A 115,343-nucleotide genomic window follows, 5' to 3' on the forward strand; every position below is an offset into this window, starting at 1 on the left:
CTGCAGAGTTCCGCGCTTGGCCGGGTGCTTGAAGACGGCGGGACCGTGCTCAACTACCTCGTTCCCTGGGGCGTTGGCGGGGTCTTCATCGCGAATACGTTGGGTGTGCCGACGATTCAGTACCTGCCCTTCGTCTTCTTCAGCCTGCTATGCCCAGTCATGTCGCTGATCAGCGGCTTTACCGGCATCGGTCTGCGTACCAGCGCACCGAAACCAGCTGCTAAGACAGCCGAAGCTTAATTTAAACGATATCAAGTCACCGTGGCAACTGTTGCGGTGGCTTTTTTGTGGCAAAATAAGTTTTGCTGACCTTCATTTTTGTTGACATATATCATATGTAACATATAATATATGTATCAAAGCAAAAGAAGGCTGCGACAATGAATTATTGGCTCCTATTACTGACGTTTATTAGCGTCAACTTAGATTTTTTCTTCATGTTGATCTTTTTATTAAAGAAATATGCACTGCCGAAAGTCATGTTGGGCTACCTCTTAGGGAATCTTATCCTGCTGACCCTCAGCTTCTTTGTTGGCAAGGCGTTGGCCGTCTTTCTCCCTGAATGGGTGCTGGGTATTCTGGGCATCCTCCCCATCTACATGGCATTTCATGATGACGACGATGACAATGGTGATAAATCCAGCAAGTCCCCCATTTGGGCGGTGTGCGGGACCTACCTGTCCGTTTGCGCCGGCTGCAATCTTTCCATTTTCCTGCCAGTCCTTGTGGGCGAAACTATGGTACACTTTTTAATGACGTTAGTGTTTATCGGCAGCTTGACCCTGATCGTGGTCGTCTTGATCAAAATGGTCGCTGATATTCCTGCTGTCGCCAATGTCATGGCGGCACACGGCGAAAAACTGATGAAGATCTGTTACGTCGTCATTGGCCTGTATGTCTTTTGGGACAGCGGCCTGATCAGTCACCTGCTAACGTTAATTTAACGAGTCGAGGTAACGCACTATGGACGTGAATGACGCGCTCATTGATGAAGCGGTTAAAATTTATAAAGTGTTAAGCAATAAAAATCGCATCAAGATCCTCTATTTTTTAAAAAATCACGAAGCGGACGTGTCCAGCATCGTTGACCATTTAGGCATTGATCAGCCAGTTGTTTCCCACCAGCTTGCCATTCTTTACCAGTATCAGCTGGTGACGAAAACCAAGCAGGGGAAGCACATGTTTTACTGTCTGGATGACCCGCATATTTTAGAAATGGTGGACGCGATGCTGGGACACGTTTCCCATGAGATCAAGGGTGAACCGCATCCTGGAACGCTGCATCAAAACCAATTAAGACAAAAATAAACCGCAACTAGGAGATGACACTCTCTCAGTTGCGGTTTATTTTGTCGCTTATCGTTGTTGCCGTTCAATCGAAGACAAGACCTGGCCATCAGACCCAAGAATCTCACCGTTGTGTGGTTGCTCATCCGTCAAAATATCAACGATGGCCTTGCTGCCTTCAGCGAGCGTCTTCATAAACGGCCCCTCCATGTGGTTGTTGATGTCCGTTGACACCCCACCTGGAAAAATGCCGTAGATTGAGACTGGTCGCTTCGTCTTCACAATATCGACAGCCAAGCTTTGAATCAGTGCGTTGAGCGTTGCCTTAGACACTGAATAGGCAGCCGGGTTATAGAAAACGGACGGTGTGCCTAATCCCGTGATATTCGCGATTTGGCCGTTATTCGTTTCAAGGATCGGCATGAAGGCCTGAATCATCCGCAACGACCCGTAAAAATTCACTTCTAGTGTGGCCGCGTAATCGGCAGCAGTGGTTGCTAGCGCCGGCTTCGTCATGTCGCCAGCGATGCCCGCATTGTTGACCAGTAAATCCAAATCAGGATGACTTTGACGAATCTCCGCCGCAGCAACTGTGACTGACGCGTCATCTGTCACATCCAACTGAACGCTGTCTAACTGCGACCCGTCGATGCCTGACGCAACCAAATCAGCCACGGTCTTTTCGCCAGCAGCTTGCTGCCGGGCGCCGATAATCACCTGGTTGCCTTGCTGTGCCAGTTGAGTGGCAACTTCTAGACCGATGCCGCGGTTGGCACCTGAAATCAAAACAGTTTGTGTCATTATTTAGCCTCACTTTAAACGCTTATTTTAAAATTATCGCGCAATCGTTAAATTGAACGTGGCGCATCATACTTAACGAGATGAACTCATTTTATCACTAATAATTTTAAATACAATTGTTTAACATAAAACTAATTAAAGTTAATTGACGAAATCTATTTCAATACCCGTTCTTCTGCCCATAGCCCCCAAAGTGCGACAACCAGAATCGGAATGAAAACAATCAGCAGGCTCGTCCAATCCATCACTGACGAACTGACCGATGTGATATTTGGCGTAAAATCAATCATACTGTGCAGAATAATTGGGATCAACAGGCCGTTTGCCGCAACTCGAATCGCGGCGAAAAACACCCCGATCACAGCGGCGTAGAAAACTTGTTGCACAGTGACTTCGACGCCCTGCCCCTCGCTAATGATGTTAAACAAGTGCAGACAGCCGAAGATCAGACTGCTCCAGATTGCCGAACTGATAAACGGGTGCCGCGAGTTTTGTGAGAATGCCAGCAATCCTGAAAATAGTAACCCACGGCAACTTAACTCTTCAAATACCCCCGCCATCACTGCGGTTAACGTCACCGCTAAAATAGTTGCTGGATGGTGAAAGACCTGCACAAAGTTCGGCAGGACATTGTCAATCAGCATGAGCAACACCATCACGATAGTCATTACGATCAATGGTAACCGCGTGTGACGACGAAAGCCGATGCGTTCGGTTGTTATATTCGTTGTTCTAATTGTCATGAGCATGATACCCAGTAAGACGATGGCAATGACCACGTGGATTATCATGAACACTTGGTCTGTTTCTTTTAGGCCAAGCTTGACCAATAGCGCGCCGCTGCATAGATATGTGATCATGACGCAGATAAAGATGATGCATTTTTTAGGCCGTTCCCCTGGTTGATGAGTTGCATGTTGGCTTCCCCTGTGTTTGTTGTCGTTGTGAACTTTTTTAGTTTCTGACTTTCTATTCGACTTTAGCCGTAACGTGTTCAATACTCAGCCTTTCTATTAGCCTCGGGCCTTAACGTGCTCCACAAGGCACGGGGCTAACGTGTAACGGGCTCTGGCACAAATGCCAAGTTCGGGCATTTCTGCCAGAGTCCCTTACACACCGCCCCTAGACCGCCTTGCTTCGCACTCAGGCTGCCTTCGTACTCGTCTCCACCCAATGCTTCATCAAATAAACATTTACAACAGAAAGAATGACCGCACTCACTAAGAAATATCCTGCTGCAATCAGTGTTGCGCTTCCCAGTTGCGCCGTTGGGGTACCGCCCAACATGTTGAGGTTCACCATGTTGCCTAAAGCTGAACTCAGTAGTTTTTGCATCCAGCTGACGATATTAACGACCACAAAGAACACAATGATAGCTAGGATAACCCGGATCAGTCTTTGCCGGAATGCCGGTAAGAACGCTGCTACCGAGGTAGTTACAAGATGAATCGTGCTGATGAAAATCCAGCCAAACAGCAACAGTGCAGCCATCAGGATCATGACGCCAAACGTGTCGTAGTAGACGACTGAACTTTGACCAAATGGATCACCAAAATTCGTGAGGCTGCAGATGAAGATAATAACCACTTGAATCACGACAAAATAAACATAGCTTAGCAGCGTTGTTAATACGTTTGCTGTATATAATTTCGTATCAGATACCGGAATCAACCGGTAATTATTTGCCGTCCACACGTGTTCTTGGTCTCGGGCCAGCAAAATGAAGAGCACAAAACCTACAAGTCCAAAGACCATAGCCGACAAATCGCCGATAACGCTAAAACTGTTGCCACGGAACACTTCCAATAGCGTCCAAACGATCAGACCAATCAATCCGATACCGGTCAGTTGATAAACCGTCCGATTCTTTTCTTGCCACATCGTTACTAATAGTTTGCCAAAACTAGTCATTATCGCTCTCCCCTTCCGCGTAAAACCCTTCATAGTAATCTTCAATGCTCTGACCATTTTCCCGAATTTCATCGGCCTTTTTCTGATCAACAACGGTCTGGTCCTTGACCACAGCGACGGCATCTAAAATGTTCGCAATGTCAGCAACGTGGTGGTCACTAATGAGAATCGTTGCAGTCTCTGGCTTCCACTGAATAATACTGGCAACGATCTTCTTACGGCTCATACTATCGATGCCGTTAAAGGGTTCATCCAGCAGGTACAACTTGGCCTGACGTGATAGCGCAATGGCCACCACGAACTTTTGGTGGTTCCCTTTTGAGAGTTGATTGAACCGTTGATTTTCATCTAAACTCAAATCTGCCGCTAAGTTTTTGAAGGTATCCATATCAAAGTCAGGATACACATGGTTATAAAATTGTGCGATCTGGCCTAATTTTCGACTATCATTGACGCCACTCACCTGTTCACTGAAACTGACGATTGCCTTCCGCTCAGCCGGTTTAGTCTGATCACCGATGGCAATCGTGCCATGGTAACTGGTTGCAGCGCCTGCGATCAGTCGCATTAAGGTCGTTTTCCCAGCCCCGTTTGCCCCGAGTAACCCGACAATTTGATTGCCATCGAGGGTCAGATTCAACCCTGTTAGAATCGTTTTTAAATTTCGTTTATAGGTTAAATTTTCAACCGTTAATACTGTCATGCTTGTGCCTGCTCCTTTCGTTTTGAAATATAATCGGTAAGATAAGTCACCATCTCATCTGGCGTGATCTGCAGGTCCGCCAACCGGTCATACATCAGTGCCAACTGCTCCTCCACAACACGATGCTTCATATCAGTCAACGTGCTCACATCCGTCGTCACGAAGTTGCCGCGACCACGCTTGGATTCTAAAATGCCTTCATTGATGAGTTCACCCAGCGCTCGCTGAATCGTATTCACGTTAACTGTTAAGGTTAACGCCAATTGCCGAACAGCTGGCAGCTTATCCCCCGGTGCCAGGTGGTTCACAATGATTTCTTGATAAATATATTGCTTAATCTGGTAATAAATTGGGATCTTATCGTCGAATTCCAAGGTGTGTGTCCTCCTTTACTAGTGTATTAGCTTTCTAGTACACTATAACTGAGTGATACTCGTTTGACAAGGATTTATTTTGATTATTTTTTGGGATAGTAAAAGAACGCTGCAGTTGTAGGGCTGCGGCGTTCTTTTTTGATCTTATTTTTTGACTTTGGTCTTAGAGTCTGTCAATAAACTGTGGACAAGTGTTACGGGTGCTGACCAAAAAGTCAGGCTCGGGCTTTTCAGAGCTCTTTCTATTAGCCTCGAGACTAAACGTGTTCAGCAAGGCACGGGGCTAACGTGTAACGGACTCTGACCCAAAAGTCAGGCCTGGACTTTTGGGTCAGAGTCCGTTACACACCGCCCCTAAACCGCCTTACTTCACACTCTCTTCTTCTGGCAACGACGGCTTCGCAAAATAGTAGCCTTGCTGTCTGAAGATGCCATAGTGGTCGACAGAATACTGAGATTCGTCATTTGTTTCGACACCTTCTAGGACGAATTCTAGGTTGTTTTGGTTGGCAATATTTTTCCAAAAACCAATTCTTTCCAACAGTTGGTCAGGAGCATTGGTCTTTCTGAGGTTTTGAATAGCAAATTTGATGCCATCGATATACTTAAACATATCCAACACCAGTTCATAACTGTTATCGGACCCAACATCGTCCAAGTATAGTTTGATGCCGCCGGCGGCATAAATGTGACTGATATTTTCGACGATCTCACTCGTCGGCGCATCCATAATTTCGACCACGAATTCATCGATTCGCGGTTCATGTTTTTTAAAATGAACGAGTGCTTTCGCAATTTCTGGGTCGGAGAATTGCTTCGCTGTCAGGTTGATATTAACGCCTCGACAGTCGTTATGATTGAGCACCTGCTTGATCAGACTGATCTGCGTGGTGACCGGAATTTCAAAGCTTTCCGGTAGGCGCCAACGATTACGATCAAACTCACGCAACAGCATTTCGTTTAACAATAATGGGTGGTCTGACTGACTTGCATTGACGATGGGCTGCACAAAGTAACGGTACGTTGGGTACCAGTTAGTGGCCCGGCGCGCGTGCTGATCCACACCTTCAACAGTGATGGCATCGCGGCCAACGCGTTTGCTTTGATTCAAACTCTTCGTTGCGCGTTTATAAGTATCTTCAACCGATTCATCCACTGTTTGAACTGCCGTCACCCCAACGGAAATCGTCAGGTCAACTTCATGCTCTTGGTAGTAAAATTCGTGTGTCCGCACGGTATCCCAGCAGTCCAACAGAATCGGCGCAGTATCCACCGGCGTGGCGTTGGTGAAGATGGCATTGAACTCTTCACCGCCAGACCGGAACAAATGGTAAGCCGTACTATATTGTTGAAGAACTTGTTGCAACAGTGCTTCAAAATCTGCCAAAATGGCATTGGCACCCCGGCGACCAAACCGATCGTTGATGTCTGTAAACCGGTCAATGTCAATGATAGCGATGGTCATTGAGGTCTTGCTGCCACGGTTGGCATCAAATAGACTGTTGACATCACGTTCATATGAAGCATAGAGCGTCGTTGGCGTGATATCCTGATCACCCTTATTTTTCGGGCTCACCATATCCTGGCTCTTTTGGATGATCCAATACCCGCAAGTAATGGCCGTCATAACCATGTACAACCCAATACTGAACCAGAGATTAATATCAGTGATCGGTATACCAGGATACGTCAGCCAAAAGCCCAGCGCAACGTAGAGTCCCGCTGCCATGCACGTCCAAAATCGGTATCGCACAGCCATTTTATGCGTCCGGATCAAGTAAAACAGGCCTAGTAAGCCAAGACTGACTAGGATATTTTGCACGGAGAACAGATTCTGGATATGCCCCACTTCCCAGACGATAAACAGCACCGCACACCGTGCCAGATAGCCAGGCGTTTTCAGTTGTGTATCTAAAATCGGGAACGCAATGAGAAACACGCCAATGCTTGTGTACATGTGTGTGTTGGCGCTCGAAAATAAGCCTGCCAAACACAGCACGCCCCCTAAGAGCCATACGACTAACGGTAATCCTAATCGAATGGCATTTTGTTGCTGCTCGGTCAGTCCGTTGTTCGTTTCTAACAGATGCCAGGTACGAGAATAACCAATCATAATACCCGAAACGAAAAATATGGCGAAGATTAAGAGGGTTAACTGGGTAAAGAAACTATCTGCAGTCAAACCGGTAATCATCATGAATCCCCTCCTTAAGGACCCGGCATAACGGTCGAAGTTCTGAGGAGTACTTACAGAGAATTTCTGGCCACCGTTATACAACATAAATCACGAAATGTGTATTTATAATTAATTTACCATAAATCCAGTAAATTTTGAACAGATTATGCCAATTTAATAGAATTGAAATCGTTTTCCGTTGGATAACATTCGTCTTATTGCTCATTTTAAATATAATCGTCCAATAATCAAGATGAGATGGCGCTAAAATTTATAAAATTTTCTGATTGAATTTTCCCACATCTCCCCGAGTCTGTCGTCATCGTCGCTTGATCCACAACAAAAAACGTTAAGCCCGAATTGGTCATCCAGTGCTTAACGTTTCTTAAACAGCTATTTAACCGGCCACCCTACCAAGGCAGTGGGCCGTCATTTTCTGTAAAACTACTATTTTGCGTAAACTCAGGGTCGCTCGCAGCCTTGATGATCTGAGCAGCCCCTTCGGCAACCGACTGCATCCCAGCTGGGGTTGGTGCATCACTGGGACGACCGCCAAATTCAGTAGCGATCCAGCCTGGGTTAACGGAATTGACGGTAATGTGCGTATCGATCAATTCCTTGCTGAAACTGATGGTGGCAAAGTTAACGGCCGCCTTTGACGCTTAATAGCCAAGGGAATTCACACCGTAAAACTGCGACTCAGGATCTGACGCCATCGTCAGCGAGCCCATGTTGCTGGACACGTTGATGATCCGCGCACTGTCAGCCTTTTTCAGTAACGGCAACATGGCTTGCGTCACGTCAACAAGACCGAAGAAATTCACGTCAAAGTCCTTGCGCATGATGGCGGTCGGCATGTCCGAAGCTGCCTGGTGATTATCCATCGCAACCCCGGCATTGTTGATCAACACGCTGAGATAGCCGTACCGGTCATTAATGGAGACGGCCGCTTGCGTGATCTCTGACTGGCTGGTGACATCGAGTTGCACAAAACTGGCTTCGATCCCATTATTCTTCAACCGGTCAACAGCTGCCTGCCCCTTCTGCGCATTTCTGGCGCCGATGATGATCACCTGACCGCGTCGTCCAAGTTCAGTTGCCGTTTGAAAGCCAATCCCCTTATCTGCCCCCGTAATGAGGGTCACAATTGGTTGTCCCATTCTATCGCTTCCTTCTATAGTCATGCCGCAATGATTCTTCACCGCTCTCATTTTATCGGCTGTCAGGCGCAGAATCAAGCCAGTAGTCCAGAAAGTGACAGTCTGCATCGGTTTGCAACAATTTTCGATAACACTATTAGTTGATTTGTCTAACTATTTTTGAGACAATCGTCACTTTTCAAGCTGGATGTATTGTTATTCAACACTTACCCGCGTTATACTCTAATTGGGGAATTCTACTATTTGGAGGATGGGAATATGAAAAAGAAACCAACGATTGTATCTGCAAAAAATGCAATGCTCCTCGCCGCATTTGGTGTTTTGGGATACACTGCGACGACCACAACAACGGTTCACGCCGATGCTGAAACGACGACGCCTACGTCATCAGCATCCACAGAGTCATCAACAGCCACATCGACAACAAGTGTGGCCAGTGCCCAGCAGGCAGTTTCAACGGCTGCTGACAATTTGGCAACCGCTCAAAGTAACTACTCTCATGCCAGCACGGCCGCAAGTGATGCCGACACTGCGCTAACCAACGCCGAATCCGCTGGTGCTGGCGCAACCTCGGATCACATTTCGCAGGTTCAAACTGAAGTGGACAACCAAACGGCTACGACCGACGCTGATAACGCCCAGGTCGCTACAGACCGGACCGACGTTGCCAACGCCCAAACTACCGTTGATTCAGCTACCGCTGACAAAACTGCGGCTGACGACGCTGTTGCCGCACAACAAGCAGTTGTGGATCAGGCACAAGCCACTGTCGACAGTGACCAAACGACCGTCACGAATTTGGATCCTGATGACTCAGTTGCTGACGAGGTGACTTATGCCAATCAGCAATTGGCCACGGATACAGCTAATAAAATCACGGCACAAAACAATGTCACAACCATGGAAGCACAGGTTGCTAACGGAACGACCACGGTTAATACTGCAGCAGCCAGTGTCGCCTCACAAACAGCGAATTTGACAGCTTTACTAGCTGATCCAACAACGCCTTCGGATCAAATCGCTAATGCCAAGGATCTTTTAACAACCACGCAAACCTATCTCACCGATGTGACAAACACCTTGAACCAAGTAAAGTCAGAGTTGGCTGCCGATGAAGATCTCTTAGCCACCCAAACGCAAAAAGTGGCTGATGATGAACAAACGTTAACCAACGCACAAAACGCCTTGACCAGTCTACAAGCAGCTCAAACGTAACTTGCCACTGATCAACAAACGTTAACGGACGCGCAAAACGCCCTCACACCGCTTCAGCAAACCGCAGCGGACAAGGCTGACGCGTTGACGACTGCTCAAACAGCGCTCGATACCGCCACCGACAAATTGGTTGCTGACGGCCAGACCGCATCAACGGCCCAGCAAGAATTGACAACACTGCAACAACAGTTAGCAACCTTAGGCCAACAGGCGCAAGCAATTACAGACGCCCAAGCCGCAGCTGATGCCGCTAATACTGCACTGACAAACGCCACTTCAGCCTACACAGCCGCACAAGCAGCCTACGATGAAGCCTTACAAAACTACCACATTGCAGTTAGTGTCGCTGCTGCAGCTGCGCAACAAGGCGGCGGCTCTGGTACAACTACGGGTGACAATGGCTCGTCTTCCACTGGTACATCAACTGGGGATAACGGGTCATCCACAACTGGCACAACCACGGGTAGCACGACCGGCACACAAACTGGCACGACTGGGACATCATCTGATGTTTCAACTGCTACGGCTGGTGATACGGCAACTGGAACGACAAGTACTGGCACCACTGGAACGACTTCAGGTGAAGGCACCAGTGATGTCACAACGAGTGGCGCAAACGACTTAGTTGCTGCAAGCACCAACAACGGTACTACGCAGGCAGGCACATCCGCTAATGCCCAAACTGGGGCTGATTTAACATCAACCTCAACGGCTGCGGACACAACCGCTACTGGTACACTTGGTCAAAACAATGCAGCCGCTGGACAATCAGCTAAGACGCTGCCACAAACGAACGAACATGAAACCAGTGAAGCATCCATTCTTGGTTTGGCCATGATCGTTTTAACTGGCTTCTTGGGCCTGCTCGGTCTTCGCAAAAAAGAAACAAATGACTAATCATAAAAACTGTTAATGGTCGCTAGAAATCCCCAACCATGACAAAAAGCTTCAGTTACAGCGTAAATGCGCAGTAACTGAAGCTTTTTTTCTGTGCCGGTTAGGCATTTTTCTCAATTCGACTGGTACGATTCAGTTCACCGCGATAAAACAACAGATGCGGTTTTCCATAATAATACCCCTGGCGTAACCCAATGTTGAGGTCATCCAACATCTGCTGGTCAGCCTGTGTTTCGACACCCTCAATGACAAATCGTAAGCCATTGTCAGCACTGATCTGCCGCCAATCATGCAGCGCTTTTGGAATTGCATCTGCGTTGTTATCATGACGGAAATTTTGCATGGCCAACTTCAATTCTGATACATACGGCAACAGTGGGCTGATAGCGCTAAACTGGTTTTCGCCAGTCCCGACGTCATCTAAACTCACTTGCACCCCGCCCTCGTGTAACGTTCTGATACGGTCCAAAACGCACGCCGCGTCCTTTGGTGATCCGCACACTTCTTCGGTCAATTCAACGACAAGTCGAACAGGAAATGCCCGTTGCTGAAAGTGAATCAGGTGCTGAACAACTTCGGGGTCCTGAATCTGCGTCCGGTTTAAATTAAAGCCGAGGTAGTGTGATTTCAGTCTTAACGTGTCAACGCAACGTTGAAGCAGTGTCAATTGACACGCCAATGATATGGCTGAAAAGTCTTTTGGTAACTGCCAGCGACCATCGCGAGATTCGCGAATGAGGGTCTCATAACCCACGATTGACTGTTTGAACCGGTTGACCTGGGGTTGTACAAAGAAACGATACATGAAGCATTTCCAACTTTCTGTTTTGACCAATGCGCCCGACGATACACGTATATGCACTTACAAATTAATCCATTATAGCGTTTAACGTGCTGTTTTGAAAGGGAAAACTAGAAAGAACTCGGATGAACGCGCATGTCATCGGCTGTCAGTTACTGGTTGCCGCTTGTGAGTTGCTAGAAGTATTGGCATACAATACCTGACTGACCGCTTGCGGAATTGTAAATTTATCAGGATTTCCAGCTAATACCGGACCAGTCGTGGCGTGAGTCAAGGAAAGGTCACTACGCAGTTCATTTGTGACGCGTTGTTGCTCCAGTCGCGGCATCACTTGAAAGGAGATGCCCTCGTACCACAAGCTCGTTTCGTTTACAGAAATGGCCTTGACCTTCTTTTTAGGATTGTAGTACTCAGTAGCTAGGCTCAACATATCCTTGGTGGTCAGATTGGTGCGCAAATTCTTTGAGATCGAGCTCATGAAGGTCTTATTCAGTAACAGCGCCGGGTTCTTTGCCTGTTTGACGAGCTGTGCAATCACCAGCCGCTGACGCTCAGTACGTCCGTAATCACCACGCGGATCTTCATAGCGCATCCGCGTAAAGGCTAACGCCGCCTTCCCATTCATTTTATGGTAGGTCTTAAAGTGAACGCCATCCTTCGCATACCTAAAGGTCGTCTTCCCCTTATAAAATTGGTAAAGATTCTTACCAGTCTCGTGGGACGTATCCGTACTGAAGGTAAACGACAATGGCGATTTCACTGTAATCCCGCCGATCTGAGCCACTAATTTTTCCAGGCCGCCCATGTTCACGAGCGCAAAGTAGTCCACCGGCACATTCAGATACTTCGAAATTGTTGACATGGTATCACTGACGTTAGTAAACGTGTATACCGAGTTGATCTTCTGCGGGAACGTCGACTCCAACCCGGGAATGGCGATCATCGTGTCCCGTGGAATCGACACGAGATGAATGCCCTTCGTTTTGCTAACGGTAATGAGCATCATGGTATCTGTGCGCCCTTTATCGGTCCGGTCTAAGGCCCCAGTATCAGTCCCCATCAACAGGATTGAGATCGGCTGACCCTTGCGGATGATGGCGTCAGCCGGCCGACCACCCTTCTCATGAATTTTCGTGTAAGAATCAGATAAACTGCTGCTGACGGAGCGGTAGATGGTATTCAACCCGTAAAAGATGCCCAAGAGACAGGCAATAACGACACCAAGTGCGATCCACCGGCCACGCTTGTGTTGGCGATGCCGATCCATTCGATTATTCATAACTTTCACCCTTACCCTTATAACTACGCAAAAACGCGCCGTTGTTTTAAAAATCACACAAATAAGTGTAATTTTTTTCGAACAACGGCGCTACGTATGGTTTATTAAGGGTTTCTGAAAATCTTTAAGAGTGTGGAGAAAGGCGTTTTGAGGGCAGTAGCCTTCAGCCCTTCGGAACACGTTTCCGCAATGTAAAATTTAAAAATCGTAATCAGTAACCACTTTAAAAATGAAGACCACAATCCAGAGCCTACCTTTTCGACACGTTATCTATTAGCCTCGAGACTAAACGTGTTTCGCAAGGCTGAGGGCTACTGCGTAAGCCGACTCTGGCAAAAAATCCAGGCCCGGGATTTTCTGCCAGAGTCAGCTTACGCTCCGCCCTCAAACCGCCTTGCTACACACTCTTAAACCGAATCACAAAACAACTCCCAGCTGGCTGATTATCCTTCACATCAACGGTTGCGTCATTCAATTCAACCAACTGTCTGACGATTGCAAGCCCGATGCCATACCCCGCCACCTGTTTGGAGCGGGACTGGTCGGCGCGGTAAAACCGGTCAAAAATTTTTGCCTTATCCGCGTCACTAATACCAATGCCATGGTCGGCAACAGTAATGGCAACCGTGTTTTCGGATTCTCACTTTGCGCTCACCGTAACCTGCGTTTCAACCGATGAATACTTACGCGCATTATCGATAAGCGCGGTCAAGATTTGCTGGACTTGCCCAGCATTAGCGTGAATCAGCAACTTTTCTGGTAGCTGCATCACCACCTGTTGTCCTTGCTGGTATTGCGCAACCACCGTTCGAATAATTGGCACAACGTCAACCGTGGTCAACTCAGCTTCAGCTTTTGTGGAGCGGGACAGCGCCAGTAAACTCGTCACCAATTCCTGCATCTGGTGGGCTTCATCATCAATATAACCCACGGATTCCTGAATAATTTCCGGGTGGTCGGCGGCGTGTTTTTCAAGCAGCTCTGTGTGCCCTAAAATGACAGCAATCGGGGTTCGCAATTCGTGGGAGGCGTCCGAAATGAATTGTTGGTTTTTCAAGATCGTATCGTTTAACGACCCGAGCAGCGTATTAAACACGTCGCCAAGTTCCTGAACTTCCTCCGGGTTCGTTGGTACAGTCAATGTTTCGTGGTACGACTGCTTGGGCTTTTGAATCAGGTCTTGCGTCGAGTCGGTCAATGCGGTCAAGGGTTGGTTGAGGCGCTTCGATAATTGTGAAATGATCCAGACACCAATGACGAGACTTAAAATCAAAATAATGATCACAAGTTCAATAATAATGACAAACATCCGCACGACGCGATCAAGGCTCTGCCAAACGGTGTAGTGTACCGTCACTGGCTGGCCGTGGACGGTCGCGCGGCGCGTTGCTGTCGCTTTAAAGTACAGCCCAGACCCTCGTTGGGCCGCTCCGAGTCAGTGCGTGCAACGGGTGGCTGGTGAGCGTCCTGGTACCCTTTGTGACGTGGTGAAACAGTGTGGTCCCGTTGCTGGTGGTTCGGACTGCCACAAACGTTGAGTTCGTATTGACATCGTAGTTTGACTCCCAAAACCGCCACTTGACGTCACCATTCGTCGTGGCGTTCTTTAACGTTTGAATGACATCAGTGCTGTAATCTCGTTTATCATCCAGCAAGCGGTACCCCACGACGGTGAGAATCGACAAACTCGTCAGCATCACGATCACGATAATCATAATGGCGTAGACCCGGGTGAAACGAGAAGCGCTGGTATAGGATTTTGCCTTAGTTGTCATTGCCTGCCGTCCTCATGGTGTACCCGATCCCGCGCACAGTCTGGATCACGTCGCTATCGTCGTCATCGATCTTCTCGCGCAGATGGCGAATGTACACGTCCAAAATATTAGTGCCGCCAGTGTAGTCGGTGCCCCAGACTTGGTCCAGCAGCTCATCGCGGCTGACGACCTGATTCACGTTTTTGATCAGCGTCAACAACAGCGTATACTCACGCTGACTTAGTTGGATAAACGTCCCATTTTTGACGGCTGAATGCGCCTTAGTGTCCAGTTGAATGTCGTTGACCTGATAAGTTGCGCGTTCGTGGCCGCGTCGCAGCACCACCCGAATCCGCGCCAGCAGCTCTTCCATTTTAAATGGTTTAGTAATGTAATCATCCGCGCCGTAGTCCAGGCCCGCCACTTTATCGCTCACGTAATCCCGGGCAGTCATCATAATGATCGGCACGTCATCGGTCTGCCGGATGCGCCGCAGCACGCCAAGGCCGTCCATTTTAGGCAACATCCAGTCCAGTAAGATCACATCGACCTGGGCGTTGTCTTCGTAGACCTGCAGCCCTTCCAGCCCATCGTAGGCCAGCAGCACGCTATAGTCTTCAAATTGTAATTCAGTTTTTAAGTAGGCGGCCATCCCTGGCTCGTCTTCGATCACTAGTACAGTCGGCATTGTTGTTCTCCTCTTTTACAGTATCGATGCTATTATACCCGATATTCCAGTCACCCGTCAGATACCGCGCCAAACGAAATGGTTTCTCAAGGTCTTGGCCAACTGTTATTCCGAAAACACATTTACGCATTACCTAAAGTTGGCATTGTTGAGCAGTTGTCTCGACCTGAATCGGGTTTCACGAGATAATTAAGACAGGAAACAATTGGTTTACTGGAGGTGGTTTCATGCAAAAACTCGCAAATTATAAACGGCTCTGGCTGGTGCTCATCGTGGCAGTGGTTGCCTTCGGTCTGGAATTTGGCGCGCACCAAAACGGGATTGCTCAGGTATTAGTTACAGTCCTTGGCTCGCTGATCGCACTCCTGATGTTCATCGACATGGTCAAAACGTTGCGGTCAGGCAAATTCGGCGTGGATCTGCTGGCCATAACTGCTGTGATCGCCACGCTAGCCATCGGCGAATACCGGGCCGCCCTTATCGTCCTCCTGATGCTCACCGGTGGCGACGCTCTGGAAGATTACGCCGCTAGTAAGGCGAACTCGGATTTGAAACAGCTCCTCGAAAACTCGCCGCAAACTGCCCATTTACTCGGTGAAACGACTCGGGAAATTCCCGTTGATGACGTGCAGATCGGCGACCATCTGCTGGTCAAACCAGGTGAGGTCGTCCCTGTTGACGGCACCTTGTTAAAGGGCACGGCGACCCTGGATGAATCGTCACTTACCGGCGAGTCTCGCCCAATCGATAAGCGTGCCGGCGAATCAGTGATGTCTGGTGCAGTCAACGGTGACGCCGCCTTTGAATTCGTGGCGGATCGGCAGGCCAAGGATAGCCAGTATCAAAGTATCATCCAACTCGTTAAACAAGCGGAGGCCCAGCCCGCCCACTTCGTTCGAATGGCGGACCGTTACGCCGTGCCATTTACCATTCTGGCCTACGTGATTGCTGGTACGGGATGGATCGTTTCAGGCGATCCGGTGCGATTTGCGCAGGTACTGGTGGTCGCCTCACCCTGCCCGCTGATTTTAGCCGCACCAATTGCGTTGGTGGCGGGGATGAGTCGCGCAAGTCAGAGCGGGATCATCGTCAAAACTGGGACCACGCTCGAAAAGCTGGCCAAAGTAAAAACGGTGGCGTTTGATAAAACGGGCACGATCACCAAGGGTAATTTGACCGTCACAGCCGTTCTGCCCGAACCGGAAACGACGGCTGCTGAGCTGTTAACATTGGCCGCAACCACCGAACAGCAGTCCAATCATATTTTGGCACGCGCCATCGTCGCGGCTGCTCCGGACACGTTACCAAGTGCCACTGCGTTGACTGAAGTCACTGGTGGCGGTGTTCAGGCCACCGTCAATGGTCGGCTGGTCAAGGCGGGTAAGGCCGACTTTGTGATGCCGGCTAATTCGATCACAAAATCAGCGGTGACCGCCGTTTACGTTTCAGCTGATGATCACTATTTGGGCCGAATTGAATTTGCGGATGAATTACGACCCGAGGCCAGACAAACGATGTCGGGATTGCATCAACTTGGCATTCGAAACTTAGTCATGATTTCCGGCGACCGCCAGCCAATTGCTGAAAAAATCGCCAAGGCTGTTGGCATCGATGAGGTGCATGCGGACTGCCTGCCGGAGGATAAGATCAAGGTCCTGGCCACACTGTCACCAGTGCAACGCCCCGTTGCCATGGTCGGTGACGGCGTGAACGATGCGCCGTCGCTGGTCACGGCGGACGTCGGGCTCGCGATGGGCGCTAGTGGTGCTACGGCGGCCAGCGAATCCGCGGATGCTGTGATCATGAAGGATGACCTCAGCCGGGTCGTTACCGCAACAACGATTGCCCGCTATACCATGAAGATTGCCCGTCAATCTGTTTTGATTGGCATCGCAATCTGTACGATTCTGATGCTGATTGCCAGCTTCGGTGTCATTCCAACCATTGTTGGGGCACTGCTACAGGAAGTCGTGGATACCGTGACGATTCTTTATGCGTTGCGGGCTAGAAGCCAGCGGGCCGTTGATTAAGCAGATAAAACGCACATTAACTCGGGAAACAATTCCGGTTGATGTGCGTTCTTTTGTGTTTTAGTTTACGTTGATTGCTTTCTTGGCTACCTGCCGAAACGCGATTCAGAGGGAGTCTTTCCAATGTTAGGTGATATTCCGTTTCATTCCGCAATTTGGCACGGCGCTGAAGTGGCTCGCGATGAAGCTAATTCGATTTCTGCTGCGCAGCTCTCGAATGGATCTCCATCGACTCGCACATCAGTAACCGACCAAAGAACGGTCGCTAACTGATGTCGACACCACAGCACCGTGCCAAATTACTCCATTTCACTGACGTTAAGCTTGCTTGTTACCACTAGTTAAGCATTACCATGGCGTTAAACCTAGTTTGCAAAGAATCCGCCCTCGACTGCCATTAAGCCCATTGACAGCAATGCTTTTAATGATGTGCAAATTGCCCGTGCCGATTAATTAACAGCCTCCATGACACCACTTATAAAGGCTTACCATCAATGCTGACGATTACAAGTATCGTGGCGTAGTCGTGCCGGCCGGCATTGCATGCTATGGTGTCGGTGGAACAAAACGACATCAAAGCCCTCCTTTGAATTACTTAACAATGGAAATACCCTTCGGAAGGCAAGGGACGGTTCTCTCAACGCGCTTACTTTTGCGAATCATAGGCCCGCTTTGACTTAAACCCAGCCCGAAAAACGATTTTCATTTGTTCAATATGTCGTTCCTTCGTTGCCTCAGCCTTGGCGCCAAAAATGAATCTGGCCCATTCTCGTTGGTAACCTGGGGTGAGGTCGTTGAAGAACTTAAATAAAGTCTCATCATCCTTCAGTAGATCTGCCACTGCTGGAATATCCTTTTCATAATCAGCTAAACTCTTTTGTGCCAAAAGTAGTCACGTCCTTTGTTTTAAGTTGCCATTAGTATACCATGCCTGATAATGACACCAATTATGACATTTTACTACCCATGATGTCGATTACAAGTATCGCAGCGTAGTGAAACCGTTCAGCAATTAATGCCATGTGACTCATCTAACAAAAACCACTCCCAGCGTATAAGAGGAGTGGTTTTTTGCGATTACTTAAGGGTCGCTGAAATGGCCTTTTGAACGTGGGTTAAGTCAGTCGGCGTTGCAAGTGACAAGGTCTGCCCGTTAGCAACCCTCTTGGCACCCGTTAACCGTTGTGTCTTAACCGTTCTCGTTGCTGCGAGATAGTCGCTGGTGATGGTCTTAAGCTGACGCGTTGAGAAACTCGTGCTGGTGTTATCCTTTAACACGTTTAAAGCCCCAACTTTCGCTAGGTTAGTTGCCGTTTTCTGAGTTGTGACAACGGCGCCATCCACTGACACGTGCATTAAATCGCGCACTGTCTGCACTGCTGTGGTTGCGCCGCCAGCATCAAAAGCGGTTGATAACGGCATCAGCGCATAGTTCTTATACCCGCGGATCGTTGTTTCCTCGTTATTTGGAATCTGGGTTAACAGCGTTTCTTGTTTCTTCGGATTCAGCGAAACGAGTGTCATGCTTGACTGCGTTTTGCCATTATCAGTTGTCCCGATTACTAGGACGTTTAACGGCTCGTGACCACTCACCTTAGTGCTAGCAGCCTGTGTCGGTTGCACACCGAGCTTGAACCAGGCAAACCCAACGCCAATAACAAGTACCGCAACGATTGCCAAGAACTTAACATTTTTCAAAAGTTTCATCATTGAGACCCCCTTCAATTGATTACGGGCCTCATTATGGGGGTTTCTGAAAAATACCGCGACGTCAAATTCTACCAGTCTCAGGTATATCGGTTTTATAAGAGATACCTGAAAGCTTGGTATGACAATGATTCTATAAAATGAGATAAACGGCACAATTTCAAAAATCCAACAATAATCAAACTAATTTCAAGTAAAAAGGCTTACTAACGCTTATATGTCGGCGTTAGTAAGTCATACTTTTAAAGTATATCTAATATGCAAAACTAGTGGTTGTGCCAGCAAGCACTGCCTAATCGTGAAATTGCTGAATGAATAGTTTAAGCAGCGGACTGGCAGCCGTGTCTTTGGGCCAAAGTAATTTCACCTGCGTCCGCCACCCCGCAAAATTAATCGGGTGGATCGTCACACCGATGCCGAGGTAGGCCAGCCCGACCGATTCTGGCACCAGTGCGACGCCGAGCTTGGCGTTTGCCAGCTGCACCGCTGTCCGCGCGTCGTCACAATAGCTGGCAATAAATGGATTAATGCCCTGTTCAAAGAACGTTTGATTGAAAATATTACGAAAGCGCCGGTACACGATCAGCGGCAGGGCGTCCAGATCATGAATCGAGATTCGAGACGCTAATCCCGTTTCATAGGGCTTAGGCACGACCGCCACCATCCGTTCTTCCATGAGTGCCTCCTCGCGCATGTGGCGCACCGAAAATGGTGTCCGCACGATTGCAGCATCGATTTGATGCTTCTCAAGTTGGTCAATCAACTGATAGGTGTCACTCTCTGAAATCAATAATTGGACGTTGGGGTAGTAGTCGGTGATGGTTGCCAGCGTGTTGGGCACGACTCCAACAGCAGATGAGATCATCCCCAACCGTAATTTCCCGGAAACAGCGGTGCCCAAAAAACGCACCTGGTGATCCGCTTCCGCACGCAGTTGAATGAGTTGGTCAGCATAAGCCAACAGCAGTTTACCGGCATCCGTCGGCACCACCCCCTTGGCACCCCGATTCAGCAGCTGCACGTTGAGTTCGTCCTCAAGGTTGCTGATCTGCCTGGAAAGCGGTGGCTGGGCCATATGTAGCTGTTTGGCAGCGGCCGTAAAATTGCCCATCTCAACGACCGTTTTAAAGTAAGATAACTGGCGAAATTCCATGATTCATCCCCCAATGGATCGTTAGCCGCGCCGACTAGCGTTTTTTCTTTTGAATAATAACTTGGTAGAGCCGCGCCAAATCCGCCTGGGTCTGTTCTGAATCGCTGACGCCAGCTTGGGCAAACAGCTCCTGCCACCACTGTGACAAAATGGCCTGCAATCCGCGAACGGTCTTTTGCCCCTTAGCGGTTAAATTAATGACGCGGCGCCGGGCATCCGCTGGGTCAACGACCTGCGTCACAAATCCCTTTTTTTCAAGGCTGCGCATATGGCGCGTCACGATGCCTGAATCCAATACCATTTTATACGCCACTTCGCGTTGACTGATACCCGGATTATCGTTGATAAACAGCAGAATATCGCCCTCGGTGGTGTGCACGCCGAGCTTCCCAAACTGGGCTTTGATCTCCACCTTCGATTCCCGGTAGATGCCAGCCATATACTTACTAAAAAAATACAAATGGTCCATTTTTTCACTTCCCGTTCTTGACAAATTTAGTATAGCACACCTAAAATAGAATTAATTAGCTGACAAGTCAGCTAATTTTCACGTTATTGGATGCTTGAAACGTTGGGAGTAATCAAAATGAACATCACAGTCTTATTAACACAAATTGGCATCATTGCCGCTCTGATCATCACGGGGATCGGCATCAAACGGGCGGGGTCACTCAGCGGGTTTACCGTTTCGGACCTCACGAATATCTTACTGTACGTCGTTTCCCCCTTCCTCATTATTAACTCGTTTGAAATGCCATTTTCCACCCGGTATTTAAAAGAACTGCTTCTGATCGTCATCGCATTGGTCCTGTTTTATCTCATCGAAATCGTCGTGTCAAAGGTGCTGTTTCACGGCGTTCAGGATGGTGCCACCAAGCGCGTCCTTGAATTTGCCAGTATTTATTCCAACGCTGGCTTCATGGGGATTCCACTCGTTCAGGCGCTGTTTGGCAGTAAGGGTGTTTTCTTTGCCTCAATTTCACTGGCTATCTATAATATTTTTAACTGGACGCACGGCATTGGGTTGTTCGAAAAACAGGCCAGCCGGCGTGACACCTTACGTCAACTCATTAAGAATCCCAATTTGTGGGCGGTGATTGTCGGATTGGGCATCTTCATTGGCAACGTTGATCTGCCGCATCCCGTCAACCAATTTCTCACCGACATCAGCAACCTGAACACGCCACTTGCCATGTTTGTAGTGGGTGCCAGTCTGGTACAGGTTCGCATTAGCAAGCAAACCCTCAACGGCCACCTTTGGTTGTCATTAGCGTTGCGCAACCTGATTTTTCCAGTTGTCATGATCGTCCTGTTGAAGGTGCTTGGCGTAACGGGAACGGGCGCGCTGGCAACCATCCTCATGGCCGCCTGCCCCACCGCAAGTTTGGTCGTGCTGTTTTCAGTTCAGTACAAGTCCGACACAAACCAGGCAATCCCGCTATTTGGTATTTCGACACTGGGCTGCTTAGTCACGCTGCCACTCATTTATGCATTAATCTAAAAAGAACCGCCTATCGGACATCGATAGCGGTTCTTTTTTTATGGTTGTTGGTTTAAGTGATCCAGATCGGCCAATAGCGCGTCAACCATGGCCCGGTCTTTCACGTAGGCGCCGCTCGCTAGCGGATGCCCGCCACCACCGTACTTGCGGGCAATCGGCTCAATTGAAACGGCCTTGGAGCGGAAGTTGACCCGGTAGCGACCATCGGCCTGTTCGCTGATGACCACCCAATCCCGCACTGTTGAAACCTGACCGATCAGCGGCACAACGTCATCAAGGTCACCCTTCTTCAGGTCAAACTGACGCAGCGTTGCTAGGTCTAAAATCACGTAGCCCAGCCCCGTTCCAGTTAAAGTAAAGTTAGTCAGAATATAAGCTTCCAACCGGGCTGTCTGGGGTGTGATCTCGTAGTCGTGGTGACTGATTGCAGACACATTGATGCCCGTTTTCGCTAAGGCAGTCGCAGTGGCCAGCGTGTCGGCCGTCGTACTATCATACAAGAACCGGTTGGTATCCCCCACAATACCAGCATACAGCGCTGTGGCCGATTTCTGCGATAATATTAAATCTGGAATGTGCAGGGTCAATTTGTAAATCATTTCAGCACAACTTGCCGACTGGTCATCGACCCAAACGATATCGCCAAAGTGGTCAACATCTGGGTGATGGTCAATTTTAATGACCTGTTTGGCCTGCCGATACGCGGGCGAAGCATCTAGGCGTGGCGTATTGGCAGTATCAACCACGATGACCAGTGCCGTTGTATAAACGTCATCCGTGATTGGCGTCATGTCACCGATCCAAGTCAGCCCAGCTTGCGTCACCCCTGGCGTATACACCTGCTTATCCGGGTAAGCCTCCCGAATCAGCGTTGCCAATCCAGTCTGTGAACCAATGGCGTCTGGATCTGGATTTTGGTGACGCAGGATCACAATGGTTGCGGCCTGTTTAATTGCGGTACCGATTTCTGTGAACATTGCTATGCTTCCCTTCGTGTCAGTGGTACGGCTTATTTATTGTTGCTTTCTTGATTGTTATTAAATCATCGCTGGTGGTTATTTTTCCTCAAGTTCCTTCAAAAAATCAATCACTGTTTGCCGATAGTTGTGCGCATCATTGATTTTGCCAAGCACCTCTGCGTTATGCGTTGACGCATTGCCCGTTTCAAGAAGATGTTGATAAACGCTCACGTATGGAAAATGCCGGTCCTTCGCGATTTGAATCTCTGTTTCCCATGAAAATAGAACCCGGCGGAAATGCACATCCATGACCTTGCCATCAGCCAGGGTCAAAAGCAGATAGCTCGCGTCTCGGTCAGCTAGAAATTTTTGTCGGGTAAACCAACTCTGCCCGACAGAGCCTGGATTCAACACCATCTGTTCCGAGGAAGTGTACCGCCAAAGTGGGGTGTGGGTATGCGCATATATCGCGATGTCCACGTCCTCATCTGGCGTAATGGCATCGAAATTTTCCTGTGCTTCAACCGGAAAGAGCGTGTGCCCGCGATTGATGTTCGGTAAATTATGAGTCAGCGAAATCGTTAACCCATCCATTTCCTTACGTCCCGTCATGGGCAATTCGTGCAACTGTTTGTCGCGTTCAGGGCCGAACCGGTCGTAATCGTACGCAACTAACATGGCGTAGTAAACCTGAGTCGGGTCATCCAAGTTGATCTTTTTAGTATCAGTAAACATATTGTAAGCTGATTCCCAATTTCCCTTGAGATACTGTGTCGTGTTCACTTCACTCAGCAGTTGATAGCAGTCTTCAGACGACGGCCCGCCAAACGCGATATCACCAAGCGACCAGATCTCATCAACGTTAAATTTTTCAGCGTCCGCTAGCACAGCACGCATGGCAGTTCCGTTACCATGGCTGTCCGAGAGAACGGCAATTGTATGTGTTGTCATAGCATTCTTCCTAACTAAATAGTGTCCCCTCTATTTTAAGCCAGGTTGCACAAAAACGCGATGATTTACTCAGAGTGATGAGTGCCATCGCGTTTAATGGTGGGATAATTACGCTTCGTTGCGCCGGTCGGCCCTGCAGGCTGCTGTCAGAGTGTGGAGCAGGCCGGGTAACTCCCGGAGTGTAAGGCGACTTTGCCGGAAATTCCGGGCTTGAATTTCTGGTAAAGTCGCCTTACACAGTAGGGAGTTGGCCTGCGGAGCACGTTTCGGCAATGTAAAAGCGTCGCTCCGGAGCTATTGAATTTCTTGTCAGAAATTCAAGGATCTCCTCCGTCTCCCGTGTTTGTAGGCGAGGAAAGAACCCTCGCCAACAAACACCGACACCACAGCCTGCAATGCCGACCGGCTTCACTACGCTAACATTTGCGCATCATCGAAACAAATACTAACTCAACTATTGCAGAACAAGACGTTGTTCAACTACTATAATATTCATAATATCCTGTCAATCCGCAATCACCATCACTAAGTTCGCTGTCATTCGATTATCAGCAGTCGAGTGCGGATAATCTTCGAACCAGGTTTAATTGGATTACGGTACTTGTGTGAAAGTGAGAAGCATGCTCACAGTTAGTGGAATGGAGTCGTTTGGCGCGGAGCTGTGGTGTCGATGCTGCCAGAGTGTGTAGCAAGCCGGGTAACTCCCGGAGTGTAAGGCGACTTTGTCGGAAATTCCGGTTCTGAATTTCTGACAAAGTTGACTTACACAGTAGGGAGTTGGCTTGCGGAGCACGTTTCCACAATGTAGCAGATAAGCGGGCCACCTAGTGATATGCGAGACGATGGAGATCCATTCGAGAGCTGCGCAGCAGAAATCGAATTAGCTTCATCGCGAGCCACCACACGGAGTGCCAAATTGCGGAATGCAACGACCAAATAAACTGAATCCTAACACAACACACTGTTCAATTACCGCTGCGCCATTTCAGTAGCCACTCAATTGCGCCCTTGTGCTTTAGCTTGATAAAGTAATTCATCGGCTCGCTGATAGAAGTCAGTGGCTTGTTCATCCTGGTGACTGAGTTGCGCAACGCCGAGTGAGATGGTGATCGACATCCGATGTTCATTGTAATGAATCACCTGTTCAGCCATCCGCGCCTGCATCCCTTTAGCGATTCGGGTTGCTTGGTCAAGGGTCACATCAGGCAACAGTAAATTAAACTCTTCACCGCCGACACGACAGGCCACGGCGCCTGGAAATGGTGAGACGACATCATTTAAGAAGCGTCCCACTGACCGCAAGATTTGATTACCAGCCAGATGACCGTATTGGTCGTTAAAACTCTTAAAATGGTCAACATCCAGTGTGATCATCGTCAGCACGTCATCGGTGTCGTAGTATTGGTCGTAGTCCTTTTGCAGTTCATTACGAAACGTCCCAAAGTTTGGAATTTGGGTGAGCGCATCCACCGTGGCGCGGGTGGCGACGTTCCAGATATAGGTATTATCGTCGTTTAATCGCGTTTGTGTGTAAATCAGTGCGGCGTTCATGACGATAAACGCAAACCAGTTATCCCACAGCATGTGCGGTGTTACGGTAGAAACGCCAGGTAGTTTCACAAAAAGCAGGACGCCCCATGTACAGACATCTAAGATATCCACGGCCACAATGAGCATTTTCAGACCAGTGCGGCTCCGATTGACCAGCACCGTCATGCCAACCAAAATGGCACACATAATCACTGTGCTAATCGCGTTATCGATGCGCATTTGCGTGCCGTTTAAAAATAAGATCTGCGCGACCATTGTCCCGATTGCGACCCAGGCCAACCCACGAATTCTCAGATATAGCAGCACATAAAATAAAATCAAAATGCCGAAGTTCAAAAATCCTAAGGCGTTGTTGGTCAGTCCGATCCGATATTGCACATACCCGCTGATCAGCGTCCAATAGGCTACGCTGTAAACAAACAATGGCCCCTTTCTAAAATTAATTTTGATCGCATTATGTTGCGTGAGACGCGCGACTGTTTTACCGAGTGTCTGGTAAAACAACAGGAGTCCCAGCACCATAAAGATACCCGTAAATAGTGGCTGCACGAGCCATGTTGTTTCTGTCATTTCGATGTCCTCTGTCAGTGTGTGCGACCCCACCAGCAGCCTACTCGATATGTCCTCCAAATATGTACAAATGAACCAGCTTGTTAAGGCCATCAACGATTGCCTCAAGGTTGCGGGTTCATTCTTTATTATACTAAAGATTGTGCAAAATAGTTACACTAATAAACACTATTCAAAAATATGTCGGTATTCAGCCCGTTACCAAATCGTTTTCTTGCCATTTGGCATCGTTTTGGGCTTTGCTGGCAGTTTGTGCAGCACCCAGAAGGCGCGGATCGAAAAGAAGATTGCGACCACGCCGACCACGTAGAACCACGGGTTGTTTTGGATACTGAAATAACTGCTGATAGTTGCCCACATGTTGGTCAGCAGGAATGAGTTGATCGTGCCGACGCAAATGACGATGGCCAGTCCCCACGAGGCACCAAGCCGCGTGCCGCGTTTTTCCCAGTACAGACCAGGCATGATGCCCATCAGGATGTTCGTGAAGATGTACCATTTCAACATGGCGGGATCATTCATGAAGACCCGGAACAAATTGACCGTGGGAATCATGACCAGCAGCCAGCCGAGCACCTTCCACCAAGCTTGGGCAACCGTGACGGCTGACCCCCAGATATCAACGCGTTCGACGTAGATACAAAGAACAAGGTTGTAAATTTCGAACAGTGTCCAAACGACCTCCGCAATCGAAGCAGCCGTAAATACCCAGAACCCGCCAGTGGCGTGCGATGCAAGGGCAAACACAAAGATCCCCATGCTGTCGATGGCAAAGTAGAACGTGTGCATCAACACGTTGTACGGTGATTTTTTCTCCCGGTTGACCAGCAGGAAACTGTAAATATATTCGATGAACCCAATCGCAAAGGTAAGTCCCGCTACCGCTAAAGCTGCGATGTAGTGGGGATTACTGGGGCTCAGTGCGTTGACAAAGTCAGTTAAACTGTACGTTGTGCCGTTGTAAGTGGCAAAAACAGTATGAAGCATTGACCACATAATGAAGACCTCCTAATGGATAATTGCTTGATTGTCCATTATTATAGAAGGTAATATCAGGTGTTTCGTACCAGTTATTTAAAATGTGTGCATTATCTTTTATCGTTTTGAGGTGAAGAAAAATGGATCGGCGAATCATAAAAACGAAAACAAAATTACGCGACGCCCTCTTCACGCTGTTGGCGGATAAGCCCCTCACGAAGATTACGGTGGCGGAGTTGTGCCGCACCGCCCAGATCGACCGGCGAACCTTTTACATTCACTATGAAAAAGTAGCCGATATTTTTGAAGATTTTTCGGATCAATTGTTTACCGAAGTGGACCACGCCCTGACCCACAACTATGACACACCAGAAGTCCTGTTAGCGGTATTCGACCGCATCCTCATGAGCAACTTTACCGGCTTTAAACTACTGTGTCTCAACCAGCAGCACCGCCCCTTAGTCGACCAGCTGCAGCAAATGTTGTTTCAGGCACTCTGCGGAGAACTCCTGGGTAATCGACCAGACGGCGCTTCGCAAATTGTCTTACAGCAGCTAACAGCTGGCCTGCTAAACGCCTATGTCTACTGGTTTAACCATCCCGACACCGTTTCATATGAGGAACTGAGCACGATAAATGAGCACGTGGTGCGGGCGAATCTCGCTTTGATTTCGCGACACTGAAAGGGTCTTTCTATTGTTTGGCGAGTGATTTAAAACACGCTAATGTGGCGCTTCATTGATGGTAAAGTCTTCAAAAGTGGTGTCATGAAACCTGTTACTCAATTGTTACCAACGACTTGCCCATTGTGAGAAGCATGGCTGTCAATGGGATTACTAGCAGTCGAGGGCGGATTCTCTGCAAACTCGTTTGAACGCTATTGCGATGCTTAATTAATGGTAAAAAATAAGCTCAACGTCAGTGGAATGGAGCAATTCGGCAGGTTGTCGTGGTGTCGACATCAGTTTGCGACCGTACTTGGGTCGGTTACTGATGTGCGAGTCGACTGAGATCCACTCGAGAGCTGCGCAGCAGAAATCGAGTTAGCTCAGTCGCGAGCCACTACGACGGCCTGCTGAATTGCGGAATGCAACGAACTATCCACCCAATACTTCAAAAAAGTCAGTGCAATCAAGGGATTCCCATGATTGCACTGACTTTTCAGTCTACTGACGAATATTGGTCACAATTAATTTCGAGTCCACGTTATAAGCGAGTTCCCAAACCTCCTGAAACGATTTCAGCTTACAATTGCGATAAGCCGTTTGCTGAATGGTTTTGGTTTAATGAAATAGTCACGCGCTTCAGCAAAGACCACCACGTGCGGGCGATTCTTGTCTGGCGTGACTTCCTGTTTGAGATTTAAAATTTTAAGATCATCGACCTTGTTGAGCTTGCCTTCAATTGCCCACCGGTCGAGGACCTTTTTTTGTTCGAGAAAATAATCCGGTTGCATGAGGGTGGCGAGGTCAGCTTGCTGATTCACCGACCAGGCGGCTTCAACCTCAGTGAAGAGCGGTTCAAATTGGGCTGCTAATTTCGGGTCAATGGGTGCCGTTTCGCGAACCCGGTTGCGCCATTTTTTCCGAAGTCGAACCGCCATCTTTACCCCGCTATAGCCGACATACCCAATCGCAACATATTCTTCGGCGGTGTTAAACCAGGTCGAGCGGCCGGAACTATATGATCCCCCGAAGCCCCCACCGCCGCCTCCTCCGCCACCGCCACCACCCGCGCGAGCAGCAGCCGTGACTGGCATCAGTAATAGCCAGACCAGACAAATAAACGATACACCCCATTTTTTCATGCGTTCCCCCGATTGTGACGACCCCATCGTCGCGACTTAGTCCTCTTAGTATCGCATAGTTAGGTGCAAAAATCGATGTCATTTCTGAGGTTGGGGGTATCAAAAAACCACCCAGGAAGTTATTCCGAAGTGTTTTTTTAACTCATCTAGTCTTGCGCATGCACGTCAAACGCAGATAACAACATGTCACCCACACCCGGTGCATCGGGATCATGCATCCCTTTTCCGGTATCTAGTGTTCGGATTTGCGCCAACTCATCGGCCGTCAGTTCAAAGTCGAAAATGTCGAGATTACTCTTAATGCGTGCTTCGTGAACGGATTTCGGGAAAACGATAATGCCTTCCTGATTTTCAAATCGCAGGATGATCTGCCCAACGTCTTTTTGATACTTGGATGCCAAGGCGGTCAGGACTGGTTCCTTAAACAACGTCTGGTTGCCTTGCCCCAGCGGTGCCCAAGCCTCAATCTTCACATCGTCGGTCGCTAAAAGCGCGCGAAGGTCCTGCTGTTGAAAGTATGGGTTAAACTCAACTTGGTTCACAGCTGGCATCGTGGCAAATTTCGGCACGAACTGTTGCCAAAGTTTAGGGGTCATATTGGAAACACCGATAGATCTGATTTTACCCGCTTGTTTGGCAGTTTCCAGTGCCCGCCAGGCACCTGGCACGTCGCCGTATGGTTGGTGAAGCAGATACAGGTCCAGATAGTCCAGCCCTAGTTTTGTTAAAGAAAGTTCAATCGCTTTTTGTGCCGCCTCCTCGCCGTAGTCTTGCAGCCAAAGTTTACTGGTGATCCAGATCTCGTCGCGGGGAATGCCGCTGTCCTTAACTGCTTGTCCCACTTCGCCTTCATTGAAGTAGGCAACGGCCGTATCAATGTGTCGATACCCAAGTTTCAGTGCTTCTAAAACAGCTTTATAGGTTGAGCCGTCACTGGGAATTTGGAAGGTGCCAAACCCAATAGCCGGAATCTTGTTGCCATCATTTAAGGTGATTGTTTTCATAATCTGTCTCCTTTTTTATCTCTAATCGTGTAACTGTGCCAGACTTGAACCGAAAATCTGTTCAATGGTCACCGGATCACGGTGGTCAAAGAATTGGCTTTCTTGTTTGTCCAGACTATTCATGGTCGCCATATCGGCGTCTGACAGTTCAAAATCAAACACCGCGATGTTTTCTGCCATTCGGTTTTGATGGACAGACTTTGGAATCACGGTAATGCCGCGTTGCAACAACCAGCGGAGGATCACTTGACCGTTTGTCTTGCCATACTTAGCAGCGATGCCAGCAATCGTGTCATCCGTAAAAATGCCATGCTTGCCCTCCGCAAACGGTGCCCAGGCTTCGACCTGAACGCCTTCGCTTTGGTTAAACCGCACTTCATCCGGTTGCTGGTACCACGGACTGACTTCGATCTGGTTCACAGCTGGTTGCGTCGTCATCGTCAACTCAAGGTTCTTCAGTTGATCCGCGTAGAAATTGGAAACACCGATTGCCCGAATCTTACCGGCTTGCTGAGCTTCTTCTAACGCTCGCCAAGCCCCCATCGTGTCCCCGTATGGCTGATGCAACAGGTAGAGATCCATGTAGTCAAGGCCCAAACGTTCCAGCGATGCATCGATACCTTTCTTTGCCCGGTCATAGGTGAAGTCAGAGACCCAGAGTTTCGATGTGAGAAAAATGTCTTCCCGCTTAATCGAACTCTCGCGAATCGCCTTACCGACGGCTTCCTCATTCTGGTAAGCGACGGCCGTATCGATCAGCCGGTAACCCGTATTCAAAGCGTCACTGACGGCCGTTTCAGCTTGGCTAAGATCTGGCACTTGAAACACCCCGAAGCCAAGTTGCGGCATGTCAACACCGTTGTTCAATGTGATTGTTGGAATAGTTGTCATCGTTCGTACCTCCAAATTTGATGTTGTCCCTATCATAAGGCCGAACCAGCCATTTGAAAATTACTAGTCGTACATGGTAGTATACGGGTAACGTATACTGGAGGTGCCGCGATGATCGACAACTATCTGTTAGAAGAACTGGCCACGTTTGCCCAGACTGGCACACTGGCTGAAACGGCAAAACAACTGAACGTCACGCAGCCCACCGTCACCCGCGGCATGCAAAAGCTGGAGGACGCCTTAAACGTGCGGTTATTTGACCGACAGCCGAATCGCATTGCACTGACCGCGACGGGTGAACTGGCAGCAAATGAAGCCGCACAACTCTTAGCAGCCCAGACACAATTCGTGACGAAAGTGCAAAATTTTGACCGCCAGCAACACGAAGGCACAATTGGCGCCACGATTCCGGGTCCGTTGCTGATGCTGCACGCTTTAAAGTCCCAGTTACCATCCCACACTCGTGTGAATGCGGAGCTGCAATCAGCTGATAACCTGGTTGCGTTGTTAGACAGCAATGCGTTTACCCTGATTTTTACCAACCAGGAGATCAGCACCCCCACCGTTGAATCGCGGTTTATCGGGACAGAAAACTTGGCGGTCAATTTGGATCAATTTATGTATCAGGCGAATCAAACCAGCGTGTCGTTTAACGACCTTAAGGGGTTAAGCTTCGTTGTCCTTGGTGCCATTGGCCCTTGGCGTGACATCATCCAAAAAGCTATTCCCGATGCGACCTTTATGTACCAGGCCGAACAAGAAGCGATGAAACAGCTGACGACTTATGCCAACTTTCCGTATTTCACTTCAAATCTATCGATGCTCGACCCAGGATTTAGGCAGCAGCTTAAAGAAGACGACCGCGTTAACCTGCCGATCACGGATGAAAGTGCCCATATGCCGATTTATGCGAGTTATTTGAAGACTGAGAAACGGCGGGTGGCAACGGTGATTCAGATGATGGGCGCACAGTGGCCTCAATAATTTTTACCGTTCTTAGATGTCACTGAAACGACACCCAGGGAAAAAAACCTAGGTGTTGCGATTCACAATCATTTATAAGGAAGCGATCATGTGCCCGACGATCTACGCGTTATCAAAACCAACCGTGACATCAAACAAGCCTTTATTAACCTGCTACAAACAAAAGGCTTCAACAAAATTACCGTCCAGGATATCTGCCAAGTGGCGCTTATCGGTCGAAGTACGTTTTATCACCATTACGTCGACAAATATGACCTCTTACAAAAAATGGTTAACCAGATTGAGACAGACTTCGATAATCTTCTCAAAAATAGGTTGCAGGAAGTGGCTTCTGATTCACTACTCACCTTTCTGTATCAGTCACTCCATCAGCATAAGACTGAATTTCTCACATTGATTGCCATTCAGGTTGACGAAATTAATCTTGAAAAGGGACTCACAACTATCATTAGTCGTGACCTGGCAGCTTATTTAACAGCACAAAGCCACACTGAGTTACCCGTCTCAACCGAATTTATCGCAACCCTGTATGCCAATAACGTGCTGACCGCGATCAAATGGGCGCTCGAACACGATGATCCGGATGAAATTTCAACTTTCATGAATGGCATCATGCAAGCGTTAACTGCTAAACATTTGAACTAGTGCCTTAATAAGGCAATTCAATGACGTGCTGTTCTGTCTGTGTATCGTGATTTGCTAAAGCTTCCACACAGTTTGGATCATGGGCCATTTCGTGAACCCAGCCAAGCGACGTGAGGGCCTTTTTTCTGCTGGTACAGATTCCCGGTGTCACCATGTTTTCCCAAGAGGCAGCCGCGTACCCTGTGTCAGCAGCCAGAAGAACGTAGCGATTGTCAGACCCCCTCACCAGCGTTGATGACATGCCGGAAGCGTGACCCGGTGTGGCGACCTGCAGGACACTACCGTCACCAAAAACATCCATTGCTTCGTTAAACGGCCCAACGTGGACATGGTCATACTCATAGGTATCCACGTTAACGCTTTTCCATTCACGTGGCAGATAAACCATCGGTACCTTATTGGCTACGCGCCATTCACGAGAAGAGACAAGGATCTTCTTGGCATCCTTGACCAGTGGCAACCCACTCGCATGATCACAGTGTAAGTGACTCATTAAGACGTAGTCGATGTCGCTGGTTTTATAGCCAAGGGCTGCCAGCCGTTCATCTACCGCCCAGCCTGCTGGCAAATAGCCCTTGTTAATTTGAACCTGCATACCCAACTCTTTCCAGTTACTAGTTCGAACAAGTTTGTTCCAGCCGGTGTCAATCAGAATCAATCCCTTTGGATGTTCAATGAGATAACTCGAAACAGGTAACGTGATTTGATTAACTTCGCTGCGAAATAATCCAGTAACGGCAAGCGGATTTCTGAACTGGCCATGAAACGGGAGTGCTTTGTCAACTTTAACGAGTCCGGTGTGAAGCACGTGAATTTTAATTGTTTGGTTTGCCACTTGAACCATCCCTTTTTGTTTTGATGAGGCTAGTATATCGTCAGGTTTTAAATTGGGGTAGCATCAATTTGAAACCTTATGTATCATATCTTACACAACGTTTAATGTTGTTTTATAACTCAAAAAAAGATCACCTCACAGAACTGAGATGATCTTTTGTGCTTTTGAAATGCTAAATTTAACTAGTTATTTTGCGGCAGTACATGGAAAATCAATGTTTCGCCAACTTTAGATGTTACAACATCGGGATACGTTGTATCTACGACATCGTAGCCAGTTGGGATATCAGCACTTGAAGCCGATAATACACTTGTAATATCTTTTAAGACACTCTTCATGCTAGTCCCTTTACTTAATGACGCACCTGATTTTAATAGTTTTGAAGGGATAATCCATGTAGCAGTTGCCACTGTTGCACCAGAGTCAGCGTTAACGTACTTAAACATAAGACTATTGCTACTTGTTGCTACCGTAGGATCTGTTGCGGTGCTTGTGCCTGAAGTAGCTGCAAATTTGCCCTTAGTTAAGTAGTTCCGCCAAACATACCCACTTGCCGAGTTGCTCTTATTTTTGACATAGTAGAAAATGCCAGTCTTTTTACCATTAGTTAACTTAACACTCTTTTGAACGTACCAAGTCGTTTTCGGATAGTTTTTCAAGTTATGCTGTTTTTTCGTTAAAGTGCTATTCCATAAATAAACTGATTTAGTTGCGTTCTTAGCATGATAAGCAGGTGTCGTGCTAGCATAACTCTTCGTTTTAACAGTTCGATATGCAGCGCTAGCGCTAACCTGTTGCGTAGTGAATCCAACGCCAAGTGTCAAGGCACCTAACGCTAAACTTTTAAAGATTATCTTATTCATATTGAATCCCTCTTTCACCTATTCGAGTACCTTAATTTAAAAGCACCATGTCCTGTATCAGTTCCACTTGACTCACAATAGCATTATACAATCCTCATTATCAATACTTTTACAGGTAAAAAAGGTTAAGAAATATACTCGGATAAAATCACTCTTCCACATCTTTTTGATTAATCATCTGTCGCACCCATTTTTCTGAATATTGATACTTTCTTGCCAGTTGTCTTGTGTTCGTTCCATCGTACTGCTCACGAATTCGTGTTCGTGCATAGTCCCTACTATACAGATGGATTGGAATCGTCAGCTGTGTACCTCGATATTCTTCCCAAATAGCGAGCATCGCATCCGTCCCTATCAAATCATTCACTTGCTTGTAAAATCCCTGCAAGGCTTGGACATCAACATCCGACTTTTTCAATGAATCCCGCCTCCAATCATTACCCTAAAAATCAACCCTACAAGAAGTTTATCAATTTAATAGCGCATAAGATACAGACATTATACCTTATACTTTCCTTGATATCGTCTAATACACCTGTAAATACAAATACAGAACCTAATTGTAAAATTACAAATAGATTCTGCATCGATGTTGAAATTAACCCACGATCCGTCTAACATTGCCGTTAAATCTTGTTTTCCAACGTGGATCGTTTAGGCTTGAAATACAAACGCCGCGCGTATCTGAATTCGGTGAATCATGTAAGAATAATTTATTCCCTAAATAAATTGCAACGTGACAGTTAACACCCTCATCCTTAGCTGTGAAGAAGAAAATATCCCCGCGCTTCATCGCCGAAGGTTTCACTTTGCGCCCCATATGAATCAGGGAGTACGTTGTACAACTCGAAGTTGGACCCAATTTCACGCCTGATTTTGCGTAAATATAGTGAATAAATGACGAACAATCAAATCGTTTTCGTGCGATATTATAGGCTGATCGGCCGCCACCCCATAGATATTTTGATTTACCAACGTACTTAGAGCCCGCAGCAATCGCCTTTTCGACTTTTGAGATATTGCACTTTAATTTGCTGGTATTAAAGACCATATACTTACCACGAACCCAATAATAAGCTGTACCCACCTTGATCCGGTAATAGCCAGTCTTAGTGTTGGTTTCTGCCCGTTGATCCACGTGGTACCAGTGACCAACCAGGTTCATAGTGCTCGTACTGCCAAGCTTTTTATAGCCGTTTAACCCATACGGTTTTGAGTACACAGGCTCGTGCGCAGTTTGAACCTTCATATCATAATTTAGGCGACTATGATAGACTAACCATTCGTTAAACGCCGTTGCCCGCATCCAACCAAACTTTGTTTTATACGAAATATCGGAAGCTGTTTTAGCGACTCGCGAAAGTTTCAGCTTGTCCTGTGACATTCCCTTTGCTGACTTAGCAGCCTTAACACCTTTAGCGTATGGTGCCTTATAGAACGGATACTTCGTTTTCTGTAATGTTTTGGTGGCTGAATATGCGCGATTATATAAGTCGCTACTATCCGCTGCTTGTGCCGTGATGACATTTGAAAGTAGCAGACCAATTACTGTAACTACCCCAATACAAATAAGTTTTTAAATCGTTTTACTTTGTTTCATGATTACATCTCCCCAGATTATCTACATATTAAAAAATACCTTATCCATTTATATTTGGGTAAGGCATTCTTCAAGTTAAAAGTACTTTATACTTTCTTGATTGTTATTGATATATTAGGTGCAGTAAATACTATTGGGAAAAAGGAGACACCTATGTTTAACGTTAAAAAGACTATTATTGGTTTGACCATCGCTACCGCAACAGCCTTTGGCATCCTAGCTGTGCAATCAGAGCAAACACCCGCATTAGCAGCTAATAAATATCAAACGGCAACACACTTTAAGTATCTGTCTTCAACACCTTCAGCATTAAAGGGAAACTGGTATACCTATACTGGTAACGCTAAGAAACATTCCCTAAAAACACTTATCATCGGTAAGAACTACTTGTCAGTACCAACTCGTTTGGATAAGACTGGCTCAAAATATTTTACCAAGCATTATACATTTACCAAAAACTATTCTAATGGACACGCCAATCTAATAAAAACTGATTTAGGGTGGTACTATTACGCTGTGAATATTAACCCCAACTATACTGTCAGCAATAATTATTTGACATTTGGCATCGTTAAGCCCGGAAAAATCGGCAAGCAGAAAGTCCTATACTGGTACCTGTACAATTCAGGTGCAACCTACATGAAAATTTATACGCACACCAAAAAATATAATGCACATCAACAGTACACTAAATCAACAAAAGGAACGACTGTCTTAGCCTTTCCATCCAAATAGACACAAAAAAAAGAAGCTCATTACGGGCTTCTTTTTTACAATCATGAATTGACTGCCAATTACATTCCCAAATAAAACTTCGCAAACAAAACAGCAGCCCCCGCCCCAAAGAATGGTGCGATTCCGGGCACTAATAGTCCGTACTGCCAGTCAGCGTTGGCCTTATTCTTAATTGGCAACAATGCAAAGGCAATCCGCGGCCCAAGGTCCCGTGCCTGGTTCATGGCGAACCCAGTTGGGCCACCAAGTCCCATCCCAATGGCCCAAACTAACAGGCCGATACCAATTTGCATCACACCGGGCGTCTTAATCGTCACAATCACTAAAATCCCAGTCAGGAAAATGAAGGTATCAAAAAATTCGACGAAGAAGTTCCGTGGCAGGTTGCGCACACCTGGTGCGGTCGAGAAGATGTTCCGAATCGTCACTGGATCAATCTTGTCATACGGTGCTTGAACTGGTCGGCATACATAATGTACACGATGACGGCGCCTAACACCCCGCCGATCATTTCAAAAATGGAAATTTCAATAAACCGGATGAACGTGATATTCCCCAAGAAAAATTGGACCAGCGCCATAGCGGGGTTTAAACAGATCGTTGGAAAAATAAACAGTACGATGGAAATCCCAAATGCCCATGTTGTGATGGCAAACAAGTGGCCTGAACCGTGGTACTTTGTGTCATTTAAAACTGTGTCGGCATGAACACCCACCCCAAATACGATCATTAAGGCGGTACCCATTAATTCTGCAAATAATTGATGCATCTCTTCTTCAATCCTATCTATCTTATGTCTAGTATTAGTTATATATAAATCATCGAATCATTATGGTAAATGATGGCATAAAAATACCGCTGAGATCGTAACTTTCGAACTTCAGCGGTATCAATCAATAAACGCTTCAGTTTTGGTGGTACAGGTGGTGCTTAGCTGTTAGCAACTGAATGTTTCTCATCCAACACATACTGGAAGGCAACTGTGCTCTCCAGAACGTTGGCTTTAAACAACCCCTTGATCCCCGACTTCTCATCAGTGACGACTACGAAATACTCGCCCTCAACTTCTTTTGACCGTTCAAAGGTTTCATATTCGCCCTTAAAGCCGTTCTTGCGAAAAACACTGATGATCTTTAACATCTCACGTTGTGATACTTCTGTTTCGTTATTCAAGGTTGTTGATACTCCATTTTCTAAGGTTTAATTGATTGTCTTCATTGGAAAACGGCGACCAAACCACAACAGTATGGTGCACCGCTGTCCGTTTGTAACGGTTCTTGACACAATAAAAAGTCGGCCCTTACAGACCGACTTCCTAAGTTGGCGGAAATTGGATTAGTCGCCTAACTTAGTCTTGTTAGTAACGTTTAATTTTGCATCGAAATCATAAACAACTGGTTGGCCAGTCTTCATTTCGAGGTTGATGATATCGTCATCGCTGATCCCTTCGATGTACTTGCTGAGGGCACGTAATGAGTTACCATGGGCTGCGATGATGACGTTCTTGTCATCAAGCAGCTTTGGGGCGATTTCATCTTCCCAGAAAGGCATCACCCGTTCGAGGGTAACCTTCAAGTTTTCACCACCAGGAACGATGTGTGGGTCCAAGTTAGCGTAACGACGGTCGTTAGCAGCTGAACCTTCGTCGTCGGCGCTCAACAGTGGTGGAAGGACATCGTATGAACGACGCCAGATGTGAACTTGTTCGTCACCGAACTTCTCTGCGGCTTCAGCCTTGTTTTGGCCTTGCAATGCGCCGTAGTGACGTTCGTTCAAACGCCAAGTCTTGGTTTCTGGAATCCAGAGTTGGTCTGAGTATTCCAAAGCGTAGTGCAACGTCTTGATGGCACGGGTCAAAACAGATGTGTAGGCCTGGTCAAATTCGATGCCGGCTTCCTTGATGAGCTTACCAGCATTGATTGCTTGCTTAACACCTTCGTCACTAAGATCAACGTCGACCCAACCAGTAAATTGGTTAGATAAGTTCCATTCACTTTGTCCGTGACGGATCAGTACTAATTTTGCCATTAGTCAATAACCTCTTTCTTCTTTTAATTACTTTGCTATTTTACACCAAAATAGAATGAATTACAGCAGGTAAAACGGGTTTCACAAATAAAAACGGGACCAATTGTGATTCTGGTAGGTTCCAATTTACCGAAAATTAAAACATGTGAATTTTTAAAACGATGTGGGCTGGTCTTGGCGACTAAAACGGCGTCAGTTCAACGCGGTCCGCTTCGTTAATTTCCCGAACTGGTTTGGCGGGACTCCCCACCGCAATGACCCCAGCGGGAATATCGTGGGTGACCACGCTGCCAGCCCCAATGATACTGCCAGTGCCGATCGTGACACCAGCAGTCACCACACTATTGGCGCCGATCCAGACGTTATCACCGAGTGTGATCGGCGCACTAGTACCAATGCCAGCCGCCCGTTGTTCAGGCAGTATCGCGTGCCCAGAGCAGGCGATCACAACGCCGGGCGCAATAAACGCATTAGAACCAATCGTCACTGGTGAGGAATCAAGAATCGTGACGTTGCTGTTTAGCAGGGTCATGCCCTTAAAGTGAACGTTAAACCCGTAGTCACAGTGAAAGTTAGCAGCTACGATCGGTAAATTTTCGGTAGTCTCAAAGAGTTGCATCAAAATTTTCTGACGTGCCTCACCCACACTTGGGTCCATTTGGTTCAGTTGCCAGCACAAATGGTCGGCCCGTTGGCGTTGGTCGTTTGGTGCGTCCTGATACCGCGACACATATGATGGATTGCCTGTCATGAGATTCTTAAACGTCATTTTTCATCACCTGAATGGTCCGTCTTGTTACGCCGCCAGTCGCGGTTCTTTAGTTTCTTAAGTTGCTGCTCGGTTAATTGCTGCAGCTGAGCTGGCGGCACGTGCAGGCCGTGCGCACGTTTCACACCCAGAATATCCAGGAAGAACGTAAACATCGGCACACCGACGATCAGCCCCCAGGTGCCCCAAAGCGCTTCACCGGCCAGTAACACAACGAACGTGTAAAAGATCGGCAATTCCGTTTTGCTGGACATGAGTTTGGGATTCAACACGTACGCTTCCAGCGTATGCACGATAACGAGCAGAATGACGATATAGACCACCGTTCGAACCCCGCCAACGGAATACCCGATCAGAGACAGCGGAATAGCGGAAATAATCACCCCAGCGACGGGCACCAGACTCAGGATGAAGATCATGATGGCCAGTACCAGCAGTTGCGGCATTTGCAGAAACGCTAGACCAATGGTTGTAACTGCTGTGTTGACGATAGCAATCACGAACTGGGCTTCGATGACGACGCCAAAGGTATCTGAAAACTTGTGGGCAAAATAGTACACATCTTGGAAGAACCAGCCGTAGTCACTATCTAAAAATAGTTTAGAAAACGACCGCATCGGCTTTTCCTCAATGGTGAAAAAAAAGCTTAGGATCAGTGACAACACAAACGTCAGGCCAAACGAGCCAATACTTGTCAGGTAGTCCATGATGAGCTTAATGCCACCCTTTACCTGCGGCATAATGTTCGATTTGCCGACCCAGTCGGCCACCCAGCGCATCTGCGCATTCGTGTCACTGGAAGCACTTTGATAGAATTTGTAAATCGACTGCACCGTCACAACGACCTGTGTGGCGACCTTTGGCAAATAGATCGTGATGGCAAAGTACATCCCGAGAATGATCAGCACATACACGGTGATCACAATGAGCCGCGATGGGATCCGCACGTGTCGTTGGACAAAGTGAATCAAGCGCAGGACTAAAAACGTAAAGATAAAGGTTAACAGGATCTTGCTCATTTGCGACCGAACCAGCCAGAGAATCAGGATGATGAACCCCAGCACGGTCCAGCGACGCAGTGTTACATTTTCAACAAATCGATGATAAATTCCCACTCAGGTCACCTCAACTTCAGTCTCATTTAAATTTCAGGGTATTTAAAAGCAGTTTCCGCGGGCAACTAGACGGTGCCCACAGAAACTACTTTCGCGTTTATTACACCAAACTTGGTGCGTTATTTATAAGTCTTGTTAACGTAAGCCTTGTATGAGATACCTGCCTTGTTAGCCGCAATCAAGCCTGTCCGGATATCTTGATCCGAAAAGCTCCCTGCTTCAACACCGGCACTCTTAAGCGTCTTACGTGCAGCAGCAATTTGGGCGTTAGTAATCGTTTTGCCGTTGATCTCAGTCTGCGATTTTTTGACCGTGTACTCGTTGGTCCCTTTATAATTCTTGGCAGCTTTGCTTTCAGCCTTCGTTAGCCCAGCAACGCTGCTGGAAGATGCTGAGGTACTGCCAGTCGTGGCTGTTGCGGATGAACTGTCGCTATCGGTTGTGGCCACAGCACTAGAATCGGAAGCTGGTGTGCCGTCACCGCCGTTTTTAATTGCTTTATTATTGGAAGACCGCAGTGCAACCGCCTTGTTATACGTATCCTGATAGTATGTCTGCTTAGCATCCTTATCGGTCAAGATACGGTCCAACGTCGCGTTAGACTCGGTGTAAGACTGTGCTTGATACTGGGTAACGGCTTGGCCGTAGATTTGAGTGAACATTTCTGAACGAAACTGAATTGGTTTGACCCGTTTCAAGGACGTTTTAGCCCGCTTGGTTAACACGTCGTAACCATTCTTCGCATTTTTAACCTTCGTAAAGGCCTTCTTAGCTGTTGAAAAGTTGCCATCATTCAAGGCAGCATTCCCGGCAACGTAGTTTTGTGTTTGCGACAGATAGGTCTGCGCAACCTTGTCGCTGTCCTTGTGACGCAACGCCGTCTGAAAGGCCGTTTCAGCCGCCGAGTAACTCTTATCCTGAACTGATAATTTACCACTATTCATAGCGTTATTATACTGTGTTTGCACGTTGTGGTGACTGGTGTACGCCAAGCCACCAGCAATGATAATTATAATGGCTGTTGCAACAGCCCATACCCACTTTTTCAAGAAATTCCCTCCACATCTGATCCAAACAATTTAAACTTATTATACCATGATGACAATGCATGACAGCCGTTCCGAGTAAATTTTCGGGAACTTTTATCAGTGACCGACCGCGATCTGGTATGCGCATCACACAGCCCGTCAAGTGATGGAAACACTGTCAAAACATGATCTCAACCCGATTCCATCTCGCTTTATTGCAAGTAACAGACTGCTACTTAGTCAGTGTCAGATTAACCCAAAATTTCTAGCTAACACAGTGTTATATGAGTCTTAGCATCATCCTGGGTGGATAGTCCGTTGCATTCCGCAATTCGGCAGGCTGTCGTAGTGGCTCGCGACTGAGCTAACTCGATTTCTGCTGCGCAGCTCTCGAGTGGATCTCAGTCGACTCGCACATCAGTAACCGACCCAAGTACGGTCGCTAACTGATGTCGACACCACGACAACCTGCCGAATTGCTGCATTCCACTTACGTAGAGCTTACTTGTTACCACTAGTTAAGCATCGAAATAGCATTAAACCAAGTTTGCGGAGAATCCGCCCTCGACTGCTGGTAAGACTATTAACAGCGACACTTCTCACAATGTGCTAGTTACCACTGCTAACAATTGATTACCAGGTTTTATAACACCAGTTATATGTGGTTGACCATCTATGATGACGATTGCTGGTATCGTAGCGTAGTGAAACTGCTCGGCATTGTGTGCTCTGGCGCGATTTCACCTCAACTTGCAAGGCCGAATGGCAGAACGAAGCAACACACTAACGCAATTTAAGTCATTCAAATTTTCCAATTAGCACTAACCCATCAACTTGATACCTATAATCTAACATACATTGATCAGTTTGCGTGCAGTAAAAAAAGCCAATTCTTGCCTAGTCCAAACTCATTTTTGCGACACATGTGTCAGCCCACAATGCCGAATACAACAAGGGTTAACGCGTCATAACGGTTCCAGCATCCATCGGTCTTAACATAAACGATACACAACATTTACACAATCTTTTCATAACCACCATCAAGTCGTTACACTGACACCCTATACTGGAAATTACAGTAAGGCCTGTCAGCCAAGAGCAGTCTTTGCAGCAAAATAAAAAGCCCTGACCAAACCGGTCAACGCTTCAAGTTAGACTCATCTATTAAGTTTTTGTGCATCAAATGATCATTGATAGCAGGAACACGCTGATCAACCCAGCAACTACGGAAATTGCCATGGAGCGTGTCACGTACGCAATGACTAAAACGAGTAATCCCGCAATGATGTCAGCAATGTGCGGCATCACTTCAAAGTGGTAGGAACTGGAAATAAAAATATCCTTTACGACCAGCGCCGTAAACAACGAAACGGGTACGAACCGCATCCATTCGTTGAACCACTCGGGAATTTTTCGTTTGGTAAAGATCTTAATTGGCAGATAACGTGGCGCAAAGGCCACAAAGAACCCCAAAATAATCAGCCAAAAATGTTGTGTGGTATTCCACGTATTCACAGAATTCATTCCGTTTACCTCGCCTAGCTATTCTGACCCGATTCTTCAACGGAATCTTCGTCCTCATCCTCGTCGGCAGTATCCTCATGATGCCGCAATTTGTACAGCAAATGACTCTTCGGATGTTTCTCTACCAGATAATGTTCGAACAAGAAGCCGATGAAGGACGTCAGCAACGTTGAGATGACCAAGCCAATAGTGCTCTTAGTCAACGTTAGGAAGACCACGGCCAAGATACCGGCCAAAATGGCCACGATAATGGTGAGGCGTTCCTTGATCTGCATCACAACCATGTAAATGAACAGTGCCGTCAACGCGAATTGAACCACGTTGAGATTAATTTTCAAAGCACTCCCAATCAGGCTGCCGATGAGGTTGCTGACCGTCCAAAATAACAGTGAGTAGTGTTCAACCTGTAAGGCATCTTGCGGCGTCCACTTCTCGTCCGTAGCAAACTTTAAGTAGTTGACCGCGTAATTTTCATCGTTCAACGATACCGCAAAGACCAGCAGGAATCGTTCCGACTGCCCCTTTAGATACCGGGATAAACTGGATCCAAGTAACGCATAACGCAGTTCCAAGAAGAACAGCATTAAGACAATTGAAAGTAACGGCGCGTTGATCGTTAACATTGACGCGATCATAAATTGAGCACCGCCGGAAAAAACCATAATTGAAACAAGCCCCGTCAATAACGTGTTAAAACCAGCGGCGTGCAACAGCACACCACAAGCCAAGCCAATCGGGATATAGCTTAAGTTCAATGGCATGGACGTCCGTAACGTCATCCGCCACCTGGGCTCGTTTGGGTTTGGCAATTGTTTAGTCAAAAAGAATGCCTCCATCACAAAGCGTTCGACACAACTGAAATGTTTTAGACTCACGCCGATCAACAGTGACCGCATGAGTGCTTTTACCAAAATCAAACAAAATATACACCATAATCACACAATGCAAGATTATTTTACCATGTTTCATTATGTTTTCCTACGTTGGATTCACAAGGAAAACATTAGAATTTAGTTGTGTCTCATAGGTAATTTTAAATTGGCCATTCAGTTTACGAACGATGCAATAAAGGCACCCGTTTTTGTTCATATAACTATTTATTCAGCTACTAAATTTTAAAAAATACCAGCAATATCTCGCCAAGTCCGAACGAACCAATTAGCACGTTTTAGGCTATGATTGATCTGAATCGGCACATTTAATGTGTCACCGCCATTTAAGAAACTGAAAGATTGCCCATCAGTTTTCAAATTCAGTGTTCCGACTTGAGTACCAGCTGCTAACGGCGCCTTTAACCCCTTCTTCTCAGTAACTGAAGCCTTCAAATGGGCCTTGCCCTTCAGCCGCGCCGTACTCTGATTCTGAGCCAGCCAAACAGTCGTGTTCTTACCAACTGCAACCGTGGTTGTTTTTTGTTTGCCATAAGGTACGCTGACTGTGTCACTCTGGGCAAACTGCGCACCCTTCTTTAAAGTCACTGGTTTATAAGTAGCGTAGACCCAGTTCATCAATTTTTTAGTTTGGACGAAACGTGACGGATCGGTGCTGGACTTGTAAGCCGCGTGCATGACCACCGTAATGATCCGGTGGCCATTCTTCTTGACCGTCCCAACAAAGTTGGCGCCGGCAGCAGTTGATGAGCCCGTCTTTAACCCGTCAACTGGTAAGTTAGCCGAATACTGCGATAACCCTTTGAGCATGAGATCCCAACTGGTCATTTTCGTCTCACTAGCGCCACCCTTATCAAAGGTCAGCGTTGAAGTTGAGGTTGTTTTTAAGATTTCTGGATAAGTCTTCAACAGATCCTGGGCTAACTTAGCGACATCACTTGCTGACATCGTGTTTTCATCCTTTTTCGGCAGTGATGAATAGCCCATTGAGCCAGCTTGACCATTGGTAATACCAGAGGCCGTGATCAGCTTGGCTGAATTGAGTCCAAGCTTCTTAGCCGTTTGCCGCATCTTCGTCATGAACACATGCGGGCTGCCTGAGATCTCATTACCTAATGCAACGACCGCTGCGTTAGCCGAATAGATCAGCGATGCCTGGTAGAGTTCCTTAACGGTGTAGGTTTCGCTGGTCGTCAACGGCACGTTAGTCAATTCCGTATTCTTACTCAGTTTTGCGGTCGCCTGATTGACATGCACTTTCTGATTCCAAGATAATTTACCATCATGCACTTCTTGCAACACAATGTAGATGGCTAATAGTTTCGTCATAGAAGCAATCGGCAACGCCTTTTTGTCGTTTTTGTCATATAAAACCTGACCTGTGTTAGCGTCAATGGCAATCGCTGACTTCACGTTCAAATTCAAAGTGGACGACGCGGATGAAACCGACGAGGCTTGCGCAGTAACGCCACTCGTATAAAACGCCATAAACAGTGCTATAACACTTAAAATAAGACCCATCTGTGCGATGGTTCTCATTTGAATTTCTTTATTCTTCAAGATTTTCCTCCGGTGTTGTTGTTGGTTGGACGCGTTCGATTCGCTCCCCGTTTTTAACCGGCAAGTGGATGATAAACCGCGTCATTTTGGGATCGGACGTGACGTAAATGTACCCGCCGTGCCGATCCACAATACTCTGGGCAATGGCTAAGCCTAAACCCGTTCCCCCCGTAGCTTTGGAACGTGATCCTTCAACCCGATAAAACCGTTCAAACACCTGTTTCAGTGACGCTTCCGGAATCTGTGAACCGTCGTTTTCGACGCTCACCTGAATTTCCCGCTCACTGACCGGCTTAGACCGCAAAATGATATTGTGGCCGCCGTCACCGTACTTCAACGCGTTTGTAATCAAATTATTGAACACCCGACCAAGTTTTTCGGCATCCGCTTCGATCTGTAACGGTTTGTCATCTGCATCGATGGCAATCTTGATCCCCTTATCTTCCGCTTCAAGCTCAAAACTAGCAGCCAGTTGTTCCAGCATCTGATTGATGTCGATCTTAGAGATGTTCATCGGCGTATCGGTTTGGCGCATCTTGATGTACTCAAAGAGATCTTCCACCAAGGACTTCATTTGCTTGGCCTTGTTAAACGCCGTGTGCGTGTATTTGAGAATATCATCCTCTGAGTGGTACTGATGATCCTCAATCAAGCCCAGATAGCCGATAATTGACGTTAACGGCGTTCGCAGGTCATGGCTGACATTTGTGATCAGTTCATCCTTTGATTTTTCGATTCGGCGTTCATCTTCCATTGACGAAATCACGGAATCAACCAACGCATTCACTGACGTCACCACGCGTTGCGTATCGCCCTTCAACGTGAACGGGATTCGGTGGTCAAAGTGGCCATTAGCAATGTAGTGCAGTTCATCAATGATGTGCCGCAGCTGCATCTGATGGTACCGGCGCAACAGCCGCCAATAAACGACACCGGCATCCGCCGCAATCATCAGGCCAATAAAAATATTCTCCCAGCTCCACAGCTGATAGTGGTACGGGCCGATGACCATGGACCGTTTAATGATAAATATCCCGTCCTGCAATCCTGGGTTCGTTTGAATCATATCATTTAGAATCACGATTACTGATAGGTTCACTAACAGTAGTATGACAATGGTCACAAACGCCTCCATGATGAGGGCACTTTTTTCTCGTGTGGTGAGTTTCACGGCTATCCTCCAACCTGATTATTTTCCCTACCATCCGGCTGATGATACTAAAATCAGTTCCCAAACAGCGCCTGGAAACTGACTTTAACCACCCATCAGTTGTGCTAGTGGGTTTCAATCTTGTAACCGACACCCCAAACGGTTTGAATCACTTTTTCGCCGCCAGTTGCGTCTTCAATTTTATCCCTTAAATGAGACACGTGCACCATGACCGTTTTGGCCGAAACGATTGATTCCTGTCGCCAAACGCGCTCAAAAATTTCATCAGCAGAAAAGACCCGGTTCGGATGACTTGCTAACAGGTACAGAATGCCGAATTCCAAGGCCGTCAAATTAATGGGACTCCCGGCAATCGTTTTGACTTCGTGTGAATCCTTGTTAATGGTCAACGACCCAATGTCGAGGACGTCCGGCTGACTTTCAGTGACGTGGTCCTGTGACCGCCGCAACAGCGACTTAACGCGGGCCATGACTTCCAGCGGGTTGAATGGTTTCGTGACGTAATCGTCCCCACCACTGATCAAGCCCTGAATCTTATCCATGTCATCCGTCTTGGCAGACAAGATCAAAATTGGGAGTTCTGAATCTTTCCGGACTTCTTTGATGACTTCGATCCCATTCATTTCAGGCATCATGATATCAAGAATCATCAGCCCAATGTCCGGTGTGGTATGTAGCTTTGTCAAAGCTTCCTTCCCATTGTAGGCCGTTACTGGTTCGTAGCCTTCGTTTTTAATGTAAATCTCTAATAATTGCGCGATTTCTTTATCGTCATCAACAACTAAAATTTTCATAATTAATTTAATACTCCCTTATTCATAGAATTGGATCGATTACTACCGGGAAAGCATCGTGACATCATAAATGCACAAAACACGATCGCTTATGTCTATATTAACAAAAGTCGAATAATCATTCAGCAATTTATTGTGGAACTTATGAAGAGCGTAAGTTGGTTAACCTAATCTTAAGAGTCTTGGTTTGATCCGCCATGCATTTTAAGCCCTGCAACGAAAATAACCACAACCAAATGGCGACTGTCATAGAAAAACCTTATCGCTAACTCAGCCCATATCACTGCATTGGTCAACTGTGGTTGCACACAATCTCAACTGCACCAGCAATCCCTTACGATAGTCTGGACTACCAACCTTTAAGTTACCTAAAATTCGATACAATTTGTTATGTTCTATTTTAATCCATTTATTCGAAGATTGTTATTAAAATGTCGCGCCTACCGGAAATCTGATTCCCGGCCTTTGGATATGCCTGTTTCGTATCTTAACGCACTCGATGAAGCTGACGTCATTATTAAGGTACTCAAGGAAGACTCCCACAAACACGCCATCTACGTCTTAAGTGACGAGATTAAGACGCCAAATGAGATCTGTGACATCATGAACGACGTCATGGGGACTGATATCAAGCCAGTCTTTGTTGATGCCGATCATTTAAGGGACTACTGGCCTTCCTACTTTGAAGGCGGTGACAGCTTCGCAAAGGCGGCCTTTGTTGCCATGCGTAAGACTTACACCGACTGGGGTTGGTCAGGAAACGCCAACGTTTATCACTGGCTCCTCGGTGACCAAAAGCCGCGGACAATTCGTGATTTCGTTACCAGTGAAGCCCAATCACTTGGTATCAAGACCACGGGTAACTAACAGTCTCACCCACTGAATTGCACACCGAACTATGTGTTCACAAACTTGCGTTAATGAATTGCATTCTCAAAGTAAAAGAGAGTCAGAAAACGGTGTGGTTTTCTGACTCTCTTTTTTATGTTTGATTTTTTGATTTTTTTCTGGAAGCTTTCTTGGCCTCATAGCGGAAACGTGTTCCAGCAGGCAGAGGGCTACTGCATAAGCCAACTCTGACACAAATGCCAAGTTCAGGCATTTCTGCCAGACTTAGCTTATGCTCCGCCCTCTAAACGCCTGCTTCCACACTCTACTACTTGTAGTTAGGTGCCGCCTTCGTCAACTGCACATCATGAGGATGTGATTCAATTAACCCAGCGTTTGAGATCCGGACGAATTGGGCCTTCTTGATTAGTGAAGCAACGGTTGCGGCACCGGTGTAACCCATGCCTGAACGTAAGCCACCAATCATTTGGAAGATGATGTCATCAACGGAACCCTTGTATTCTACTCGTGCTTCGATACCTTCTGGTACCAACTTGTTGGCTTCGTTTACGCCGCCTTGGAAGTATCGGTCAGCTGAACCATGTTCCATGGCGGCAACTGAACCCATACCACGATATGACTTAAACTTTTGGCCGTTGTCTTCAAAGACTTCACCAGGTGCTTCGTCAGTTCCTGAAAGCATTGAACCGAGCATTACTGCGTTCCCGCCGGCTGCTAACGCCTTGACGATATCACCAGAGTACTTGATCCCGCCATCAGCAATGATTGGCTTGTTGTATTCTTGAGCAGCAGTTGCGGCGTCGTAAATGGCAGTCAGTTGAGCGACGCCAACACCGGCAACGACCCGAGTGGTACAAATTGAACCAGGACCGATACCAACTTTAACAACGTCAACGCCGGCATCAAACAAGGCACGAGTGCCATCGCCCGTAGCAACGTTCCCAGCAATCAAAGTAGCTTCAGGGAAGGTCTTACGAATTTCAGCAACTTTGCGTAACACGCCAGCTGAATGACCATGGGCAGTATCGATGATGATGGCATCAGCACCAGCATCCAACAGACCCTCAGCACGTTCAAAGGTGTCAGAAGTAACACCAACAGCAGCTGCAACCAACAAGTGGTTATTTGCATCAACAGCGGCAATTGGGTGGGCTTCGGCATCCTTTGTAACGGCCTTGACCTTAGCAACTTCAGCAGCTTGGGCTTCCTTGCTCATGTTCTTATGAACGACCCCTAAACCACCGTTGTTTGCCATGGCAATGGCCATTTTTGATTCAGTCACAGTGTCCATGCTGGCACTGAGAAATGGTACGTTTAACTTCAAATTATCGGCTAATTGGATCCGTAAATCGACATCGTTTGGCAACACATGACTTTCCGCTGGTATCAGTAAAACATCATCAAATGTAATTCCTTCTTTTGCAAACTTTGTATCCCAATTAGTAGTCATTGAAATAAACGCTCCCTTATGATATTTTTTTGTGTTGCCATTTAATATAACAGGCGTTTTCAGAAAATGCAACGGTTCTCATCAAACTGTTATTTTAAATTCGTGATTTAGCCCTTGCTTCCCGCTTATGCATTGGAAAATGATTTTATTTTGGAGGATTGAGAACAATCGGTTTGGGAGAATGATAATCGTTCGAAATTTTATGGTAAGCGGTATCATTATTGTTGACTTATGATATTGAATAGCAAAAAAAGCACGCTATCATTTTGGGATGATGGCGTGCTTTTTTTGCTTTGCATTATTGATTTGTTTTGATGGTGAATGTGAGCTATGTGAGGACACTTTGGTGATACCTTCTCGCCCATATAGCCGAAACGTGTTCCAGCAGGCAGAGGGCTCCTGCCTAAGCCAACTCTGACAAAAATGCCAAGTTCAGGCATTTCTGCCAGAGTTGGCTTAGGCTCCGCCCTCTAAACGCCTGCTTCCACACTCTGCCACACTCTACCTTCTCCTCTGCGTATTCCCAGAAAAGAACCCTTGTCGCAGGTCATAGTGCTGCTTGACGAACCAGGCGCCGACACCTGTCAGCACACCTAATACTAACTGTGCCCATGGTGTCATTACTGGGTTCAAGAAGCCTGGCAAGTAGGCCATGCCGTAGAACAGCACCAGCCATGCAACCACAAAGAGGATTGCTAACAGGATCCGGATCCAGAGGTTCAGTGAGTGCTTGCGTTTTGAATCAAACATCCGTGGAATAGCTGGCAATGCTAGCCCAGCGATGACCCCTGACAGGATAATTGACGTAATCCCGACTGGCGACCCATTTTTCTGTGCTGATGGCGAAACGATGTAGAGGATTCCGAACATCAAACTGAAAATGGTAAAGAACCACAGTCCGTTGTAAAGCGCACTTGGCCAGTATGGATCTGGGGCGCTGGCATCACGTTTTGGCCCCTCAACGATTTCCTTTACGCGGGCGTGAACGTCACCACCGAAAAGATTTTTGGCAGTCTTCCCCGTTCTTTGCCCTTCTTGAAGATCAGCGACCATCTGATTGACGATTTCTGACTTCTTATCAACAGACAATTTTGGTTGTTCCTGCAAAGCTTGGTTAAACCGGTACATGTAATCGGCGTTACGCTTAGTCAAACCGATGTTATCAAAGACGGCCCGCTCGCTTTTAGCAGCAGAGTTGCGGTCTTGATGGACGTCAGCATTTCGATTACGCTGCTGAGCGCCTGCGTTGCGTGGTTCGTTTTCACTCAAGTTGGTTTCCTCCTTGGCCAGAGTGCGGAGGAAAGCGTTCGGGGGCGGAGCAGAAGTAGCTTTGACTTTAAAATCCCGGTCTTGGATTTTGAAGTCGAAGCTGCTTCTGCAGGAGCCCCCTGCTTTCCGGAGCACGTTTCGGCACAGTTGAATAAATGGTTAATGTTAAACGGGTCTTTAGACTGGGTATTGTTTAGTGTTATATCTCAGTAGAGCACGTTCTCGCCCACATAGCCGAAACGTGTTCGCAAGGCTGAGGGCTACTGCATAAGCTAACTCTGGCACACATGCCAAAACCAGGCATTTCTGCTGAAAGGCTTTCTCGTCCACACAGCCGAAACGTGTTCCGCAAGGCAAGGGGCTGCCATGTAACGGACTCTGTCAAAAAATCCAGAAACGGGATTTTCTGACAGAGTCCGTTACATTCTGCCCCTTAACCGCCTTGCTCCACACTCTACACATTAAACCTAAACTCCACAATATCCCCATCCTGCATCACATAATCCTTACCTTCAACCCGCAGCTTCCCAGCTTCCTTCACCTTTGCTTCGGATTCTAACTCATCCAACGCATCAAAGGCCATGACTTCTGCTCGGATAAAGCCGCGTTCGAAATCTGAATGGATAATGCCGGCTGCCTGTGGGGCCTTGGTGCCCTCTTTAAAGGTCCAAGCACGAGTTTCCTTACCACCAGCGGTAAAGAACGTTTGCAGGCCTAAGAGGTGATAAGAAGCACGAATCAGACGGTTTAAGCCAGGTTCTTCAACCCCTTCTGCTTCCAAGAAGTCCTTCTTTTCGTCAGCATCCAGTTCCGCAATTTCTTCTTCGGCTTCGGCAGCAACGCCGATGGCCTCAGCGCCTTCCTTGGCAGCGTAATCTTGGATCAGCTTGAAGTACTTCGAGCCTTCTGGATCTGCCATGTCGTCTTCCGCAATGTTAGCTACGTACAGGACCGGCTTGCTGGTCAGCAAGAATAAGCCCTTCACGATGGGTTGTTCGTCCTCGTCAAAATCGATTGAGCGAACGCCCTTACCGGCTTCCAAAACTGGCTTGATCTTTTCTAAGACGGCCAATTCGGCTTTCGCTTCCTTGTCGTTCCCCTTGGCAGCACGTTGCACCTTAGCCAAGCGCTTGTCAACGGCGTCCAAGTCAGCCAGACCCAGTTCCAAATTAATGGTCTCGATATCGTCGATTGGGTCGATCTTGCCAGCGACGTGGGTAATGTTGTCGTCGTCAAATGCCCGCACAACGTGCACGATGGCGTCGACTTGGCGAATGTTTTCCAAGAACTTGTTCCCAAGACCTTCACCCTTGCTGGCACCCTTAACGATCCCGGCAATGTCGGTAAATTCGAAGGTGGTTGGGACAACTTTCTTGGCTGGAATCAATTCCTGGATCCGGTCCAAACGGTTATCCGGCACTTCGACCATTCCGACGTTAGGGTCGATAGTGGCAAATGGGTAGTTGGCCATTTCGGCGCCGGCGTTCGTGATCGCGTTAAATAGGGTTGACTTACCGACGTTTGGCAGACCGACAATTCCTGCAGTTAATGACATAGTATAAATTCACGCTTCCTTATAAATTTTTAAACTACTATTTTGCGTCCTGGTCGGCTTTCTCCAGAACTTTTTTGAGCTTCTTTTCAAACTCGCGGCGGGTCAGCATCACAATGTGGCCGCAGCCGGTACACTTGATCTTAATATCCGCACCCATCCGAATGATCTGCCAGCGGTTGACACCACAGGGATGCGGCTTTTTCATTTCGACAATATCGCCAAAATCGTACATGTAATCACCCTTCTTTATTAATCTAAATGCACATCTAAAATATCTAAGATCCGGTTCAAATCGTCATCTGACAGGTACTCGATCTCGATGCGGCCCTGGCCTTCTTTGCTTTCACTGATGGAGACCTGGGTACCGAACTTCTCCTGCATGGCATTCTCGCCAGCGCGCAGGTACGGTGACTTCTGCTTGGTATGCTTCTTTGGCTTTTCCGCAACCTGGCCGTTCATCTTGTCAACGATACTCTCCAGCGTCCGGACGGTCATTTTCCCGTCAGCGGCGCGGTTCGCCAGACTGACCATGTGGCTGCGGTCCTTCAATGACAGCAACGTCCGCGCCTGCCCCATGGACAACCGCTTCTTTTGCAGCAGTTCTTTGACCTGTTTTGGCAGGCCCAGTAACCGCAGATAGTTGGCAATGTACGGCCGACTCTTACCCAATCGTTTGGACACTTCGTTTTGGGTTAGCTTGAGATTGGTCATCAGCATTTCGTACGCTTCGGCCTCTTCAAGCGGCGTTAGATCTTCCCGCTGCAGGTTTTCCAAGACAGCGATCTCCATCATTTGCGATTTGCTGACTTCCCGCACAATGGCTGGAATCGTGTCATTTTTAACCATTTTAGAAGCCCGAAAACGACGTTCGCCCGCGAGGATCTCATAGCGGGTCACCTCAGGGTCTGGTTGTCGCACGATGATCGGCTGGAAAACACCAGACTTTTCAATGGAGCGTGCCAGGTCTTTCAGTGCCGCTGTATCAAACTTTTGTCGTGGTTGGTATGGGTTGGGCCGAATCTGGTCCAGCTTAATATCCACAACAGTTTCTGCTTCAGGGTCAACACTGTTGTCCGCAAACAACGCTTCGATACCGCGACCTAACCCTTTGTTATTTTTGTTTGCCATGAGCAGCTGCCACTTCCTTTGCGAGTTCGGTATAAACGATTGCACCGGTTGATTTTGCGTCGTAGTCCATAATTGGCACCCCGTGACTTGGGGCTTCTGAGAGCCGCACGTTACGTGGAATAATGGTCTTGTACACCTTGTCCTTAAAGTACTTCTTCACTTCGTCGTTGACCTGGTGCCCCAGTTTAGTCCGGGCATCGTACATGGTCAACAAAACACCCTCGATCTTCAAATCGGGGTTAAAGTGCTTTCTAACCAGTTGAATCGTATTCAACAGTTGGCTGAGTCCTTCCAAAGCATAGTATTCACTTTGAACAGGAATCAGAATTGAGTTGCTGGCCGTAAAGGCGTTGATGGTCAACAGCCCAAGCGATGGCGGGCAGTCGATCAAAATGAAATCGTAGTCGTCGCCGATCGTTTTCACAGCGTCTAATAACCGGGTCTCCCGGGCAATTTGGGAGGTCAGTTCGATCTCGGCCCCAGAAAGCTGAATCGTTGCCGGTGCGATGTCCAGATCCTTGTGGGTCGTGTGTAAAATAACGTCTTGAAGCGGTTCTTCATTGACCAAAACGTCATAGATATCCTTGTTGATTGAGGATTTCGCGATCCCCACCCCACTGGTGGCATTCCCCTGGGCATCGATATCGATGATCAGGACCCGGTTGCCAAGGTTGGCTAAGCCAGCGCCGAGGTTAACGCCCGTGGTCGTTTTACCAACGCCGCCCTTTTGGTTTGCAAGCGCAATTATATCTGCCATTGGTTAGTTGTCACTCCTTTATGATTTCTTGATGATGTCAATGGTGATGCGGTAGTGGTCATCTTCGTCTTCTTCCGAGGTTTGTACCTGAAGACCAGCTTCCGTCACCATCTTCACTGATTCGCGAATCGTATTGACCGCCACCCGGGTATCCGCAGAAACGGAATGCAGCGTTGGTTTCGGCTTGTTCTTCGCCTTTGACCGCTGAATCAACCGTTCAGCATCCTTCACTGTCAGATGGTCAGTCTCGATACGTTTCAGTAGTTTCTCCTGTTGCTTATCAGTCACCGCCAGCAGTGCCCGGCCGTGACGCTCACTGATCTCATGATTCATCATGGCGTCTTGAACCGGCTGACTGAGCTTCAACAGCCGTAATTTATTGGCCACGAAGGACTGGCTTTTGCCGATCTCCTTAGCCAGCGAGGCCTGCGTCAAATGATTGAGTTTCATCAATGATTGGTAAGCCTGCGCCTCTTCAATTGGTGAGAGCCCCTCTCGTTGCAGGTTCTCGATCAATGCCAGTGAGGCGGTCTCATCGTCTGACAGGGTCTCGACGATTGCCGGGACCTCCTGCCAATGCAGTGAATTCACGGCTCTAAACCGGCGTTCCCCCGCAATGATCTCGTATTTCTTTGGTTCGTATTCACGCAACACGATGGGCTGCAACAGGCCGTGGTCCGCAATGGTCTGTGCCAGCTCCTCGATGCCCCGTTCGTCAAACACCTGGCGTGGTTGAAACCGGTTTGGGACGACGGCGTTCACGGGCACCATGATTACGTTTTGCTTGATGTTCTCCTGCGTGTTATCATCCTTATTCGATTTATCTCTGCCAAATAATGAAAAACCCATGACGACTCTCCCTCCAATACCTAGGAAGTGTTTAAAAACACGTTATGGCTAGGTGAAATGGCCTTCACCGCACGACGGGCAGTGTTAGCTGTCAGTATGTTGACCAGTCGCGAATCCCTATCACTGACCGGTCAGGCTTCTCCCAGTGGTTCCTTGTTCGGGGTCCCCGCTTTTCTCGGGTAGCGTTTCGGCGTGTGTCTTTGCTTATCGATCACCACAATGTGGCGGCCGTCGCCCGATTCAGGCAAGGCAAACTCATAGTCCGCCGTCAGTTCACCGCCAAGCATCGCAATCGCAGTAATGCCCTGATCGAGTTCAGCCTCGGTCTGCGCCGCCTTCATGGCAACAAATTGGCCGTTGAGCTTCACGAGTGGCAAACATAGTTCACTGAGCACACTCATCCGGGCAACGGCACGCGCCGTCACGATATCGTAGGCCTCGCGGTGTTCAGACCGCTTCCCGCCGAACTCCTCTGCTCGCGCATGAAAGACTTCAACGCCGTCTAATCCCAATGTCTCGACGAGCGTTTCCAGAAATTTGATCCGCTTATTCAACGAATCCACGATGGTGATCTTCAGGTTAGGAAACGCAATCTTTAAAGGAATCGACGGAAAACCGGCACCGGCACCCACATCACATAGTGTCAGTGATTCAGTGCGCAGTTCTGGTATGTAAAATGCTGGCGTTAACGAATCAAAGAAGTGCTTCAAATACACATCAGAGCGCTCCGTGATCGTTGTCAGGTTCAAGTGTTTGTTGGTCTCCACCAATAGTTCATAGTACTGCTCAAACTGGGTCATCTGCGCTTCACTCAACGTAATGTCATGTGCCGCTAATGCCGTTTGAAATTGGCTATCGTTCATTACTCTTTCTCCACCTTTTTCTGTGAAACAACGATGTTTCACGTCCCGTTCTACTTTACCTTAATTCCCCACGACATGCAACCAACTTACCGGTGTTTCACACGCATCTGGCGTTAACCAGTTCGCTTTACATTATACTAGAAATTCGTGGCTGGTGGAAACGGTTCAGGAGAAAAATATTCTGGTTTTGTGGTCCTGGGTTGTGCAGGATGTCGCCTCACTCCGCGGGCCGACTCTGGGAGCTGTGGTGGTTCGCAAGTGAGCTAATTCATTTTCCGACCGCTGGCCGTAAAATGAATGGATCTCCCTCGTCTCACGTGGCTCTAAGCGGGCAAACCCGCCCCGCCAAGTGCCACCAACACCACTGCTCCGAGCTCGGTCCGCTCCGTGAAGCTCACATAGTGCAAGTGCGACAACAGAACCTAACATACTCCAGTAGTGTTTCCAAGGATTGCTGATATTTAATATCATCGACCGGCGCTCGTACACATATAACGACAAACAGCGTCCATTATACAATGAAACGTTGGGTTCGTAACGAATTTGTTGCAATCTATTTTGATTGGATGAACGAAGCGTTTACTTAGCATTGTAATATCTCGTAAGGTATCACAATTATAGTAACGATTTGCATGCTTTCTAGTGGCTATTCTATAGTCACTTGAACGTGTTAAGATAGCATTTCGTCTGAACACATTGGTCGACTTATAATTCATTGAATAGATAATCAACGAAATCATTGTCTCAGGGTTATAACCTTTGACTTAAATCAGCAGTCGCGTGCGGATTCACCTCGAAATAGTTTTATCTGTGGTTTAATTTTTAACTAACATAGCTAAGACACTCACTGTAAGTGAAATGCAGCAATTTGGCACGGAGCTGTGGTGTCGAGATGACTTGGCGAGGGTGCCTTCCTCGCTTAGTCATCTGCGAGACGGTGGAGATCCATTCAGATGGCGCAGAGCGACAGCTGAATTAGCTTCATCGCGAGCCACCACTGCGGAGTGCCGAATTGCGGAATGGAACGTGCTTGCCCAGTATCTCGGCTACTTGGCTAAGCAGTTAGGATGTAAAAAGCTTTAATGGTCTGCGTTTTATTCTTCAAGTGGTTTTGGCGACGTGGGGGCATTTTATATTGCTGAAACGCGTTCCAGAAGGCAGAGGGCTAACGTGTAACGGACTCTGGCCAAAAAGTCAGGACCGGACTTTTTGGCCAGAGTCCGTTACACACCGCCCCTAACCCGCCTTCTTCCACGCTCTGCTCCACGAAAAAAAGCCAAGCCCCCATATAGACTTAGCTTAATTCCGGTATAGTTTAGCGTTTCAATGAGACAGTTGTTTACTTGTTGATTGCCGTAACTTCTTCGATGAACCACTTGTTAAATGCGGCGGCATCGATATCGACACAGACAGATGCGTTGGTCTTGCCATCGTGGTAAGCGCCGCGGATATCGCCCACAGTTTCGCCCATTGCTGGGCCTTCCGTTTGGATGTCGACCCACATGTCCTCAGTCGTGATGGCTTCTGGGTGCAACAGATAGAAGATCGTGTTCACATCGTGCATCGCAATGCCGGCGTCTGAATTGTCGCCGTCGTGGATGATGATGTCATGCAGCATTTTCCCGGTTTCGTTCAACGTTGGCAGCTTTTCGATACTTTCGTGCGTCAACAAGGCCTTCATGGTGATGTCCAGACCCACCATGACGATCGGCACACCTGCGTTGTAAACAATGCGAGCAGCGTGAGGATCCGTAAAGACGTTAAATTCTGCGGCAGAGGTCATGTTCCCCTTGCCTAATGAACCGCCCATGGCGATAATTTTCTCGATATTATCCTTTACTTCTGGATATTCAGAGAACAGCAGCGCGATGTTCGTGTACGAGCCAGTTGGCACGAGAATAACCTTCTCATCACTGCCTAAAATGGCATCGCGTAACGCTTCAACAGCGCTCTTGTCGATTGGCTTTGGCAGGTCAGCTGGGAAATCGTAACCAGGCATGCCTGATTCACCGTGAATCCGAGCAGCGTCTTCAAACGGCTTGATCAGCGGTTGCTTAGCACCAGCTGCGACTGGAACATCAACGTTGAAGAACCGAACAAGCTTTAACGCATTAATCGTGGTCTTGTCCACCGTGACGTTCCCGGCAACCGTGGTGATCAGCTGCAGGTCGATCTGCGGGTCGTTGACCGCCATGGTGATGGCAGCAGCGTCGTCGATACCTGGGTCAGTGTCCATGATAATTTTGTATGTCATTGAAAATACCTCCAGTTTAGTTAAATCACTTTTGGATACTTGATTAAAGATTGATTGCATTTTACCCAATGCTACAAGATGGCTGTCAGCACAAGGTCAATTAAGAACAGCGCGCCTAACAGGTACATCGGCCCACGCACGCTGCGGCCGTCACCGGACACAACGCGCAGAATTGGGTAGAACACGAAACCGAATGCCAGACCAGTTGAAATACTGTTGGTCATTGGAATCAGCACCACGATCAGAAAGGCTGGGAACCAGGCGGCAAAATTGCTCATGTCGATGTTGCCGATGCTCTCCATCATGATGGCGCCGGTAATGATAATAACGGGCGCGATGGCCGCTTGCGGCACGTAGCTCAGCAGCGGCGTGAAGAACAGGGAAATGGCAAACAATATCCCGGCCGTGATCGACATGATGCCCGTCCGACCGCCAGATTCAATACCCGACGCACTTTCAGCCGCAGCAACAGTGGGACTTGTCCCCAGCATGCCGGAAAGAAAGGCCGTGACCGAGCTTGCCTGGAACGACTTCTTGAACTTGCGCTTGTCTGGCAACACCCCTTGCAGCAGCCCCATGGACTCAAACACGAGGATCATGGTCATGGAGAACGCCGCCAGAATGAACGGAATCGACAACGCGTGACTAAAGTCGCCCTTCAACACAATGTTGTGGTACTGGCTAAGTTCGGATAGTTTGACTGAAATACTGTCACTATCGCGGATGCCAAACAGGATCCCGATAATCGTCGTCACAACGATTCCAATCAGAAAACCGCCAGTCACGTTCCGTTGGTAAAGAATCACGCTCAGCAACAGGCCGAACAGCGCCAATAAACAAGCCGGTGAGGTCAGGTTGCCCAGTTCGATCAAGGATGATTTTCCCCGAACGATCAGGCCCGCTTTTTCTAGGCCAATTTCAACCAGAAACAGCCCAATACCAGCAGTGATCCCACTCTTTAGCGAACCAGGGATAGCTTCCGCGAGCACGTCCGCCAGTTTCGTGAACGCCACAATCATGTAGACCACACTGGCAACCATAGAGATCGCAACGGCAACCTGCCAGGACATGCCCATCGTGACAACGATGGTGTAGGTAAAGAACGCGTTGACCCCCATCCCCGGTGTGAGGATGATCGGCGAATTGGCGAAAAACCCCATGATGAGGCACCCAACCACCGAACTGATAATGGTGGCAAACACACTGAGATCAGTGGGAATACCCGCGTCCTTTAGAATCACTGGGTTAACGATAATAATGTAGGAAATGGCGAAGAACCCAGTGAGGCCCGCAATAATTTCCTGTTTGAGCAGATCTTTTTGCGACCAAACCTGCCGTAACGATAATTGATTCTTAGCATTAACTTGTTGCGAAAATTTCATAAAAACTCCCTATCCTTTATTGTCGCGAAGACAGATAATGATTGGGCATTGCAACTCTGCGGAGCTCTTGGGATTGGGTTGAGCTGGCTTCGTAGATGAAGTTAAGGTCAAGGTCAAAAGCAAGAGTTGGCAGGGCTGGGTTTCAGCAGCAGAGTGCGGAGGGAGGCGTTCAGGGGGCGGAGCATAAGGTATTGTGTTCTCAAAAGGCCGGGCCTGCCTTTTGGGAACGCAATGCCTTATGCAGTAGCCCCCTGCCTCCCGGAGCACGTTTCGGCACGGTGGCCAAGAAAGCGCCCTAACGGGAAATAAATTAATAAACCCCGTTTCCGCAACGACTTCTCCACTGTTTCGGCACCCGATATCACATTAATGAGACCCCGATGATCAAGGACCCTCACTAACGATAATAGCCCAGTTCGATAGATGATTCCACTGAGCTGGGCTATTCGCGGTTTTAAATGTTCATTTACTTTTTGGTTTGAGGCTTTTGTTTTTTTGGTTCTTGGTTTGTGGGTTTTACCTGTAAAGATGTTTTGGCGACGTGGGTTGACCCCTATATAGCCGAAACGTGTTCCAGCAGGCAGAGGGCTCCTGCATAAGCCAACTCTGACAAAAATGCCAAGTTCAGGCATTTCTGCCAGAGTTAGCTTATGCTCCGCCCTCTAACCGCCTGCTTCCACACTCTACCAAATAAACAACCCAACAATCCCAGCCGACAGCAGCGATACCAAAATCCCTGACAACAGCATGTAACCAACATTCCGGCCGATCAAATCGTTTGATTCCTTATCTGCCAAGCCCTTGAAGGCACCGATGATCATCCCTGTCGTACTGAAGTTGGCGAAGGATGTCAAGAAGACCGTCAATTGTGCTTGGTAATGGGCACCGTACAGGTGTACGTTGTGAATTGTTGGAGCAATCTTACCCATAACAACGAATTCGTTGGTGACCAGCTTTGTCCCCATGTATTGGGCAAATTGGAAGGCGTCGTGGACGTCCAGACCCATTAACCATGCGAATGGGAACATAACGATCCCGAGAATGTGTTCCAGTGACAGCCATGGGTTGATCAAACCGAGCAACTTATCGATCAACGCTGCCAAGGCAACGAAGGCGATAACGTTTGCGGCGATGATCAAGATCAATTGGCCGGCACTCAAGATTGAATCACCCAAGAATGAGAAGAATGGTTCCTTCTTGCCGTCTTCCATTTCCTCTTCTTCAGCAGCTGATGAGCCACCGATCTTCGAAATGGTATCTTCCTCAGGTGAAACCTTAACGGGGTTCAAGATGTTCGTCACAATGATGGCGTTTAAAATGTTCAACGGGATGGCCGTCAAAACATAGTTACCAGGCACCATTTGTGTATATGCACCGACAATCGAGGCGGTGATACATGACATGGACATCATGGCCAAAGTCACGTTACGTTCTGCACGCATCGTCTTGATTTGAAGACGAGATACGGCTAACGCTTCAGTGTTCCCCAAGAACATCATTTCAACGGAGAAGAATGATTCGAACTTTGGTTGACCAGTGATCTTTGACAACCCGCGACCGATCCATTTGATGACCCATGGCAAGAAGCCAATGTAGGTCAAAATATCAAACATTGGAACGATCAGCAAGATTGGCAAGAGTGAGCTGGTAACGAAGTTCATGCTCTTAGCAGTCCCACCGTATTGGGTAGTCACCCAGTTAGGCAAGGCGAAGTTGATCCCAGTGTAAGCCACTTGAACCAACCAGTTGAACCCGTCAGCGGCACCCTTAACGATGTCACGACCCCATGAGAAGCTTGTTAAGATCCAAGCAATCACAAGGTTAAGCACGAGCACAATACTTGTAGACTTCCAGTTAATTTCTTTCTTCTTCTTTGAGAAGAGGAATGCGATTCCAAGGTAAACCAGCACCCCAATTATGTTGACGATCAAGTACATCGACAATATACCCTCTTTCTGATTTTTGCGGTTACCGTCTTAACGCGACGTTAGTTCCACTAAAAACGAATGTCCCTTGGAAGCGACCTGTCGATGGAAATTCATTTCAACCGTTGCGGATACGTCGGCCAGCGTACGCCGAATACCAAGTGCTCTGCCGGTGTTTTGATCATTAATAAAACAGAATAATGGCACATACTCACGTGTCAAACGACCAAATGAAGGATCAATTGCCTGCGTTGACGTTACAATCAATAACGTGTCGGACAGTAATTGGTGACTGAGCTGAAAAAGCTTAGTATCAATGTCTTGCAGCCACTGACGATACTCGGTCACACGCGAATGAAGCGCGTGCTGGGTACCCTCATTGAGCAAAACGTACGTGATGCCTTGACTTGCTTGTTGTCCAGACGATACAGCTGTCGTCCGTGCAAGTGCAACGTCAAGTGCGGCCTGGTCATTTGAGGCGTTAATGACCGGATGCGCAAACTGGTGGATCGAATTGGTACAGATGACCTGAACGGCCAGACCAGAAGAAGTCTGCTGCTTAAACCACGCATCGGCGCTCCCCTGAAAGAGTTCGTCAATACCCGTTTGGGCGGTCCAGTCGGGCACAGCAACGTGCACCCGGCCAAAGTACCCAGCAGGCTTGTCAGCGGCAGCAATGTCGGCAACCGGGTTCACATCCCGTAAATTGCCAAGCCCCCACTGTTCAAACGTGGTGAGTGACAGCAGTTCCTGGTCAGTCGCGAGATGACCAAGCGTGTCGGCGCCAACCGCGTCATAGCGGTTAGCTTCCGGTGCTTCGCCAATTCCAAGCGACGCCAGATCGACAATCACAACCTGTTGAAATGGTGTTTCCATACGATTCAATCACTCCCACTCATTCATTTTCGGGACGCGAATTAAAGCGTTAACCTACTAAATAGTACAGTTTTTTCCAAAAGCCCACAATAACTTTCAGAAAATAAGTCAGTTAACCGATTTAATATGAACATAACTGACATTATGTTCATAAATCGACACTCGAAAGCCTATGATAACCGTGTTTATAATAAGGAAAAAGGATATACTAGTTGACAAATGCAACCAGTAAATCCTTTTACAAACAAGAAAAATGCCCAAATCTTTCTTGTCGCCCCTGCCAAGGACCTTCATTATAGCGCGCTGACATCTGGTTGACGAGTATTAAACTGAGTTTTGGCGAAAAAATAAGACTCAAGATGAGGTATGATGACTTTCACCCTGAGCCCTATGAAGCTTTGGAAGAGACTTGGTTAAACCAGAAGACCCGTTTCGTAAACATTAAATTAATGGTCTATCGCCTCAAATACTTTAATTTCCAACGGCTGACGCGATCTTCTATCAAAATTTTGATCATCGTTTTAAATCACCGTTCGTTGGATGGCAAATCTAACATCTTTAAATCCCATGCACTCGACTCAATACGCTCTAAAGGTCTTACTTGGGACCATCGCGTAAACTCAGCCTACAACACATTCGAATCCTTTGTAACCCCTAAGCTGATATCACTAAATCTAAGATATTCGCACGTTTTAGCAGAAACGCTAAGCTAATACAGATATTCAATTAGGGTGTTGCTTTAAAGACTTAGGTGGCTAGCATTCGTTAGGAATTCACGATTTAAACTTGGTGAACATTTAAAACCTTGAAAAACACTATTGGGTTCAAACTCGGAACTAATTTCTATCGTTTGTACCAATCATTCACTCGACTTACAAAACGGATCAATCAACTTCATAATCGGTGTTACTGAATGGAAACGTTCTGGTTTGTATCCCTTATCTCTTCCACAGTTATATACTACCATGTTTTGTAATCGGTTACAACCACTTTGAACCAACTTTCAGCGCCGTCATACCGGCCTTGTTCATTAAAGAGCAATTCACGAATAATGAGGCTGAACTTAATTTCGAATATGCCAGAACAAACGTAAATTCGTGAAATACGATTGGCTTTCGTGCGGAATACGGCTAAAATTTTTTTGCAAACTTTCGCGATACCAAACGCTTTGTCATAAAATGCCTTGCCCATTAGTAGGAACTAGCCTATGATTGGCAAAAAAAATGGAAGACAGGCATAGAAAATGACTGCTAAACAGGAACAAAAATCTGCGCTCGTTGTTTTAGACTTAGTCACACTGGCACAATTTTTAGGCAAACGCGTTTTTCGAACCGTTGACGACGCAACCTTTGACGCTGTTGTGTCGCGTAATGATTTATTGATCTCAGCCTTTGCAGTAAAAGAGCTGCCAGCCTTTATCGTGAACTTGGAACTCACTGGGTTGTTGCGGGGGCTGAATCCCCGGCTGTCGCGGCCGTTACTTTCCGATGAAGCTTTGGCTGCGGGTACGATGATTGCTAAGCATGGGCCTAGTGGGTTTGAGAAATCTGATCTGCAGGCGCGCTTGCAGGCACGCGGGGTTGAGAAGCTCTATGTGACTGGGTTTAGTACCGATAACGCTGTTAAGAAGACGATTGCTGACGCGGAAGCTTTGGGGTATCAGGCTATTGCCGTTTCGGATGCTGCTTTGGCGCGGAATTCGGCTACTCAGGAGAGGCAGATTCGAGAATTTCATGAGGTTATTTCGGCTAAAGGGTTGTTGCGGGCTTTGGAATAGGAGTTTGGGAGAGCGGGCTTTGGGTGTGCTTTTTTTGATTGGAATGTTTTTTTGGGCACTGCTTCGTTTCGAGCTTTGGAAACCCAAAACTATTATGTAAGGCAATCTGCTTACCTATGATTAATACTGATACTTTGCGTTGGTCTTTCTCGGCAGCCACGCCGTAACGAGTTTCGGAAAACAGAAAGCTGCATGTAAGCCAACTCTGGCAAAAATGCCAGGTTCAGGCATTTCTGCCAGAGTTGGCTTACACTCCGCTTTCTACCGTTTTCCTTCACTCTCATCTCTATGAACACTCAAAACACTCTTAATTGTGTTTTCTCGGCAACCACGCCGTAACGAGTTCCAGAAAGCAGAAGGTTGCACACAAGGGGACTCTGACATAAATACCAAAACCAGGCATTTCTGTCAGAGTCCCCTTGTGCTCCACCTTCTAAACGCTTTCTTCCACTCTCAAAAAAATACACCCCATCGGAAACTTCTGGGGTGCATCTTGCGGGCACTTTAGTAGGTCCGCTTGCGGCTTGGTGTGTGAGCGTGATTGCAATTAGGTTGTCTGTTTGGAGGAAGGCCTCATTGCAAAAAAGGCGTTTCTATTTATTTTGTTGTAGAACGTGATTCACACCGCCTATGTTGTAACACATTTCTTATGGGATGACCAAGAATTTCGTTCGATTTATTTTTAAACGGTGACTCACACCTACTGAAATGACTATAAAGTTAATTGATACAGCCTTGAATTGCGATCTGGGTAAACGTAATCCGCGGCCAATTGATCTTTGGTGATCTGGACAAAACCCTGTTTTTCATAGAAGTAGTGCGATCGTGTCTCGCCTTCTGGGGTGTCCAGAACGATGCGCTCATAATCGTGCTGTTTTGCAAACGTGATGAATGTCTCGTAAAGTTGGCTGCCTAGATGAACTGGTTGTCCGCGGTACTTTGGGTAGGTAAAGAACTTTTTGAGCACCGCCGTTTGTGCGTCGATTGGCAGCAACGCAATGGTGCCCACAACATCGTTGTTGTCGAGCGCTATCCAAAAGTTGCCACCCTTATCTTGATAATATGCTTTGATTTGAAACAGGTCGTCCTGTTCAGCCATTTTGATTTCGAGATGGGCTTCTTTGTTTTGGCAGAAATCGATGAGGCCCACGATTTGTGCGAGGTAATGCGGATTTTCTTCAAAGGATATGATTTTCATAATTGGCCTCCCCCTCTTTTCTTTAGTGTACAAGATTTATGAGTGAATGCCTAACTGAATTTTACGTTATCAGTTGATAAATAATAGTCAAAAAACAAACCGCATGAACACTGCTATCTCATGTTCACGCGGTTTTGGGTTTCGTTTATTTAGTAAGAACCTTTGCGCCGTCTTGCGTCCCAACCACAACGGTCTGGGTCATGTGCAGGAACAAGCCGTGCTCCACAACGCCCGTCATGTTGCTTAAGGCATCCGCCAAGGCGTCAGGATCATTGATGTGATCCATGTGTAAGTCGATGATAATGTTCCCCTCATCGGTGTGGAAGGTTTCGCCATTCTTCACCCGAATGACTGGGTTGTAGCCCAAGGCGTCCAAGCGTTCAACCAACTGATGATGCCCATATGCCAGAACTTCGACGGGTAGTGGGAACTTCCCGAGCTGGTCAACCATCTTAGATTCATCAACGATCCAGGCAACCTGTTTGGAGTTCACAGCAACCAATTTTTCCCAGGTTTGGGCGCCACCGCCACCTTTAATCCCGTTCATTTCTGGATCAATTTCATCGGCGCCATCAATGGTGATGTCCATTTGGTCAACTTCATCTAAGGACTTGATCTGCATGCCCAAGTTCGCACCATAATCCGCTGTCCGCTTGGATGTTGGCACACCAGTAAAGTGCATCCCGTCATTTTTAATCCGTTCGCCAAGCGCATCCAGCAGGTAGCGCACAGTTGAGCCGGTGCCTAAGCCGACGATCATGCCGTCTTCAACGAGTTCAGCGGCCTTGTAACCAGCGATTTTCTTGAGTTCATCTTGCGTCTTCATGAAGTCCTCCTAATTAGGTAAAACGTTTTTAGTGTTGTTACCATTTCCTGTTTTATAGTATCGATTTATGTGAGCTTGGTCAAGTTGTAAGCGCAACCAATTTTGTTAATGATTTAGGTAAACGTGTTTACTAGTGTTTCAATGATTATTTTGGGGTAGAGAAAATAAAAAGCCACCCCTCACGCTTTGACCGGCCTGGGATGACTTAGTTGTCTTGTTGCTGTCGCCGCTCTTAAAGCGGTTTGTTGGCGCACAACTGGAATATAGGTCACCTAGTAGCACCTTTTTCAGTCTATCATGGTAGCACTGCATTTATCGAACAAAACGACTCCCAAAAAATCATGCGTTTACGTCTAAAGCTGGATTTTACGCAATTGTGTTAGCTTGATTACATCAAGTATAATAATACCTGCAAGAAGTTTTAAGGGTGGTGGCTGTTTTTCTCAAAAGGGGTGACGTCCATGGAGAATATGGAAAGAATCTTTCGAAAGGAATTATTGCCAGTTGCCTACTTTTCAAGTGTCTTCGCTACTGATTGCCTTTGGCATGCTAGTAGCGGTGTTGTCGAAACACGACGACAAATGAAAAGCCACCCCGCATGCTTTGACCGGCACGGGATGACTTAGTTGTCTTGTTGCTGTCGCCGCTCTTAAAGCGGTTTGCAGGAGTTGCCCCTTGCGAGTATGCTCTGGGTAACTCCTTTTTACGTTGTTATTGTACCATGGGTGATATTCGTTTGACCACTGATTTGATATTTTGGATGCCTACATAATTTACATTTATCCTCTCCTTTAAAAGCTACAATCGAGTAGGAGGTAATTGATTAATTCAATTACCGACCTCTCACACCACCGTACGTACGGTTCCGTATACGGCGGTTCAATAATTTAAGCACTTTGTATTGACTGGAGTGTCTTGCTCATATTGATGAGTCCAAGGCGTTCCAGTCTTTTGTTTGTCAGAGTATAGGTCAATGTCTTGCTATGCGCAGTTCGCCAATAACCCTTACGGGTATTGGCCATTGTATAAGCACTGGTGCCAGAAAGCCCCAGTTTTACAAGATGATTGACCTTTGTTTTGAGCTTCTTCCACTGTTTCCAAATATACTGGCGAATCCTTGCTCGCAACCATTCGTCTAAGTGACGGATAAAATTGGTCATTTTCCCGACCGAATAGTACTGTAACCACCCACGCATCTTTTGATGAATCTCGTTAAACACCAGGTTTAACGAAACGCCCCGATTGCGCTTGGTCATTTTCCTGAGTGCAGACTTGATGCGTTGCTTGGCCTGCCAAGCAGGTCGCGCATACGCACCTCCTCGACCAACCCCCAAGGAAAATCCCAGGAACTTGGCCCGCAGAGGCGAACTTACTGATGTCTTGTCCTCATTGACGGTGACCTTTAGGTCGCCTTCAAGAAAGCGAGTAACATTAGTCAGAACCCGTTCTCCAGCACGTTTGCTTCGGACATAAATATTACAATCGTCCGCATAGCGGACAAACTTATGACCTCTGGAAGTTAACAGCTTATCCAGTTCGTTGAGATAAATGTTAGCCAAAAGTGGCGATAAGGGGCCACCTTGAGGGGTGCCTTTATCACTTCGTTCAAATAGACCACCATTCATGACACCGCTGGTTAGGAAGCGACGAATGAGATGCAGTATCCATGGATCCGTAATATACTGCTCAATAAATTTAATAAGCAGATCGTGGTTGACCGTATCGAAGTATGCTTTTAAATCGAGATCCACGACATAGTGATAGCCCTGATTGTAGAACTGAACCACTCTATCAATGGCATCTTTAGCACTTCGATTCGGTCGGAACCCAAAACTATTATCTGAGAAGACACGCTCAAATGTTGGCACCATGACTTGCGCCATGGCTTGTTGAACAAGTCGGTCAATCACAGTTGGTATTCCGAGCTTGCGTTTACCACCATTAGGTTTTGGAATTTCAACCCGCTTAACGGGACGAGGCCGATAGGTCTCGTTTTGTAAAGCTTGCAGTAATTCCTGTTTATGTTTCCTCAAGTAGGGCAACAGTTCGTCAACGGTCATTCCGTCTAGTCCTGCTGCACCTTTGTTTCTGCAGACGCGAAGATAAGCCTCGTTCAGGTTATTTCGGTCTAAGACTAACTCTTGAAACTTAGTGCCGTTCATCATCGTATTTTCACCAGAGTCAGTGCTACGCACCCCGACTTGTTCTTGGGCTTCCAGTCCTACTGTCCGCCGGCGGTCAGCTTTTTCTGTATTCTGCGGTTGTTGCACTGTCTCCACCTCCAATATCAATGATGACCTATTATTGTTCAGCCCTTCGTGGCAGATACCACTACTATGGCCTCGGCTGACTCCTGTATCGTTCTGCACCACATCACTGCGATGTTTGTTCCTGTGGCGCTTAGCGCGCCTCTTGTCGGGAACGTACGATACAGGCCTCCCCGGGTAAGAACGCCCACTTTCGTACCATGTCATTGCCAGCTTTACTGCGATGGCCTCGAGTAGTATTGGACTTTGGTTTGTTTGGCAACCTCGTCCGACCAACACAGCCTTATAGCTGATTCTTGTACATCAATGCGGTACTTTGTCGCCGACTTCCTTCAGATTCCACCTCACGATGGACACCCTTGTCATTGACTTGCGGTTCCGACTACTACGGCCCGCAGCGGACTTTCACCGTCTAGTTGGCGCCCATGCCGGGCGCACCGAAAAAACAGGCGTGATCACGCACGCCTGTTTTCCGTTTATCCTACCTGCCGCTCACAGTTTTGGATAATCAATCCTGTTTCCGGGTCTTTTTGATGGCCGCTGCTGCAAGCAGTGCCCCAAGGAGCAGACCCAGCATGGTTGCCCAGTTATTAGCGATGAACTCACCAGTCTTCGGTAAGACGCCGCTAGTGCCTGAACCGCCACTCGTTCCTGAACCACTTGACATGGCTGGGTAACTGCCACCCGAAGTGCCACCAGTTGTGGTTGGATTCGTTGTGCCACTGGAAGTACCGTCGCTGTCATCCGTCGGTGCGGCTGGTAAAGCCGGAATTTCCTCGTCGTCAGACATACTTGGGTAATCTTCCTCGTCAGTCACGGTGTCTAAGCGGTTGTAATACATCACCACGGCTGCGTTTGGCTGATCTGTTTGCGCGATACCAACGGCATCCGGTCCATCCGTTTCTGCAGCACCGCCGATAGTCGTGGTCGTCACGTAGCCATCAGCGCTGTAATCTGCTTCAGAAATTTGGTAGTGGGTGCCATTTGGTACGTTCAAGTTGATCGTTTGTCCGTGTGACAAGCTGACTGTTGCCATCCCAGAGCTATCAAAGTTAAGCGTGTCCACAGGGTGTGCACCCCAGGCATCTTTCTTGAAGTAGCTCAAAGGGCCGGTTACAGGCAAGCCCGTTGCGTTGTCGGTCAACTGAATCGTGAAGTCAAAGGCCATTTCAGTGTCGGCGCCTTCGCCCAGCACGTTCTTGGTCAGTGACAGCGATGCCGTTTCCGGTTCCGCGACCCGGTCATTGGTGAACAGCACGTGACGCGTGGTGTTGTTTTCAATGTCGATCATGCCGGTGTCAGTTCCAGCTGTGATTTCGCCTGTATCCACCTTGTTGGTCGTGGTGAAGTCAGCAATCGGCGTTTCGGAAACCGTCATCTGAGTGCCAGTAGGAATGTTGTTAATGGTTAAACGCTGTCCAGCATGGAGTTTAACGGTAGCGACACCGTTATTGAACTCTACTGACATCGTACTGGTTTTGCCATCAACTTCTAGAGTTGCGTCCCACTTGCCGTTGATTGAAGTGTCGACTTCAGTCGTGGCACGGCCGGCAGCTCCGGTCTCTGATTCGGTTTCAGTATTGGTTTCAGAATCCGCGTCCCCATCACCGTTATCGCCAGTTTCCGGTTTGTTTGTTTCGCTTTCTGTTTCATTGCCATCTGTGTCAGTGGTGTTGTCTGGATCAGTTGATGTGTCGCCCGTAGCTTCCTTATACGCAGTGATCGTGAATTCGTAGTCACGGTTTTGGTCAGCTTCGGTGTAGGCGCCGGAGAGTTTCTTTTCTACGGAAATTTGTCCGGTTTCAGGTGCTGGCATTGTGTTGATGAATTTAACGGATTGTAAGTCACCGTTGTCTTCAATCTTACCAGTATCAACAGTCATGCTATCCTGAGAATTGCCACCATTCAACTGTACTGTAGTTGTCATCCCTTCCTCCTTTGGATCTAATTCAGTTACGTTATAGGTACCAACTGGTAACCCAGAAATAGTGACGTATTGATTGTCCTTAAGTGAAATTGGCGCTACCCAATCACCATTTTCATTTTCTTCAAAGCTGATTTTCTTTGAACCGCCTTGCTGTACATCATTCTCGTACTTTTGAACGGTATAAACGCCATCTAACTTAAGTCCATCAATCCCTTTTACCTCAAAGTCAAAGCTTTCAGTTGTCATATCACCTGAAACTTGCTTTTCAACTTTTAAGTTACCAACTGGATTCTTTGAGTTAATAAACGTTACAGTGATTTGATGTTTATCCTTTGGTATCTTCACTGATCGTTTATTACCATCTTGGCCATCTTTACCATTAACTAAACTGCTAGTCGTAAAGTTATCGTATTCGGCTTCTAACACTGTAATCCGTGTTCCAACAGGTAACCCAACGATTGTCAGTTGTTCACCAGCCTTAACAGTCACTTTCGCACGACCGCCCCGACTAAAGTTAATTTCTTCGCCATCGGCGCCCATAACAGTTTTACCGGCAAGACTACGGCTTTCAAGTATAAAATCAAACGGTTCTTTATTATCTGGATCATCAGCAACTATTTTACCTAAAGTGAATTCTGTTTGGTTATTGGTAAATGTTGTTTTGGTTGTCCGATTATTTTTTACACTTTCAGTCGTTGTGTTGCCAATAGCAATGCCACTATTGGTACTATAACTCGTCACGATACCTTCTTCGTCTTCTTCTGTGATTTCATAATCACCAATTGGCAATCCATTGATTTTAAGCGTTTGTCCCGGTTTCAGATCTTCGGTCATAGCGCCGTCTACAAATTCAACTTCATGTTGTTCACCATTTAGCGTTGAGTCTTTATATTTACCAGTCAATTCAGCGTTATCACCAAGCGCCTTAACCGTAAATTTAAAGCTACGATCGTTAATTTGCTTAGTATCTGTGGCCTTTGTAATTTCAAGACTGCCAGATTCATTTCGCTTATTTTGGTATTCAACAAGTTGTTGTTTAGCATCTTTTATCACAACATTTGGTCCTTCAGCATCTTGATCACTGTAATCACCTGAACCACCTGTCCGATAAAGAGCCTGGAAATCATCTTGCTTGGTTTCAGTTACGTTAATTTTAACGCCATCTGGGAGACCCTTAAACCATGCAATGTCTCCATGAGACAGTTCGAAATTGTATTCATAACTGTCACCATTTTTTTCGAAACTAAATTCTGTATTCTTCAGGCCCTCAACATTGAAAGTTTTCCCTTCAATTAAATTAGAGCCTTCAACAACTGTTAGCTTAAATTTAAATGATATATTAGCATCGCCATCCTTCATATTCAGAACTTCTTTGCTAACGATGAGATCATTCTCAAGTGGTCTGTTTGTGAACTCAACAGAAGATAATTTATTTTTAGCAACTTCCACAGGATTTGCATCAGTTGAAACTCCGCTGTCGGCTGTCCCACCGGCAGAAACTGAATTCCAATTGGTCGTAATACCATCTTCAGCTTGTTCACTCACCTGATACTCGCCCAGCGGCAATCCTTCGATAGTCATTGTCTGACCTGGTTTAAGATCAAATTCAGCTATTCCGCTACCATTAAACGAGACTTCCTTTTCGTGAGTGTTTGTCCCATCAGAAAGGATTGCGTCTCTACTCTCATTCTTAATTGCACCATCGGAGTCAATGAAGAATTTAAAGGTGCTGTCTGTGTCAAGGTTACCGGCTGTCTTCTTAGCAACAGAGAGTTTTCCGTAGTCATCACGTTCATTATTCGCAAGAACGTGAATGGTCTCATTCCGACCAATTGTCGCTGTGGCCGGATTACCTGCATTCTTTCCGTCTACAGTGTAAGATGTTGAGAATTTATCCTCAGATTCTTCTTCCACGGTTACAGCAGTATCTTTTGGTAAACCTTGAATTTCAATGTTTTCATTGTGAGCTAAACTGAACTTGTATTCGTAGTTTCCAGTCACATTATTCAAATCAAACTGCATCATCTTTGACTTGCCATCAGCACCAATCATGTCAAAATTACGATCCTTAATCAATTCTTCGTTGATATCACTTAACGTCATCGTAAAGTTAAATTTCTTGTCTGCTTCAGGTTCATACATATTTGTGACTTTCTTACCAACATTGATATTACCGATGTCTGTTTCATTAAGATAATCGGCTATCTTTTGGTCACCGTTATTTTTAAGTTCTACAACCGCAGAATTAGTTGGTTGGCGACCTTTATTATTAACCTCAACAGATGTTTCCATACCAGGTTCTGTTGTCGTTTCAGTAACCTTATACTCACCAATCGGTAACCCGATAATCGATACCGATTCGTTATCCTTCAAGGTCACATTGTCCAGTCGCCAAGTACCATCAGTATCTTGGGCGAATTTCACAGTTTCTGAGTGGATCAAACCATTCTCTTTTTTAATTGACATCGAATATTCGCCATCTGGTCGAACGTCATTAGAAGCAGTAATTTCAAAGTTAAAGTTTTCAGAATTAACCGGTCCATTAACTTCCTTCATAATGAGTAAGTTACCTGCTGGTCGTCGAGAATTAACAAAGACAACGTTCTGATTTTCGTCATCTTTAATTTCGACCTCAGTTTCGGTATCACCTTCACTATCGCTGTCGTCCGGGTCACCAACAGTGACTGTGGTTTCAAAGTTGCCATTATCACTAGTTTTACGACTTTGTTCAATGATTTTAACCTTTGCACGATCTGGCAAATCAGTAATGTGTGCAGTTTGCCCATGCTTTAAATTCAGAGATGCTTTACCATTCTTATCGAATTTAAGCTCATGGCTGCCATTACTGCCAGAAATGGTGTAATTTGCGGTAACGTTCTTTAAGTCTTCACTTTCAAGATTAAACTCAAAAGTTAGGTCCTTGTCATCTGCGTTATCGCTTTGAACACTCTTAGAGAGGTCAATACCACCAGTCGTAGGTTGATTAGTAAACATTACTGTTGATGTTGTGTCTTCATCTACATCAAAGTCGCCGGTTGTGATATCCGCATTAGTAATCCCATGAGATTCACCAACGGTTTTGTCACCAACCTGAACTGTCCAACCAGTCTTAATATCATCAACACTCTTTTCAGTAACACGATAGTTCCCCAGCGGTAAGTCTTTGATGAGAATGGATTCACCAGCCTTGAGGTCAATCGAGTATTTCCCATCATCGAATGATACTGTTGTTTTAGAAGTATCTGATGAATTTCCGGTTACCCTAGTCACATCTGCGTTGTATTGGCCTTTAACTTTGGCATCTGTCTCGATGGTGAAATTAAAGTCTTGGGTTGTTGATAGATTCTTCTTACCAACCTTCTTCACTAATAATTCACCGGTTGGTGCACCAATGTTTTTGAAGAATACTGTTATCTGAGGGGTTGACTCTTCAGCGTCATCCTCATCTGGGTCAAACAAGGTGATCATCGATGTTTCTTTGCCATTGGTGTAATCCTGAACTTCATTACTTACCTTGTATTGAGTTGAATAGTCTTCTGACTCGGATTTCTCCCTAACAACGTAGTGCCACTTAGTTTTTTGTGTATCCTTACTTGGTACGTAGATTGGGAGATCCTTAATTGTCAAATCTTTATCTCCAGCAAGACTGAAAGTACCAACACCGTTCTTAAAGACAACTTTTTGGCTACTGCTGCCACTACCTTCAGTTTCAAATGTGCCAGTAAAATTAGTATCAACACTATCAGCATCCGAACTGTTATAAGCCCGAATTTCAAATTCAAACTGATTGTCCTTGCCTAGATTCTCAACTTCCTTTTGAATCGTTAAATTGGCAGTAGGGCCAATCTTCAGATTTTCAACGTTTTGGGTTTTCTTATTCCAATTATCAGCATCATTATATTCAAGAATAATTGGTTCCATAGCACTTGAGTACTCTTCTGCCGCCTTTGTTTCAACCACTCTGTAAGTGGTGCTAGTGTTTAGATACAGGAATTCAAAATACCCACTGGCATCTGATGTCACTTCTTCGATTTCGGCGCCAAAAATATTTTTGGCAGCTTGCCAGTTGTTTGGATTATTCTTATCAAGATTAACTTCCCCTGATTTATTCACAAAGATATGCAAAATACCCATCAAACACATGCATCACGCGTTTGATGGGTATTTTGTATTTTCACCTTTTAAGTACACAAAAAGAGCCCCAGCTCTGGTATAGTTAAATTGCTAAACAAAACCACATGAGAGAAGAGGACTCTATATTGAAAACTTTACAGGAAATGGCATTAAATTTCAACATAAACATTTTAGTATCGCATACGGGTGGTCAATTATCTTCCGATGGCGGGCTAACATTGTGTGTAGAGCTGATGGCAAAATTCCAGTTCACCATCTTGGCCGACAAACTATTGAGGTTCAATGACCAGCGACGATATTGTCAACACAGTAATTCTAGTATCTTAAAACAGTTAATTCTTCAGATTATTGCTGGTTATAGCGCAGATTCTGCGGCAACTTCTTTAGAAAAAGAACCGCTTTTTAAATTATTATTGGATAAACCGTCTTTGGCTTCACAAGCAACAATATCACGTTTTTGGCAACGCTTTGATAAAGATAGTGTTAGCACATTACAGACTTTAAATGAGGCTTTGATCGACCGTGTTCGACTATTAACCAACCAGACAGCCACGATTATTGATATCGATTCGACTCACTCAGACACTTATGGCAAACAGGAAGCCACTAACTACAACGCACATTATGGTACTGAAGGATATCATCCATTACTGGCAACTGATCAAGATGGTAACTTATTGAAAGCTGTCTTGCGTCCTGGAAATGCCTACACCAGCAAAGATGTAAAAGCTTTTTTAACACCACTATTAAAGCATTATCAAACTCAGCTGCCCACGACTGACATTCTGGTTCGTGGTGATAGTGGCTTCGCCACGCCAGAAGTTTACGATGTCTGTGAAGCCAACGATGTGTTTTACATTATTCGACTCAAATGCAATCGAAAATTACAGAATCTAGCTGAAAAGTTCGTCAAGATCAGTGATCAAACCCAGTGGCAAGAGGAAGAGACTCATTACTACTCTGAAATCTATCAATCAGCATCGTGGCCTAAGCCACGGCAGATTTATATTAAATCAACTCGAGTAGCTGGTGAACTGATCTTTTCACATGAATTTATCGTCACTAATCTGACTAATTTAACGGCTGAAACTGCCTTCGAACTGTATCACAAACGCGGCCAAATGGAAAATTACATCAAAGAAGCTAAAACAGGTTTCTTTTTCGATAAGACTGATAGTCCAACGTTTAATGCCAATGCTGCCCGGATGATGGTTAGTGTACTGGCTTACAATATTGTCAACTTTTTAAAGCAGCTAGCACTGACAAAACATGATTCCGGCTTGTGCGTTAGCACATTGCGGATCCGTTTATTCAAAGTTGCGGCACGTGTTGTGCATACTGGCCGACGCATTCAGTTGCGGCTGAGCTCGTATCATGTTTACCATCGGCTGTTCTACCAGGCTCTACAGCGTATCCAGGCTATTGAATAACCGGCAAAATTAAAAAAATCTGTACAACCAAGGGACAAGTGTATCCAAAAGTTCAAAGCAATTCTGAGTTAGTTGAAAGATCTCACTAGCTAGAACTGATAAACATCGTATTTCAGCAAAAGATAAAGACATACCCGTCAGTTTTCGAAAAAATACGAAAACTGACGGGATTTTTATGAACTATGAATAATTCAGGCTTCCTTAAGTTCTTCTAGTTTAAATGTTGCTCCAGCAATAATCTTTTTATTGATCCCATCAACTTTTCTAAAGATAGCTGATCTGGCCTGTCGACGTCCACCAGCAGAAACGCCAACTTCGTGCGAAGACTCAACATCGTAATCACTTGAAGAAACACTAATTTTGTTACTATACGTGCTCGAATTTCCAGTTATAGTTGTCTCGTACTCAAGGTAAAGCGGTGTCTCCACCTTTCCGTGAATTGTGATGACAAACCCATTTTGCGTTTTACCAGAGCTATCCAGTTCTTCAATTGGAGAAATATCATAATCTTCCCCACGGACAAGCTCACCATCAAGATAGTTTTTATTGACGGTCGGAATCAATTTTCCATCTTTTTCACTATATGAAATACCCGCCTTGTCAACCTTATATAGTTTAAAGCTATCTGTATCAGTAATAATCGAATGTTCACCAGTTAGCACATCCGTAATGGTCATATTCCTCAGTGTTTTCGCATCTGGATTAATGACTGCATTCCAGCCAATCTTATACCCTTGTGGATTGTCCAATGCTGATTCTTTATTCAGGTATATACCATCACTAGTCTGATCTAACTTGGCTTCAACTTCTAAATCCTTCACATTACCGTAGTTAATGGTTGCTTTATTGTTGAAATCAAATTTACCTGGAACTGACTTAACCTCTGAATCACTCATCCATTTAGCAAAATTAATTGGTGTTTCAAATTCCACCATAAACGCGTTGATTTCGTCATTATCATTAAGGAAATTAATAGTGATTTGTCCGTTACCATCAAGGACAATTTCGTAATTGGCTTGGGCAATTTTCTCCCCCTTTGTCACACTATTATTCTTTTTATCGATATGATATAACGTATAGTCATCCTTGTTAGTTGGAAGCGATAGATAGTCGTGTTCCGCACCACTGTTTAATACTTCATCGATAGTAACTGTCGGAATTCGATTCTTTGATTCTTCATCAGTTGAATCGACTTTTCCAATACCAAAATAGTTATCTAAATGGGTACCAATGCCAATCTGCCAGAGCACGGTACTGTTTTCCTTGTCTTCTAACTGCTTAGTCCCTTGCTTAAAAGCATTTTTACGAATATTCTCCTCAACAGTGACCTTTCCAGATGTATCTTCATAAAGTCCAGAACCTGTAAAGGCACTGGCATAATTCATAAAGCTATCACCTTCCAAGGCACTCCAACTATTCCTAGTCGTGAACTTAACCGTGATGGTCTTGCCAGAATAGCTGGAATCAAAGTCTAGTTTTAAAGCATTTTTATTGTATTTTTCTGATGAAATGCCGAAATTATATTGATGATTATCACCGATTACACCGTCTGAGTATCCCAATGTTTTTCCAACATCAGAGTCAGTTTGGGGTGTAATAGTAATTCCGTCAACTCCACCAACTATTTCACCAGGTAATACATCAATAATTGTTAACCCTGAAAATTCATATTGTGCTTTATTCAGAGTTAACGTCCATTCAGTATCAACCTGGCTTCCAGGTTGATACTCACCGTATTTAAGCTCCCCAGTCTTCTCAACTAAACCCTTTTTCTTGAGAAGTACCGGAACCATTATTGATAATTTGACCATTTAAGGAAACTTCTACCTTGTTGGAAACTGATGAAATAGCGCCGCCATCTCCATTGTCCTTTGTACTATAGGTAATGGTTAACTTCCCAGTTTGCAGAGCTGTTATTAATTCGCTGTAATCCTCTACGTCTTTGATTTCATCAATTGGCTTCACGGTAATTACAACACCATCTCCATTTGAACTAACTATTGGAGAAAAGTATTCCGAATAATCATCATCGCCTACCGTAAATCTAAATTCAGTTTTTTGTTCAAACTTATGAGGACCTTTAAGCGTATCATTGATAACCAATTTTTGAATGGAGCCTTCATCAATTTTAAATTTCTGTAAATCAATATCAACAGTCCAAGGGTAGGTACCGTTCACAGCAGCTCCTGATTTCTTACTAACAACATCTGTGGATACATCAGCTTTTACTTCTTCCAGATCTAATTGGCCAACAGTTGCTTTTATTTTATTTGTGAACACTGCTTTTTCAGATTCGAAATTGCCTTCATTATCTTTAGCAACCTCATACTCAGTTAAAAATGTAAATACAATTGTTGAATTATCTTTAACTGCAGCATGATCTTCAGTATTTTTACCAACAATAGTCATTTGACCGTTCTTAGCATCAACTTCAAAATTGTCCGTCAAATCTGTATCATCATCTTTATACTTTGCCGAAAAATTAATTTTATCTTCATCAAATTTATGTGTGCCACCATCTACGCTTAAAGCATCGGCTAGCTCAATGTCACCAAACTTCATGCCGCCATCTACTAGACTTCCAAATGAACTTGTATTCATTTCAACAGTCCATTGAATTTGACTATCGCTAATAAATTGCCCTTCTTTATCCAAGGCATCAGTGATATGGCTAGGCAGCATTGAAACAACTGCACCATCATTCCATTCAAAATAAATGGGTTCCCCAGGATTATATTTTTGATCAACACTTAGCCAAAATTCAGAGGTTTCATCTATACCAGTCTCAGTAAAAGAAATCGTAACACGTTGCACGTTATCTGAGACTTTCTCAATAGAGAAGAAACCAATAGTAACTTCACCATCATGCCCATCAATGGTTCCTTGAATGGGCTGTGAAACAATATCTTGAGATAAAGCATTTAGACCTCTAATTTCAAAACTATAGGTGTCATCTTTATTAACAGGCCCATCGTCACCCAACTTTTGATTAAGATCAGCAATTGTCCATCCGTAATTCAACGTAAAATTCTTGCCTTCCAGAATTGCTGGATCAAAAGTTGATTCATGTGTCACGGGATATTCTGTATCGCCGACTTTGTAGTTAATATCCTGAAAGAAACTTGTCAAATCGCCATTATCATTCAACAATGACTCTAACTGACGACCTTCAGCACGAGTAGATGCTCGACTACTCTTGGCAGCCGGCTTATCAGCATTGTTCTCAATAGTTTCTTTAGCTTCTTCCTCGGCCTTTTCTAAGTCAGAAGCTTGCTGTTCCTTTTCTTTCTTAGCATCAGCCTTTTCCTTTGCTTCCTGTGCAGCTTCAAGCTTCTTACTTTCAGCTAATTTAGCAGCGGCCTTCTTAGCTTCAGCAGCTTTCTTCTCAGCATCCGCCTTCTTCTGCGCCGCCTTCTCTTCTTCCTCAGCCTTCTGAGCTTCAACCTGCTTCAAATAGTTATCCAATTGCTGCGTCAAATCAGTCGGCAGCTCATTTTCAGTAATGGCTTCCGAAACGGCATCATCCTTTGCGTCCTCCGCCAGCACGATCATCTGCTGGGTGTAGGACGTCGCATCATCCACGGCAACTGGGAGGTCGGTCAGCGTCATCGGGTTGCCGATTTCGACTGGGACTTCCAGCGTGAATCTTGCAGTGTGTTCGACACCACTCCATTTCAGCCGTAGTTTGCGATTCTTTTCCATATAAAGACTTGCCTTGGCATCCGGGATGCTGGAAGTCGCGTTAACTTTGGCCTTCATGACCTTCAGTTGCGTCTCCGGAATGAACACATCCGTTGTGCCGCTCGCCTTGTCGCCGTCCTTGTTATTGATGGTCATATCAAAAACGAGTTTCTGGGTTGAGCCGGCCTTCACCCGCTCAACCGCCCTCCCGTCTTTGTCCATCACTTTGGACGAGTGGATCTCGAATTGCCCGACGTTGTCCGCCAGGGCGAGGACGCTTTGGTAACACGTGCCAAAAACCAACGTGAACACCGAAACGACCTGAATCAGTACCTTTTTCACCATCGCAAATTTCCCCTTTTTCGGTTGTCGACGACGGTGATTAGTGGTGCTCTATGACTAAAAAATCACCGTCGTGGTGGCATTGGGTTAGTCGCAGTTGACCCAAACAACTGCGGTTAACGAACACGAATACAATTGATCTGCGCCGCGCATCTTCCTTTCTGTGAATGAATAAGGTATTGCCTATGTCTTACATTCACAATAACAAATAGTTGCGACGAAATTGTAACCAAAATTTGTCCTTTTTGTGAACACGGTTTCATGGATTTGTTGGTTTAATGAAGGGAAACGATATGGTGGGAGTGATGATATTTGGAAATTTCCAATGGAGATGGTGTTTTTCCGGGATTTTGTGGGTTGCTTGCTTGGCTGCTGCACTTTTACGCTTTAAAGTTGAACTTCTCTCATACCATCGCGCCGTCTTTCTCTCTTACATAGCCTAAACGTGCTCCGGAAAGCAGAAAGCTGCATGTAAGCCGACTCTGGCCTAAATGCCAGGTTCGGGCATTTAGGCCAGAGTCGGCTTACACTCCGCTTCCTACCCGCTTTCCTCCGCACTCTCTGAAACTTCACACTTTCTTCAAGCTTTACACAAACTATGGCTACATTTAAATGCGATACTAACAATACGAACAATTGCGACAGTGCAGAAGGAGGTGGGCGATTGATTTCAGCTCGGAGGTTAAGCAAGCGGCGGATTCTTGGCACCGCACTGATTGGTGTGATGACCATTGTGTTTGGCGCTTCGCTGTTAACTCGCGAAGCAACCCTGCAGTCACCACAAGTATTACCACGGGGAAGGGCACTCATGGCCAACCACGTCCGCGTCCGGTTTGTCACCGGCACCGGCCACCTCGTCAGTACCTACTACTGGTCGACAGCCCACGCTGACGGCAAAGGGACCGACGTAACCGACATTTTCAACAGCGATATTATCGAAGCCGACAGCGGGATGAACACCCACATCCCTAAAAATTATAGTTTTGATCAGACCAACGTGAAAAACATCACGGCGCTCCGTAACGTTAAGTTAGGCAACACGGTTAATCTCGTGGTCATTAAAAACACCACTGACGCGTCACAATCGCTGTGGCAAAGGATCACTAATTGGTTTAACTAAAAAGGCCCCGCAATGTCATTTTGCGAGACCTTTTTTGTCGCTAATTATTCAAACATCATGCTTTAAATCTTCGTTTCAACCAGGCGCCGACACCCGTCAATAAACTCAGCATCAAAATCCCCAATGTCACGAAGATATTAGACTGGCTATCACTGGTTTGCGGTAACTGCGCCTGGTTTAACTTGGCAGCGGGCGGTGTTACAGCAGTCGGCGTACGCTTAGGCGTCGTGGTGGCGGGTTGTGCCCTAACTGGTTCACCACCCGTCCCTTGCCCAGTCGAGACCGTAAACCCAGTATCATCAGGCGGTACCGGAACTTCCGGTTGTGGGGCTGGATTGATCGGCCCATCCGTTGTTGGCGGCACCGGTACTAACGGCTCAGCGGGATTCTCTGGCTCCGCTGGTGTCGTGGGCTCATTGGGCGTTACAGGTGCAACGGGAACATCTGGTGTACCTGGATTTTCAGGTGCTGTTGGGTTTTCCGGAGTGTCTGGGTCAACCGGACCAATCGGGTTCTCCGGCCCACCTGGTTCTACTGGACCACCCGGGTTCTCCGGCCCACCTGGTTCTACTGGACCGCCCGGGTTCTCTGGCCCACCTGGATCTACTGGACCACCCGGGTTCTCCGGCCCACCTGGTTCTACTGGACCACCCGGGTTCTCCGGCCCGCCTGGATCTACAGGCACCCCCGGCTCTTCAGGAATCGCCGGCGTCTGCAGATCCCACCGATGCGTTTGCGCGCCGATAACGACCCGCTCGGCAACCAAGTTCCCCTCAACCGTGCCCCGCGGATTCAGTACCACGGCCTCATCCACGGCCAACAAACTGCCGTAAAGTTTCCCCGAGGTTGTAATCGTGTAGTCGATGGCGCTGTCATTGTCGCCAGTGTGCCGGAAATTCCACAACAGATGATTGTCCGTAAAGTCTGGACTATACTGGAAATCCAACTGTGTGCTGCTGGTGTCGCCGCGCCACAAAAAGACTTGGGTGTTCAAACTATAGGTCGTTTGTGAGCCCGTATCCACATTGAACACGATCGTCACATCAGCAAGATCCGGGTCAGTCTGGAAATAGTCGTAGTTCTTCAAAATTAATTGAGTAGGCTGCGTCAACACATCGGGACCCAGATTCAAAACAAGCTCGTGGTTGGCATTCACTTGATTGGCGTACGCCTTCAAATCGATGACCCGCTGATTATTGTCTGAAAAACTACGGTTAAAAAAGGTCGCGACGCCCAACTGTGCGAGTTGCGCCGAAGTCGTCCGGAGTTGATCGAACGCCGCATCCATATCGATATACAGCTGGCCGTCAGTATCCTGAGCAATGTCAGCCGTTTTCAAGTGGTCAACAGTCACGCTGCTGCCCGTACTATTTGTCAATCTAACTTGATTCCCCGGCGTCACCGTAATGCCCTGGCCAAGAACCAACTTATTGGTACGCCCCGCAACCGTTGAAAACGCACTCGTCAACGCGGTTGTGTTGGGCAGGAAGTCCTGAATATAACTGTAGTCGTAGCTGATTTTTGCGTCCGGCACCGTTGTAAAATCACTGGACCCACCCAATTGTTTCGTCGCGACGTTCCCACCCGTATGCGTATTCAGCGTCGCTTGTAAACTAAACACGTGGAACAGCGACGCAACACCAAGCGGGTTCGCCTGAATATAATCAGCCACCGACCCGGTCCAACCGTAGTATTGTTGCAGCCAGGCCAGCAGTTCAGGATCAGTTTCGATTTGGCCAATGATTTGGATAGTTGCGGGTTCCGCTGGCTGATTAGTCGCGGTTTGGTCAGCAGTTGAAGGTACTAGCGTTTGGTTGTCACTTGTGTTGGCCGTTGTTAAATCAGCGTTCGTCTGTTGACTGTCAGTTACCGGACTTTGCGTCATAGTGGGTGTGACTGTCGTCTGGTCAGCAGTAACAGTCGGGGCTGGGACTACAGTCTTATCACTCGAAGGGGCTGCTTGATTATCCCCATCACTGTTGCCAATCAAAGCTGCTGAATTCACATCAGCACCCACACTTGACTCGTCCAAACTTGCCTGTCCCGACTGCGACGCAACTGTTTGGGAAGTTGCCTGATCACTAGCCGATGCTGTCCCATCATCCGCATGAGCAAGACTCGTTTGCAATAGCAATACCGTTGACGTCAACCCAACAATAACCCAAATTTTACCTGGTTTGTACATTTTATAGTGACGCTTCTCAATGGTTGGTAATACAGATCTTGTCATCTGTAGTCCCCCTTCTCATCTAATCCGAGTGACACTGTCAAACAATGAGGGAGTGACTGATAGAAATACTGTCCGAAGCAGTAAGATTTCACAAACGTTATACATATGCTTACTAACTATTACCATAAGATATAAATGATATTCATTTACGAGGTTATTAAACTGCGAACTCAGAATAATTACCAGCAATACGACTTGGTTTTGTTTGAAATCTATGTAAATGCTGATTTAACAGTGATTAGTAGCTAGTCTAATTTCAAACCACGAAAAAAGCGCATACATACTATGTACGTGCTTCACAATTCTCATTTTATTGTTGCTACACAAACGGCCGCTTCACACCAGCGATAATCGATCTTTGTGAATCTTTAACGGGCCGAATCATCGTTTTCGGCGGCCAGCTTTCAATGACCTGATTATGTCCGAGGTATAGTGCCACGTGCCAGACCGTGTGCGTTCCTGGCTGATAATAGAAGATCAGATCGCCCCGTTGCCGATGGGCATAGGACACCGATTTTAGCTTTTTAGCAGCAAACAGATTCCGACTATTCCACTCATTGCCCGGATAGGCGTGATGAATCGCACTGACGGGTAGCGGATCGATTCCGCCTGCGTACAATGCCTGCATCACAAGACCCGAACAATCCGTGCCATACTTGGGACTAGACGATGAGCCAACGAGATAGGGGTTGCCCAGATAGCGATAAACCTGGTTAATCATGGCTGTAATATGGGCGGAACGACCATTCCACGCCTGAGCGGCCAGCGGTGCAACGTAATCGTCAATACTGGTCCACGATGATTTAGAAAAGCCCATTTTCACCCAAGTGGCCTCATTGACGTTTCCTGTCACCGGCAACCCATGCTTCCTTTGAAATGCCTTCACCGCAGTATACGTCGCCTGATTATATTTATCATAACCCGCATACGTGTGCATTTTTCGCATGATGGTCCACGTTTTAATGCCCTCGTAGTTGCGTTTGACCGTGTAACCGACAGTCCCATAAGGTTTGATTTGTTGATACTAAACCTGATAATACTTCTTAGGATTCTGATAACCGTTTGACTTAACAACATATGCAGTGTTTGCGGTGAGGTAGGTCTTCGATGTCGTTTCAAGCAAGGGAGCTTTACCGCTCAGCGTTATCTCCGTGGCGATATGTGCAAAATCCCCCGCATGCAGCACTTTTGCGCGATGTGTTCGTGCCTCATCCGTATAGGTGTCGGTCGTCCTGACAATTTTCACGATTTTCGGCGCCGTTGTCAGATAGGTGCTGGCGTGCACTTCAATTGCCGCCATGAATCCCATACTAGCCGCAAGTATCGCAACAAGCACGCTTTTTTTCTTCACAATGAAGCCCCCTAAATTTAGTAGCTCAGTGCCCGATAAGCATCGCCCTTCCGATGACTCGTCATGTTGGCGTTCGTCATACTCGTCCGCTTCACCAGCCACGGGTCGTTGTAGTAGATCCGCGTGCTCGAATACCCGGTCACACAAACAGCGTGGTTACTGAACCCGTCCAGGTTCGCAACCCATAAAACGACCAGGTGGTTCTTGCGGACCTGGGCTTTAACTTTTGTCAGGCTGTCCCCGGTCATATTGATGGCTGATCCAGCGTGCTTCTTCACCAGTGCCATCAGGTCGCCGGGGTAAATGTACCAACCGGATGTCGAGTATGGACTGCCAACGAAGCCCTTATTCGGGTCGCTGCTGCGCGGCATTTCCTTGGCCAAACTCAACTTGGTGACGTTCGCGCCAGCAAACTGCAGCATCATTGTCGTGGTAGTGATTTCGCACCCTGTCGGTAATTCCGGGCGCTGACCAATCAGCGGTGCCATGACTCGATAGTACGTCTTGTCAGTGCCGTTAACACCCATCCACCCCACTTGTTTGTGGTTGTACAGGAACCGGACCCACGTCCCCTGCGCCGTTGTTTCCGTTCGAGTGACGTGAATAAACTTACCGGCGTAATCCCGACCATGCGCGATTGCGGTGACGTTGGCGGCTGAGGTTTTGTAGCCGCCTGAGGTGTAGATGCCATAGTTGTGGGTGGTGTTGGCACCGACTTTAGTGTAGTAGTCTACCTTTTTTAAGTTGGCTACTTGGTAGTATGAGGTTGCTGCTTGTGCTTTTGGTGTTGCGCCAAACGTTGTGATGACGAGGGTTAATGCTGCTAGTGCTAATATGAGCCAGTTGCGTTTTTTCGGTTTTTGCATGGTGGTCACGCCCCTTAACCTTTTCTTAAGGTTTATTATAGGCTATGTTTTGGGTTTTTGGGTATTAAAAAAGCAGGATCCGTGGGGATTCTGCTTTTTTGGTTTATTGGTTTTTATTTTTAAGTGGTATTGGCGACGTGGGGTTATTTTACATTGCCGAAACGTGTTCCGCAAGGCAAGGGGCGGCCATGTAACGGACTCTGACAAAAAATCCAGAACCGGGATTTTCTGCCAGAGTCCGTTACATTCTGCCCCTTAACCGCCTTGCTCCACACTCTACCACAATCCCACCTTCCCCGCCAACTTAGCCCGATCCACATCTCTTTGTGACAAGGATGCTGATTCTAGTCGATTGTCGTTCGGGTCCTTTGGGCCGTTCCATGCATACTTGCCGTCCACTGCGCTGCTGAAGCCATCGTCGCTTGTTTCTGCATACATGATATCAGTCAGGTATGGCGTGTGATCCAAGCCCAGGGCGTGGCCCAGTTCGTGGGTCAGGACGCCACTCCAGTAGTCCGTTGCTGACGGTGCAGCCTTTTTCTGGGCTGCAATCAAGGCGTTATGGAGTTTTGTCCCTTCGTTGTAGTACTCCTGTTTCTTGGTTGCATTCGTTTCAGCCTTGTATTCCGACTTCACCGTTTCGTATTGGTCATACAAGCTCCGAATTTCTGGCGTATCCGCAACACTCTGCATGTAGCTTGGATCGTTCAGATAGTTCGTGCTGAGGTAAATGTGGGCGCCATCATACAGACCGTCCCATTCGCCAGAGGTCTTCGTTGCCATCACAATGTCGTGACTCTTCGCTGTCCCGGCAACAAACACTTGCTTTCCAAGGGCTTTGTTCCAAGTGTTCATGGCATTTTGCGCGTAGGTCTTCATCGCACTGGATTCAACGTAAACGCGTGCCTGTCCCTTGCTGCTAAAGTGGGTCAGGCTCGTCGACATCAGGTTGAAGTTCTTTTCCAGTGTTGACTTATAGGCGTTGTAGAAAGCACTATTTTGACTCAAAATTGTTGAAGATGGGTCAAGGTCAGTGCCGTTTTTAATTGCGGTACTTAACGCACTCGACGACATGATCTTAACCGAATTCAAATAAGTTCGGTTGATCCAGCCCGCCTTTTTCTTGTCGGCCGACTGCACATAATAGTAGTAACTATACTTACCGTTAACTTTGATCTTCTCGTGTTGTTTCGTGTAGAACACGGTGCCGCTGTAGTTGCTCAGCTTAAACACATGCTTAAACGAGCTCGAAAACGCGTAGGCGTTCTTTGCCTTACTTGTGTTGATCTGATACGTGTGCGACCCCATTGCCTTTCGCCAAACAACCTTGATCGACGATGCTTGTGCGTTGGTCGTTTCAGTGCTTGGTAAGACTGCTGTCGCCGTCAACCCAAGTGTCATCGCTGCCACCGCTAATAGCCCAAATTTACGCATGTGCATAAGCCCCCTAATGCCTTGTTGATTTTAGATTCTAAATTTTGTAGGTGTTATCGCTATTTTACCACAGTGGTGCAAGAGTGTGGAGCAAGCCGGGTAGAGGGCGGAGCCTAAGCCAACTCTGACGGAAATGCCTGAACCTGGCATTTTCGTCAGAGTTGGCTTAGGCAGTAGCCCTCTGGCTTGCGGAACACGTTTCGGCAATGTAAATAAAAAGCGCCAAACCACTGTTTCGAGCATTATCGTATCATTTAAGGCGTGAAACATAAAGCGGAAAATGTTTAAGCTTTTTGACACTGGATTTGGTTTGTGTATACAGCATGTGTTGAATAAAGTGAAGCCAAGAATCCGGATGCTTAATGAAGTGGTTCTATATCCGCAAAGGCTCTGAATCCGACTGCTTTCAATCGTCTTCCCCGGCTATATCATTTAATCTTTCTAGTCAGCAGTGCCGAAACGCGTTTCAGAAAACAGAAAGCTACATGTAAGTCTACTCTGGCAAAAATGCCAAATTCGGGCATTTCTACCAGAGTAAACTTACACTCCGCTTCCTACCGTTTTCTTCCACGCTCTGTCCTCGAGTCTAAACGCGCTCCACAAGGCAAGGGGCTACTGCATAAGAGACTCTGACCACAAAATCCGAAGTTCAGGATTTTCTGGTCAGAGTCTCTTATGCTCCGCCCCTTAACCGCCTTGTTCCGCGCTCTGCTCCTACCAAAATCCCAACTTCATCCCCAACTTAGCACGACTCACATCTCTGCTTGAAACTGCCGGCTTCATCAAACGGGTTGATTTCGGGTCCTTGGCACTTGACCAGGCATACTTACCATTCACCGCAGAAGTTAAACCGTTGTTACTCTTTTCCGCGTACATAATGTCAGTTAAGTATGGCGTATGGTTCAAGCCTAACGAATGGCCCAATTCATGAACCATGATGGCGGACCAATAGTTAGTCTTAGTTGGTGCGGCTGACTTTTTGGCTGCTAACAATGCGTTATAGTTCTTCACAACTGTACTATAGTAAGCGACACGGGCCTTGTTGTTCGTCAACTTGCTGTACTTGGACAAGGAGTTCTTATACTGGGTAGTCAGGGAACGCGTCTTAGCTGAGTTCCCAAGGTTTTTCAGATAGTTGGCGTCATTTAAACGATTACTATTTATGGTCAACGTCTTACCGTTGTTCATCCCATCCCAGGCGGTGCCAGCGTTTTTCGTGGTCACCACAAGATCATGCTTGCTTGCTGTTCCAGCAACGAAGACTTTTCGACCCAGGACCTTGTTCCAGGTGGCCATGGCTTTGGTCGTATAGGTCTTCAGCGACGGACTCTTGACGTAAACGTACGTCTTATGATTATGGAACGTCGTGATCTTCTTACTCATGTTAAAGTTCTTGGTCAACGACGACTTGTATCGGGTATAAAAACTGGCTGGTTGTGACAATATCGTTGCGGACGGCTTCAAATCAGTCCCCTTCTTGATAGCCGAATTCAACGCAGCTTGCGTCGTAATTGTTTTTGCAGCAGTTGCCTGCTGCGGGTTGACTGCAGTTATGCCTACTCCTCCCAGTAGTAGACCAACCATGGTCACGGCTCCCCACTTATTCATTTTTACTCCCCCTAATTCGTGATAGGGCCTTCCCCTGCCCTCTAACTATATAGTATCATGAGTAGTAAGTTTCACAAACATAAATGCATTTTTATTTTGTTTTGTAAGATGGTGTTCACAAATGTGTAACATTGGTGTAAACAACGGTATACCAGCTTTCTCATTATTATTAAATTAGGAAATATGTTTACTGTTAAAGGTATCATAACTGTGAAAAATTAGTTAGTTTGTGAATAAAGTTCTACTTTATTTTATGCATAAAATCAGCCCTAATTCGTATGAAATTACATTTTTTATTTTGCTCAGTTTTTTAGGGAAGCGTGTAAAATAAAAAAGCCTTTAAATTAGTATTTTTAAGGCTTTTTTTTTGAGTTTGTTCAGTTTTTTGTTTTTTGAGTTGTTTTGTTGGGATTAGCGACGTGGTTCTCGTCCACATTGCCGAAACGTGTTCCGCAAGGCTGAGGGGCTAACGTGTAACGGACTCTGGTCAAAAAGTCAGGCCCAGACTTCTCTATCGCATTGTTTGGCGATGTGGTTCTCGGCAACGGAGCCGAAACGTGTTCCGCAAGGCGAGACTAACGTGTAACGGACTCTGGTCAAAAAGTCAGGCCCGGACTTTTCTATCGCATTGTTTGGCGACGTGGTTCTTGTCCACATAGCCGAAACGTGTTCCGCAAGGCACGGGGCTAACGTGTAACGGACTCTGGTCAAAAAGTCAGGCCCGGACTTTTCGACCAGAGTCCGTTACACACCGCCCCTAACCCGCCTTGCTCCACACTCTTACTCTACTCAATTCCCAAAATCAACCGAATCTCATCATCCGTCAACGATCCCTTATTCTGTGTCCCACTCAGCACCTGATCCACAAAGTTGCGCTTCTTTTCCTGCAGCTTATAGATCTGCTCCTCAATGGTCCCCTTTGTGATCAATCGATAGACTTCGACCGTATTCTTCTGGCCGATTCGGTGGGCACGGGCGGTTGCCTGGTCCTCCACCGCCGGGTTCCACCAGAGGTCGACCAGGATGACCATGTCGGCCCCCGTCAGGTTTAATCCGGTTCCCCCTGCTTTCAGGGAGATCAGGAAGATGTTCTTCTCGCCGCGGTTGAAGGCATCGACCATCGCCAACCGGTCCTTGGGCTTGGTATCGCCCTTCAAAACATAGGTTGGCAAGCCGCTGTCCTTCAATTCATCCTCAATGATGCTCAGCATCGTTGTGAACTGCGAGAAGATCAGGATGTGCCGGTCGGAATCGACCGCTTGGCGGATGAGTTCGTTCAGCTGTTCGAGCTTACCGGACTCGCCCTCGTAGTCGTCCATGTACAAGGCTGGCGTGTCACAGATCTGCCGTAAACGCGTCAGCCCCGCCAGGATTTCAATCTTATTCTTGACGAACGCCTGTGACGACAGTCCGCGCACCTTGACCTGCATCTGTTTGAGCTGAGCGAGGTAAACGGTCTTTTGAGCTTCCGTCATTTCGTTGGTCAAGTTGGATTCGACCTTTGGCGGCAAGTCCTTCAAAACGGCGGCCTTTTCCCGCCGCAGGATGAAAGGTTTCACCCGAACGGCGATCTCTTCAGCCGTCAACTTCTTAAACGCCCGTTTATTTGGCAGCAAGCCAGGCATCACCAGCGCGAAAATGGACCACAGCTCTTCAGCACGGTTTTCAATCGGTGTCCCGGACAACGCAAAGGTGTTCTTTGGCATGAGTTTACGCAGGCTCTGATTGGTCTTGGTGCCACTGTTCTTCACGAACTGGGCTTCATCCAACACGAGGTAATCTAGGTCTGACTCCTGGTACATCGAAATATCCAGACGTGCGCTGTTGTAGCTGGTGATCAGCACATCTGCGTCCTGATCCGCGATGATCTCACGGCGGTTTTCCTTGGAGCCGTCGACCACCACGGCGCGGATGTTGGGTGCGAACTTTTTGAATTCTTCCAGCCAGTTATAAATGAGGGAAGCTGGGGAAACAACCAGATCAATGTGATTGTGATTCAGATGATTATTTAATAACGTGATCATCTGAATCGTTTTCCCAAGGCCCATTTCGTCGGCAAGAATCCCGCCGAACCCGTGGGAGTCCAGCATTTCAAGCCACTTAACGCCAATCGTCTGATAAGGACGCAGTGTGGCGTTGACCGGCGCTTCGTGGGCAATGTTAAACGATTCTGGATGGGCCAGGTCATTCGTCAGGCGTTTGAACGTCTGGTTGAACTGGGCATCCTGGCCTAACGCAGCTTGCACGGCCATGGCCTGCGCCGCGTGGACTTGAACCTGCCCATGATGCATGTTGCCTTCGCGGCGGATCCGTTTCAGGGCACCGCTGACCCGCCGAAGTTTATCGTCCAGCAGGACCAGTGTGCCATCCGGCCGTTGAATATACGGCCGGTTGACGTCGAGCTGTTCCAACATGTCGTCAACCTGGTCATCGTCAATGCCAGCAAATGAGAAGTTCACGGACAACAGCCCGTCACCTTCTGAGACTTGAATGTCAGGCGTCAGCGTATCGCCAGAGCGCACGAGGTTCTGGAGGCTGTCAGAAACCGTCACTTTCCCGTTGCTGCGCAAGTTCGGCAGCTCGGCAACGAAGAACTGGTAAAGCCGTTCCGTATCCGTGCAGTCCTTCTCCCAGCCGCCGTTTTCATAAACAAAGCCTAGGTCTTCCAGGTAGTTGGCTGACTGGTTTTCCTGTTCAATGTTCCGCTGATTATCCGGCAGTGTCTTCACTGTATCAGTGTCGTACAGCTGCCCATCGTATTCGTATCCTAATTTGAGTTTCAACACCTGTGCGTCATTGCTCAGGTCAAAATGGACAACCATGTTCTGTCGTTTCAACGCATCCGGCAAGTCCACCACCGCGATGTCGTTGATAAAATTAATAAAGTCGATCAGGTCGTTCACTTCAGCTAAGCCAAAGTGAATGTGCCGGTTCGGTGCCGGTAAATGCGACACGCGGCGGGCATAACTGTCCGTCACCCGGTTCAACTGTGATACCTGTTGGGTCGTCATTTGATACAGCGTGTCTTGTTTGATCACCACTTGTTCGCTGGGGACGATCATGTTGAAATTCTCGGTCAGGGTCAGATCATAACCACTGCCAACTTTGGTCACTGTGGCCTCTAACAGCCCCTGTTTAGCGTCAAACGGTTCGAGGTTGAAATGATCATATTCGAGCCCCGACTCCTCGATTTCAAAGTCAAAGTACTGGAGTTGCGCAAAGTCAGCCTTGATCTGCGTGAGTACACCCGGATTCAGCAGGAGTTTCTTCTTATCTTCTAAGGGAATTCCGTTGTCAGTGCCAGATAAGGCCACCAGGTGGTCCATCAATTGAGCTTCCGGTTCAAGGAAGTGGTCGCGGGTCAGGTTAAACTGCTTGCGGCCGCCAGTTTGGTACATGGCTTCTTCCTGGTAAGCGGTCAAGAACGACTCAATGTCCTTGATAACGTAGAACCGGCTGCCGTCGCTGCCCACACGCAGTTGAATGAAGAAGCGCGCCTCAGAGTTGTCCCAGCCCCAGCCGAGACTGCCGACAAGCAGTGTGACTTCAAGCTTTAACCGGTCATCTGCGTCGGTCGTAGTCAACGGTTTGAAGTACGTCTTTTGGGGAATGTTCAACCCGAGTAAAAACGACTCAGCAGTGCTCATCTGCCGTGACGGTTCGGTCGGCTGATCATCGTATAGGCCACTGCCATAAAGGCTGGCGTAGTCGATGTCATCATCCGGCTCTGGCACGTCGTCAGCGTGATGATTCAACCCGTTAAAGTAGTCCTCGATAGCCTGTTGCTGGGCGTTGGCTGCCCGTTGTTTCGGCGTATCTGGCGTAACTTCGTCGTTGTCGTGTTGCTTGAAGTAGTCTGCCCACTGGTCGGGTGTGGCGCGCAACGCATTGTAGCGCGCCTTGTCACGATACAGGACATCAGCAGCGTTTGGATGTTTCGCCAGTTCGGATTCAAACTTGAACCCCACTGACAGACTGTTTTCTGGATTCTTAATTTGTAACTGATCCGCAATATCGAGATCCACAAACAGGCCATTGATATCGCGGTGCTGTTGACGGAGGAGGATCTCGAGGGCGGCCAAGTGCTTACAATACCCGTGTTCAGGAAAGTAGGGACACTCGCAAAAGTCGTTTTCCGAATCCTTTGCCAACGTGACACCATACGCATCCGTCCCAAAAACGGTCCCGTCAACCTCTTCGCGTTCGTTATCCACGAAATCAATCTGCGCTTTTCCGTTTTTGACAATGTCGCGTCCTCGCTGCCAAATCACATCAGGCATATTATTTCTGGCCATGGTCGTCCTCCTCAGTTATCAGTTACTATGTACTACCGCAATTTTGCGCCAATCTTCATTATAACAGCTAATCAGCGTGATTGTTACGATGAGACAATAAAAAAATTGGCACCAGCAACAACTGATTCCAATTTCCTACAGTATACAACTATGGTTATTCCAAGAGCCCCTATATTACTTTCGGAATAAGTGTTAAACGGTCTTAATGAAGAAACACTCACACTGTCAAATGACAATCCCCATTGCGCATTCACGAGTGACAGTAGTTCTCTTTCAACTGCATTTCGGTTTGACCTTAAGCCGTGGTGGTTCACATCGTAGCGTTACCGCTCCGTACATCTGATACTAGTCCATTTTACATACTGCCGACTTCGCGTATCCCCATACGGTCCGTCCAAATCCTCCAAAGATTTGATTAACGCCGGGTGTCATCTAGAACCCAGCCGTTAACAATCACCGTAACAGGAATTACAGCAACTGCCCCATGTGCACAAGCAAGCGGATGATGGATATCCGCTTCTTTGTACAGATTCTAGTATAGCACAGCAGATGAATAAAATAAACAAAAAGTTCGAATTTGTTACTTATGCCAATTTTAAATGAACATGTTCGAACGTTTTCTCACATACTACGGCCGCAAGGGATTTCGTGGAATCAAAAAATGTGAAGTCATACTAATTTAATCACAATTAAGCGAAAAATTATGCACCTTTTATTCATTATCATGCGGATTATTCGTGTTTTATATCGTTTTACCTGTATTTTATGAGAAAATAGATGCTTACATTACGTAAGTGACGTTATCCAACAATTGTCCGTTATCCTAACCTTGAACAGCTGTTATAAATTCGAACAACTTCACAATGTTCCTTTTATTTATTATTGGTATATCACATATTCAAATGATTGCTGAAATAAAATCGTTTTAAAATGAGCGGCACGTGTCCTACTTCGGCTTTAGTCGCTTTATCTCCCATGGAGAAACGCGATGGTTCGTGATTTAAATTGAATGGCGGGGTACCGCCTCACATGGCGCCGAAGACATGCGAAAAACCCCAGCTGCCGATTCATCTTGAATCGCAACTGAGGTCCGTTGAGGTAGCCTTACATCTACCAGTTCCCCCTTAGTTTAGTAGTACGTTGCCACCTGATACAACTGATCAGCAAAGGCCTTTTGCGCCACGCCATCTTTGACTGGTGTCTGGTTGCTAAAGACAACGGCTGAATGGTAATTTCCTGTCGTGGCGTAGTAACCAGTATGGTAGCCAAACCCATCAAACGACCCGTTGTTAAACTTCACCCCGCTTCGAGTGACGTAGAAGCCGCCCGAGTAGGTGCTGCCATAACTCAGTAGCTGATGGTACTGGGTCTGACTGAGCACTTTACCGTTCTGTAGGCCTAGAATAAAGGCCATGTAGTCGGTCGGTGTCGTCAAAATATTACCGGCGCCCGGAATCGCAGAGATTGTTGGGTAGTTGATCATTTGCGGTTTCGTATACTGGGTCTTGCCGCTTAGCGTGTATGAAGTGGCGACGGTACCCGTTAAGGTCGGCACCGTTTGGTTAACGATAAACGTGTGGGTCATCCCGGTCGGCTTTAAGATCCGTGACGTCACATTACTGCTGTACGACTGGCCAGTCACCTTAGAGATGATGCCAGCCAACAACACCAAGTTGTCGTCCGAGTAGTTAAAACTGGTCGAGTTGCTGACCTTCAACGTTTTGATGGCCAACGCAATCGCCTGTGACTCGGTCGGATCCGTCTTTGGATGCTGTTCAACATCGCTGATACCCGAAGTCATCGACAGCATCTGTTTGATCGTGATGTGGTTACTGTTTTTGACCTGCGGATAGTACTTGGACAACGGCGTGTTCGCCGACAATTTGCCAGCACTGATCAGCTGCTGGATGATGGCCCCCGTCATCGCTTTTTGCAGCGATGCCAGCGGGTACAGCACGTTACCAGTACTGCTGTTCGCAAGTCCCTTGGCCTTGTTGGCATACCCCGTGTTCACAACGGTCGGCGTCTTCTCCCCCGCGGAAATTAACGCTACCGACCCAACGAAGCCGTACTGCGTCATAGTGCCCTTAGCGACCTGTGAGAAACTGACCGCCTTGATGCCATGGACGTTCATCCAGCCAAGCGTTTTGCTGTAATACCGCAATTTGACGTAAGTCCCAGTCTTAGTCGTTTTCGTTTGCATGACCCGCACATAGTCGTTCTTGTACAAACTGCCATTCGCGTCACGCGTCTGGGTAGACTTGCTAGTGTAGTAGGGACCGGCAGTATAGAGTGCGTAGCCGCCCTTCCCCACTTGGTTCACCACCTGCGCGTCATAGTGGCGATTACTCGTGGAAGTGACCTTGTTATAGACGTTGCTGGCTTTCATATCGTAGACGTGATACACGCCAAACGCGCCGGCCAGTAACACACCACCTAAAAAAAGCAGCGGTGCCTTCCACCTGTGAGACTGTCTTTCATTAATTGTTGTCACCTTCTCGCTGCAATTTTTGGATCAGCATCCTGTTGCCAGTGTTTGCTGTAAAATTGCGGGTTAATATGGTAGTGCGGTTGCGATACCGATTTTGTCAAGAAGGGATCGATTGCCCGGTCCATTTTCAACCACCCGCGCCAGCCAGGATGAATCGTATCCGTCATGAGATACGGCACGTGACTGTCATTCGTGAGGTCGTCAATGTGGGTGAACCCCTGTGACCGCAATTGATACGTAATTTTTCGGTCAAACTGCTGCAGCATCGGCTCCGACAAGCCGGTGTAGTTTTGCCAGCGGCTGTTGATCGGCGGAATAATGAAGAGCACCTTGGTGTGGTCCTTCGCAAACTGGTTGAGGACTAACTGAAAATCGCTGTACTCTGGCGATTTCAAATAACTCAAATGCTTCTGGAACCCACGCAGGCCCTTGACATGCCGCTTCAACTTTTGATTCCAGAATTGGTTACTGATATGAAACGGATTGTTATTCGTCTGCGACTGACCGATCTTCCCTGCTAACTGATCAAGCTTTTGATAGTTATAGACACTTGGCAACTGCCGCGCATCCTTGGCAATCAGACGTTCATTATGAGTGCCATCATGCGTATCCGCTTGAAATTGCGAGAAGACCTCATCTTCATTTAACAACAGCCGATTGCGATACTTAATGTAGACCATCTGCATCGCAGTCGGTCGTTTACCAGCCGCAATTCTCGTCAACGCGGCAGCGATGATCTTGTCAGACCGCCCAGAAGGCATGTCCAGCAACCGAGTTGCCGCATAACGGTCCATCCGCGAACCCGTTTCACGCTGCAGCCAACTGGTGGTCTGCAAGGGTGAGTAGTAGAACGAAAACGCGTTTGGATCTTCCCCCGGCTTCACAAACCACTGGGGTGACACGAAAAAGACAACTTTTTTGCCCTTAACCTGCTGATTGATCGACTGCAGGTTAAAGAACTGGGTCAACGACTGTGTTCCTCGCGCTCCCATGAGGAACGGCCGGTAAGACCGATGATATTTTTGCGCCAAGACAGACGGGTGAAATGGATCAAAGCGTGACCATTCCGACGACCCCATAAAAGCAACGTAACCGTGGGCAAGCGCACTGCTCTTGATCAAACGTCCCTTCAGTACCATGGGTGAAATGGCGGTGGCCGCGCTACGATCCACACGCGAACTGACGTGGTCATCCTTAAGCCAAAATGGAGATAGAAAGATGGCAAATAACAAAATGACCGCCGTGATCACTGGCCCAAAAATGAGAAACAAGCGTTTTTTAACGCTCATTGAGCCGCTTCAGCCTTCGCAATAATTTTAGCTGGAGTGTCCCATTCGGAGCGGTTAAATTCAGACACCGGTGCATCCACGCCTAATTGATCCTGCAGCGCCAACAGCAACTGCACGGTTCCCATTGAATCGATCAACGCCTCATCAAAAAGATTCGTCTCCAACTGGTTCGAAAAATCCTCCCCTGTCAAATCATTTAAAATTTGCAATACTGTTTCCTTTACGTTATCCATACTCTTCAACTCCCAATTTTTTAGTTATGTTTAAGGCAATGATGGTACTGTAATGCTTAATCGCTTTACTATTACCGCTGCGTTGCGCCGCTCGGCCCTGCAGGCTGTAGTCAGAGTGTGGAGCAAGCCGGTTAACTCCCGGAGTGTAAGGCGACTAACCGGAAATTCCGGTTTTGAATTTCTGGCATAGTCGTCTTACACAGTAGGGAGTTGGCTTGCGGAACACGTTTCCACCATGTAAACAAGAAATTCAAGGATCTCCTCCGTCTCCCGTGTTTGTAGGCGAGGAAAAGACCCTCGCCAACAAACACCGACACTACTGCCTGCAATGCCGACCGGCTCCACTCCGCTACTGTTGATGTTGCAGACGACTAGGACAGATGAAACATCATGATGCTACCTTGTAAATCGACAATTAAATGTTACTTTCAATTTGAGCCACGAACGTTTAAAGCATTGCTATCAATGTGTTTTAAGCAGTCGATGGCACTTAATGGGCGAGGTTTTCGGCCATTTAGTGCCATGCGAGACGATGGAGATCCATTCGAGAGCTGCGCAGCAGAAATCGAATTAGCTTCATCGCGAGCCACCACACGGAGTGCCAAATTGCGGAGGGTTATGTCCGTATAATTGGTGTAAATTCTAAATAGGACTTTGTGAAATCTGAAAGGAACTTCATTATGCCAAAAGTTGAATTAAATTTAGAGGATGACGAATTAAAGGAGCTATTACTAGGTGATCGGGATAAGGCCATGCAATCAATTATGGCCAAGATCCTTGATGAAATTCTTAAGTCCGAAGCGACTGAGCAGATTAAAGCTAAGGCTTATGAACGTTCGGATGAGCGAACCAATTCACGGAATGGTTATCGGGTTCGTCAGCTTACCACACGAGTAGGAACACTTGAACTACACGTTCCTAAACTCCGTCATGGCAATTTTTCAACACAGCTGTTCAAACGCTACCAGCGTAGTGAGCAGGCCTTTGATTTGGCATTAACGGAATTAATTCATGACCTATATAATGGAAATGGTAATCCAAGGTGTTTCAACACGTAAAGTAGCTGAGATTACTAAGAAGTTATGTGGGACAACCTTTTCTAAAAGTACGGTCTCGGCTTTATGCAATAATTTGGACGACCAAGTGCTGGATTTTAACCGACGTCCCCTTACGCAAAAGTATGCTTTTGTGTATGCCGATGCAATTTTATTTAAGGTACACCGTGGTCACGTTGTGACAAGTAATAGCTTACTCGTTGCGATTGGAATCGACCCTAGCGGTCGTCGAGAAGTGCTCGGTTTTGATATCGGTGATAGTGAATCAAAAGCTGCATGGATGGACTTCTTTAGTGAACTTAAACAGCGGGGCCTTACCAACGTTGATATGTTTGTTTCAGACGCTCATTGTGGCTTAAAGGATGCAATCACTACGCAATTTCAGGGTAGCCTTTGGCAGAGATGTCAATTTCATTTTAGTAATGACTGTACAAGTATTCTGGCACTCAAGGATCGTAAAGAAGTTGCTAACCGACTCAAAGATTTATTTAATGCTCCAACGTACGACCAAGCGGTTGAACGGCGTGACCAATTGGTTAAAGATTGGCAGACCGAGTTCCCTAAGGTGGTGAAGAAATTAGAAAATAGTTTTGACGAATTAATGGTGATTTACCAGCTCCCAGAGGAGCTAAGGAAGCGTCTCCGGACGAATAATACAATTGAGCGGGTTAATCAAGAAATCCGTCGTCGTGACCGTGTAATCCGGATATTCCCGAATGATCTAAGCGTCTTGCGACTAATGGGAGCACTACTGATTGAACAGAATGAAAAATGGGCTGCTGGTCCACGGTACTTAAACATGACCGTTTACCACGGGATTGAAAAAGATGACAATTCAGAAGAAGCCGGTATGCTTAAGCTTGTGAAATGATAAATTCGCGGAATTTAATTTACACCAACATTTTGGACTTAACCTTAAATTGGAGAGAACTGTGGTGGCAATCATTAATATTACAATGTACTTTTTTCTTCAAAGCCTCGTCATTCACTTCTTGTTTTTTAAGCTTTTATAGCCAATTTTTGTAAAACGTGCTCTTTGTCGTTAAAGGGTACTACATCGATTTTATGTGCGGAAAGGCTTTGTGCAAACACAAGCTGTTCCTCAGGAATGTCTGGCACGATAATACTCAGTGGTACATTCTCCTGATTATGGCTTGTCCGATAATTAATTGTATCTGCCCATATTCCTATCAGTTGTTCAACCAGTGATTTTGATAAGCTATTATACACATTAACAAACTTTCGCTCCGTCACTGTACGATTAAAAATAAAATCAATGTTGTATTTTAACTTTGTTTGCCCTTGCATTGACATTCCACGAAGGACACTATAATTTTTATTTTGAACAGTGAAATACGTATTTACATCATCTAAGAACACACTCCGAGTATTTTTACGGCTTAAGTAAATAAGATCTGAAACTTGAATAAGTGTCTGTGTAAGATCATTAATCGTCTGTGGAACATCCTGACGTGTAGCGTGGCCAACAATAGCACCATTGGTCTCTAACCGGGCATTGTTTTTCATTAAAATGGCTTCAAGATTTTTATACCGATGTGATTTTTTATCTGTTAAATCAACCCCATGCATTTTGAGATTCCATAACGTATATCCCTGATCAGAAATTGTATAAATATCATTGGAGAGGACAATGAGTAATGAAATACTGTCACCAAACGGATCTGTGAATGGCGTGTTCACTCTTAATTCCGTGTCACTCACCATCTTGAATTCGTGACTTTTTTTAATAAATGACAGCCAATCTCTTGCAATGCTGTCCATTTGCGTAACTAGCTTGTTCATAAAACGCCTCTCCTTTCCAAAGGACTATAACGCCAAATGTGACTTAATTGTGATAGTAATCCTGTTTTGCTTATGCGTATTGGTATAATTCAAGAGTTCTTTCAAAGCAATCAAAAAGTCATCAGTATCCTGTATGCCGTCAAATGGAAGTGAATGTGCTTTAATATGCGTAAATGAATCATTCTTTTTATAAAATTCGTCTTCAGAAAAAATTTCTACTCGGTGTCCCCAAACCTTACCATCTGAATTATTGTGAAACCTTGAATCCAAATTTATTCGAACTAAGGTGAGTTTGGTTTTAGCATCCATCAAATTTATATGACTGTTGTCCGTCGCATAAATGTAATTAAGCTGGAAAAGTCGCTGCACTCCCCCCTCCTTTGATTCTAACATGAACTCTCCCTTTTCGTTTTCAGATAGATCATTGACATGGTCTTTTAGAACATTTTTAAGCACTTTGATAAAATCTTGGGCCTGAGCGTCATTTAATTGAAGCTTTTTCATATTGTTAATTTCCCTTCATGATAAGCTTTCTACGTTTACACATCGATTATGAGTATATAATAGGTAAATTCTACTAAATTTGTAATTAAAAGTATGTCGAATCATAGGATATTAATTACACTTCAGGCATCCGCGAGTAATCCCCCACCTCAATCTCCCGCAACCCCAACCGCAGAAAAACAACATCCACCACTCGGTCAACCAACGAAACCACCCGCCGTGCCCAGCGTAACTGAACGGCTTTGCGCACACGGGATTCCGCATCCGGCCCCAGTACCGCACTTTTCCCCAAAACATCCCGACTAGGCAACAACGCTCGGCCATACCCTTGCAAATAACTCACCAACCGCCGGCAGTTCAGCACCCGTCGTTTGATCCGCCGCTCCGACACTGACCATAGCAGCGGCACGCTGCCCAGCCGCGTCAGCATCGTCCCATCCGGGCGGTAGTCCCAATTCATCTCTGCCGGTTGCCAGTTCACCCAGGAGTGGTTGCTGGCCGCCTCCTGGTCGACTGGCAGCAGGCACAGATCACTTGCGACATACGCGACGTTGCGGTGAATCCCCAGCACCGGTGCCATCACCTGGCGGAGCATTGCATCGTAGTGTGGCCGACCCTGCTGGTGCAGGATGCGCAAAATGCTGGCAGGACTGTTTTTGAGTTTAAATACCCGGTTATCCTGCATGATGACGATGGTGCGGTACGGCTGAACGGCCGCGTCCCACTGATCAGAAATGTTCACGAGGGCGAAACAGCCCGCCCAATCCACCGTTGTCGGATTGGTCTCTACGGCCACCACGTCGCTGGCCTGCAAGCCATCAATTGCGAGGTAGCCGGTATCCCGCACATGGCGGTAATAGGCATCGGTGACGCCGCTTAATAAAAGGTGTTCGTTAGGCACTTAACCGGTCCTTTCTGTCGACTTGAAGGGCGCGCACTGCAGTGGCTGGATCAACGGCTAGGCCGTACTTGCGGTTGAGTTGTGCAATCTGCCGGGCGGTCATGGTCTGCGTCAGCGCGGCAACGTCGAGCTGGTCTTCTGGCTCACCAGCTGGGACCAACTGTGAGACCAATGCCAAATGATATCGTGCCACCAGCGAACCGTGGTGCCGGCGTTTATCGAAGCGCTTCTGGGACAACGGCCATAGTTGCGGAACACCCCGCCAGTGGGCAACCGTCATCGTTTGATTGTCAAACGCAAGGTCGTGGTCGTCATGCAGCCAGCGCAACCAGGACCTATTGTGGCCGTCGAGTTCAGTCATCGGAAGTAGCCAGAAGTCACCGCAGATATATGGCGCTAATTTATGAATGCCGAGTACCGGACAAACGTCATGTTTGAGGTGTACGTAGTCTTCAGGGAACACGTCACTCAACTGATGCAGGAGTTGGTTGATGGACGGTCGAAGCGCATAGATGTTGTTGTCCAAGGTGACGACTGCCGTCCGATACGGTTCTCGTGGGTCGTTGATGTTGATCAAAGCGGAGACGTTTTGGAAGTCAATCGTTTGGCAGTCTATGCGTTTATCAGTGATTTGGTCCAAGGTTATCCTTGCAATATCCAGGTAGCCTTGCTGGCGTACCTGCTTCTGGGCGGTTGGGGTGAGTCCCTTTAACGTTAAGGGACACGGGAACGGCATTGGCATTCATTGCTCCTTATCATGGCCTGCTGGACGTGTCTATACCAAATTTGTTGGGTAAACGGTAACATGATCTTCAAACAAGTGTAAACCCCTGTTGCACGACTGACAGGTGTCTATGAAATGCGCGTGTTCAGGTGAGTAATTGGGTGTAAGGTGCTAACGTTCTAATCCCGCACTTACCTGCTATTGATTTAATGGACACGCGTTCCATTTTATACATAGTGCTAATTGTTTCTATTATTATTGAGTGATAATTGACGACTTTTTCAGCAAAACGTGGTAATCTGTCGGCGGATATGGATTTTGGGGATTTGGGAGTTGTTGTGGTGTGTTTCTGGGTTTTATTTTGTTAATTCCTTTTTTGATACAACTCCTTGTTACCTTTGACTTCTTTCTCTGTTACATTGCGGAAACGCGTTTCGGAAGGCAGAGGGCTACTGCATAAGCCCTCTAACTGCCTTCCTCCACGCTCTGGAGGAAAAATCCATGCAAATCCTAACCGGCGTCAGCGACACCTTCAACAAAGACGTCAATCGCCGACGCTACCTCGACATTACGACGCTGTCCCTCAGCAAGGTCACTGGGCGGCGGTCGTTTAGCCTGACTAAGGCCGGCTGGCAGAACGTCATTGCGCTCATCGATGTCAGCCACACTGATAGTGACCTCAACACCATTGTGATCAATCGAAACAATATCATTTTTGCGATTACTTCAACTGTTGACCAACTTATTCAGCAGCTGCAAAACACCTTTCCGTTTGACTATGTTACCAGCATCAAGCACGGCATCGGGCCGGAACTCGACCTGGAAGATCCGCCGCCATACGTCGCTGGCGACTTCTGGATCAGTCCCTACCCCGGCAAGGAACCGGGTGAACAAAACTGGTTAGTCTGGGCACCGTGGGACATGACCTGGGCATATAAGGGCAACCAAGCCTTTCTCAGGACTGCCGACAGCGTGACGCTGCTGTGGCCTGCTTCGCGGGAGCTTATCGACCAGCAGATGCGCGCCATGTACTACCTGACGCAGTATAACGACCGATTGGCAAAGGCACTGACGACGAGTCATAAGGAACGTGCTAAAACACGCTGGGTCAAGCTGGATATGCCCGCGATTCCTGAAATTCAAACCAATGTCCGTCACCGTTATGTGGATGAGGTGTTGTTTCAGTTATCAGGTCATTATCCAAGCCAGGCCGACTTTAACCGGTTTGTGACCCGGTTGGAAACAGATACGGATGAACGGTTGAATGATGATTCGGAACCCTAGTATGTTGAAAAGGCCTGAGCAACTATGCTCAGGCCTTTTTGTTAGTTTAAACGCGTAACTGTTTCAACTTCTCACGCACTTTCCGCCGCCACTGATACACTGTCTGCCGAGAAACGCCGTGCTTTTCAGCAATCTCAGTTGGTGTCATCTGGTGGACGACCGCATCAATGAGATATTGGCGTTCCGTGCCGACACACCGTGCTAACCAGCCATCCAGCAACGACCGGTCAACAATATCCGTTTCCGTCGTCAGCAACGCCAGCTCTTCCCCCACTTGTTCCCAGTCGGGCGCATCATCCGTCACGTTGTCGTGTTTCTGCAGCCGCATCCGCTCGTTCAACGACCGCCGATACAGCGCCACGTGCGCATACGCCAAGAATGACTTCGGCTCCGACCACGGATTACCCGCATACTTCTGGAAGATCTCAGAGAACCACAGCCAGCAGTCCTGCACATAGTCGTCATACGCGTCATCGCTGGGACGCATGCCCAGTTTCTTCAACGCGGAATGGATAATCAACACATGATCTCCGGTTGCTAAAAATTCAAATGCTGTTCATGTTTTGTGATCATACTATGAACCCCTTTTTTATGGAGATCCACAGGCGCCTATGGTCACGTGTAACTGTACCAAGGGCGGTGGCAAATAAAAACGCAGGATAATGGTATGCCTGTCTGAGAATAAAATTAGACGTTCTCATGAAATAATGCTGAATAAAAGTAAAAAGCGCTTAGCCGTCATCGATTGGTGGGGCTGAGCGCTTCTCATTTTGTTGGTATTATGAAAATCGTTTTCAGTGATATTGCCCGAATGGACAAGTTATCGGTCTGTGGTGAAAAAAGATATCTTCTGTTTACAAAATCTTATATCAGGCTTTAAACCGCTGATCAATCAAATCATACAATCCAATATATCCTTGTGGGAAAGTCGTAATCTGATTATATTTTCGAAGACAATCCCGCAAGTTGAATGCAGTCCAATATGTCTCGTTAAATGCCCGACTTTTAATATTTTTTCCTTTAAACAAGGTTTTTGCATAATCACTAGGTTTAATATCATGTAGTCGTTCGAAATCTTCAAGCTGACCCTCACTGATAATCAGTAACATCTCAATCTCTGGCTTCGTAATCACGTTGTGAATACTCACCTTTTCTTGATAGGGTTTGGGCAATTTGAACTTTTCAGTTTTAGAATCAAGAATCCGATAAACAATTACTTTTTCTTCAAAACTATGATTCAAATGTTGATGTGCAAATCTCGAACCATTTCGAATACGCAATACTTTATTATCAATCAGGTCATCAACCGAAAAGATCAATAAGCCAGCTGCTAACAATTTGGATAAAATCACTTCTTCTGCGGTTCCCTCACAAAGGCAAGCAACGATCATTACCGACTGTCCTCCTGGATAGCACTGGATTTTGAGGTAATCTCTTTAGCAAATTTTCGAATCTGCATATAGGCTTGGTAGGATGGTGCCGTGCCACCCAGAACGTCACTTTCGTAAATATCACTTTTCTTAGCATCGTCACGAGTGATTTGGCTGTTAAATCTTTCCAGAGAAATTTTGTCAGTCTTTCTCAAAGAAATGTAAATATCATCATTCCTGTCAAACTCATCAAGAATTTGTGGATAATGTGTCGTAAAAATCAGGGTTGCTCCATGCTTGTTGATACTTGGATCTGAAAATAGTGAAATCACTGTCTGGACAATAGCTCGGTGGAAATGGTTCTCGATTTCGTCCACCACCAAATAACTACCGGAGTTTAACGCTAGGAAGACATCGTTAAACAAATTCATACCTTTAATGGTTCCAGCTGATACATATTTAAAGATGTCAATCGTATTTGCAAAGTGAACATCCGGACTGTTTTTAAATTTCACTTCAAATAACAGACTGTCATCTTTTTGAGGATCAGTCAGCGTTGACCGGACATAGTCAATACTCGGATCCAAATAACTCATGATGCCAGATTGCAGTTTAGCATCACGAGAAATTAAGGGTGATGATAGTAGGTTCATATTATTATAACCGCTAAAATCATAGAGTTCTCGTCTATGCGTCAATTGGTGTGTCGTTATTTTCCTGAAATAAGTATTATCATCCGGCAATAACGACTCAGTTGGACGCCTGTCAGTATGGTTGCTCTCAGCGTCAAAATCAAAAAGATTCTTTTTATTTGTTTTTGCAGTGCATTGTTTTGAATCAATAACTTCATCAGAGAAAAATAACCAACCATCGCTCTTTTTTTCAATCGTTGAGACAACGCGATAGATTTTTTGCTCACTTTCTTCGAAAAAACCGAGTTCAAACACTAATACTTCGCCAATGATTGCGTCTCTATAATGTGAATGATTCATTGGCATATTATTCACAAAAACATCGTAGACAAACATGATAATGTTTAATGCCATTGTCTTCCCAGATGCATTCTTCCCTGCCAAAGCAATCACATTATTTTTATAGATTCTGTTAAAAATCTGTTGCACACTATCGCTATTTAAGTCGGTCACATTTTGCTCAGTCATAAAATTGAATTCAAATGTTTTATCGAATAATCTAAGACCATTTACTTTCAACTGTAGGATTTCCATAGCTGTCCTCCTAATATAAACGGATATTCCGTTTATATTATACCACGACAACAATTTAAAGATGATGAAACAGCTCTATAGCAAAGCCTCAATGATTTCTCGTTAAAAAAGAAAACCCAACCTTCCTGTTTTTTGGAAGATTGGGGTTTTTGTAACGATTCTCACTAGTCCTCGTCCGTCCGAGCAATCCGCTTCAACAGCTCAATGCACTGTTGCTGATTCTGATTCGGCAAAAACGACTTCCGCACAGCCAGCTGCATGTAACAGTGAATCCGGTCTTTCTCTTGCAATGGAATCTTAACCACATTTTCGTCTAAATAAACGGACCCATCGATCACAAAACCAACGCCAAGGTTCAACGCTACCATCTTTTCTACTAGTTGATTCGTATCCGGCTCATAGAGAATCTTCGGTCGGAACTTCCCAACCCGACAAAAGGCATCCAGCGCTTTTCTTGGTAAGGTGTGCTTTGGTCGCACCAGCATTGAGACATCCTTCAGATCTTCGGGTGAAATCACTTCCTGCCGACTCAAAAGGTTGCGTTTATTAACCAGCACACAAAGCTGATGTTTCTCTAACTCCGAGACGCGCAGATCAGCCGATTTCTCAGGGTCAATACTCGAAAATACCGCCGCATCCAACTTCCCATCACGCAGTTCAGTCAGTAGTTTTTCAGAATTAGCCATCTCAGTTGTGACCTGATCAAGCAAGTTGTTTTTCGTAAAGAGTTCAACAACTCGTGGCAGCCAAATGCCACCCGCGATGTTTGAGAAACCCAGCCGAACTTGACCTTCGCTGGCATGCTGGACTTCCAGTTTAACCTGGTCGTACTCGGTGATCATCTTGCGGGCTTTGATATAAAGCACCCCACCAGCAGCCGTTGTCACCAGCTTTGCACGATGATTCCGCTGACGCAACAACGGCGTCTCATATTCCTTCTCCAGGCGCTTCACCGCAGCGGAAACTGCTGGCTGCGTGATCTGAAATTTTTCAGCCGTTGCCGTGTAACTGCCACTTTCAACGAGATCACAGAAATAGTTTAAATCACGGTTATTCATGTCCGGGCTCCTTCATCGTTTTCCATTATTATAACCCATGAAAAAAGCCTCGTACCCAAAAGTACGAGACCTATGCATTACCATAATCCAATCGCTTTAGTCCATAACAGACCGCCGCCAAGCCAAACAACGTTGAAAATGACCCCAATGATGGCACTCAATTTCCACCAGTCGCCGCTCTTCACGTAACCAGTGCTAGAAAGCAACGCAGCGGGACCTGCAGAATATGGCGTCGTTGACAGGTAGATCGACCCACAAAAGGCGAGCATCAATGCCGCCAAAGTATGAGGGACACCCACGCCAATGGCGACTGATAAGAAGCCAGCATATAATGCGGAAATCTGCGTCGACACACTTGGGAACAGGTAGTGCAGGTAGAAATATGCTAAGAATAAAATAATCAAGACCCATAGCCAATTCATCCCGCTCAGCATGTTACCCAAAGTCTTCGAGAACCATGGAAAGAAGCCAAGTGTCATCAACTTCTGCGACATCATCATGACAACTGACAACCAAACCAGAATGTTCCAGGCAAATGATTCACCCAAAAGATCTTTCGTGTCCAAAACGCCAGTGATCAATAAAATAACGACCGCGATAAAACTTACTTCGGTAGCATCGACGCCGACCAACCAAAGAATAATGGCTAAAGCAAAGGTACATAACATGATTTTTTCGCTGATCGTTGTTTTACCGATCTCACTGAGCTTCTTATCTGCCCATTCGTGCGCGTTAGGGGTTTCCTTAACTTCGGGCGGATAGATTTTGTACAGCACATACGGAATAATTAATAAACAAAGGACGCCAGGCACGACGGAGGCTTCGAACCACTGCATCCATGAAATCGTGATGCCCTGGGTCTTCGCAAGACCAAGAGCAACCATGTTGCCGGCTAACCCTGTCAGGAACAACCCGGAAGTCACGTTGTTCACTTCGTATTCATTGAAAATCAAAAACGATCCAAGGCGGCGTTCAGTTCCCTTTTCAGGATCGGACCCCATTTCCTTTGATAGATTATCGATCAAAGGGTACATCAGCCCGTTCACACGAACATTGTTACTAGGAATCCCAATCGCTAACACCGCTTCAACGGCCGAGAGCGCATAGGCTAGTCCCAGTGTTTTCTTCCCGAAGGACCTCACGAATAGGTAAGCGATTCGCTTCCCTAATCCAGACTTGATAAAACCAGCTGCCATGAACATACACATGGCAACCATCCAAGCTGTTGAGTTCCCAAAACCGGCCGCGACTTCATCCATGGTGAAGATTCCTGTGACTGTCGCTACCGTAATGCCAATCAAGGTCGTTGCCATCATTGGCAACGGCTTAGTAATACAGGCAATGATTGTTGCGATAAAGATTGCAAATAAGTGCCAGGCTGCTACGTTAATATCAACCGGCTTCACCGGCGTCAGCGACCAAATCCCGATTCCAAAGATCAACGGGAGAATAAAGCCTTTCCATTTGACTGGACTTAACATCAGATACCGTCTCCTATCTCTAAAACACGCTAGTCAGAACTCCAAAAGTTTGAACAGCATTTCACATACGTATACACAACGATGCGCGCGTCTTTTTGAATTTCCAGAATGTATCATAACTTAAACCGTTAGTCTGTCAATTTTATTTTTAGCTGCTGAGCTACTTTGATTTTATGGAATTAGATGTAACCGTTGTCATTGCTATGTTTAAGACGATTATATTTTTAAAATCATTTTCAATTTCATCAATAGTTCAACGTTGTTTTACGTACAACTTACTATTTTTCCATAAATTAATTTAATCATTCTAAAAATATTAATTGTCAACCATACTCATTTTTTCACTATCTTGGCTTCTTGAATCAAAAAAAAGCCCGCTATTTTTCTTGATAGCACGGGCATCTTTGCATCATTCAAAAAATAAGTGTTGTATTTATCAATAATCATTCTATATTGACCCCATACACAGCAATGTTCAGCGCGTCGAATTTTTAGACTATAAATAAAGGGATTGATACTTATGAAACTTGTTGCCATCGTTGGGACCGCTGCTAAGAAGTCCTATAATAGAGAATTGCTCCACTATATGCAGACGCATTTCAGTACCACTACTGAGATCACCGTCGCTGAAATTGATGAGATTCCCCTATTTAATGAACCTGAGCCAGGCAGCCAACTACCAGCTGCCGTCCAAAAGTTAAATCAACAGATCTCTGAAGCTGATGGTGTGATTATCGGCGTTCCTGAATACGACCATTCGATTCCTGCTTCATTAAAGAGCGCTATTGAATGGTTATCCTATGACGTTCACCCATTTGCAAAAAAGCCGGTGATGCTGGTCGGTACTTCCATTGGCGTTCAAGGCACCTCACGCGCCCAAACGGAGATCCGGTCGATTCTGAATACACCAGGCGTTGATGCCTACGTGCTTCCTGGCAACGAATTTATGTTGAGCTACGCCGCTCAAGCTTTCGATACTTCCAAGAACTTGGCTGAACCAAAAACTGTTCGTTTCCTTGAAGACTGTTTCAAACACTTCACTGAATACATCACCACACTGTCTGGTGACAAGCAAAACGGCAATCAGCTTAAAGTTGATTGGGATGGTAACTACGATGTCGTTGTCGTTGGTTTCGGTGGTGCCGGTGCTTCGGCTGCCCGCTTCGCTGCTGATAACGGTGCTAAAGTACTCGTTGTTGATGCCGCACCATTTGGCCATGAAGGTGGGAACACCCGTTACTCTGCCCAACACGTGGTTATGGGTAAAGATGTCGATGATTTGACCGACTACTATCACGCTTTAAGCGCCCCATTCAAGTTGCCTGAAAAGACGCTCCACGCTTACGTTTCCGGCATGAGCAAAATGCCCGAATACTTTGATAAGTATCTGGGCATCAAGGCGGTCAGCTATAAGTATGATGTGAATCCCGGCGACCCTGTGAACTACAAGAAGACCATGGCTGAATATCCTGAATTAAAGGGTAGCGACACCGTTGACTTTGCGCTGGTTCATAAACGTGATAAGGACGCCGCACTTTGGAAATTATTACGGCAAAAGGTGCTCGACCGGACCGATAACATTGACGTTTGGCTATCGTCTCGGGCACAACACCTGATTCAAGAACCTGGTTCGAAGATCATCCGTGGTGTTCAAATCGAACGTGACGGCAAGTTGTTAAACATCCACGCGAACAACGGGGTCGTCATGACTTCCGGCGGATTTGAAAACAATCCAGAGTTAGTTCAAACTTACCTGCACAGCGTTCGACTCACCCCACTTGGTACGTTATACAACCGTGGCGATGGGATCCACATGGTGCAAGAAGTCGGTGCCAAGCTCTGGCACATGGCTAACTATGAATCTCACGGAATCCTGCCTGGTCTGACCTTCAAGGAAGGTGAAAATGAGCGTGGCCGTCAAATTGCTTGGCCACTCTTGAGTCACGGTAGTATTTTTGTCATTGCAGATGATGGAACACGTTACTTCCAAGAAGACGCCAAGCACCGTCATGGTCACATTACGACCCACGGCTCATGGCTGATTCCAATGAACAATCAACATCCGTACATTGTGTTTGATCAAGCTCAATACAATGATTTCAAACAACAACTAGACGATGAAGGCCGACTCCCCTACCCAGAATTCATGGATAAGCTGGTCAAGGCTGATACGCTACCCGAATTAGCGAACAAGCTAGACGTCTCAGCCGCAAATCTGGGTCAAACGGTGACTGATTTCAACGCTTATAAAGCAGAAGGACGCGACTTTGCGTTTGGCCGGAACCCTGAATCCATGCGAGCATTTGATGGCGGCCCCTACTACGCGATTGCGGCAGCCAACGATGTTTTGAACACGCAAGGCGGCCCACAACGTAACGAAAATGCCGAGATTCTCGGTGTCGACAACAAGCCGATTCCTCACCTCTATGGTGCCGGTGAGCTTGGCGGTATCGTGGCAAACTGCTACCAAGGTGGCGGTAACTTAGCTGAATGTCTTGTCTTTGGCAAACTGGCTGGTGAACACGCAGCGGTTGTAAAGACGGATGCTGATGTGGTTGACGCTGACGAAGCAAACGGCATCAACGATTTAGCTGACGGCGAGAATTTGTCGAACGTTAAGCTGGACGCTGACCAGTACCTAGGTAGTTCTAACGCTGGCTTAGGCGGCAAGGTCGTTGTTCGGTTGACCTACACTGGTAACAAGATTCAAAACGTTGAAGTCGTGCAACACCACGAAAGTGAAGACGTTGGTCTGGTTGCTGTTTCGGAATTACCTAAGGAGATCGTAGCGGCTAATTCGACGGATGTGGATGCCATTTCTGGGGCTTCTGCTTCTAGTCGGGCAATTAAGAAAGCTGTTAAGGATGCTTTGGGGAAGGCTGAGGCGATGCATAACTAAAGCTTTTCAAATCTAACTCAAGAAAACTTATTAACAAACTTGCATTTAAATATTGATTTGATATGAGTGAAAGTTCATGCCTTTTAGTTCCTATCAAATTAAAAAAGACCTGAATCGAAATTTGCATTCGGGTCTTTTTTTGATTGTTTATTAATTTAGACAGAGTGTCATCTTTGACTATTTTTGTCTAGTTTTACCCCTTGTCTGTTTTTCCTACTGACGGGTTGCTAGTAGTTGTTGTAGTTGTTGTAGTTGTGGGTTCTGCAATAGGTTCAGTATCACCACCATCCAGGATGCTTTTTGAAGCTGGTTGGATTGTGGGATCTTTAGGTCCACTTTGCTCTTTCACTTTAAAATATCGTGTATTAGAGGCAGCCGTATTGTCAATTTCGTCAGAGCATACTTGAGATCCAAAGCTATTCTTAGGGCGTGCTTCAACATTTAGGATCCCATTGTTTTCGAATACCGACATAGCCTTTTCATTGTCTTTTGTATAATAAAATACCGTCATTTTTTCTAAGTAAAAATCTGTATTTTTATAATCATAAAAAATAGGTGTAGGTATCACAATCGCACTATTCCTAGCATTTATACTAGCAACCTGAAATTTCTCAAGATATTCCTTCCCGGCATTTTTAAAATTTAATACAATATTGCAATTATACATATCAGTTGGCCCTAAATTATTTAATTCTAAGAGACCATGTTTCTTATAATAGCAAGAATTATCAAGCCTTATACGCGTGTGGTCATCTCGAGTCATGGCAACTAAATCTTTATCATTAACACTTTTGTCAAATTCCGGGACCTCATATCTATTTGAATAGACTATTTCATCCTTATTCAAAGACAACCTATAGTTAAAGCTTAACTTTGGCCGAGCGTCTTTACGAGACTTAAACCTGTCGATGGTATGTTGCATAAACCAAACTATGAAACTACCCCCGACAGTTAACACTGCACCAAAGTATGCTCCCCAAAAAGAAAGCCAATCGCCATTTGGCTTTCCAAGAAAGGAATTCACTAATCCTTGGCCCCATCCTGGTAAAGAAAGCGAAAAGATCATCATGCCTAACCAAAGTACACTACCCCAAATTTCCAAACTTACTTCTTCCTTCCGATGTTGAATCATATTTTAAAAACTGACAGCAAGATACTTCAATCTATCAATAAGCGTTCAAATTTAACATGCTATGGACACGGTATTTTCACACATCTTTAAGCTCTCACTCCACCTATCATCGCTTACAGCTATAAAGGAAGCGCTGAACAATCATATTTGATATAGTTTAGAACTTCTAATTCTATAAATTCATTTGCAATTTCAACATTCTAGTGAAGCACTTACATAACCAGTTATTTAAGTGTTTTATCCTCGCTAATTTTTCACTATTCAAAATACAACCTATTCACTCATACAGATGAACAGATTCTTGCGAAATTTTTTCTGGTAATTTACCAGCAAGCTTTCGATTGAAACTTAAAATTGCAATTCGATTAATCCTTAGAAATCAAGTCTTCAGCTAAGGAACTTTATATTTTGACTAAAACATCTGCTCAGAGTCAAACGAGGTCCGGATGTTTTGGCTCAATTCATCTTCATTTTTAAAAGCGGAATCAGTTACTTTTATTAACTCACTAGAATTCAAGTCACACACCATATCCATCTTATAATTTAACATCATCTGTACAACATTATTACGGTTAAACTCAACTATTTTTCCATCATCAGGTGTCTTATAAAAAAGTCTATTTCCATAATTCTCCTGTAACCAATCCGTTTTATATTTATTAACACTATTTTTCCATACTTTCTGAGACGTAACTATATATTCTCTATAATTATTTCTAGGTAATATATTCCTTTCAAAATCAATTAAAAACCTTTGAGATGTTTCATTGCTCGGAATCAAATGCTCCCTAATTTTTGTTCCTATATCTGCAGTTTCTCCACTAATAATCGGGTAACCTATCTGCTTAATTAGATACTTGGAACCAACATTGAAATCGTAAATCATATTTTTTAAAGACAACACTATTGAAAATTCACCATCATTAGTTGCGCTCACTCTGTATTTAGATAATAAGGTATTCCTTTGATATTTAATACCTACAGTTTCTAAAAAATTAAAATTAAAAAGTTGGCTTGCTACTTCGGTACTAATTTTGCCACCATTTTCTTTAACTTCAGAAATAATTGTAATTATGCCATCAGGATTAATTCTATTCTCGTCCATAACTGTATATTTTGACAAATATAATTGCGGCTCCAATTTAGCATTTTTTTCAAACTGGTCCACCCTATCGACGATGTGCTTAAATTTAACAATATACGTCGGAATTTTCTTAGCAGTGCCTATAAAGAAACCAGTTTTTAAATAACGTTTAACTGCTCTCTCTAAGGTTTCAAAATTCTTATCAAAAGCGTCATCCAATCTTTTTGAAGTTATAAATTCAAGACCTTTATTTCTGGCTTGGCCTCGCTTTATGCAATCCTCTAATTGAGTATAAATAGTCTCAAGATGTTCAAGGCGACCCAATTGCACTGAGTTTTTTGCAATATGTTCGCTAATCATAAATTCAGGAGAATCCACTTTTTTTGCGCAATCACTACCTAAAATAATTTCACGATTATTTGATTCGTTATACAAGAACATTACTGTTCTAGTCAGCTTACTATTGCAAAAAGCACATCTAAACTTGGCTTCTCTTTTTTCTGCTTCGCTAACTAAATGTGGAGATTTAGTATTTTCGACCTTCCATTCACCTAAAGAAGCGTGAACCCATTCTGAAACTTGTCTTTTGATTTTCATCCTTAAGGCTTGGTTGTCAACATCAGAATCCTCCAAATGTTTACTATTGGTTAATAACTTATATATTTCGCCTAACTCTGGTGTTGCTTTTAAAAAGTTACTATTCATGAGAATGTTACGATCCATTTCGCTAATAAGACATTTCAATAAAAGAACCTCCTCAAAAAATGACAAATCAAAAATAACCAATATTAATCTTAACATAAGATGACATTTCACATAAATGATACTTGTGCTTGTAACCGGTAACAATTAATATCAATTATAATGTCGAAAAATGTTATACACGTATATGAGTGGGGTTACAATATATATTAAGTGTAATCAAATAAGGAGTGTTATATAGCATAATGAATGTACAGAAATTGCTTATTATAGGAAATGGCTTTGATCTACAATGCGGACTACCATCAACTTTTAAAGATTTTATCGATAATAGCGTAACTAAACAAAAAGAAAAAAAATTCATCAGCCAGATTGCTGATTTAAAAGATAAGAAAGCCGACGAAATTATTGGTTATGTAAATAATGTGTCGAATTTTACGGAATTATATTTCCGTGAAGATGAAAAACATGGCATTAATTTTTGGATCTATATACTCCTATTAAAAGTTAATGATCCTTCAGAATTAAGTGGCACTAGTTGGACAGACATTGAAACGACAATTTACGAATTTCTTGAAAAAGAAGTTCATGTTCCTGCAACTAAAGAAAACTTATCAATCATCTCTTTTGAAGATCTGCCTTGGAAAAATGGTGAACTTAGTCTTAATTCTCCAAATGGTACTCTTTCAGACCATTCAATGCTCACGATATCTTCCCAACGATACTCGCTCGCTGCAACAATAATAGTTATAATAATATCTATACAACGCCAAGTTCAGGTCTTTAATATGTCAAATAGCTTCATCAATTATATTTTTGAAGAACTTAAAAATCTTGAGACTGACTTTCAAACTTATCTAGAAACGCAAATCAACGATGAATATCAAACTAAAGCAAACAAGCTTTTAAATGCCCTGGCAGATAATAAGAAATTCAATTTATTATCTTTCAATTATACTTCTCCCGAAAACGTTAATGATAATTGTGCAAAAACTCGGCATGTCCATGGTAGTCTTCTAAATCATCCAATCATGGGAATCAATCCACAGTTAGTAGATCCCACTAGTAAAAATTTTCACTTTACTAAATTATCGCGTATTTTTTCTTCAAAGGAGTCTGGCTTTACCAATACCCAGATTTTTGATGATTCAATTAACCAAATAATATTTTATGGCCATTCACTAACTCAAGCTGATTGGAATTATTTTTTCTCAATCTTCGATCACTTCAATATTTACTCTTCCAATATTCCACTAGTTTTTTACTATTCAATTTACGATAATGCTGATAGAGAGATGATTCAAACTAACACCATTGATTCCGTAATGAAATTATTATCAGCTTACGCAGGCTATAATCCTCAAATCCAAAATAAAGTCATTGGTTCCCAGGCATCTAATGGGGCAACTAATACTAATCCCGTTAGTCATTTTGCAATGAATAACTTAATATCCAAGCTCACGCTTGAGAATAGGCTCCGTATCCTTCCACTTTCACTGTAATACAACTAAAAGTCAGTTTCATTTACACCTCTCCTTGAAAAAGTCATTAATCTACTTTAAAATCCCAACAAGATTCAAATTAATACTCCAAACTAATTAAATGGTCCAACAAACGATAAAGAGGGCAATTTGGCTGTAGCCAAATTGCCTTTTTTTAAATATATTACATAGCAATTATGTATACTGTGGTGGCCCAAACAATCCTTAAAACAGCCTTAAAATCGCCCCAACAATATACAATCATATTGACGGTTAATATAACCAATAATAAA

At 46.2% G+C, this 115,343-nt stretch carries 95 protein-coding genes and 3 pseudogenes (1 of these 98 only partly in view); 19 read left to right on the top strand and 79 right to left on the bottom strand.

The genetic code is table 11. The features are described 5' to 3' along the window. The 3 genes from AYR61_RS01350 to AYR61_RS01360 all read left to right on the top strand — a co-directional run. Positions 1–240, top strand: partial view of a Na+/H+ antiporter NhaC family protein gene (locus AYR61_RS01350; RefSeq protein WP_065901184.1) — the 3' end only. It extends 1,017 nt beyond the left edge of the window; only the last 240 of its 1,257 coding nucleotides appear in the window; the start codon falls outside the window, past its left edge; it ends in the stop codon at positions 238–240. Positions 241–380: 140 nt separating this feature from the next. Next, entirely contained in the window at positions 381–944 is a 564-nt protein-coding gene (locus tag AYR61_RS01355; RefSeq protein WP_054708871.1) for a cadmium resistance transporter, read from the top strand. A gap of 19 nt (positions 945–963) precedes the next feature. Then, a complete protein-coding gene (locus AYR61_RS01360; RefSeq protein ID WP_065901187.1) occupies positions 964–1,308 on the top strand; it encodes an ArsR/SmtB family transcription factor in 345 nt (114 codons plus the stop codon). Between the two features lie 48 nt (positions 1,309–1,356). Here the strand turns inward: AYR61_RS01360 and AYR61_RS01365 are convergent, their stop codons facing one another. From AYR61_RS01365 to AYR61_RS01395, 7 genes and pseudogenes are all read right to left on the bottom strand, one after another. Beyond that, positions 1,357–2,088: an SDR family NAD(P)-dependent oxidoreductase gene (locus AYR61_RS01365; protein ID WP_054708875.1), complete on the bottom strand. Its 732-nt coding sequence runs from the start codon at positions 2,086–2,088 to the stop codon at positions 1,357–1,359. Positions 2,089–2,243: 155 nt separating this feature from the next. Next, complete coding sequence (locus AYR61_RS01370) at positions 2,244–2,948, bottom strand: CPBP family intramembrane glutamic endopeptidase (RefSeq protein ID WP_083220019.1); 705 nt, start codon at positions 2,946–2,948, stop codon at positions 2,244–2,246. 283 nt (positions 2,949–3,231) lie between these two features. Next, entirely contained in the window at positions 3,232–3,999 is a 768-nt protein-coding gene (locus AYR61_RS01375) for a hypothetical protein (protein WP_054708881.1), read from the bottom strand. Beyond that, positions 3,992–4,702 (bottom strand): ATP-binding cassette domain-containing protein, encoded by a 711-nt coding sequence (locus AYR61_RS01380; RefSeq protein WP_054708885.1) that lies wholly within the window; start codon positions 4,700–4,702, stop codon positions 3,992–3,994. Before AYR61_RS01380 ends, AYR61_RS01375 begins: the two co-directional genes overlap by 8 nt. Continuing rightward, on the bottom strand, positions 4,699–5,076 hold the full coding sequence (locus AYR61_RS01385) for a GntR family transcriptional regulator (RefSeq protein ID WP_054708887.1): 378 nt from the start codon (positions 5,074–5,076) through the stop codon (positions 4,699–4,701). The genes AYR61_RS01380 and AYR61_RS01385 overlap by 4 nt, the downstream gene beginning before the upstream one ends. Before the next feature lie 364 nt (positions 5,077–5,440). After that, the gene (locus AYR61_RS01390) at positions 5,441–7,273 is read right to left on the bottom strand and encodes a diguanylate cyclase (protein WP_065901190.1); all 1,833 of its coding nucleotides are present in this window, start codon (positions 7,271–7,273) and stop codon (positions 5,441–5,443) included. Between the two features lie 389 nt (positions 7,274–7,662). Further along, positions 7,663–8,412: pseudogene (locus AYR61_RS01395) on the bottom strand (SDR family NAD(P)-dependent oxidoreductase). Between the two features lie 258 nt (positions 8,413–8,670). On the opposite strand from AYR61_RS01395, the gene AYR61_RS01400 reads away from it, so the two are divergent. After that, complete coding sequence (locus AYR61_RS01400) at positions 8,671–9,627, top strand: hypothetical protein (protein ID WP_065901192.1); 957 nt, start codon at positions 8,671–8,673, stop codon at positions 9,625–9,627. Between the two features lie 84 nt (positions 9,628–9,711). After that, the gene (locus AYR61_RS01405) at positions 9,712–10,524 is read left to right on the top strand and encodes an LPXTG cell wall anchor domain-containing protein (protein WP_065901193.1); all 813 of its coding nucleotides are present in this window, start codon (positions 9,712–9,714) and stop codon (positions 10,522–10,524) included. Between the two features lie 100 nt (positions 10,525–10,624). On the opposite strand, the gene AYR61_RS01410 is transcribed toward AYR61_RS01405, so the two are convergent. The 6 genes from AYR61_RS01410 to AYR61_RS01425 all read right to left on the bottom strand — a co-directional run bounded on the left by AYR61_RS01410 (position 10,625) and on the right by AYR61_RS01425 (position 15,047). Then, the gene (locus AYR61_RS01410) at positions 10,625–11,329 is read right to left on the bottom strand and encodes an EAL domain-containing protein (RefSeq protein WP_065901199.1); all 705 of its coding nucleotides are present in this window, start codon (positions 11,327–11,329) and stop codon (positions 10,625–10,627) included. 145 nt (positions 11,330–11,474) lie between these two features. Beyond that, the gene (locus tag AYR61_RS01415) at positions 11,475–12,605 is read right to left on the bottom strand and encodes an LCP family protein (protein WP_065901200.1); all 1,131 of its coding nucleotides are present in this window, start codon (positions 12,603–12,605) and stop codon (positions 11,475–11,477) included. A 397-nt stretch (positions 12,606–13,002) separates the two neighbouring features. Further along, positions 13,003–13,224, bottom strand: coding sequence for an ATP-binding protein (locus AYR61_RS15815; protein WP_083215444.1), 222 nt, complete (start codon positions 13,222–13,224; stop codon positions 13,003–13,005). A gap of 21 nt (positions 13,225–13,245) precedes the next feature. Continuing rightward, entirely contained in the window at positions 13,246–13,962 is a 717-nt protein-coding gene (locus tag AYR61_RS14775) for a sensor histidine kinase (RefSeq protein ID WP_156770447.1), read from the bottom strand. Between the two features lie 40 nt (positions 13,963–14,002). After that, positions 14,003–14,380: a hypothetical protein gene (locus AYR61_RS14780; protein WP_054708903.1), complete on the bottom strand. Its 378-nt coding sequence runs from the start codon at positions 14,378–14,380 to the stop codon at positions 14,003–14,005. Then, positions 14,370–15,047 carry a response regulator transcription factor gene (locus tag AYR61_RS01425; RefSeq protein WP_054708906.1) on the bottom strand — a complete coding sequence of 226 codons (678 nt, stop codon included), beginning with the start codon at positions 15,045–15,047 and terminating at the stop codon, positions 14,370–14,372. Before AYR61_RS01425 ends, AYR61_RS14780 begins: the two co-directional genes overlap by 11 nt. A gap of 227 nt (positions 15,048–15,274) precedes the next feature. Between AYR61_RS01425 and AYR61_RS01430 the strand changes: the two genes are divergently transcribed. Next, positions 15,275–17,077 (top strand): heavy metal translocating P-type ATPase, encoded by a 1,803-nt coding sequence (locus AYR61_RS01430; protein ID WP_065901206.1) that lies wholly within the window; start codon positions 15,275–15,277, stop codon positions 17,075–17,077. A gap of 646 nt (positions 17,078–17,723) precedes the next feature. Here AYR61_RS01430 and AYR61_RS01435 read toward each other — a convergent pair. From AYR61_RS01435 to AYR61_RS01450, 4 genes are all read right to left on the bottom strand, one after another. Further along, a complete protein-coding gene (locus AYR61_RS01435; RefSeq protein WP_054708912.1) occupies positions 17,724–17,963 on the bottom strand; it encodes a YdeI/OmpD-associated family protein in 240 nt (79 codons plus the stop codon). A gap of 191 nt (positions 17,964–18,154) precedes the next feature. Next, positions 18,155–18,787 carry an LCP family protein gene (locus AYR61_RS01440; protein WP_156319256.1) on the bottom strand — a complete coding sequence of 211 codons (633 nt, stop codon included), beginning with the start codon at positions 18,785–18,787 and terminating at the stop codon, positions 18,155–18,157. Between the two features lie 289 nt (positions 18,788–19,076). Further along, positions 19,077–19,937 (bottom strand): LysR family transcriptional regulator, encoded by an 861-nt coding sequence (locus AYR61_RS01445; RefSeq protein ID WP_065901207.1) that lies wholly within the window; start codon positions 19,935–19,937, stop codon positions 19,077–19,079. A gap of 34 nt (positions 19,938–19,971) precedes the next feature. Continuing rightward, positions 19,972–20,406: a MarR family winged helix-turn-helix transcriptional regulator gene (locus tag AYR61_RS01450; RefSeq protein ID WP_056987389.1), complete on the bottom strand. Its 435-nt coding sequence runs from the start codon at positions 20,404–20,406 to the stop codon at positions 19,972–19,974. Between the two features lie 117 nt (positions 20,407–20,523). On the opposite strand from AYR61_RS01450, the gene AYR61_RS01455 reads away from it, so the two are divergent. Beyond that, positions 20,524–21,438 (top strand): AEC family transporter, encoded by a 915-nt coding sequence (locus tag AYR61_RS01455; RefSeq protein WP_056987390.1) that lies wholly within the window; start codon positions 20,524–20,526, stop codon positions 21,436–21,438. A gap of 38 nt (positions 21,439–21,476) precedes the next feature. On the opposite strand, the gene AYR61_RS01460 is transcribed toward AYR61_RS01455, so the two are convergent. From AYR61_RS01460 to AYR61_RS01475, 4 genes are all read right to left on the bottom strand, one after another. Then, positions 21,477–22,415 (bottom strand): DHH family phosphoesterase, encoded by a 939-nt coding sequence (locus AYR61_RS01460; RefSeq protein WP_054708924.1) that lies wholly within the window; start codon positions 22,413–22,415, stop codon positions 21,477–21,479. A 78-nt stretch (positions 22,416–22,493) separates the two neighbouring features. Beyond that, positions 22,494–23,348, bottom strand: coding sequence for a metallophosphoesterase family protein (locus AYR61_RS01465; RefSeq protein ID WP_065901210.1), 855 nt, complete (start codon positions 23,346–23,348; stop codon positions 22,494–22,496). Positions 23,349–24,344: 996 nt separating this feature from the next. Continuing rightward, positions 24,345–25,469: a GGDEF domain-containing protein gene (locus AYR61_RS01470; RefSeq protein WP_065901214.1), complete on the bottom strand. Its 1,125-nt coding sequence runs from the start codon at positions 25,467–25,469 to the stop codon at positions 24,345–24,347. A 198-nt stretch (positions 25,470–25,667) separates the two neighbouring features. Then, on the bottom strand, positions 25,668–26,465 hold the full coding sequence (locus tag AYR61_RS01475; protein WP_054708932.1) for a hypothetical protein: 798 nt from the start codon (positions 26,463–26,465) through the stop codon (positions 25,668–25,670). Between the two features lie 122 nt (positions 26,466–26,587). Between AYR61_RS01475 and AYR61_RS01480 the strand changes: the two genes are divergently transcribed. Next, positions 26,588–27,130: a TetR/AcrR family transcriptional regulator gene (locus AYR61_RS01480; protein WP_065901216.1), complete on the top strand. Its 543-nt coding sequence runs from the start codon at positions 26,588–26,590 to the stop codon at positions 27,128–27,130. A 557-nt stretch (positions 27,131–27,687) separates the two neighbouring features. On the opposite strand, the gene AYR61_RS15440 is transcribed toward AYR61_RS01480, so the two are convergent. The 3 genes from AYR61_RS15440 to AYR61_RS01495 all read right to left on the bottom strand — a co-directional run bounded on the left by AYR61_RS15440 (position 27,688) and on the right by AYR61_RS01495 (position 30,149). After that, positions 27,688–28,254, bottom strand: a complete 567-nt coding sequence (locus tag AYR61_RS15440) for a hypothetical protein (RefSeq protein ID WP_225356499.1) — start codon at positions 28,252–28,254, stop codon at positions 27,688–27,690. A 146-nt stretch (positions 28,255–28,400) separates the two neighbouring features. Then, positions 28,401–29,258 carry an aldo/keto reductase gene (locus tag AYR61_RS01490; RefSeq protein WP_065901221.1) on the bottom strand — a complete coding sequence of 286 codons (858 nt, stop codon included), beginning with the start codon at positions 29,256–29,258 and terminating at the stop codon, positions 28,401–28,403. Positions 29,259–29,279: 21 nt separating this feature from the next. After that, complete coding sequence (locus tag AYR61_RS01495) at positions 29,280–30,149, bottom strand: aldo/keto reductase (protein ID WP_054708943.1); 870 nt, start codon at positions 30,147–30,149, stop codon at positions 29,280–29,282. A 111-nt stretch (positions 30,150–30,260) separates the two neighbouring features. On the opposite strand from AYR61_RS01495, the gene AYR61_RS01500 reads away from it, so the two are divergent. Both AYR61_RS01500 and AYR61_RS01505 read left to right on the top strand, forming a co-directional pair. Continuing rightward, entirely contained in the window at positions 30,261–31,133 is an 873-nt protein-coding gene (locus AYR61_RS01500) for a LysR family transcriptional regulator (RefSeq protein ID WP_054708946.1), read from the top strand. Between the two features lie 90 nt (positions 31,134–31,223). After that, positions 31,224–31,778: a TetR/AcrR family transcriptional regulator gene (locus tag AYR61_RS01505; protein WP_054708949.1), complete on the top strand. Its 555-nt coding sequence runs from the start codon at positions 31,224–31,226 to the stop codon at positions 31,776–31,778. Positions 31,779–31,782: 4 nt separating this feature from the next. Here AYR61_RS01505 and AYR61_RS01510 read toward each other — a convergent pair whose 3' ends face one another. The 4 genes from AYR61_RS01510 to AYR61_RS01525 form a co-directional block, all read right to left on the bottom strand. Further along, positions 31,783–32,613, bottom strand: a complete 831-nt coding sequence (locus AYR61_RS01510) for an N-acyl homoserine lactonase family protein (protein ID WP_202813397.1) — start codon at positions 32,611–32,613, stop codon at positions 31,783–31,785. A 182-nt stretch (positions 32,614–32,795) separates the two neighbouring features. Further along, a complete protein-coding gene (locus AYR61_RS01515) occupies positions 32,796–33,476 on the bottom strand; it encodes a hypothetical protein (RefSeq protein WP_065901224.1) in 681 nt (226 codons plus the stop codon). A gap of 148 nt (positions 33,477–33,624) precedes the next feature. Beyond that, positions 33,625–33,894, bottom strand: a complete 270-nt coding sequence (locus AYR61_RS01520; RefSeq protein WP_054708955.1) for a Mor transcription activator family protein — start codon at positions 33,892–33,894, stop codon at positions 33,625–33,627. Between the two features lie 180 nt (positions 33,895–34,074). Continuing rightward, positions 34,075–34,860, bottom strand: a complete 786-nt coding sequence (locus AYR61_RS01525) for an NlpC/P60 family protein (RefSeq protein WP_065901232.1) — start codon at positions 34,858–34,860, stop codon at positions 34,075–34,077. Positions 34,861–35,130: 270 nt separating this feature from the next. On the opposite strand from AYR61_RS01525, the gene AYR61_RS01530 reads away from it, so the two are divergent. Next, complete coding sequence (locus AYR61_RS01530; protein ID WP_191982268.1) at positions 35,131–35,811, top strand: hypothetical protein; 681 nt, start codon at positions 35,131–35,133, stop codon at positions 35,809–35,811. A 59-nt stretch (positions 35,812–35,870) separates the two neighbouring features. Here AYR61_RS01530 and larD read toward each other — a convergent pair. The 11 genes and pseudogenes from larD to AYR61_RS01585 form a co-directional block, all read right to left on the bottom strand. Then, positions 35,871–36,580, bottom strand: a pseudogene (gene larD / locus AYR61_RS01535) (D/L-lactic acid transporter LarD). A gap of 161 nt (positions 36,581–36,741) precedes the next feature. After that, on the bottom strand, positions 36,742–36,984 hold the full coding sequence (locus AYR61_RS01540; RefSeq protein WP_225353144.1) for a hypothetical protein: 243 nt from the start codon (positions 36,982–36,984) through the stop codon (positions 36,742–36,744). Positions 36,985–37,146: 162 nt separating this feature from the next. Then, positions 37,147–37,839, bottom strand: coding sequence for a 2,3-diphosphoglycerate-dependent phosphoglycerate mutase (locus AYR61_RS01545; RefSeq protein WP_065901235.1), 693 nt, complete (start codon positions 37,837–37,839; stop codon positions 37,147–37,149). A 181-nt stretch (positions 37,840–38,020) separates the two neighbouring features. Next, positions 38,021–38,608, bottom strand: coding sequence for a sugar O-acetyltransferase (locus AYR61_RS01550; RefSeq protein WP_054708968.1), 588 nt, complete (start codon positions 38,606–38,608; stop codon positions 38,021–38,023). Next, positions 38,605–39,723: an AI-2E family transporter gene (locus tag AYR61_RS01555; protein WP_065901238.1), complete on the bottom strand. Its 1,119-nt coding sequence runs from the start codon at positions 39,721–39,723 to the stop codon at positions 38,605–38,607. The genes AYR61_RS01550 and AYR61_RS01555 overlap by 4 nt, the downstream gene beginning before the upstream one ends. A gap of 119 nt (positions 39,724–39,842) precedes the next feature. Beyond that, complete coding sequence (locus AYR61_RS01560) at positions 39,843–40,772, bottom strand: hypothetical protein (protein WP_065901244.1); 930 nt, start codon at positions 40,770–40,772, stop codon at positions 39,843–39,845. Between the two features lie 1,158 nt (positions 40,773–41,930). Beyond that, positions 41,931–42,275 (bottom strand): AzlD domain-containing protein, encoded by a 345-nt coding sequence (locus tag AYR61_RS01565; protein WP_054708977.1) that lies wholly within the window; start codon positions 42,273–42,275, stop codon positions 41,931–41,933. Positions 42,276–42,289: 14 nt separating this feature from the next. Beyond that, complete coding sequence (locus tag AYR61_RS01570) at positions 42,290–43,111, bottom strand: AzlC family ABC transporter permease (protein WP_065903700.1); 822 nt, start codon at positions 43,109–43,111, stop codon at positions 42,290–42,292. A 279-nt stretch (positions 43,112–43,390) separates the two neighbouring features. Next, positions 43,391–44,725, bottom strand: coding sequence for a D-alanyl-D-alanine carboxypeptidase family protein (locus AYR61_RS01575; protein ID WP_225356500.1), 1,335 nt, complete (start codon positions 44,723–44,725; stop codon positions 43,391–43,393). Further along, positions 44,715–45,896, bottom strand: a complete 1,182-nt coding sequence (locus AYR61_RS01580; RefSeq protein ID WP_065901246.1) for a sensor histidine kinase — start codon at positions 45,894–45,896, stop codon at positions 44,715–44,717. Before AYR61_RS01580 ends, AYR61_RS01575 begins: the two co-directional genes overlap by 11 nt. Positions 45,897–46,000: 104 nt before the next feature. After that, positions 46,001–46,690 (bottom strand): response regulator transcription factor, encoded by a 690-nt coding sequence (locus AYR61_RS01585; RefSeq protein ID WP_054708986.1) that lies wholly within the window; start codon positions 46,688–46,690, stop codon positions 46,001–46,003. A gap of 471 nt (positions 46,691–47,161) precedes the next feature. Between AYR61_RS01585 and AYR61_RS01590 the strand changes: the two genes are divergently transcribed. Beyond that, on the top strand, positions 47,162–47,557 hold the full coding sequence (locus AYR61_RS01590; protein WP_054708989.1) for a Rossmann-fold NAD(P)-binding domain-containing protein: 396 nt from the start codon (positions 47,162–47,164) through the stop codon (positions 47,555–47,557). Between the two features lie 289 nt (positions 47,558–47,846). On the opposite strand, the gene guaB is transcribed toward AYR61_RS01590, so the two are convergent. From guaB to AYR61_RS15280, 13 genes are all read right to left on the bottom strand, one after another. Further along, on the bottom strand, positions 47,847–48,989 hold the full coding sequence (guaB, locus tag AYR61_RS01595) for an IMP dehydrogenase (RefSeq protein ID WP_065901249.1): 1,143 nt from the start codon (positions 48,987–48,989) through the stop codon (positions 47,847–47,849). 501 nt (positions 48,990–49,490) lie between these two features. Then, on the bottom strand, positions 49,491–50,258 hold the full coding sequence (locus AYR61_RS01600; RefSeq protein WP_065901252.1) for a DUF1129 family protein: 768 nt from the start codon (positions 50,256–50,258) through the stop codon (positions 49,491–49,493). A gap of 454 nt (positions 50,259–50,712) precedes the next feature. Further along, positions 50,713–51,813, bottom strand: a complete 1,101-nt coding sequence (gene ychF / locus AYR61_RS01605; RefSeq protein WP_065901255.1) for a redox-regulated ATPase YchF — start codon at positions 51,811–51,813, stop codon at positions 50,713–50,715. A 37-nt stretch (positions 51,814–51,850) separates the two neighbouring features. Then, positions 51,851–52,045 carry a DUF951 domain-containing protein gene (locus tag AYR61_RS01610; protein ID WP_054709008.1) on the bottom strand — a complete coding sequence of 65 codons (195 nt, stop codon included), beginning with the start codon at positions 52,043–52,045 and terminating at the stop codon, positions 51,851–51,853. Between the two features lie 17 nt (positions 52,046–52,062). After that, on the bottom strand, positions 52,063–52,941 hold the full coding sequence (locus tag AYR61_RS01615) for a ParB/RepB/Spo0J family partition protein (protein ID WP_065901258.1): 879 nt from the start codon (positions 52,939–52,941) through the stop codon (positions 52,063–52,065). Continuing rightward, entirely contained in the window at positions 52,925–53,698 is a 774-nt protein-coding gene (locus tag AYR61_RS01620; RefSeq protein ID WP_065901260.1) for a ParA family protein, read from the bottom strand. The genes AYR61_RS01615 and AYR61_RS01620 overlap by 17 nt, the downstream gene beginning before the upstream one ends. An 18-nt stretch (positions 53,699–53,716) precedes the next feature. After that, positions 53,717–54,547, bottom strand: coding sequence for a nucleoid occlusion protein (gene noc / locus AYR61_RS01625; protein WP_065901263.1), 831 nt, complete (start codon positions 54,545–54,547; stop codon positions 53,717–53,719). Between the two features lie 131 nt (positions 54,548–54,678). Continuing rightward, positions 54,679–55,410: a 16S rRNA (guanine(527)-N(7))-methyltransferase RsmG gene (rsmG, locus tag AYR61_RS01630; RefSeq protein WP_065901266.1), complete on the bottom strand. Its 732-nt coding sequence runs from the start codon at positions 55,408–55,410 to the stop codon at positions 54,679–54,681. Positions 55,411–56,749: 1,339 nt separating this feature from the next. After that, on the bottom strand, positions 56,750–57,664 hold the full coding sequence (gene rihC / locus AYR61_RS01635) for a ribonucleoside hydrolase RihC (protein WP_054711669.1): 915 nt from the start codon (positions 57,662–57,664) through the stop codon (positions 56,750–56,752). Positions 57,665–57,735: 71 nt separating this feature from the next. Continuing rightward, complete coding sequence (locus AYR61_RS01640) at positions 57,736–59,046, bottom strand: NCS2 family permease (protein WP_065901269.1); 1,311 nt, start codon at positions 59,044–59,046, stop codon at positions 57,736–57,738. Positions 59,047–59,729: 683 nt separating this feature from the next. After that, positions 59,730–60,983 (bottom strand): NupC/NupG family nucleoside CNT transporter, encoded by a 1,254-nt coding sequence (locus tag AYR61_RS01650; protein ID WP_056987394.1) that lies wholly within the window; start codon positions 60,981–60,983, stop codon positions 59,730–59,732. A gap of 39 nt (positions 60,984–61,022) precedes the next feature. Then, positions 61,023–61,847 carry an alkaline phosphatase family protein gene (locus AYR61_RS01655; RefSeq protein WP_054711672.1) on the bottom strand — a complete coding sequence of 275 codons (825 nt, stop codon included), beginning with the start codon at positions 61,845–61,847 and terminating at the stop codon, positions 61,023–61,025. A 960-nt stretch (positions 61,848–62,807) separates the two neighbouring features. Next, positions 62,808–63,038 (bottom strand): hypothetical protein, encoded by a 231-nt coding sequence (locus tag AYR61_RS15280; protein ID WP_065901281.1) that lies wholly within the window; start codon positions 63,036–63,038, stop codon positions 62,808–62,810. Between the two features lie 52 nt (positions 63,039–63,090). On the opposite strand from AYR61_RS15280, the gene AYR61_RS01665 reads away from it, so the two are divergent. Next, positions 63,091–63,624, top strand: coding sequence for an isochorismatase family protein (locus tag AYR61_RS01665; RefSeq protein ID WP_054711675.1), 534 nt, complete (start codon positions 63,091–63,093; stop codon positions 63,622–63,624). Positions 63,625–64,336: 712 nt separating this feature from the next. Here AYR61_RS01665 and AYR61_RS01670 read toward each other — a convergent pair. The 4 genes from AYR61_RS01670 to AYR61_RS01685 form a co-directional block, all read right to left on the bottom strand. Then, positions 64,337–64,822, bottom strand: coding sequence for a GNAT family N-acetyltransferase (locus tag AYR61_RS01670; RefSeq protein ID WP_065901292.1), 486 nt, complete (start codon positions 64,820–64,822; stop codon positions 64,337–64,339). 145 nt (positions 64,823–64,967) lie between these two features. Then, positions 64,968–65,648, bottom strand: coding sequence for a ribose-5-phosphate isomerase RpiA (rpiA, locus tag AYR61_RS01675; RefSeq protein WP_065901298.1), 681 nt, complete (start codon positions 65,646–65,648; stop codon positions 64,968–64,970). 887 nt (positions 65,649–66,535) lie between these two features. Further along, entirely contained in the window at positions 66,536–67,918 is a 1,383-nt protein-coding gene (gene ltrA / locus AYR61_RS01680) for a group II intron reverse transcriptase/maturase (protein WP_065900954.1), read from the bottom strand. A gap of 505 nt (positions 67,919–68,423) precedes the next feature. Continuing rightward, positions 68,424–73,976 carry a DUF7601 domain-containing protein gene (locus AYR61_RS01685; protein WP_065937489.1) on the bottom strand — a complete coding sequence of 1,851 codons (5,553 nt, stop codon included), beginning with the start codon at positions 73,974–73,976 and terminating at the stop codon, positions 68,424–68,426. A gap of 125 nt (positions 73,977–74,101) precedes the next feature. Between AYR61_RS01685 and AYR61_RS01690 the strand changes: the two genes are divergently transcribed. Further along, on the top strand, positions 74,102–75,406 hold the full coding sequence (locus tag AYR61_RS01690) for an IS1380 family transposase (RefSeq protein ID WP_065901304.1): 1,305 nt from the start codon (positions 74,102–74,104) through the stop codon (positions 75,404–75,406). 191 nt (positions 75,407–75,597) lie between these two features. Here AYR61_RS01690 and AYR61_RS01695 read toward each other — a convergent pair whose 3' ends face one another. Together AYR61_RS01695 and AYR61_RS01700 are read right to left on the bottom strand one after the other, a co-directional pair. Next, complete coding sequence (locus AYR61_RS01695) at positions 75,598–77,217, bottom strand: collagen binding domain-containing protein (protein ID WP_065901307.1); 1,620 nt, start codon at positions 77,215–77,217, stop codon at positions 75,598–75,600. Continuing rightward, the gene (locus AYR61_RS01700; protein ID WP_065901310.1) at positions 77,162–79,432 is read right to left on the bottom strand and encodes an adhesive domain-containing protein; all 2,271 of its coding nucleotides are present in this window, start codon (positions 79,430–79,432) and stop codon (positions 77,162–77,164) included. Before AYR61_RS01700 ends, AYR61_RS01695 begins: the two co-directional genes overlap by 56 nt. A 661-nt stretch (positions 79,433–80,093) precedes the next feature. Between AYR61_RS01700 and AYR61_RS01705 the strand changes: the two genes are divergently transcribed. Then, positions 80,094–80,549: a hypothetical protein gene (locus tag AYR61_RS01705; protein WP_065901313.1), complete on the top strand. Its 456-nt coding sequence runs from the start codon at positions 80,094–80,096 to the stop codon at positions 80,547–80,549. A gap of 55 nt (positions 80,550–80,604) precedes the next feature. Here AYR61_RS01705 and AYR61_RS01710 read toward each other — a convergent pair whose 3' ends face one another. The 10 genes from AYR61_RS01710 to dltC all read right to left on the bottom strand — a co-directional run bounded on the left by AYR61_RS01710 (position 80,605) and on the right by dltC (position 96,346). Next, complete coding sequence (locus tag AYR61_RS01710; protein ID WP_054711692.1) at positions 80,605–82,779, bottom strand: KxYKxGKxW signal peptide domain-containing protein; 2,175 nt, start codon at positions 82,777–82,779, stop codon at positions 80,605–80,607. Between the two features lie 319 nt (positions 82,780–83,098). Then, a complete protein-coding gene (locus tag AYR61_RS15820; protein ID WP_404814635.1) occupies positions 83,099–83,725 on the bottom strand; it encodes a C40 family peptidase in 627 nt (208 codons plus the stop codon). A gap of 78 nt (positions 83,726–83,803) precedes the next feature. Then, complete coding sequence (locus AYR61_RS15825; RefSeq protein WP_404814636.1) at positions 83,804–84,130, bottom strand: DUF5776 domain-containing protein; 327 nt, start codon at positions 84,128–84,130, stop codon at positions 83,804–83,806. 17 nt (positions 84,131–84,147) lie between these two features. Then, positions 84,148–84,996: a C39 family peptidase gene (locus AYR61_RS01720; RefSeq protein WP_065901316.1), complete on the bottom strand. Its 849-nt coding sequence runs from the start codon at positions 84,994–84,996 to the stop codon at positions 84,148–84,150. Positions 84,997–85,272: 276 nt separating this feature from the next. Further along, positions 85,273–86,430: a matrixin family metalloprotease gene (locus tag AYR61_RS01725; protein WP_065901322.1), complete on the bottom strand. Its 1,158-nt coding sequence runs from the start codon at positions 86,428–86,430 to the stop codon at positions 85,273–85,275. 714 nt (positions 86,431–87,144) lie between these two features. Beyond that, on the bottom strand, positions 87,145–88,038 hold the full coding sequence (locus tag AYR61_RS01730) for a matrixin family metalloprotease (RefSeq protein WP_054710830.1): 894 nt from the start codon (positions 88,036–88,038) through the stop codon (positions 87,145–87,147). Between the two features lie 785 nt (positions 88,039–88,823). Next, entirely contained in the window at positions 88,824–92,333 is a 3,510-nt protein-coding gene (locus AYR61_RS01735) for an SNF2-related protein (protein ID WP_225356501.1), read from the bottom strand. 1,129 nt (positions 92,334–93,462) lie between these two features. Next, entirely contained in the window at positions 93,463–94,827 is a 1,365-nt protein-coding gene (locus AYR61_RS01740) for a class A beta-lactamase-related serine hydrolase (RefSeq protein ID WP_225356502.1), read from the bottom strand. Beyond that, a complete protein-coding gene (gene dltD, locus AYR61_RS01745; protein WP_065901326.1) occupies positions 94,824–96,113 on the bottom strand; it encodes a D-alanyl-lipoteichoic acid biosynthesis protein DltD in 1,290 nt (429 codons plus the stop codon). Before dltD ends, AYR61_RS01740 begins: the two co-directional genes overlap by 4 nt. After that, on the bottom strand, positions 96,110–96,346 hold the full coding sequence (gene dltC / locus AYR61_RS01750) for a D-alanine--poly(phosphoribitol) ligase subunit DltC (RefSeq protein ID WP_054710833.1): 237 nt from the start codon (positions 96,344–96,346) through the stop codon (positions 96,110–96,112). Before dltC ends, dltD begins: the two co-directional genes overlap by 4 nt. A gap of 680 nt (positions 96,347–97,026) precedes the next feature. On the opposite strand from dltC, the pseudogene AYR61_RS01755 reads away from it, so the two are divergent. After that, positions 97,027–98,272 (top strand): annotated as a pseudogene (locus AYR61_RS01755) (IS256 family transposase). A 128-nt stretch (positions 98,273–98,400) separates the two neighbouring features. On the opposite strand, the gene AYR61_RS01760 reads toward AYR61_RS01755, so the two are convergent. The 4 genes from AYR61_RS01760 to AYR61_RS01775 all read right to left on the bottom strand — a co-directional run bounded on the left by AYR61_RS01760 (position 98,401) and on the right by AYR61_RS01775 (position 101,351). Continuing rightward, entirely contained in the window at positions 98,401–99,204 is an 804-nt protein-coding gene (locus AYR61_RS01760) for a DUF1828 domain-containing protein (protein WP_065901328.1), read from the bottom strand. 24 nt (positions 99,205–99,228) lie between these two features. Continuing rightward, the gene (locus AYR61_RS01765) at positions 99,229–99,708 is read right to left on the bottom strand and encodes a DUF6978 family protein (RefSeq protein WP_054710857.1); all 480 of its coding nucleotides are present in this window, start codon (positions 99,706–99,708) and stop codon (positions 99,229–99,231) included. A gap of 115 nt (positions 99,709–99,823) precedes the next feature. Then, positions 99,824–100,555: a hypothetical protein gene (locus AYR61_RS01770; RefSeq protein WP_156770449.1), complete on the bottom strand. Its 732-nt coding sequence runs from the start codon at positions 100,553–100,555 to the stop codon at positions 99,824–99,826. A gap of 46 nt (positions 100,556–100,601) precedes the next feature. Then, on the bottom strand, positions 100,602–101,351 hold the full coding sequence (locus AYR61_RS01775; RefSeq protein ID WP_056987153.1) for a hypothetical protein: 750 nt from the start codon (positions 101,349–101,351) through the stop codon (positions 100,602–100,604). Positions 101,352–101,834: 483 nt separating this feature from the next. Here AYR61_RS01775 and AYR61_RS01780 point away from each other — a divergent pair, with 483 nt between their 5' ends. Then, positions 101,835–102,617: a hypothetical protein gene (locus AYR61_RS01780; protein WP_056987152.1), complete on the top strand. Its 783-nt coding sequence runs from the start codon at positions 101,835–101,837 to the stop codon at positions 102,615–102,617. 46 nt (positions 102,618–102,663) lie between these two features. Here AYR61_RS01780 and AYR61_RS01785 read toward each other — a convergent pair whose 3' ends face one another. The 5 genes from AYR61_RS01785 to AYR61_RS01805 form a co-directional block, all read right to left on the bottom strand. Further along, positions 102,664–103,137 carry a sigma-70 family RNA polymerase sigma factor gene (locus tag AYR61_RS01785; RefSeq protein WP_056987151.1) on the bottom strand — a complete coding sequence of 158 codons (474 nt, stop codon included), beginning with the start codon at positions 103,135–103,137 and terminating at the stop codon, positions 102,664–102,666. A gap of 349 nt (positions 103,138–103,486) precedes the next feature. Next, positions 103,487–104,008 carry a hypothetical protein gene (locus AYR61_RS01790; RefSeq protein WP_054710874.1) on the bottom strand — a complete coding sequence of 174 codons (522 nt, stop codon included), beginning with the start codon at positions 104,006–104,008 and terminating at the stop codon, positions 103,487–103,489. Continuing rightward, positions 104,008–105,213 carry an AAA family ATPase gene (locus AYR61_RS01795; protein ID WP_065901334.1) on the bottom strand — a complete coding sequence of 402 codons (1,206 nt, stop codon included), beginning with the start codon at positions 105,211–105,213 and terminating at the stop codon, positions 104,008–104,010. Before AYR61_RS01795 ends, AYR61_RS01790 begins: the two co-directional genes overlap by 1 nt. A 164-nt stretch (positions 105,214–105,377) precedes the next feature. Next, positions 105,378–106,271, bottom strand: coding sequence for a LysR family transcriptional regulator (locus AYR61_RS01800; RefSeq protein ID WP_054710878.1), 894 nt, complete (start codon positions 106,269–106,271; stop codon positions 105,378–105,380). Positions 106,272–106,348: 77 nt separating this feature from the next. Beyond that, positions 106,349–107,752 carry a DASS family sodium-coupled anion symporter gene (locus AYR61_RS01805; RefSeq protein WP_065901336.1) on the bottom strand — a complete coding sequence of 468 codons (1,404 nt, stop codon included), beginning with the start codon at positions 107,750–107,752 and terminating at the stop codon, positions 106,349–106,351. Between the two features lie 520 nt (positions 107,753–108,272). On the opposite strand from AYR61_RS01805, the gene AYR61_RS01810 reads away from it, so the two are divergent. Next, the gene (locus AYR61_RS01810; RefSeq protein WP_065901338.1) at positions 108,273–110,651 is read left to right on the top strand and encodes an NAD(P)H-dependent oxidoreductase; all 2,379 of its coding nucleotides are present in this window, start codon (positions 108,273–108,275) and stop codon (positions 110,649–110,651) included. Positions 110,652–110,844: 193 nt separating this feature from the next. On the opposite strand, the gene AYR61_RS01815 is transcribed toward AYR61_RS01810, so the two are convergent. After that, a complete protein-coding gene (locus tag AYR61_RS01815; protein ID WP_065901339.1) occupies positions 110,845–111,753 on the bottom strand; it encodes a hypothetical protein in 909 nt (302 codons plus the stop codon). Between the two features lie 442 nt (positions 111,754–112,195). Then, a complete protein-coding gene (locus AYR61_RS01820) occupies positions 112,196–113,611 on the bottom strand; it encodes a hypothetical protein (RefSeq protein ID WP_065901341.1) in 1,416 nt (471 codons plus the stop codon). Positions 113,612–113,814: 203 nt separating this feature from the next. Here AYR61_RS01820 and AYR61_RS01825 point away from each other — a divergent pair, with 203 nt between their 5' ends. Beyond that, a complete protein-coding gene (locus AYR61_RS01825) occupies positions 113,815–115,071 on the top strand; it encodes an AbiH family protein (RefSeq protein ID WP_065901343.1) in 1,257 nt (418 codons plus the stop codon). The last annotated feature ends 272 nt before the right edge of the window (positions 115,072–115,343 follow it).

The organism is Secundilactobacillus paracollinoides, from assembly GCF_001702155.1.
GTDB classification, from domain to species: Bacteria; Bacillota; Bacilli; order Lactobacillales; family Lactobacillaceae; genus Secundilactobacillus; species Secundilactobacillus paracollinoides.

Bases quoted from the DNA above. Each gene is read 5' to 3' on its own strand.
- rihC (WP_054711669.1), bottom strand. From the start codon at position 57,664: ATGACATACAAAATTATCATGGACACTGACCCAGGTATCGACGACGCT.
- AYR61_RS01430 (WP_065901206.1), top strand. From the start codon at position 15,275: ATGCAAAAACTCGCAAATTATAAACGGCTCTGGCTGGTGCTCATCGTG.
- AYR61_RS14780 (WP_054708903.1), bottom strand. From the start codon at position 14,380: ATGACAACTAAGGCAAAATCCTATACCAGCGCTTCTCGTTTCACCCGG.
- AYR61_RS01550 (WP_054708968.1), bottom strand. From the start codon at position 38,608: ATGACGTTTAAGAATCTCATGACAGGCAATCCATCATATGTGTCGCGG.
- AYR61_RS15440 (WP_225356499.1), bottom strand. From the start codon at position 28,254: ATGAAAAAATGGGGTGTATCGTTTATTTGTCTGGTCTGGCTATTACTG.
- AYR61_RS01655 (WP_054711672.1), bottom strand. From the start codon at position 61,847: ATGGAAACACCATTTCAACAGGTTGTGATTGTCGATCTGGCGTCGCTT.
- AYR61_RS01775 (WP_056987153.1), bottom strand. From the start codon at position 101,351: ATGCCAATGCCGTTCCCGTGTCCCTTAACGTTAAAGGGACTCACCCCA.
- AYR61_RS01415 (WP_065901200.1), bottom strand. From the start codon at position 12,605: ATGAATAATCGAATGGATCGGCATCGCCAACACAAGCGTGGCCGGTGG.
- AYR61_RS01370 (WP_083220019.1), bottom strand. From the start codon at position 2,948: ATGATCACATATCTATGCAGCGGCGCGCTATTGGTCAAGCTTGGCCTA.
- AYR61_RS01375 (WP_054708881.1), bottom strand. From the start codon at position 3,999: ATGACTAGTTTTGGCAAACTATTAGTAACGATGTGGCAAGAAAAGAAT.
- AYR61_RS01790 (WP_054710874.1), bottom strand. From the start codon at position 104,008: ATGATCGTTGCTTGCCTTTGTGAGGGAACCGCAGAAGAAGTGATTTTA.
- AYR61_RS01695 (WP_065901307.1), bottom strand. From the start codon at position 77,217: ATGGTCAAATTATCAATAATGGTTCCGGTACTTCTCAAGAAAAAGGGT.
- AYR61_RS01700 (WP_065901310.1), bottom strand. From the start codon at position 79,432: ATGGTGAAAAAGGTACTGATTCAGGTCGTTTCGGTGTTCACGTTGGTT.
- AYR61_RS01460 (WP_054708924.1), bottom strand. From the start codon at position 22,415: ATGTTCACAGAAATCGGTACCGCAATTAAACAGGCCGCAACCATTGTG.
- AYR61_RS01480 (WP_065901216.1), top strand. From the start codon at position 26,588: ATGGATCGGCGAATCATAAAAACGAAAACAAAATTACGCGACGCCCTC.
- AYR61_RS01805 (WP_065901336.1), bottom strand. From the start codon at position 107,752: ATGTTAAGTCCAGTCAAATGGAAAGGCTTTATTCTCCCGTTGATCTTT.
- AYR61_RS01710 (WP_054711692.1), bottom strand. From the start codon at position 82,779: ATGACAAGATCTGTATTACCAACCATTGAGAAGCGTCACTATAAAATG.
- AYR61_RS01515 (WP_065901224.1), bottom strand. From the start codon at position 33,476: ATGAATAAGATAATCTTTAAAAGTTTAGCGTTAGGTGCCTTGACACTT.
- AYR61_RS01495 (WP_054708943.1), bottom strand. From the start codon at position 30,149: ATGACAACTATTCCAACAATCACATTGAACAACGGTGTTGACATGCCG.
- AYR61_RS01615 (WP_065901258.1), bottom strand. From the start codon at position 52,941: ATGGCAAACAAAAATAACAAAGGGTTAGGTCGCGGTATCGAAGCGTTG.
- rsmG (WP_065901266.1), bottom strand. From the start codon at position 55,410: ATGAACGATAGCCAATTTCAAACGGCATTAGCGGCACATGACATTACG.
- AYR61_RS01640 (WP_065901269.1), bottom strand. From the start codon at position 59,046: ATGAAATTTTCGCAACAAGTTAATGCTAAGAATCAATTATCGTTACGG.
- AYR61_RS01450 (WP_056987389.1), bottom strand. From the start codon at position 20,406: ATGGACCATTTGTATTTTTTTAGTAAGTATATGGCTGGCATCTACCGG.
- AYR61_RS01440 (WP_156319256.1), bottom strand. From the start codon at position 18,787: ATGATGAAACTTTTGAAAAATGTTAAGTTCTTGGCAATCGTTGCGGTA.
- AYR61_RS01590 (WP_054708989.1), top strand. From the start codon at position 47,162: ATGCCTGTTTCGTATCTTAACGCACTCGATGAAGCTGACGTCATTATT.
- noc (WP_065901263.1), bottom strand. From the start codon at position 54,547: ATGGGTTTTTCATTATTTGGCAGAGATAAATCGAATAAGGATGATAAC.
- AYR61_RS01570 (WP_065903700.1), bottom strand. From the start codon at position 43,111: ATGGAGGCATTCTTTTTGACTAAACAATTGCCAAACCCAAACGAGCCC.
- AYR61_RS01650 (WP_056987394.1), bottom strand. From the start codon at position 60,983: ATGTACTTGATCGTCAACATAATTGGGGTGCTGGTTTACCTTGGAATC.
- AYR61_RS01720 (WP_065901316.1), bottom strand. From the start codon at position 84,996: ATGCAAAAACCGAAAAAACGCAACTGGCTCATATTAGCACTAGCAGCA.
- AYR61_RS01685 (WP_065937489.1), bottom strand. From the start codon at position 73,976: ATGGGTATTTTGCATATCTTTGTGAATAAATCAGGGGAAGTTAATCTT.
- AYR61_RS01445 (WP_065901207.1), bottom strand. From the start codon at position 19,937: ATGGAATTTCGCCAGTTATCTTACTTTAAAACGGTCGTTGAGATGGGC.
- AYR61_RS15820 (WP_404814635.1), bottom strand. From the start codon at position 83,725: ATGCGAAAAATGCACACGTATGCGGGTTATGATAAATATAATCAGGCG.
- AYR61_RS15280 (WP_065901281.1), bottom strand. From the start codon at position 63,038: ATGGGCAAGGCATTTTATGACAAAGCGTTTGGTATCGCGAAAGTTTGC.
- AYR61_RS01500 (WP_054708946.1), top strand. From the start codon at position 30,261: ATGATCGACAACTATCTGTTAGAAGAACTGGCCACGTTTGCCCAGACT.
- rpiA (WP_065901298.1), bottom strand. From the start codon at position 65,648: ATGAAGACGCAAGATGAACTCAAGAAAATCGCTGGTTACAAGGCCGCT.
- ychF (WP_065901255.1), bottom strand. From the start codon at position 51,813: ATGTCATTAACTGCAGGAATTGTCGGTCTGCCAAACGTCGGTAAGTCA.
- AYR61_RS01610 (WP_054709008.1), bottom strand. From the start codon at position 52,045: ATGTACGATTTTGGCGATATTGTCGAAATGAAAAAGCCGCATCCCTGT.
- AYR61_RS01365 (WP_054708875.1), bottom strand. From the start codon at position 2,088: ATGACACAAACTGTTTTGATTTCAGGTGCCAACCGCGGCATCGGTCTA.
- dltD (WP_065901326.1), bottom strand. From the start codon at position 96,113: ATGAGCGTTAAAAAACGCTTGTTTCTCATTTTTGGGCCAGTGATCACG.
- dltC (WP_054710833.1), bottom strand. From the start codon at position 96,346: ATGGATAACGTAAAGGAAACAGTATTGCAAATTTTAAATGATTTGACA.
- AYR61_RS01670 (WP_065901292.1), bottom strand. From the start codon at position 64,822: ATGAAAATCATATCCTTTGAAGAAAATCCGCATTACCTCGCACAAATC.
- AYR61_RS01825 (WP_065901343.1), top strand. From the start codon at position 113,815: ATGAATGTACAGAAATTGCTTATTATAGGAAATGGCTTTGATCTACAA.
- AYR61_RS01765 (WP_054710857.1), bottom strand. From the start codon at position 99,708: ATGAAAAAGCTTCAATTAAATGACGCTCAGGCCCAAGATTTTATCAAA.
- AYR61_RS01665 (WP_054711675.1), top strand. From the start codon at position 63,091: ATGACTGCTAAACAGGAACAAAAATCTGCGCTCGTTGTTTTAGACTTA.
- AYR61_RS01735 (WP_225356501.1), bottom strand. From the start codon at position 92,333: ATGGCCAGAAATAATATGCCTGATGTGATTTGGCAGCGAGGACGCGAC.
- AYR61_RS01360 (WP_065901187.1), top strand. From the start codon at position 964: ATGGACGTGAATGACGCGCTCATTGATGAAGCGGTTAAAATTTATAAA.
- AYR61_RS01795 (WP_065901334.1), bottom strand. From the start codon at position 105,213: ATGGAAATCCTACAGTTGAAAGTAAATGGTCTTAGATTATTCGATAAA.
- AYR61_RS01465 (WP_065901210.1), bottom strand. From the start codon at position 23,348: ATGACAACACATACAATTGCCGTTCTCTCGGACAGCCATGGTAACGGA.
- AYR61_RS01725 (WP_065901322.1), bottom strand. From the start codon at position 86,430: ATGCGTAAATTTGGGCTATTAGCGGTGGCAGCGATGACACTTGGGTTG.
- AYR61_RS01390 (WP_065901190.1), bottom strand. From the start codon at position 7,273: ATGATGATTACCGGTTTGACTGCAGATAGTTTCTTTACCCAGTTAACC.
- AYR61_RS01810 (WP_065901338.1), top strand. From the start codon at position 108,273: ATGAAACTTGTTGCCATCGTTGGGACCGCTGCTAAGAAGTCCTATAAT.
- AYR61_RS01380 (WP_054708885.1), bottom strand. From the start codon at position 4,702: ATGACAGTATTAACGGTTGAAAATTTAACCTATAAACGAAATTTAAAA.
- AYR61_RS01355 (WP_054708871.1), top strand. From the start codon at position 381: ATGAATTATTGGCTCCTATTACTGACGTTTATTAGCGTCAACTTAGAT.
- AYR61_RS01410 (WP_065901199.1), bottom strand. From the start codon at position 11,329: ATGTATCGTTTCTTTGTACAACCCCAGGTCAACCGGTTCAAACAGTCA.
- AYR61_RS01565 (WP_054708977.1), bottom strand. From the start codon at position 42,275: ATGAATTCTGTGAATACGTGGAATACCACACAACATTTTTGGCTGATT.
- AYR61_RS01620 (WP_065901260.1), bottom strand. From the start codon at position 53,698: ATGGCAGATATAATTGCGCTTGCAAACCAAAAGGGCGGCGTTGGTAAA.
- guaB (WP_065901249.1), bottom strand. From the start codon at position 48,989: ATGACTACTAATTGGGATACAAAGTTTGCAAAAGAAGGAATTACATTT.
- AYR61_RS01760 (WP_065901328.1), bottom strand. From the start codon at position 99,204: ATGAACAAGCTAGTTACGCAAATGGACAGCATTGCAAGAGATTGGCTG.
- AYR61_RS01730 (WP_054710830.1), bottom strand. From the start codon at position 88,038: ATGAATAAGTGGGGAGCCGTGACCATGGTTGGTCTACTACTGGGAGGA.
- AYR61_RS01780 (WP_056987152.1), top strand. From the start codon at position 101,835: ATGCAAATCCTAACCGGCGTCAGCGACACCTTCAACAAAGACGTCAAT.
- AYR61_RS01455 (WP_056987390.1), top strand. From the start codon at position 20,524: ATGAACATCACAGTCTTATTAACACAAATTGGCATCATTGCCGCTCTG.
- AYR61_RS01800 (WP_054710878.1), bottom strand. From the start codon at position 106,271: ATGAATAACCGTGATTTAAACTATTTCTGTGATCTCGTTGAAAGTGGC.
- AYR61_RS01400 (WP_065901192.1), top strand. From the start codon at position 8,671: ATGAAAAAGAAACCAACGATTGTATCTGCAAAAAATGCAATGCTCCTC.
- AYR61_RS01545 (WP_065901235.1), bottom strand. From the start codon at position 37,839: ATGGCAAAATTAGTACTGATCCGTCACGGACAAAGTGAATGGAACTTA.
- AYR61_RS01585 (WP_054708986.1), bottom strand. From the start codon at position 46,690: ATGAAAATTTTAGTTGTTGATGACGATAAAGAAATCGCGCAATTATTA.
- AYR61_RS01525 (WP_065901232.1), bottom strand. From the start codon at position 34,860: ATGTCACAGGACAAGCTGAAACTTTCGCGAGTCGCTAAAACAGCTTCC.
- AYR61_RS01475 (WP_054708932.1), bottom strand. From the start codon at position 26,465: ATGTGGTCAATGCTTCATACTGTTTTTGCCACTTACAACGGCACAACG.
- AYR61_RS01425 (WP_054708906.1), bottom strand. From the start codon at position 15,047: ATGCCGACTGTACTAGTGATCGAAGACGAGCCAGGGATGGCCGCCTAC.
- AYR61_RS01490 (WP_065901221.1), bottom strand. From the start codon at position 29,258: ATGAAAACAATCACCTTAAATGATGGCAACAAGATTCCGGCTATTGGG.
- AYR61_RS01470 (WP_065901214.1), bottom strand. From the start codon at position 25,469: ATGACAGAAACAACATGGCTCGTGCAGCCACTATTTACGGGTATCTTT.